Below are 112,616 nucleotides of genomic sequence, written 5' to 3'. Positions count from 1 at the left end.
CTCGTCGTGATCATCGCGATCCCGATCGGCATCGCCGCCCTCCGGGTGCGTGGCGCGTCGTTCGTGATCGTCTCCATCGCCTTCGTGCTGATCATGCTGCTGGTGTTCCAGAGCTGGCGTGACGTGACCGGCGGATCCGAGGGACTGAACGTGCCACGTCCGTTCGACGTGCTGCGGCCGGAGCACCACCGCATCTTCTACTATCTGTTCGCCGGGCTGCTGGCCGCAGCTCTCGTGGTGTGGTGGATCATCGACCGGTCCAAGTTCGGAACGGCGCTCAAGTCGATCCGCGAGGACGAGGACAAGGCCCAGGCGCTCGGGGTGCCGACCACGCGGTACAAGCTCATCGCCTACGTGCTCTCGGCGCTGTTCGTCGCGCTCGGCGGCGGACTCTACGCGCTGTGGTTCGGCGATCTCGACCCGATCTTCCAGTTCTCGATCCTGATCGGCTCGTACATGGTGCTGATGGCGTTGCTCGGCGGGGTGCGGAATCTCTTCGGCCCGCTGCTCGGGGCCGTCGTCGTCGGCATCGCGCTCGAGTACTTCAAGCTCGAGTTCGGCGACACCCAGTTCCACCTCATCGCCACCGGCATCCTGCTCGGCATCGTCGTGCTCTTCATGCCCGACGGCATCATCCCGGCCGTGAAGGGGCTCTTCACCCGGAAGTCCCACGCGGCGTCGATCCGTGAGGTGACGGCCGGCGAACTGCTCGAACAGAACAAGACCCGAACAGCGGATGTCCCGACGAAGGAGACCTCGTCATGAACGCCCCCACCGCACAGTCCACGACGCTCGAGAGCCTGAACACCGTCTCGATGACCAAGTCCTTCGGCGGCGTCACAGCGGTCGACGGTGCCACGGTCACGTTCCAGGAGGGCAAGGTCAACGGCCTGATCGGGCCGAACGGCTCGGGCAAGACCACCTTCTTCAACTGCGTGACCGGCATGATCAAGCCGGACTCGGGAGAGGTGCGCTTCCGGGGGCAGGCGATCACCCGCAAGTCGCCTGACCGCATCGCCCGCGCCGGGATCGGACGCAGCTTCCAGCTGTGCCGGGTGTTCCCGCGCATGACGGTGATGGAGAACCTGCTCGTCGCGGTACGCAGTCCGAGCGTCTGGCATCAGCTCCGATCGGCAGCCGACCCGGACGAGTTGGAACGGGCGCGGGGATGGCTGCGACGCGTCGGCATCGACCACCTCGAGCACGCCGAGGCGCGCAACCTCAGCTACGGCCAGCAGAAGCTGCTGGAGCTCGCGGGGGTGCTCATGGCCGAACCCGACACGATCATGCTCGACGAGCCGGCGGGAGGCGTGAACCCCGCGCTCATCGGACGCATCGCCACCCTGGTGCGCGAGCTCAACGACGAGGGCAAGACGTTCATCATCGTCGAGCACAACATGGAGATGGTCATGAGCCTGTGCGACCACGTCGTGGTGTTCGACCGCGGGCGTCAGATCGCCGAGGGAACCCCGGCGATCATCCAGCAAGACCCCCGAGTCCTGGAGGCCTACCTTGGAGTCTGAAGCGAAGAATCTGCTCGAGCTGCGCGACATCGAGGCGGGCTACGGCCGTGCGGCGCTCGTGCTGCGCGGTCTCACCGTCGAAGTGCCGCCCGGGTCGGTGGTCTGCCTCGTGGGCCCCAACGGGGCCGGCAAGTCGACCGTGCTCAAGGTGGCCAGCGGCATGCTCAAGCCCCGGTCGGGGACGATCGAGGTCGACGGCCGAGACATCACGGGGGAGGGGCCGCAGTCGATGCTGCGTCACGGGCTCGCGCACGTGCTGCAGGGACACAGCGTGTTCCGCGAGATGACGGTCGGTGAGAACGTGATGCTCGGCGCCTTCACGCTCAAGGATCAGAAGGTCATCCAGGAGCGCGTCGAGTTCGTGCAGAGCCTCTTCCCCATCGTGGGGGAGCGGTGGAAGCAGCTCGCCGGCCTGCTCTCGGGCGGCCAGCAGAAGCAGGTCGAGTTCGCACGGTCGCTCATGGTCAGCCCCAAGGTCGTGCTCCTCGACGAGCCGTCGATGGGTCTCGACCCCAAGACCACCGAGAAGGTGTTCGAGCAGATCGTGCGCATGCGCGATGCGGGCACCGCCGTGCTGCTCGTCGAGCAGAACGCCCGGCGCGCGCTGGAGACCGCCGACATCGGGTGCGTCCTCGACCTCGGCCGCGTGCACATCTCAGGTCCGGCATCCGAGCTCCTGGCCGATCCGACCCTCGCCGCGCTGTATCTCGGCGGCAAGCCCGCCGTCCCCGACGCGGGATGAAACCCGGGCGGGAGGAGGCAGCGACGGCCTCCTTCCGCCTTTCCCGTCCATCCGGCGAAAGCGCTTCCGAAGGCGCTTATGCCCCGAACTGCAGTACCGCTCGAGCCTTCTCCGCTGTAGTGCCGGCCCGGAGAGGGGCACGACCATCGGCACGACACCACACGACGACGACGTTGAGAGGTTTCTGATGCACGAACGAATCATGCGAACCGCGAGCTCGAGTTCCCGATCGGTCGCACCTCCTCCTCGATCCTTCGGCATACGACGAACGGGTGCGGTCGTCGCCGCGGCCGCCGTGGTCGGAGCGCTGCTGACCACGAGCCCTGCTGTCGCGGCGGAGCCGTTCACCGAACTCGTCGACTTCGAGGCCTACGAGCGCGTCGCACTGAACGGGCAGGACGGATGGACGTCGTCCGCGGCTCCCCGTGTGATCGCCGATCCGCTCAACGGTAACAACCAGGTCGTCGAGTCCGTCGGCGGCGGTCAGCAGTCGTATCGCGCGATCCCGGCCATCGCCGAGGGCACCACCGGCACGCTGTTCTTCCGCTTCCTGCGCACCGGCAGCGTCGACACCTCCTTCGGGGTGACCGATGTGGATGCGCCGAACGACTACGCGCACAGCCGCGCCTACGTGAACAACCAGAACGACGACGTGCTGCGCGTGCGCGACGGCGGGTCGTTCGCGCCGGCGGGCGTGTGGTCGAAGGACGCCTGGCAGTGCGTGTGGATCGTCGCCGACAACGCGGCCGACAAGGTCACCGTGTACAGCCAGGGCGGCGCATACGAGCAGCAGACCCGCCTCCCCGAGGGCGCCGAGCAGCAGTTCGGTTTCCGCCAGGCGGTGAACGGCGCGCTCGACCGATTCTTCTGGAAGAACGGCGCCACGAGCATGGGTCGCCTCCTGCTCGACGACGTGGCCGTCGACAACACGGGCGAGAACCTCGCGATCGCGACGGGCAACCCGGGCGACTGCGCACCGGGCGGCACGGCGAATGAGCCGCTGCTGAACCCGCTGCCCGACCCGGGAATGGCCGACCTCGGCATCGAGGTGACCGAGCTCGCGCAGCTGCCCGCGTCGCAGACGACGCCGGCCACGCAGGACCCGCGCCTCGTGCGCCACAACCGCATCACGCACCTCGACGAGGTGCCGGACGACTCCGGCCGGCTGATGGTGCCCGACAACAACGACATCCTCTACCTGGTCGACAAGGAATCGGGCGAATACGTCCCATACCTCAACGTCCGGAACGAGTTCATCGACAACTTCCACAACAGTGCAGGGCTCGGGACGGGCCTCGGCTCCGCGGAGTTCCACCCCGACTTCGCCGAGAACGGGCTGTTCTACACCGTCCACACCGAGGGCGGCACGGCGCTGACCGAAGACACCCCGGACTTCCCGGCCTTCGGCACCACCGCGTTCCACAGCGTGATCACCGAGTGGAAGGCCGACGACCCGTCGGCGGAGACCTTCGCCGGAACGCACCGCGAAGTCATGCGCATCCCGTTCGCGGGTCGTGTGCACACCGTGCAGCAGATCGCGTTCAACCCGACGGTGTCGGAGGGCGATGCCGATTACGGCAACCTCTACATCCTGGTCGGAGACGGCGGCAACGGTGTCGGCAACGGCAACCCGCAGGATCTGGCCACACCACAGGGCAAGATCCTGCGCGTGAGCCCGACGGGCGACGACAGCGAGAACGGCGAGTACGGCGTCCCGTCCGATAACCCGTTCGTGGACGAGGCGGATGCCCTGCCGGAGATCTACGCGGTGGGCATGCGCGACCCGCACCGCATCAGCTGGGACACCGAGGGCGACCACACCATGTATCTCGCGCACATCGGCGAGTGGCAGGTCGAGTCGATCTACGCCGTCGAACCAGGAGACAACTTCGGCTGGTCGGTGCGGGAGGGTTCCTTTCTCGCCGAGAACCGGCAGATCTTCCCGCTGCCGAAGGACGATGCCGAGAACGGCTTCACCTACCCGGTGGCCGCCTACGATCACAATCGCGACCCCGGCCAGACCGGTGATGCGGGAGTGGCCGTGAACGGCGGATTCGTCTATCGCGGTGAGATCCCCGAACTCCAGGGGCGCTACCTCTTCACCGATCTGGTGCGCGGTTGGGTGCTGTCCACGGATGCCGAGGAGATGGTGCGCAACGACGGCGACATCGACGACCTCGCCACGATCGAGGAACTGCGGGTCTTCGCCGACGGTGAGGAGACGACGTTCCAGAAGCTGGTCGGCGACACACGCGTCGACCTGCGGTTCGGCTCCGACGCCGACGGCGAGCTCTACCTCGTCTCCAAGGCGAACGGCAAGATCTGGAAGGTCACAGGGGCGCGGACGGTCGATGAGCCGACCACCCCGTTCGTCCTTCCGGCGCTCGCCCCGAACGTGGTCACGCACCATGATTTCGACCACCCGGACGCGGCGACGCCGACGATCGAGGTCGATCAGGGGCGCTCCGGCACCGATATCTCGCTGATCAACGGCGGGGTCGAGATGCGGGTCGCGGACCGCGCCTATCCCGGTGCGGGAGAGGCCCTGCAGACACAGCAGATGAGTCCGCGGACCGCGTCGAACGACGACTGGAAGGCGGGCATCTACGACGCGGACGGCGTCGATTCGCTCGGCGCGTTCGCCGACACCGACAAGGCCGCCGTCATGGGGTGGTTCAAGCCGACCGGCGATCACCCGGCCCCGAACTCGGGCACGGCGAACCCCGACGACGTGTACAACGCGATCGGTCTCGCGGGCGTGCTCACCGGTACCTCCGACGGTCACGCGGTGCGGGCGCTGCTCGAGGTCATCACGGTCGACGGCGAGCTCAAGCTCGTGGCGCTCGGGCGTCGAGTCGACGGCGCAGGTTCGTGGACGTTCGCGGCCGACCTGCCGTGGAACGAGATCCTCAAGAAGGGGCAGTGGGTTCACCTCGCGGCGACCTTCGACTTCGCGGCGGGCGAGATGAAGCTGTTCATGAACGGCGAGGAGCTCGCGGGGAAGTACACCGCGGCGAACCCGTGGGGTGGAGGAGCCACGTCCGACACCGCACCGGCCGGCATCAAGATCGGCGGCAGCTTCCCGCAGAACACGAAGGAGGCCAATCCGTTCAACGGGCGGATGGACGACATCATGCTGCTCGACACGGTGCCGACGGCCGAGCAGGTCGCGGCGCAGTATGCGCTGTACGCCGTGCCGCCGGTCGAACCGCCGACGCCGCCGACCTGCACACCGGACGGCGAGGTCATCACCGACGTGATGGAGGAGGGCGACTGGGCGCCGCGGACACCGGCCAAGTGGGACTTCCCCGGTGACCAGATCGTGCTCACCGAGGCGGGGACCAACCCGAACGACGGGATCCGCCGGCCGTTCGAGTACGCCGTGCTCACCGAGGGGCCGGAGCTCGGCTCGTTCGATCTCACCGGCGAGGTGCGCCTCGACGAGAAGGCCTCCGTGAACAACCGCGACGTGATCATCGTGTTCGGCTGGAAGTCGGACACGGAGTACTACTACGCACACCTCTCGCAGGACAACTCGATCTACCCGCACAACGGCATCTTCAAGGTGAACAAGGCGGATCGGGAGCGGATCGACGATCAGTGGGACGGCGCGATCGGTGCTCCACCGGCGGTCACGGACGAGGAGTGGCACGACGTGCGTGTGGTCCGCTGCGTCGACAGCGGCGAAATCGCCGTCTACGTGGACGGCCTCGACACCCCGCTGATGACCGCGAACGACACGACGTTCCCCGAGGGCCGGGTGGGCTTCGGCTCCTTCGACAACTTCGGGCGCCTGCGCGACCTCTCGATCACCGCGGCGGCCGTGGACACCACGGCGCCCGCGGTGACGGTCAAGAGCGGTGCGGAGTTCACGGTCGGACGGGACGGCGCCTACAGCAGGGCATCGTTCCAGCTCCAGGATGTCGGGATGATCGATCGGCTGACGCTGAACGGGGTGCCGAAGGACCTCACGGACGCGGTCTGGTCGGACCTCAACGGTGTCGTCCCCGGCGCGTTCGGGGCGGTCGAGGGGGAGAACACCCTGGTCGTGTACGACGTGGCCGGCAACGCCACCACCGTGCGATTCACCCTCGACGTCACCGGTCCCGCCGTCACCGTCAAAGACGGTGGAGCGTTCACCGTCGGTGCGGGCGGCTCGTACGGCCTGGTGTCGTACAAGCTCAACGACGCGGGCAGGGTGGATCGGCTGGTCCTGAACGGGGTGGGGAAAGACCTGACGGACAACGTCTGGTCAGACCTCAACTTCGTGAAGCCGGGAGCGTTCGGAGCCGTCGCCGGGGCGAACACTCTGATCGTGTACGACGTGGCGGGCAATGCCACGACCGTCCCGTTCACCCTGACGGGTGGTTCGCCGTGACGAGCGCCGCACGATAGTCCACGTCGTGCGAAGGAGCGGGCCCCGGGAAGCAGATCCTCCCGGGGCCCGCTCCGTCGATGACCGCGTCCGAGAGTCGACCGACCGGAGATCGCGCCCGAGGAGGATGGAGGGGGTGACCGGGACACTGGGGAGAGCGCGGGTCACCCACCTCCGCTGGCCGGGGAGCCAGCAGTGGGAGGAGCGGAAGAGGCCGCTCCCGAGATGAAGACGGTCCCCACCGCCTGCATCACCGGTCCCATCACATCAGCCGGAGAGTCGTTCGATCGCAGTTCAGCTTCGACTCCGTATCGATGTCCCCCGACTGAGGTGCCGTTCGTAAGGCGTGAAGTGGTCGCCGCCGTCGACGTAGGTATCGGCGGGAGGACGCGGGGCGCGTCACGATTCCCCGGCGGCACTTCCTCTGATGCCGGCGTGCGCGGCCACTGAGGCGACTCGTGGCCATCACTGCAATCGCTCGGAAGTGCCACGTCAAGGGGATCCCATCCTCTGGAGAGCTCCCCGCGGTGCGGTGGGGTGGGTTGTGCACGGTCCGCGGATCTGGGGGACAGCACAACACGAACCGTGCCCATCGACAGCAGCATCCGATCCTCCATTCGGGTGCCGAGGTAAGGAACAGCATGAGAAACACCAAGTCCGGCCGTTTCGCGCTCAGCGCGGGCGCGGTCGCCATCCTCGCCGGGGGGCTCTTCGCCGCCCCGCTTGCCGCGAGCGCTGCGGAGACGGATGCTCTCGACGTCGCCGTCAACCCCACCTCCGAGTGGGCCAACGGTGACGAGCAGATCGTCAGCATCGCTGCCTCGAACAACACCGACGAATCCGGCGTCGTCGACCTCACCTTCGGCGTCTCCGGCACGAACGGTCAGGAATGGCGACAGGACATCCTGGGCCACACGTCTGCACCGACCGTGACGATCGACGGCTCCCAAGTTCCGCTCACCTGGTCCGGAACGCAGGAGAAGCACCTGAGCTTCGAGGTCCCCGCAGGAAAGACTGCTCTCGTCTCTGCTCCGTTCACCATGAGAGCGTGGACCACGGATACCCACTCCGAGTACGCCACCGTCTCGGCGAGCACACTCACCACGAGCACCGACACGGTGCCGGGAAACTGCCAGACCGGCACCGAAACGGACTGTCGCGCGACATGGGATGTCCCGCAGTGGTATTCCGAGGAACTCACACTCGCCAGCACTCCCGCAACCGGGGGCACGGTGCAGGCGGGGGATACGATCACCTACTCGCTCACGGCGCTCACTCATCTGTGGAACGCGAACGAGAACGTCGTCGCCGCAGCCGATCTGACGGACCTTCTCACGCACGCCACCCTCGTCGACGGCTCGCTGCAGACCACGAGCGGCTCCGTCGACATCGATGCAGACAACCGCCTCCACTGGAGCACCGCCGAGCTCGACCCCGCCGGTGTCGGCGACAACGGCTCGGGAGACCCTGAGACCGCCACGTTCCAGGTCACGGTTGACGATGACACGGCAGAGGGTTCCGCCCTGCAGGTCATCGCCGGCGGATACGGCTTCCACCCTCTGTTCGGTTCCGAAGGCCGCATGCTCGAAGCAGCAATGGACCCGACGACGGGCGCGATCACTCCCACGGCCGCGGCCACGAGCACCCTCACCGTCGCTGCCTCCGACGACATCCCCGTACCGGCCATCACCGTGACCGGAGTCGACGACCAGGTCAACACCGTCGGCGACGATGTGGCGGTTCAGGTCGAGGCGTCGTCGAGCGACTCATCCGCGCTGAGCTACTCGGCTGACAACCTGCCGGACGGAGTGACCATCGATTCCGCGACCGGTGTGATCTCGGGCGTTCCTACTGCGGCCGGTGAGTACACCGTCACCGTGTCGGCATCCTCCGACTCGGCGGCAACGGTCGACACCACGTTCCTCTGGACCGTGAGCGCAGCATCCGCACCGATCCCGGATGACAGCACCGGGGCCGACACCTCCGACGGTGGCACGGCGACTGCGGGTGGACCCTCCGTGCACACCGGAGGAGCGCTCGCCGCCGATGCGGACTCGACGGCTCCCTGGGTGGTCGGCGGATCCGCGCTGCTCGCACTGCTGGCGGCGGCGGCCGGTGTGATCGGTTTCCGCAAGGTCCGGGCGCAGCGTAGCTGAGTCCTCCGTCCCGAGGTCGGCCCCGTCGTCTCGATGACGACGTGGGCCGGCTTCTCGGTGCGTCTCGTCCTTCGCGGGCTCGTCCTTTCTCCCGCTCCCTCCTGACAGATTCGATGACATGAACATTCCGACCGTCTCCCCGACTCCCGGCGATGCCGACACCGCGTCCGTCCGGCGCGAGCGCAGGCTCCCCTTCGTGTGGATCGCCGGCGCAGCGGTTCTGATCGTCGTCGCGGCAGCACTTCCCTTTCTCTTCGGCGCGGGCGAGGAGCCCTCCGCGCCTGCGGAATCGACACGAGACATGGCCGGCAACGCGGTGGTGCTCGAAGACCCGATCCAGACCCCTCAGTCCCTCGCCCTCATGAACGTCGTCGAGGACCTCGGTGAGCGCTTCGCCGTACCGTCGGTGGGCTTGGACGTGCCGCTCGGCGGGCTCGACATGGTCGATGGTGAGATCACCCCACCGGGGTTCACATCGGCGTACACCGTGCGGAACCTGGGCGTTCCCGATGATCCGTCTGCGGGCACGACCTACGTCGTCATGCACTCGATCCCCGCTCCTGGCGTCGCGCCGGGCAACTACCTGATCGATGTCGCCGACGGACGTGCCGCCGTGCCCGCGGGTGCGCAGGTGCTGGTGGGAGAGCAGGTCTACGCGGTGGACTCGTCGTACTCGGTGGACAAAGGGGAGCTCTCCGCGCAGTCCGCGCTGTGGGCCGACCGTCCGGGACGGCTCGTGATCATCACCTGTCAGCAGCTTCCCTCCGGCGCGCGCTCGGTCCAGAACACGGTGATCGAAGCCCACCTCGTTGCCTCTTGAGACCCGATCGGGGTCTCGATTCCTCCGATCCCTCGCTTCTTCTGTCCTTCCAGGCCAAACTGAACGCATGTTCGGCAATCAGGTTGCCCTCACCGATGCGGTCGCCTACGTCCGATCCGGTGTCGACGTCGCGGTTTATGGTCGGCCGGGTAACGGACGCACCACCTTCCTGCGCCGCCTTCAGGAGGTGCTGCGGGCGAGCGGCTTCTCCGTCCTGCTGATTGCCGGCGCGCCCGGACTGAAGCGCGTTCCGCTGGGAGCACTCGCGGCGTTCTTCGGTGACCCCGCGCAGGTGTCGCGGTTGCCGGACGTCAGTGGCTACTCCCAACGCCTCAGAGAGGCGGCGCAGGCGGACTTCGTCGTGCTCGTCGATGATGCCGACCACCTCGACGACGCGTCGTGGGGGGTCATCCGGGCGGTTCAGCACCAGATGATGTTCCCCGTCGTGACGACGCACCGCCGCGTCAAGGAAGTGCTTCAGGGAGCGCGCAACCCTCACCTCGGACGCGCCTACCAACTCCGCTTGCAGCCGTTGCGGCTGGATGAACTCGAGGCTCTGCTGGAACAGCGCGCCGACGCGGCGATCGACCCCGCGACGTTGAGCCGCATCTTCGGCAAGTCCGGAGGCCTCGCGGGCCTCGCCATCGGCATCTGGGAGGTCGGTATCCAGGAGGGGCAACTGGCTCTGGTCGACGGCGTATGGGTGGCGCAGAGTGAGCTGTGGAGCCCGACGCTCGGTCGTCTCGTGGAACGCCACATCGGACCGCTGGGGCGACGGGAGAGAGGTGCGCTCGAACGCCTGAGTCTCGGTGGCCCGCTCGATCTCGACAGCACCGTGGCTCTCCTCGGTGGGGCTCTCGTCGAGAAGCTCGAGGAAAAGGCCCTTCTCACATTCGAGCCGGTCAACGGTCAACTGCTGTCGGCCGTCGCTCCGCCTCTGATCGCCGAGTACTTCCGACACCTCGCGCTTCCTGCGCGTGCCGCCCGGTTGGCGCGCGGGGACGCGGGATACATCGCGGATGAATCAATCCTTCGCGGGGTCACCGACGTCAGCGACCTCCACGCCGCGCAGCCGGACGCGATGTTCGTTCGCTCGGTGCAGGACGCGGCCCGCGCGCGACTCCTTCTCGCTCGAGCCGGATGGGAGCAGGACCCGAGCGCGAGGAACGCCTTCGCGTATCTGCTCGCGCTGGGCGCCGGTGACCTCGGACAGCGGGAGGTTCGTTCGATCCTCGACCGCACGGTCCATGATGACGACCTCATGGCGAGTGTGCGATTGCGGGGCTGGCACTCGGCCTGGCTCGCCGGACGGGGAAGCGTCGCACAGGCGAAGCAGTTGCTGCGCGACGGTGAGTCGTCTGCAGGGAAGTTCCGTCCAGCGCTGCAGGCGGCGCGGATGCGTCTGGAGCTGCTCTATGAGGGATACGACGGAGACATCCGCGATGAAGTCGCGCCACCAGAGGGGCTCCCCGATGACGTTCGCGGATTCGTCCGCGTCATCCGGGCCGCCGGACTCCTCATCGCCGGACGGATCATGGCCGCGGAGGAGGAGCTGGCTGAAGTGGATCCTCACAGTCTGGGCGCGGACTGGGCAGATCACGAGACCGTTCGCGGCCTGGTGCGCCTCGCGAAAGGCGAACATGCCCAAGCCACTCTTCTCGCCTACAGTGCGCTCGATCACGCGCGCGCCTCCGCGGATGCCACCGCCGTGCGCACGACCGCCTACTTCGCTGCGCTGTGCCAGCTGGTCCGCGGAGACTATCGGGAGGCCACGACGTTGGTGGAGACGGCGCTCGCGGTCGGGACTCCGAGCTCGAACGCGCCGACCTCGCTTCTGGGAGCGCTGTGTATCGGGAGCATCGTGGCGGGACGCACCGGGAGCGCAGGCCTCGCCCAGACGAGATTGGACCAGGCGGAGCGCCTCGCGATCTCGGATGGACCGTTTCCCGCCATGTCGACGAGCTGGCCGCGCAGCCAGATTCAGCTCGCCGCCGGGCGCGCCGATACCGCACGTCAGGAGCTTCTCCAGGGTGCTGAGCGCCTCTGGCGACGCGGGGCACGGTGGAGCGCGGTGCTGGTGCATCTGATCGAGTTGGAATTGTGGCCTGATCCCGAGCGATTCGAGGAGCTCCGTCCGCGTCTCGATGCCGTCGAGGGGGAGTTCGTCGGCGCCCTTCGCACATATGTCGAGGCACTCGTCACGAAGAATCCGACGCAACTGGAGGAGTCCGCACCGCGGCTCCTGCGCACCGGACGCGCCGGCTTCGCCGTCAACGCCTACGACCGCGCGGCACAGCTCTTCGAAGACGCGGGTCATGCGGAGGATGCGGAACGCGTACGCCGTGCCGGGGAGGAACTCATCGCCGGTCTCGAACCGGGGACGTTCGACGCGGCACGCTTCCGCAGCGCGGATATCCTGCTGACGAAGCGCGAGATCCAACTCGCGCGCTTGGCAGCCATGGGCTGGTCGAACCAGCAGATCGCCACGGAGCTGGTGCTGAGCGTGCGCACGGTGGAGAGCCATCTGCACCGCATCATGAAGAAGACCGCGACGACCAGCCGCCGAGACCTCGCCGAGTACCTTCCCGAGAGGTCTTTGTGACGGTCGAACCGTCGAAAGTCCCGGGTGGCGGCGGAGTCTCCCGCGCTACCCGGAGTACGGGCGCACGCAGGTGTCCTGCGCCGCACTCTGCCCGTCGACGTTCGCCGGCAGGCTCTCGGGCTGCGTCTCGGTGCCGGGCTGCGTCTCGGTGCCGGGCTGCGCCTCGGTTCCGGGCGTCGTCGTCGGTCCTTCGGACGGCGAGGCGACCGGCGGGGTGGCCAGCTCGCTGCCGCGGCCGGTGTGGTCGGCGCTGATGTTCACCGTCTCGCCCGAGGTCACCCCTTCCATCAGCGCGGCCGCGGCCTGCTCATCGGGGACGACACGATCGCCCGCCGGAAGGTGCGGATAGGAGACGAACGCGATGTTCTCGAGGGGGAGGTCGCTGAAGACCTTCGCCATCGACGCGAGGGTGCCGAGGTCGGCGAGCGGCGTGGACAGCGTCATGTTCCTGGTCGCCGCATCGGCGATCCCGTAGAGCTTCACCGGATCCGTCAAGGTGGACCGATCGCGGAGCGTGCGCACCAGAGAGGAGAGGAACACCTGCTGCGTCGAGATGCGGGCGAGGTCGCTCCCGTCGCCGATGCCGTAGCGGGAGCGCAGGAGCGCCAGAGCCTGTTCTCCGCTGAGGTCGTAGGTCCCGGCTTCGGGGATCTCCAAGCCGGAGTGCCGATCGTGTACCGGGCCGGCGAAGCAGATGGGCACGCCGCCGACCGCGTCGGAAGCGTCGATCACCCCGGTGAAGCTGATCTCCGCCGCGTAGGCGAGATCGATCCCGGTGAGTGCCGTGACCGTGGAGGCGACGCACCCCAGTCCGCCGCGGGCGAGGGACTCGTTGAACTGCACCCGGTGACCGGCATCCCAGGTCTTCCCGGAGTCGGGGTCGGTGCATGCGGGCATGTCGACGAGCAGATCGCGCGGGAAGGAGATCACGGTGGCCGCGTCGTGCGACTCGTTCACGTGCAGCAGCAGCGTCACGTCGTTCCTGCTGCCTTCGACGTCGCCGCCCTCACCGTACTGTGCCCCCTGCCCTGCGCGACCGTCGGAACCGACGAGCAGCACGTCGAACTCGCCGTCGAAATCCGCGACGACGGGTGGCTCGTCCGTGCGTGCGGGGTGCAGGTCGACCGTGGTGACGTTCTGCGACAACCGGATCGCCGCGACCGCGACCGTTCCTCCGCCGATGACCAGGACGGCGATTGCGGTCAGGGTGAGGAAGCGCCGCAGGCGTCTCCGGCGCTGTCCGCTCGGAGACGCCTGTCTGCGCGGAGAAGGGGACGGGGGAAGACTCATGGGCACGACCTCTCGACATCGGCGAACGGCCAGTGTCGAGGAGGAATGTCACACGAGTGTCACACGCGGGGCATGGTCACACGGAACGTCGCCCCGGGAGACCGGACCAGGAGTGTGAGGTCTCCGCCGAGGAGCCGTGCGTTGTCGCGGGCGATCGCGAGACCGAGCCCCGTTCCCACCCCGTCGGAGCGCGAACGGTCGGTGGTGACGAAGCGGTCGAACACCCGCTCCGCGTCGGCCTCGGCGATGCCGGGGCCCTGGTCGCCGACGTCGATGTGCACCGCGTCCCAGTCTTCGTGCACCCGGACGGTGAGGGGTGGTCGCCCGTGCCTGGAGGCGTTCGTGAGCAGGTTCGCCACCACGGTGTGCAGCCGGGCGGGGTCGGTGTGGACGCGGAGATCGGGGGAGATCGACACCTCGACGTGATCGACCCCTGTCGCGTCGATCACGTCGTGCAGCAGATCGGGGAGAGAGACGGTCGTGCGGTGCACGCGCGCGACCCCGGCGTCGAGGCGGGAGAGTTCGAGCAGGTGCTCGATCAGCGAGTGCAGGCGGCGGGTTCCGGTGCGTACGACCGCGGCGGCGACCGCCCGCTCCTCCGCCGTCGTCTGCTCGTCGTCGTCGAGGAGTTCGTCGACCGCCATCATCGACGTGAGGGGCGTGCGCAGCTCATGGGCGACGTCGCTGACGAGCCGTCGGGACTCCGCTTCCCGGCGCTGCAGCTGCGCGATGGTGGACCCCAACTGTTCGGAGGAGAGGCGAAGAGCATCGGCCACCCGGTCGACGTCGTCGAACGACGGTTTCCACGCCGGTGGCCCCTCGCCGGACCCGACCGCCTGCGCGGTGTCGACCAGACGGCGGAGCGGGCGTGTCAACGCTCCGCCGAGAAGGCGTTCGAGCAGCACGACGAGCACCACCACGCCGCCGCTCAGGAGCGCCCCGGAGATGACGAGCTCCCGCACCTGCTCCCGCTGCGGCTCCATCGAGTACGCCGTGACCACGGCGAGTCGGGCGCTCGGGTCCTGGGGGAGATCGTCCCGCACCACGGAGACGAAGAAGACGTCGCGCCCTTCGAGCGTGGTCATCAGCGACGTCAGGTCTCCGGAGCGACGGGTGTCGTCGATGGCGAGCGCATCCGGCACCTGGTCCGGCCGGAGCTCGCCCGCGCTCCGGCCGCTGTCGAGGTCGATGATGACCGTCTCGCCGGGAAGGATCTCGGCGTAGTACTTCCAGGTGTCCTCGGGGGACCCGGTGGAGATGGAGGTGAACAGGGCGTCCGCGGTGGTCGAGAACTCGTCGAGCAGCCCCTGTTGCCGGGATTCGTAGACGATCCGTCCCGCGGTGAGCACCACCACCCCGGTGACGAGGACCGACACCGCGATCGTGCTGCCCACGAGGGCGAGCGCGATCGCCGCACGGAGGGTGGGGCGACGCCGACGTGCGGTCATCGCAGCCGGTACCCGATCCCGCGGATGGTCTCCAGCTGCGGCGTCGAGACGTTCGCTGCGGTCAGTTTGGCACGCAGCCGCTGGATGGCGGTGTCCACGACCCGCGGGGTGTCGGGCGGCGACTGCGCCCAGACCGCGTCGATCAGTCGGGAGCGGCTCAGAGCGTGTCCGTCATTCAGGGCCAGCTCATGGAGGAGCCGGAACTCGGTGGCGCTCAGCGGGAGGGGCTCGCCGTCGGCCAGCGCCTCGGCGGAGTCCTCGTGCAGTTCGAGCGACCCGACACGCAGGGGCTCCACGGTGAGGCGGGAGCTGCGACGCAGAACCGTCCGCAGGCGTGCTTCGAGCACGGCCACGCTGACGGGCTTGGCGATGTAGTCGTCGGCTCCGGCGTCGAGGCCGACGACGACGTCTGCATCCTCGTCTCGCGCGGTGAGCATCACGGTCGGGAAGCCCCATCGGGTGCGGATCTCTCGGCACAGCGAGAACCCGTCGCCGTCCGGGAGCATGACGTCGATGATCGCGACATCCGGGACGATGAGTGCGGCGAGCCGGCGGGCCGAGGCGACATCCTCGGCTGTATCGACGGTGTGACCCCGGCGTCGCAGAGCGGTCGTGAAACCGAGGCGGATCTCCGCATCGTCGTCCACGAGCATGACCTTCATCAGGCGCCCACCTCCTCGGCCATCGTGCGCTTGCGATGATAGACGGGCGCGCCCGTGCGCATGCTCCACGCCCGTGGTCGCACGGGCCGCAGGAGATCGCACGCGGCGCAGGAGGCCGTCAGGCGGACCGGCTACCCTCGTGCCATGCGCCGAATCGTGGTCCTCCCCGTCGTCCTCGCTGCCGGACTCGCCGCCGGGCTCCTCGCCGGGTGCTCGCAGGTGACGCAGATGGCCGGCGACGCCGTGGGCATCGACGTGCAGGCGACCTGCACGACGATCGACGACGCCTACGGGCAGTACCAGTCGCTGCTCGACCAGGGTGAGGTCTCGGCGGAGCAGGCCGATGCCGCCCGCGATGAGCTCGTCGCATCGCTCGAGGGGCTCGCGGCGAACGTCGACGGCCAGCTGGGAGACCTCATCCGCTCGGGTGCCACGCAGATCGGCGGCATGACAGACCTGCAGGCTCCAGAGACGGTCGAGGCGATCGAGCAGCTCAAGGACTCGGCCTCGGCGTTCTGCGGCTGATCCTCCGGCCTGTGAGACGATGCCGGAGATGAGCACTGCTGCTGAAGACGAGCTCCGCGTCCTGCGGGCCCGCGCCTATGGTCCGACGGCGGACATCGAGAACGACCCGGCCGCACTCCGGCGCCTCCAGCAGCTGGAAGCGATGCGGCAGCCGAAGCCCGCGGTGGCCGATGCCATCGTGCCCGTTCCCGACGTCGAGCAGCTCGGGCGGGCTGCCCGAAACCGATCGGCCGACTCCGCTCGGCACGAGACATGGCCGGGAGAAGGCGCGCCGGAGCCGGAGGGGGACGCGCTCGACGTGTTCGCCGACGCCCCCGCCGATGTTCCCGCCGATCCGTCGGGTCCGGTCGCACCGAAGGAGGAACCGGCGGAGCGCATGGCGGCCTGGTTCTCGGAGCGCACGACCACGGTCCTCTGGTGGGTCGCGATCGTGGCTGCTGCCGCGATCTCGGCGGCCGTCACCTTCGCTCTCGTGAAGATCGCTCCCGTCGCCGTCTCCTCCGGAGCGCCGCAGATCGCCACCCTCGAACCCACGTCGGCCCTGCAGATCCCGGCAGGGTGGATGGGAGCCGGCCCGAGTTCCGCCGTGTTCGACTTCTACGGCCTGGCTCTGATGGAGACCACGGGAGGGTATGGCGGCGGGGGCATCGGGAGCGAGTGCTTCACCGTCGCCCGGGCCGACCAGGTTCCGAAAGTGGAGGAGTTCGACGCCTCCTCGAGCTGGAGCTACGACGGACCCATCTACACCGGCTGCGCCGTCGGCACGTTCCCCGCGACCGTCGAGGTGCCGTTCGACAGCAGCGCGCCGAAGGAACTCAGCGAACGGTTCCCCTCGGGAACGGCGCTGCAGTTCGTGTACGACGGCGAGCGCGTCGGGGTCTTCCTCGACAGCGACGGAGCAGACCGCTAGGCGACGACCGGATCCCGGTCGTCGGACGTGCCGGCTGTCACCGAGGCGCGCTGCCGTTCGGCGTACTGCGTGCCCCACCGTGTCAGTTCGACGAGCAGCGGCGTCGCGGTCGTGCCGAGTTCGCTGAGGCGATACTCGACCTTCGGCGGCACCTGCCGGTACACCGTGCGGGTGATGAGTCCGTCCTCCTCCAGCTCGCGCAGCTGGCGGGTGAGCACGCGCGCGGTGGGGTTCTCCAAGAGGCGCCCGAGTTCTCCGAACCGCAGCACCTCGTGCTCGCCGAGAAGCGTGAGGATGCTCGGCTTCCAGGCCCCGCCGAGGACCGCTATCGACACCTCGGCGTCGCATGACTCCGACCAGTCGCGCACGATCCGCTCGGTCTTCTCCCTCATCGCACCCTCCTCGTGCCGGTCGCCCATAGTATCCACTGTGTCAGTACGTGACAGGAATGACCGTACTTGCAGCTTCTGTCTGTACTTTACAGACTGAACACGTGACTTCCGCCCCCACCGTGACCGCTGCGCGTTCGACCCTTCGTCTCTGGTTCGCGATGGTGCCTCTGCTGCTCGGGATCCTGATCGGCGCGCTCGCCATCAGCAGCGTCTCCACGGCGCTTCCGGCCATCCGCGGCGAGCTCGCCCTCAGCGACACCGAGGGTCTCTGGCTCGCCGACGTCTACGCACTCTCGCTCGCAGCGACGCTCATCCTCGCGGCGCGGATCGGCGACGCCTTCGGGCGGAAGCGGATCGTGCTGATCGGCCTCGCCGGATTCGCGGTGCTTAACGGGGTCGGCGGATTCGCGCAGAGCGGACTGCTGCTCATCGCGGTCCGGGCGCTCCTCGGCGTCGCCGAGGCGTTCGTCGTCGCCGGCGTGGTCGCCACGATCGGTGCGAAGTACCACGCCAGGGAACGAGTGCTGGCGTACGGGCTGTGGACGGCGACGTTCGGAGTGGGCAGTGCGCTGGGACCGGTTCTGGGTGGGCTCCTCGCGGAGGGGCCGGGATGGCGCTGGCTGCTGCTGGGGAGCGTGCCCCTGGCAGTGCTCGCCGGCGTGCTCGCCCTCTGGCTGGTGCCCGATTCCCGCAGCTCCCGGGCGCCGTCATGGGATCTTCCGAGCATCGCCACGTCGATCGTGGCTCTCGGCGCGCTCGCCTTCGCCCTGCACGAGGCGCTCGTCGCCCCCGTGCCGGCGGGGATCGCCGCAGTGGTCGCCGTCGGCAGTCTCGTGTTCTTCGTCCTTCGCCAGCGGAGGCTGTCCGAACCGCTCATCGACATGCGCCTGTTCGGGATCCCGGGATTCAGTCCCGCCATCACCCGCATCCTCGTCGCGAGCGGCGTCTCCTCGGCATCCGTGCTCCTGGTGAGCCTGCACCTGCAGGACACGAGAGGATGGAGCGCCGCCGAGGCCGGTCTCGCGATCCTCCCGCAGGCGGCAGCCATCGCGATCGGCGGAGTGATCGCCCCGATCGCGCTCCGCTGGGTGCGGGCCGAAGCGCTCACCGTCGGTGCGCTGCTGCTGCAGGCGGGCGGAATGGCGTGGCTCTTCACCGATCCCGAGGTCGTCGCCGCGCCGCTGGCTCTGGTCGGCTTCGGCTTCGGCATCGGGGCGACGCTCGCGGCCACCGCGCTCTTCGATGTCACCACCGAAGACGACGCCGGTCAGGTCGGCGCGATCCAGGAGGTCGGCTTCGCGCTGGGCGGCGGTCTCGGGATCGCGGTTCTGGGAACGATCGCCGCGGTGGTCGTCGGCGGCTTCACCACGGCGGTGCTCGTCGCCGCGATCGTCGTGGTCGCCGCTGCCGTGATGCCGCTCGTCCGTCGCCGGACCGTGGCTCCGCAGCAGTCGATCGGCTGACGGGGTCGGTCAGCGCCGGTCCTGCTCCAGAGCGGTGCGCGCCAGCTCTCGCGCCACCTGGAACGGCTCGGCGAAGGTCTCCATTCCGACCGTGACGATCGCACCTTCGTAGAGCAGCATCATGGCCTTCGACATCAGGGCGGGTTTCGAGAGGCGCGCTTCGCGGCACAGCTCGAAGAACAGCTCCAGCAGCCAGGCCTTCTGCCGCGACACCTCGGGAAAGACCGGGTGGCCGTCGTGGCCGTCGCCGATCTCCGCTCGGGCGTTGATGGCACTGCACCCTTTCGGGCTGTATTCGTCGGACCAGGTGATCGCCGCGTCGAACACGGCGAGGACCCGATCGATGCCGGGCTCGGGAGTGCGGTCGAGGTGCCGGGCGACGTGCGCGCGCCAGAGTGCGTCGCGGTGCTGGAGGTAGGAGACGACCAGGGCTTCCTTCGAGCCGAACCGATCGTAGAGCGTCTTCTTCGTGACCCCGGCCGCGTCGGCGATGGTGTCGACGCCGACCGCATGGATGCCGCGTTCATAGAAGAGTCGTGACGCCGCGTCGAGCACACGGGTGGCGCCGGGGGTGAGCGGGGCGAGTTCGGGAACCGGGACGGCCATGTCTTCACTATACCGCTCTGACTACACCGACCGGTATAGTCATGGAGATGAGTAAACAGATCGGTGTACTTCGTCTCGTGGTGACGGTGCTGGCCTCCGCGGCGTTCGTCGTGACGTGGAGCTCCGGCTTCCTCGTGCCCGCGATCGCCGTCGAGGCCGTGGCGCCCCTGACCCTGCTCGTGTGGCGGTTCGTGCCGCTCGCGGTGATCCTGGTCGTCATCGTGGTGCTCACCGGGGCCTCCGAGGGCATCACTCGCGTCGATGTCGGGCGGCAGGCGCTCATCGGCTTCTTCGCGCAGTTCGGCTACTGTGCATCGGTCTATGCGGCGATCGCGGCGGGCGTCGCGACAGGGACGACCGCGCTGATCGACGCAGTGCAGCCGCTCATCGTCGCGGTCCTGGTCGGTCCGCTGCTGGGCCTGCGCGTCCGCGGAGTGCAGTGGGCCGGACTCCTCGTCGGGGCGGCGGGTGTGCTCCTGGTCGTGCGGTCGCAGCTCGACGATTCGGAGGCGCACCGGTCCAGCTATGTGTGGCCGGCGCTGGCGATGGTCTGCCTGATCGTCGGCACGTTCCTCCAGCGCCGCTCGGCGCCGCGGACCGGCACCCTCGTCACGCTGGCCATCCACGTGACCGTGACGGCCGTGGCACTCGTGCCCATCGCCGCGGTCTTCGGAGCGCTCGCGCCCCCGGCATCCGTCTCGTTCTGGCTCGCCGCAGGATTCGCCGCCGCCTTCCCGACTCTCGCCGCCTACGGGCTGTACTGGTGGCTGCTGCGCCGGGTGGGCATCACAGCATTGAACGCGCTGCTCTTCCTGGTCGCTCCGACGACCGCAGCCGCGGGAGCGCTGCTGCTCGGGGAGCCGCTCACCGTCATCACGCTCCTCGGATTCGTCCTGTGCGCCGCCGGCGTCGCGGCCGTGCTCGTGAGCGAAGCACGCGCCGGGGGAGAGGGTGAGCGCGATGTTACGATGGCGACGGCAGCTGCGAGGGAGTGACGACCCTCGGCCTTCGGGCAGGCGGCTCCCGCGCGTCCGGCGTATCGACGAGAGGCCGATGAGCGATCGGCGAAGGTGTGGTGGCACCGCGATCTAGCCCCCGCCCGCACCTCCAGGGCTTTCGCCACCTGGAGGAATCATGTCGTCATCCGACCCCGCTCGCACTCTCGCCGCCCGGCTTCCGTTCACGCCCCCTGGCGCGCGCATCACCCTCATGGGACACGTGCATCGGCGCAGGGAACTCGCCACCGTGTCGTTCCTTATCCTGCGCGACCGCACCGGACTCGCGCAGATCGTGTTCCGGCCCGAACAGCTGCCGGAGGGCGGCCTGCCGGGTGAGGAGACGGTCGTGCGCATCGAAGGCACGGCCACGGCGAACGCGCATGCCCCCGGCGGCATCGAGGTGACCGCTCCCGACATCACCCTGCTCTCGGAGCCCGCGCGCACCCCGGTCGTCGAGCTGTGGCGTCCCACACTCGACGCCGCGCTTCCGACCGTGCTCGACCATGCGGCCGTGACCTGGCGGCATCCTGCCCAGCGTGCCAAGTGGGAGCTGGCGGCGGCGAGCATGCGCGCATTCCGTCACGCGCTCGACGCCGAGGGATTCACCGAGATCCAGACGCCCAAGCTCGTCGACTCCGTCACGGAGTCGGGGGCCAACGTGTTCCCCGTCGACTACTTCGGCACCACCGCCTACCTCGCGCAGAGTCCGCAGTTCTTCAAGCAGCAGCTGGTCGGCGTCTTCGAGCGCGTCTACGAGACGGGGCCTGTGTTCCGAGCCGAGCCGCACGACACGGTGAGGCACCTCGCCGAATACGTGTCGCTCGACGCCGAGCTGGGCTTCATCCGCGACCATCGCGATGTGCTCGCGCTGCTGCATCGGGTCCTGCTCGGCATGATCGACGGCATCCGCACCGAGAGCGCGGAGGCCGTCGAGCGCCTCGGTCTCGCTCTTCCGACGATCCCCGCCGAGATCCCGGTGATCCACTTCCAGGACGCGCTGCGACGGGTCGGCGCCCCGGACGACGAGCCCGACCTGGCTCCGGCGCACGAGCGCGCTCTCGGCGAATGGGCGAAGGAGCGGTACGGCAGCGACGTGCTCGCCGTGGAGGGGTATCCGATGCGCAAGCGGCCCTTCTACACGCACCCCCAGCCGGACGACCCGCGGTGGAGCAACAGCTTCGACCTGATCTTCCGCGGCCTCGAGCTCGTGACCGGCGGGCAACGCCTGCACCGTCACTCCGAGTACGTCGCGGCCATCGAGGCGCGGGGCGAATCGCCCGACGCCTACTCTGCGTACCTCTCGGCCTTCGCCCACGGGATGCCGCCGCATGGCGGTTTCGCGATCGGCCTGGAGCGCTGGGTGTCGCGGCTCATCGAGGCGTCGAACATCCGGGAGGTGACGCTCTTCCCACGCGACCTGCACCGGCTCACCCCGTGAGCGGTCGGCGTCGGCATCCGTCGTGACTCCGCGGGTCGCGGTGCGCGATAGCATCTGTTCCATGAACTTCAACCTCTCCGCATGGTGGTGGCTGCGATAGCAGCCGGTTGAAGCATGATCACGGGCTGCGCGGCAGTTCGTGACAGCACCCGAGAACTCCGTGCGGCTCCCGACGCAGGGAGAGACAGATGGATTCGTTCACCGCGACCGCGCAGCGATCGACGGAGGTCGCCGACGCCGTGGCCGGGCACCCGGAGAGGTTCCGCGTGCTCACGGGGGAGCGCCCGACCGGGGCGCTCCACCTCGGACATTTCTTCGGCACCATCCGGGAGCGCGTGCGGCTGCAGGATGCCGGGGTCGAGACGTTCCTCGTGCTCGCCGACTACCAGGTCATCACCGATCGCGACACGACGGCGCACGTGCGCGACAACGTGTACGGCGCCGTCCTCGACTACCTCGCCGCGGGGATCGACCCGCAGCGGACGACGATCTTCACCCACTCGTCGGTTCCGGCGCTGAACCAGTTGCTGCTGCCGTTCCTCAGCCTCGTCACCGAGGCGGAGCTGCACCGGAACCCGACGGTCAAGTCGGAGCTCGAGGCGTCGGGGCGGGCGCTCAGCGGGCTGCTGCTGACCTACCCGGTGCATCAGGCCGCCGACATCCTCTTCTGCAAGGGCAACCTCGTGCCGGTGGGGAAGGACAACCTGCCGCATGTGGAGATGACGCGGGTGATCGCTCGGCGGTTCAACGACCGGTACGGCGCGATCTTCCCGGTTCCGGAGGCGCTGATCACCGCGACCCCGGAGGTGCCGGGGCTCGACGGCCGGAAGATGTCGAAGAGCTACGGCAACGCGATCGCGCTGTCGATGACACCGGACGAGACCGTCGCGGCGATCCGTCGCACACGGACCGATCAGGATCGGCGGATCACCTTCGACCCGCAGCATCGCCCCGGCATCTCGGCGCTTCTGACGACGGCCGCTCTGTGCCTGGACGTCTTTCCCGAGGAGCTGGCGGATCGCATCGGCGACGGCGGCAGCAGCGCGTTGAAGTCGCTCGCCGCCACCGCTGTGAACGAGTTCCTCGCTCCCCTGCGGGAGCGCCGCCGAGCTTTCGCCGCTGATCCCGACCTCGTACGCTCCGTGCTCCGCCGGGGGAACGAGCGTGCCCGTGGCATCGCCGACGCGACCCTCGACGAGGTGCGGGAGGCGATGGGGACCGTGTACTGAGTGCGCATGCCTGCCGCGGCGGTGGCGCTCGCTAGGGGCGGCGCGCTTCGATGAGGTGACGGGTCGAGTGCGCGATGAACGGACCGTCCTGCTGGATCAGGTCGTGGAGGTCGCGCAGTCGGTCGCGGCTGTTCTCCACGGTGAATCCCGGCACCCACCAGATCACCTTGCGCAGGAGATAGACAGCGGCGGCGACGTCGTGGATCTCGATGCGCAGGCGCGCGGTGCGCAGGTCCACGATCTCGAGCCCGGCAGCCTCCGCGGCGGCGACCTCATCATCCTGGTGGCGTCCGCGGCGTGCCTCGGGCTGCGGGCCCAGGAAGAACTCGATCAGCTCGAACGCGCTCGCCGGCCCCACGTGCTGCGCGAAATAGGTGCCGTCGTGCGTCAGCACCCGTGCGATCTCCGACCACCAGATCGTCGCGGGGTGTCTGCTGGTGACCAGGTCGAAGGCCTCGTCGGCGAAGGGCAGTGGAGGCTCGTCGGGGTCGGCGACGACCACCACTCCGCGAGGGTGCAGCAGCTGCGTCGCGCGACGCACGTTCGGGGGCCACGACTCGGTCGCCACGGCCGCTAGCGGGAAAGACGCCGCTTCGGCGAGCACCTCGCCGCCCCCGGTCTGGATGTCGAGCGACGCCGAAGCGGTGCCGAGACGGTCGGACAGCAGGCGGGCGTAGCCCCACGGCGGCCTCTCCTCGGTCGCTCGGCCATCCAGCCAGGCGAAGTCCCACCCGGTGACGTCAGCGGTGTCGCCGGCCTCGATCAGCGCCTCGAAGGAATCCGTCATGGGTCGATTCTCCCAGCCCGGTCTACTACGGGTGAGATGCCCCGGCCCGCCTTCCGTTCCTCGCGCTCCTGCGGTCTACTGGACGCGAATCGACCGATGGGCGGGAAGGAAGATCGACATGTATCGGAGCAACGGAAACTACGAGGCCTTCGCGCGGCCCCGCAAACCCGAAGGGGCGGACGACAAGACCGTGTGGCTGGTCGGGGGCGGCCTCGCCGCGATGGCGGCGGCGATCTTCATGATCCGCGATGGCCAGATCGCCGGCGAGCGGATCACGATCCTCGAGGAGCTGGGTCTTCCCGGTGGAGCGCTCGACGGCATCAAGTATCCGGAGAAGGGATTCGTGATCCGCGGCGGGCGCGAGCTCGAGGACCACATGGAGTGTCTGTGGGATCTGTTCCGCTCGGTGCCATCGCTCGAGATCGACGGCGCCAGCGTGCTCGACGAGTTCTACTGGCTGAACAAGGACGACCCGAACTCGTCCCTGTGCCGGGTGACGGAGAAGCAGGGGCAGGACGCCCACACCAACAAGCTGTTCACGCTCTCCGACAAGGCGCAGAAGGACATCATCGATGTGATCCTCGCCACGCGGGAGCAGATGGAGGGCAAGCGCATCGATGAGGTATTCGGCGAGGAGTTCCTCGCGAGCAACTTCTGGCTCTATTGGCGCACGATGTTCGCCTTCGAGGAGTGGCACTCCGCCCTGGAGATGAAGCTGTACCTCCACCGTTTCATGCACCACATCGGCGGTCTCCCCGACTTGTCGGCGCTCAAGTTCACGAAGTACAACCAGTACGAATCGCTCGTGCTGCCGATGCGGAAGTACCTCGACGACCACGGGGTGCGGTTCCGCTTCCATCACACCGTCACCGACGTGCACTTCGACCTCACGGGCGGGCGCAAGCAGGCGACGCGCATCGACTGGATCGTGGATGGCGAGCCTGGTGGCGTGGACCTCGGACCGGACGATCTGTGCCTCATGACGATCGGGTCGCTGACGGAGAACTCCGACAACGGCGATCAGAACACGGCGCCCCGGCTCCTCGACGGTCCCGCCCCTGCGTGGGACTTCTGGAAGAAGGTCGCCGCGAAGTCGCCCGACTTCGGGCGCCCCGAGGTGTTCTGCAACGACATCGACAAGACGAAGTGGGAGTCGGCGACGGTCACCACGATCGACGAGCGCATCCCCGCGTACATCGAGAAGATCGCGCAGCGCGACCCCTTCTCGGGGAAGGTCGTCACCGGTGGCATCGTCACGGCGAAGGACTCGTCGTGGCTGATGAGCTGGACCGTGAACCGGCAACCGCATTTCAAGGCGCAGAAGCCCAACGAGATCGTGGTGTGGGTGTACGGGCTGTTCGTCGAGACGCCGGGCGACTTCATCAAGAAGCCGATGCAGGACTGCACGGGCGAGGAGATCGCGCAGGAGTGGCTGTATCACCTCGGCGTTCCCGTCGCGGACATTCCCGAGCTCGCCGCATCCGCCGCGAAGACGGTGCCGGTGATGATGCCGTACGTCACGTCGTTCTTCCTGCCGCGCAAGGCCGGCGACCGCCCGCAGGTGGTGCCGGACGGCAGCGTGAACTTCGCCTTCCTCGGTCAGTTCGCCGAGACCACCCGCGACACCATCTTCACGACCGAGTATTCGGTGCGCACCGCGATGGAGGCGACCTATCAGCTGCTCGACATCGAGCGCGGTGTGCCGGAGGTGTTCAACTCCACCTACGACATCCGCTACCTGCTGAAGGCGACCGCGCGGTTGCGCGACGGCGAGGCCGTGCACATCCCCGGGCCGAACTTCGTGAAGGGCAAGCTTCTCGACAAGCTCGACAACACCCAGATGGGCGAGCTCCTCACCGACTTCGGTCTGATCCCGGCGCACGGAAGCACGACCAGGCGCGAGCGAGCGGACGACGCCATCGAGTGACCGGCTGCGGGGGAGTGGGACGCGGCCTCGCTCCCCCGCAGTGGAGTCGCCTTTGCGCGGCGCAATTTCGAGTGAAGGCGGGGCGCACGCGTGAGACGCTCGGCGACGCGCACAATGGGGGGACGATGACGACCGCCTTCTCTCGTTCCGTGTCCGTGGTGATCCCGGTGCGGAACGATGCCCGCCTGCTGGAGGTGTGTCTGCGGGCGCTCGAGCATCAGACCCGGATCGCCGATGAGATCGTCATCGTCGACAACGGCAGCAGCGACGACACGGCCGCCGTCGCCGAGGGCTTCGGGGCACGGGTCGTCACCGAGCCGGTCCCGGGCATCCCGCGCGCATCGGCGGCCGGCTACGACGCGGCGACGAGCGACATCATCGCCCGGCTCGACGCCGATTCCCGCCCGGGGCCGGATTGGGTGGAGCGGATCGAGCGCACCTTCCGCGACCGCCCCGACGTCGACTTCGTCACCGGCGAACCGCGCTTCTACGGTTCGACGCCTCTGGTGCATTGGATGGGGACGCACCTGTACATCGGCGGCATGTACGCCTCGATGGCTCCGGTCCTCGGGCACGCACCCCTCTATGGATCGAACATGGCGATGCGTGCCTCCGTCTGGCGGGTGCTGAGCGGAGAGGTGCATCGGGAGGCGACGAACATCCACGACGACTTCGACCTGTCGTTCCATGTGCGTCCGGAGATGACGGTGCTGCGCGATCGGGGCCTCGTGGTCGAGGTGTCGGCGCGACCGTTCCAGGACTGGGCGTCTCTGCGACGGCGGTTGAGCTACGTGCTGCCCACGGTGCGGTTGCATCTGTCGCCGGAGCCTCTGCATCAGCGGCGCCGGGCTCGGCGCGAGGCCGATAGGTCCGCAGCCGGTCGGTGACGCCGGAGGCGGGTCAGTCGCGAGCCCGCGTGTAGAGATCGAGCAGGTCGGCGGTCAGCTGGTGCGGTGTGGTCTCGCTCGGGCTGTGTCCCGTCGGGTACGCCCGGAACTCCGCGCCGATCTCGCGTGCATACCGTTCGTGGGCGGCGAGCGGCCACAGGTCGTGCGATCCCGCGACGACGAGCTTGGGCATCGGCAATCCCCGCACGCGGCTGCGCAGATCGGGAGCGGCCATCATCAGGCCGACGATCTCATCGACGCTGCGTCTGCTCGTGAGCGCGAACCGCGAGCGGACGAACTCGAGGCGCCGTGGGGGCACCCGGTTCTTGTTCGTCACGATCCCCCAGATCATGAGGCCGGCGCCGCGACGAGGACTCGCGATCGGGGCGAGGGGTCCCAGCCACTTCATGCTCGCGAACACGTTGCCGGAACCGGGAGGAGTGGTCAGGAGCGTGAGGGAGAGCACGAGGTCGGGGCGACGGACGGCGACCAGCTGTGCGACGGTGCCGGCGAACGAGTACCCGAGCAGATGCGCCGGCGCGCCCGCGTCGAGGAATGCGACCAGGTCGGCGATGAACAGCTCGTACGTGTAGGCGGAGTCCGCGCCGGCCGCGTGCGACTCGTACTGCCCGGCGAGGTCGAACGACTGCACGAAGTACCCCGCCTCGGCCAGCAGCGGCAGCATCAGGGCGAAGTCCTCCTTGGAGCCGGTGGCCCCTGGCACCAGGACCACGCGCGGACGCTCGGGTGCGCCCAGCGAGATCACGGACAACTCGCCGCTGGGGGCACGGAACCACGATCTCGTCGATCCGGCGGGAGGCACGGTCCAGTCGACGTCCCCGATGGCCGCGTCGAGAGAGGCCGGGGCGCCGGGCGCCCGTCCGCTCCTGGAATCAGTCGACACGCTGACACGGTACCGCTCGGTTCCGCCGAGCAGAAGCACGACGCGAGCACATACGCCTTTAGTTGCGCTTTGGCAACTAAAGGCGTATGGTTGACCTCGATCAACTTTCTACGCAGGAGCGTTACCCCGTGACACACACCCCATCCGCACCCCCCGAGACGACCCGGTCGGCTCGCGAGGTCTTCACCGCGATCTCCGGACTCGTCGTCGGCATGTTCGTCGCCGTGCTCTCGGGCACCGTGGTGTCGACCTCGATGCCGGTCATCATCGCCGACCTCGGCGGCACGCAGTCCCAGTACACCTGGGTCATCACCGCGAGCCTTCTGGCCACCGCCGTCTCGACCCCGATCTGGGGCAAGCTCGCCGACCTCGTCGACCGCAAGGTGCTCGTCCAGATCTCCCTCATCCTCTTCACGGTCGGCACCGTGATCGCCGGCTTCTCGACCGACACGAACATGCTCATCGCGGTCCGCGTCATCCAGGGCATCGGCGTCGGCGGCCTGATGTCGCTCGTCATGATCGCCGTGGCCCTCATCATCTCCCCGCGTGAGCGCGGCAAGTACATGGGCGTCGTCGGCGGCATCATGGCCCTCGGCACCATCGGCGGCCCGCTGCTCGGCGGACTCCTCACCGACGTGTGGGGCTGGCGCTCCAACTTCTTCGTCGGCGTGCCGTTCGCGATCCTCGCCCTGGTGCTCCTGCAGTTCACCCTGCACCTGCCGAAGCCCCAGCGCGACACCAAGGTCTCGATCGACTACTTCGGCATCGTGCTCCTCGCGGTCGGCGTCTCGACCCTCCTGATCTGGGTCTCGATGGGCGGCAACCAGTTCGACTGGGACTCCTCGACGAGCATCATGCTGATCGTCACCGCCGCGGTCGCGATCGCCGCGTTCATCACGGTCGAGTTCTTCGTCAAGGAACCGATCGTCCCGATGTCGCTGTTCCGCAACCGCACCTTCACCCTGTCGGTCATCGCCTCGATCGCGATCGGCGTCTCGATGTTCGCGACGTCGGTGTTCCTCGCGCAGTACTTCCAGCTCGCCCGTGGCGCCACGCCCACCGAGTCCGGCCTCATGACCATCCCGATGATCATCGGCCAGATGGGGGCGTCGATCATCATCGGCCAGCTCGTGAGCCGCTTCGGCAAGTGGAAGGGCTGGATGCTGACCGGGTCGGTCCTCGCGACCGCCGGCGTCAGCCTGATGGCCACGCTCCGCTACGACACCCCGTTCCCGCTCGTCGCCGTCTACATGTTCGTGCTCGGCGCCGGCCTCGGCATGGTCATGCAGAACCTCACGCTGATCGTGCAGAACGACACTGCTCCGCAGCAGCTGGGCGCCGCCTCGTCGAACGTGAACTTCTTCCGCACGATCGCCGGCACCATCGGCGTCACCGTGATGGGTTCGCTGCTGTCCACCAGCGTCGCGAACTACATCACCGATGCGCTCGACGGCTTCGTCCCGTCGACACCCGCCGAGATCGACGCGCTCAAGCACCTCGCCTCGGGTGACGTCCCCAAGGTCGGTCAGCTGCCCGACACGATCCGCACGATCGTCGAAGGAGCATACGGCCACGGCATCGCCGATTCCTTCATCATCGCGATCCCGCTCGCGGTGATCGCGATCATCGCGATCGCGTTCATCAAGAACAAGCCGCTGTCGACCAAGAACGCCGCCGAGCAGATGCTCGAGCAGGCTGAGGAATCGGTGATCGAGGTCTCCGAGGCCGAGGTCGGAGCCTCGCTCTCCACCGGAACCATCCGGATCGAGGGTGCCGGCAGCGCCCCCGCGACCGGTGCGGTCCGCGTTCTCGAGCGCGACGATCGTGCCCGTGATGACGTTGCCCGCGAAGACCGGGACGGGGAGCGCTGAGGTCATGGCCTCGGCAGGGGTCGCGGCGTCGGATGTCGACAGTGCGCTCGGTGACCTCCAGGCGCATCTGAACCTCATCTTCGCGAGGACCCGGTCGCTGTGGAAGGAATCCGCAGCCCGGGTCCACCCGGAGCTGCAGGTGGCCGGCTACAAACTGCTGACCTTCATCGACAGGGCGGGAACGGCCAACGCGCACGAGATCGCCGAGCGGTTCGAGATGGACAAGTCGGTCATCAGCCGTCAGGTGCGGATGCTGGAAGAGCTCGGTCTCCTCGAGTCCCGCCCCGACGAGCGCGACGGTCGGCTGCGGGTGCTGAGCGTGACCGCCACGGCCTGTGATGCGCTCGCCGCGGTCCGCCGCGACTACGGCACCCGTCTCCAGGCCGTGATCGATGAGCTGACTCCCGAAGAGATCCGGGCGGCGTCAAAGGCCTTCCGGCTGCTGGCCGAGGTCTGACCCGAAGCCCCGCCGTCACGATCGACGGCGGGGCTTCGCCGTACACTGGCGAGCATGAGCGCCTCCTCCGACGCCCCTGCCGATGATGCCGCCGATGATGCCGCCGATGATGCCGCCGATGATGCCGCGGGGGCCCCTGGCGAGACCCGTGCATCCGCTGCCGCGACCGACCTGCTGGGCGACGCCGACCTCGACCAGGCCGTCACCAGGGTCGAGCAGGAACTGGGTCGACTCTTCGCGCGGATCCGCATCGGCTGGCGTGAGGCCGCAGCGACCGTGCATCCCGATCTGCAGCCCCTCGGCTATCAGGTGCTGACCTCCATCGCGACGGGAAAGGCGACTTCGGCCGGAGCGATCATCGAACGGCTGCAGACCGACAAGTCGGCGGTGAGCCGCCAGGTGCGACAGCTCGAACAGCTCGGACTCGTGGAGAGCGTGCCGGACCCGGACGACCGCAGGGCCCGTGTGCTCGTGGCGACCGACCTGGCGCAGGAGCGGGTGGCGCTCGCCCGTTCGCGCTATGAGGGGCGCATCGGCGAGCGGCTGCGCAACTGGACCGCGGCCGATCTCGACCACTTCGCCGATCTGCTCGCCGGCCTCGGCGGCTGAGGGAGACGACCGGCCTCGTCCGGCGGAGCGAAACGCCGACCGGGAATACGCTGATCCCCTCGCGCCTTACCTCCCACCGTGAATCTCTACGAGCCCGCCGTCTTCGGCGCCCTGCAGCTGTCCAACCGCGTCGTCATGGCGCCTCTCACCCGCACCCGTGCGGATGACGACGGTGTCCCGACCGCGACGATGGAGGAGTACTACCGGCAGCGTGCGGGGCAGGGGCTCATCATCTCCGAGGGCACGTGGCCGGTCGCCGAAGGCAAGTCGTACCCCGGGCAGCCGGGCATCGTGACGCCCGGGCAGATCGAGGGGTGGAAGCCGATCACCGCAGCCGTCCATGACGCGGGGGGAACGATCGTCATGCAGCTCATGCACGGCGGCCGTGTGGGGCACCCCGCCATCTCAGGCGAGGCGCGGGTCGTCGGTCCGAGTGCGCTCGCCGCACCCGGACAGACGCGCACGCCCGAGGGCAAGGCCGATCTGCCGGTGGCTCATGCGATCACACTCGACGAGATCCCCGAGGTCGTCGAGCAGTTCGCGCAGGCCGCCCGCAACGCGATCGCCGCCGGCTTCGACGGTGTCGAGGTGCACGGCGCGAACGGGTACCTCGTGCACGAGTTCCTCTCGCCGGTGTCGAACATCCGCGAGGACTCGTACGGCGGATCGCCCGAGAACCGCGCGCGCTTCGCGATCGAGGTCACCGCGGCCGTCGCCGCCGCGGTCGGAGCCGACCGCACCGGCATCCGCCTGTCGCCGCAGCACAACATCCAGGGTGTGCTGGAGGAGGACGATGCGGATGTCCGCGCGACGTACACGGCCCTCGCCGAGGGTCTCGCGCCGCTCGGCCTCGCGTTCATCGACGTGCTCAACGCCGACCCCGCCGGAGAGCTCGTGCAGCACATCCGTCGCACGGCGGGTGCGCCCCTGATCGTCAACACCGGCTTCGCGGCGGAGACGACCAAGGATGAGGCCGAGTCGCTCGTCGCCGACGGGCGGGCGGACGCCGTCGCCGCCGGCCGTCCCGTGATCGCGAATCCCGACCTGGTCGAGCGCTGGATCCAGGGAGCCGAGCTCAACGACCCGCGTCCCGAACTGTTCTACGGTCGGACCGCCGAGGGATACAGCGACTACCCGTCGCTGGAGTCGGTGCGCGCCGGGGCCTGAGGCGGCGTCGACAAGCGCGTGACGGCGAGGTCGACGAGGGCGAGAGCGTCCCGCGGGATCACCGCGGTGCACACGACGTGCTCGTCGACCCGGAAGCCGATGCTGTAGACGAACGGGTCGGTGTCGACGCACAGCGCGGGACGCTCCTCGCCGTCGACCTCGACCGAGGCGTCCGATGCCGAGGCGGCGGGGGGCTTCCCGGTCCCGTCGGCGTCGGCACGGGGGTCGGTCGAGAGGCCGAGCTCGCCGCGGAAGCGGTTGCGCAGGATGTGGTCGGTGTGCGCGGCGAGCTGCTCGGCGAGAGAGGCCCCCTCCCGGCCGGGCGATGCATGCCAGGTCGTCCGCACCGCCTCCCACAGCATCGGGTACCGGAAGGCCTGCACCTGCGCGATCAGCCAGGCCGGACGACCCCAGGGCGGCTCTTCCGTGAGGGAGCGCCGTGTGGGTTCGTCCAGCTCGATCTCGTTGCGGGGATCGGCATGGTCGTCGGGGTGCCGCCACAGCGTGTAGCTGAACGATGCCGAAACCTCGTCGCGGCCCGCTGCGCCGGAGATCTCCATGAAGCCGGCCACGGGGAGTCGCGTGAGAGCGCGCTGCGGCTTCAGCTCGAATACCGGGAAGGGGAGGCTCTGCAATCGGGCATCGGACTCGATGCTCGGGTCGGGGGCATCGGTCGGGACCACTCCGCTGTACTCCATCGGTCCAGTGTGGCGCGATCGCTCCCGGATCACAGCACGATGTCGCCCGCGGTGTCGAGCGTCCGCCATCCGGACTCCCGCGCTCCCTGTCGCGGGAGCGTGTCCGCCTCGACCAGTGCTCCGAGGTCGATGCCGGTGAGTGCGACGATGTCGGCGATCGGCACCTGGAACGTGCGGAAGGCGCCGAGCGGGGGGACGGCGAGCGTCTCATCCCGCATGTCGACGAGGTCGGACTGATCGAGCACGAAGCCCGCGGCGGCGAGGCCATCCGGTCCCTGCCACGCGGCGACCTTCCAGAAGCGGAGGGGCACGCGGATGCCTCGGTAGGGAGGATCGCTCTCGGCCAGTACCGGGGCGGTGAACACCGACAGGCGCTGATCGGTGCTCTCGGCATAAGCGAGCACGTGGTCTTCGAGGCCGAGCCACAGCTCCTTCGACTGGTTGAATCCCGCAGCCTGCGGCGCAGCGTTGGGATAGAAGAAGGTCGCCTCGCTGGCGGCGCGCGCGGTCTGCGTCGGTCCCCATCCCGGGTCTCGTCGCCGCACGAGGTGCCCGCGGTCGAGGTCGTTCCGCGTGTACACCTCGGGTCCCGTCTGCTCGTCGGCCGGGAGGCGGTCGTCGAGTCGCCAGTCGCCGGTGCGCGGCAGGTCCTGCAGCGTGGCGCCGTCGATGTTCACCGCCGTGACCGCCGCGAAACGCCGCTCGGGGTCGAGCAGCACCGTGAATCGCGGATACGGGAGCGAACGCATCTCGCGTTCGGGACAGGGGAGGGGGAGCCGTTTCCCGAGGAAGTCCGATTCGTAGCCGTCGGTCATGCCCCCATCGTGCCCGGTGCCTCCGACGTGCGCACCCCGAAGTCGAAGCAGACCGTGCGGATCTTTTGACATAGGTCAAAAGATCGCCTACGGTCGAACCATGGCCCAGGCACCCGATCGCGAAGACGTCGAAGATGGCATCGTCGGGTCGACCGCGGCGGAGATCTCCGAGAGCGTGCGCGACCTCGTCGAGCGGGGTGCATACGCTCCGGGAGACCAGCTGCCGTCGGTCAGATCACTCGCCGCTCGCCTCGGCGTGAACAGGAACACGGTGCTGGCGGCCTATCGTTCGCTGGTCACCGCGCGCATCGCCGCCACGGGTGGCCGCACCGGAACCACGGTGCTCGGGCCGGCGCAGAACCCCGACGAGGGATTCACCCCCGGCTCGGTGCTGCGTGATCTCGGCAGCGGCAATCCCGATCCCGCCCACCTTCCCGACCTCGCAGCCGCCTTCGCCGCTGTCACGCCCGGCCACGTGCTCTACGGTGAGTCCGTCATCGACGCCGACCTCGCCGAATGGGCGACCGAGTGGATCGCGGCCGACCATCCGCGTCCGTTCCGCCTGTCGATCACCGCCGGGGCGGTCGATGCCGTCGAGCGCCTCTTGGCCCAGACCCTGGTGCAGGGCGACCGCGTCGGGCTCGAAGACCCGTGCTTCCTCTCCAGCATCCACACCGCGCGTCTCGCCGGATACGTGCCGGTCGCCATCCCCGTCGATCGCGAAGGGATGACCGTCGCCGGCCTGCGTGCGGCCCTCGAGAGCGGCGCGCGCGCGATCGTCTGCACGCCGCGTGCCCACAACCCGACCGGTGTCGGCACCAGTCCTGCACGCGCACGAGAGCTCCGCGAGGTCCTCGCCGATCATCCTCACGTGCTCGTCATCGAAGACGACCATTTCTCGATGCTCGCACCCACGCCCTACGAGAGCATCATCGCCCCCACGCAGCAGCGGTGGGCGCTGGTCCGCTCGGTGTCGAAGTTCCTCGGGCCCGACATGCGCCTCGCGGTGACGGCATCCGATCGGGTGACCGCTCAGCGTCTGGCGCTGCGCCTGAGCCCCGGAACCATGTGGGTGAGCCATGTGATGCAGCGGCTCGCCGCCACGATGCTGCGCGATGACGAGACCCGGGAGCTCATCATCGAGGCGGGCGCGCACTATGCGGGGCGCAACCGCCTCTTCGTGTCGATGCTCGTCGAACAGGGGATGCACGCGCAGGCGGACAGCGGGCTCAACGTGTGGGTCGACGTCCGCGACGATGCGACGGAGATCAGCCGTCGCCTCGCTTCGCGCGGGTGGCTCGTGCGCCCCGGCTCCGAGTTCGCGCTCGATCCCGGCAGCTCGCAGGGCTCCACCCAGCTTCGCCTGACCGTGCACACGCTCGACGACGCGGAGATGCAGCGCCTCGTCGACGACCTCGTCGGGGTCGCCGGGGGCTCGAGCGCGGCGGGGGTGGAGGCATGACCCCGTCCCGGCCGGAGAGGGCCGATCATCGGATCGGACGCTCCTCGCGGTTGGAAGGCGTCCTGTACGACCTGCGCGGACCGGTTGCCGAGCGCGCGGCCGAATTGGAGAAGCGCGGAGAGTCCATCCTCCGTCTCAACATCGGCAACCCCGCCCCGTTCGGCTTCGACGCCCCGCGGGCCATCGTCGAGGCTCTCCGCTCGGCGTTGCCTCAGGCGCACGGCTACTCCGAGTCGGCCGGTCTTCCCGAGACCCGCGAAGCGATCGGAGCGCATTACGCGCTGCGCCCCGGATTTCCCGCACTGGGGATCGACGACATCACCGTGGGGAACGGCGTCTCGGAGCTCGTGGGGCTGACGCTGCAGGCGCTGCTCGAGCCGGGCGACGAAGTGCTCATCCCGAGCCCTGACTACCCCTTATGGACGGCGTCGACCGTGCTGGCCGGAGGGCGAGCGGTGCACTATCCGTGCCTCGAGGCCGAAGGATGGACGCCCGACCTCGCCGCGATGGAGGCGGCGATCGGTCCGCGAACCGCGGCCATCGTGGTGATCAACCCGAACAATCCGACCGGTGCGGTCTACACGCGTACGGTCCTCGAGCGGATCGCCGAGCTCGCGCGGCGCCACGGCCTCCTGCTGCTCTCGGACGAGATCTACGACCGGGTCGTCTTTCCGGGATACGCGCATGTGTCCATGGCGCAGGTCGCCCCCGACGTTCCGTGCGTCACGTTCGCCGGGCTGTCCAAGACCCACCGTGTCGCGGGCTACCGTGCGGCATGGATGACGACGACGGGGTTCCACCGCGACGATCCCTTCCTCTCCGGGGTGCGTCTGCTCGCCTCGATGCGCATGTGCGCGTCGGTGCCGGCCCAGCACGCGATCACCGCGGCCCTGACCCACGACGACTCGCTCGACGCTCTGGTGGCGCCCGGCGGCCGGCTGACGCGGCAACGGGATGCGGCCCTCGAAGCGCTCGAGGCGATTCCCGGGGTCGATACGCAGCCGGCGGGTGGGGGGCTCTACCTCTTCCCGCGACTGGATCCCGAGGTGCACGGCATCGAAGACGACGAGCAGCTGGTGCTCGACTTCCTCGACGCCGAGCGGATCCTCCTCGTACACGGCAGGGCCTTCAACCTGCAGACGCCCGACCACCTCCGGATCGCTTTCCTTCCGGAGGCCGAAGTGCTCACCGACGCGCTCCGTCGGCTCGGAACGTTCCTGAACGGGTACTCGCCGCCGGGACGCTGAGCACATCCGACCCGGTGGAGTGACCGAGTGGCCAGGTCGCGGTCCGCAAGACCGTGCACGCAGGTTCGATTCCTGCCTCCACCTCAACCGGGCTCATGCGAGCCGCCGCCGACGAAGGGCTTCCACGATGGACAGCGCATTCATTCCCGCCGCCAAGCCGATCATCGGCGATGACGAGGTCGCCGCCGTCGAACGCGTGCTCCGCAGCGGCATGCTCGCCCAGGGGGCGGAAGTCGCAGCCTTCGAAGCCGAGTTCTCCGCGCAGTTCCTCGACGGACGGACGGCGGTCGCCGTCAACTCCGGCACGAGCGGTCAGCTGCTCGGGCTCATCGCCGCAGGCGTGGGTCCGGGGGATGAGGTGATCGTCCCCTCCTTCACCTTCGCGGCCGTCGCCAACTCCGTCGTCCTCGCTGGGGCGACTCCGGTCTTCGCCGACATCGAGCCGGCGCACTTCACCCTCGACCCCGAACGGGTGCGGGCGGCGATCACCCCGAGGACGAAGGGGATCATGCCCGTGCACCTGTACGGGCACCCCTTCCTCGTCGATGGCATCGAAGCGCTGGCGGCAGAGCACGGACTCGCCATCTACGAGGATGCCGCGCAGGCGCACGGAGCCGCCTGGCGCGGACGTCCGGCGGGAACCATCGGTGCGTTCGGGATGTTCAGCCTGTACCCCACCAAGAACATGACCGCCATCGAGGGCGGCATCGTCTCGTGTGCTCGGGACGATCTCGCCAGGACCGTCCGCCTGCTGCGCAATCAGGGGATGGAGACGCAGTACGCGAACGAGATCGTCGGGTACAACAACCGCATGAGCGAGGTACATGCGGCGGTGGGGCGTGTGCAGTTGCGCAAGGTGGGAGAGTGGACGCGGCAGCGACAGCGGAACGCCGCCCTGCTGGATGCCGAGCTCGCCGGCCTCCCCGGTCTCACCGTGCCTCCGGTCGCTCCCGAAGCCGAGCACGTCTACCACCAGTACACCGTCCGCATCGCCGACGGCGAGCGGGATCGTGTGCGTGATGCCCTGCGGGACGAGCATGGGGTCGGCGCAGGCGTCTACTACCCGATCCCGAACCATCGGCTGCCGTCCCTGCAGAGGTTCGCCCCGGAAGCGGAGTTGCCGGAGACCGAGCGGGCAGCGCAGGAAGTGCTCTCCATCCCGGTTCATCCCTCACTCTCGTCCGCCGATCTCGAACGGGTGATCGATGGGCTCCGAGCGGTGCTCGCGGCCGGTCGCTGATCGGTTCCGTCACACGGACCTGTCACGGTCGATCATCACGCGGCGAGCGTCAGCCACGCTCGAGGCGAGTGCCCGATGCGCTGAGCGAACACCCGCGAGAACGCCGATGAGCTGGCGTAGCCCAGTTCCGCCGCCACGGTGCTCACGGACACGCCCGCGCGCAGTTGCTCCTGGGCGATCGTGAGCCGCCACTCCGTGAGATAGTCGCCGGGGGAGCGCCCGAGCACCTCTTTGAAGCGGGCGGCGAATGCGCTTCGCGACATCGTGGCGGTGCGGGCGAGGGCCTCCAGGCTCCAGGACTCTCCTGGGGCCTCGTGCATCGCGACCAGTGCGGGGGCGAGCCGCTCGTCGGCGAGGCCGGGTATCAAGCCTGGCGGGAGGTCGAGTCGTTCGGCGTGATCGAGCATCCACCGCAACAACTGGATGAGCACGACCTCGAACATGCGATCCGCCACCAGGGGGCGACCGCACCGCACGTTGTCGACCTCGGAGAACATCAGGTCGAGTGCGGGGCTGAGCGTCTCGACCTCGTCGAGCGGCAGGACGATCGACGACGGCAGAGTGCGCACCAGCGGGTGCGTGGCGCCGCCGTCGAAGTCGAGCGTCGCGCAGGCGAAGTCGGATTCATCGGTCGGTGCGTTGAGGAAGGAGTGGTCGATCGGGCGGGGGAAGAACAGCAGGCTCGGTCGGGTGATGACCTCGCGCTCTGAGCTGCCGTCCGCACGGCGGTGCGTCACCTCCATCTCGCCGCGGCGCAGGACGTGCAGGAAGCCGTGGCCGCCGCTCGCCGGAAAGACCGTCGTTCCGCAGAGGGGGCCGTTGTGGAACAGTCGGGTCCGCACGCGGAAGCGTTCGAGCAGGGGAGAGAGGCGGTCGACGGCGGGCATACCTTCAGTATCGTGGACGATATGTCATGAAAGCAAGACTTTTTGGTGCGTATCGTCCGATATGTTTCGAAAGACTGAAGTGAGCCCGGATCCGGGCCCATCCCGTCATCGAAGGAGCATCCCGTGCCCAACGTCCCTCTCATCGACCGCGACAACGCCACCGGAAACGTCAAGGAGCAGCTCGACCAGATCGCCGGCGCTTTCGGAGCCGTGCCGGCCATGTTCCGCGCCGTCGCCAATTCTCCTGCTGCTCTCACGAGCATGTGGAGCGCATTCGGTGCCTTCGGCGGAGGATCACTCGGCGCGGCGCTCGGCGAGCAGATCGCCGTCGCCGTCGCCGACCGGAACTCGTGCCAGTACTGCCTCGCAGCGCACACCGCCCTCGGCAAGAAGGCCGGTCTCAGCCGCGAGACGCTCACCGCCGCGCAGAGCGGCGAGTCCGACGACCCGCGCACGGCGGCACTGCTCGCCTTCGCGCTGAAGCTCGTCGAGGAACGCGGCCAGGTGTCCTCGGCGGACGTCGACGCCGTGCGCGCGCAGGGCTGGACCGACGAGCAGATCGTCGAGACGATCGCACAGGTCGCGCTGAATCTGTTCACGAACTACGTGAACATCGCTCTGGATGTCCCGATCGACTTCCCGAGCGTGGCGCTGCGTCGCGCGAGCTGAACGCCGCCACGCAGAAGGGGCCGGGTCCGTGTGGACCCGGCCCCTTCTGCGTGCACGGTCGGCTTCTGCGTGTGCTGCGCGCCTCGTAGGCGGCGGCGTCAGGCGGGGGAAGTCGGCTTCTCGACCGCATCCAACCAGGCGGCGATGGTGGAACGAGCCGCCTTTTCGAGCTTCGGTCCGTAGGCTCTGGCATCCTCGCGGATGATGCGCGGATCGATGCCGTTGTGGTGCAGCTCGTGCGCGTGGCCGATCAGCCAGCGTCCGATCGTGCGGTGGTCGGCCTCGAGGTGGAACTGCAGGGCGAGCACGGCGTCCGTGCTGAAAGCCTGGTTCGGGAACTCGGGCGTAGATGCGAGATGGCGGGCGTTCGGGGGAATCGTGAAGGCGTCGCCGTGCCAGTGCAGCACCGGCATGCCGTCGAGCGGACGCAACGGCGAATCGAGGCCCTCCGTGGTGAGGTCGAGCGGTGCATAGCCGATCTCGACCGCACCTGTCGGGCGCACCTCGGCACCCAGCGCCTCGGCGATCAGCTGCGCGCCGAGACAGATCCCCAGCAGAGGCCGCCCGGAGCGGAGTCGATGGGAGACGGCCTCCTTCGACGCATGCAGCATCGGATAGCCGTCGGCGTCGTGCACGCCGATCGGACCCCCCAAGACGACCAGGAGATCGGCGTCATCCACCCGCTCGATGTCGATGGCCTCGATCCCGAGGTCGACGTACTGCACGCGATACCCGCGTTCGCGCAGGAGCGGTTCGATGTTTCCCAGGTCTTCGAAGTGCACGTGCCGGAAGGCGAGCGCGGTGCGCTCCCACGGGGTGGCGTTCGTCATGCGGGCAGCCTTTCTGCGACGTATTCGGCGAGCTCGGTGAGACGGTGCGAGTACCCCCACTCGTCGTCGTACCAGGCGGAGATCTTCACCTGCGACCCGATCACCCGGATCAGCCCGGCATCGAGGATCGACGAATGCGGATCGATGACGGTGTCGGCGATGGCGATCTCGTCGTCGGCGCAGCGCAGGATGCCCTTCAGCGGGCCGTCGGCGGCGGTCTCATAAGCGGCTCTGACCTCGTCGACCGTGACCGGACGGGAAGCGGTGACCGTGAGATGCGTGATGGAACCGCTGATCGCCGGGACGCGCAGGGCGAAGCCGTCGAGACGGCCCTCGAGTTCGGGGATCACGCGTCCGATGGCCAGCGCCGCCCCGGTGTCGCCGGCGGAGATCTTCGTGCCCTTCCCTCCGGCGGATCGTGGATCGGAGTGCGGGATGTCCTGCAGGAGAAGGTCTGTCGAGTCGGCGTGGATCGTCGTCATGAGGCCGGCGTCGATGCCGAAAGCCTCATGGAAGACCTTCGCCACGGGGGCGAGGCAGTTCGTCGTGCAGGAGGCGCTGGAGATGACGTGGTGCCGGGTCGGGTCGTAGGTGTGCTCGTTGACCCCGCGCATGAACGTGCCGTCGTCGCCCGCGGTGGGAACGGTCATGATCACCTTCCTGGCCCCTGCGGTCAGATGCTTCCTCGCGTCGTCGGACCGGGTCTCGGCCCCCGTGGACTCGATCACGATGTCGATCCCCAGTGCCGCCCACGGAAGCCGCAGCGGATCGCGTTCCGTGAACATGCGGATCGCGTGGCCGTTGAGGAAGAGGTGCTTGTCGTCGAACCGCACGCCGCGGGTCGACGGACCGCTGTGACCGTCTCGCTGCAGCAGCTCGGCGAGAGCACGGGGCCCGCGCGGATCGTTCACCGCGACGAGCTCGAGCTCCGAGCGGCGGGCGAGCAGCAGGCGGAGCTGGTTGCGGCCGATCCGGCCGAGCCCGTTGACGGCGATCCTCGTTGGCATGGTGGTCCCCTCCGTGGCGCGGTCCCCCCGTGCCGGTGATAGTTTTGGCCTATGCCAAAATTATCACATGTGCGAAGCGGAGATTCCTGGGAGTTCGAACGCGCCGGCGTGCTGTTCGACTGCGATGGCGTCCTGGTGGACTCGGTCGCGTCGGCGGCTCCCGCCTGGGAGGCCTGGGCGCGTCGGCACGCCCCGTCGTTCGACTTCCTCCGGGATGCGCCGCATGGCATGAGGCCGAGTGAAGTCGTCGCGGGTCTGGTGGGCCCGGATGCCGCGGCCGCCGCGACTGCAGAACTGGTCGCCCTCGAGATCGAGGCGGCCGTGCATACGAGAGCGATCCCCGGTGCCGCACGCCTCGTGGGGTCGTTGCCGCGTGATGTCTGGGCGGTCGTGACGAGCAGCAATCGCGCCGTGGCGCTGGCCCGGTTGCAGAGCTCCCACGTGCCACGGCCTCCGACCCTGGTTGCGGCGGAGGACGTGCCTCGCGGCAAGCCGGAACCCGACCCGTACCTCCTCGGCGCCTACCGGCTGGCGCGTGCTGCCGAGGACTGCATCGTGTTCGAGGACTCGGTCCCGGGGATCCGCTCGGCTCGCGCGGCGGGTGCCGGATTCGTCGTCGGCGTCGGAGCAGGATCGGCCGACGGCGATCCCGACGTGGTGGTCGCAGACCTCCGCGCGGTTCGGTGGCGGGACGGCGTCCTCGTGGTCGACACCGCCGGCGGGGTCGACTGACGTGCCGGTAGAGCGTCAGCCGAGCGTCGTCAGGGCGCGGTCGATCACGTCCATAGCGATGTCGATCTGATCGTCGGTGGTCGTGAGCGTCGGCAGGAATCGGATGACGTTCGAGTCGCTGCCCGCGGTCAGCAGCAGGATGCCGTGCTGGGCCGCGTAGGCCGCGATCGCCGACGCGGCCCCGGCTGCCGGCAGCGACGTGTCGGGGTCGCTCAGCTCGAACGCGTACATCGCGCCGATCCCGCGGACGTCTCCGATCAACGGGTGGCGGGAGGCCAGGGCGGCGAGATGGTCCTGGAGGCGTGCGCCGATGCGCAGAGCCTCCGCGAAGAAGTCGCCGCGGTCGAGCTCGTCGAAGACCGAGAGGGCGGCGGCGATGGAGACCGGGTTGCCGCCGAAGGTGCCCCCGAGCCCACCCGGGTCGGGCGCATCCATGATCTCGGCGCGACCGGTGACGCCGGCGAGCGGGAGTCCGGCCGCGATGCCCTTCGCTGTGAGCACGAGATCGGGGATCACGCCGAAGTGCTCGCTCGCGAACCAGGTGCCCGTGCGGCCGAGCCCCGTCTGGATCTCATCGGCGATGAACACCACGCCGTTGCGCGTGCACCATTCCTGCAAGGCGGGGAGATATCCGTCTGCAGGAACCACGAATCCGCCCTCGCCCTGGATGGGTTCGGCGATCAGAGCGGCGAGGTCGGCGGTGCCGATGCGCTGTTCGAGGTGGGCGATCGTCCGCTGCGCCGCCTGCGCGCCGGTGAGTCCATCGCGGTAGGGGTACGAGTTGGGCACGCGGTGGATGTCGGGGGCGAAGGGCCCGAACCCGGTGCCGTACGCGGCCTTGTGGTTCATCGCGAGTGTGAGGTTGGTGCGCCCGTGGAAGGCGTGGTCGAGGGCGGCGACCGCGCGGCGACCGGTGTATCGACGAGCGATCTTGACCGCGTTCTCGACGGCCTCCGCGCCGGAGTTCACGAACACCGAGCGCTTCTCATGGTCGCCCGGCGTCTTCTCGGCGAGGCGCTCCGCCAGTCGCACGTAGCCCTCATAGGGGGTCACCGTGAAGAGGGTGTGCGTCACCTGCTCGAGCTGTGCGGCGGCGGCGGCGATCGCGGCCGGATTGCCGTGCCCGATGGTGGTGACGCCGATGCCACTGCCCAGGTCGAGGAAGCGGTTGCCGTCGACATCGGTCACCCAGGGACCCTCGGCGTGCGCGATGTACACCGGCAGAATGCTCCCGACACCGCGCGCGACCGTTCTCGTGCGACGTTCGTGGATCGACCGGCTGCGCGGGCCGGGCACCTCGGTCAGGAGGGAAGGCGCGGCGGACGCGTCGGGGAGGACGAGAGACGAGGGCATGGCGGCTCCTTGGGTGAGCGGTGCCGAGCGAAGGGCCTCGCCCGGTCGAATCGGCCTAAGACTATGTTACAGTTTGACCTATGTCAAAAATGGAAGCACCGGTCGGCGCCGACGACCGCTATCCCACGGCGTTCACCGTCGAGGACTTCCGGCGCAACCTCGCGGGCGTGGAAGCACGCATCGCCGCGGCGGCGCACCGAGCGGGCCGTGACCCGGACGAGGTGACGCTGCTGCCGGTGAGCAAGACCGTTCCGACCGATCGCGTCCGGGTCGCGATCCAGTCGGGTATGCGCCTGCTGGGCGAGAACAAGGTGCAGGAGGCGGTGCGCAAGAACGGCGAGACCGCCGACCTCGATGTGTCGTGGTCGATCATCGGACACCTGCAGACCAACAAGGCGAGAGACGTCGCCGCATTCGCTGCGGAGTTCCAGGCTCTCGACCGGCTGCGCGTCGCCGAGGCGCTCGATCGGCGTCTCCAGGCCGCGGGTCGCAGCCTCGACGTCTTCGTGCAGGTGAACACCTCGGCCGAGGACTCGAAGTTCGGGATGCCCCCCGAAGAGCTCCCGGCATTCCTGGAGGCGCTTCCCTCCTACGGGACGCTGCGGGTGCGGGGCCTGATGACGCTCGCCATCCTCACCCCCGACGACACCCGCGTACGTGAGTGCTTCTCCCTGCTGCGCACGCTGCGAGATCAGGCCAGAGAAGACGCCCCCGACCTGATCGGTGCGGGCGAGCTGTCGATGGGCATGTCGGGCGACTACGAGATCGCCGTCGAAGAGGGGGCGACCTGCGTGCGCGTGGGGCAGGCGATCTTCGGAGCCCGCGCGCTCCCGGACAGCTACTACTGGCCCGAGGGCTGAACGCGCGTGCTGCAGACCCTGCGCGCGTACGTCGAACTCACCAAGCCCCGCATCCTCGAGCTCCTCCTCGTCACCACGATCCCGGTCATGGTGTTCGCTGCCGATGGCCTGCCCGATCTGGGTCTGATGGCGGCGGTGCTCATCGGCGGGGCGCTGAGTGCCGGGTCCGCCGGCGCGTTCAACATGTACATCGAGCGGGAGAGCGACGCGCTGATGGAACGGACGGCTCAGCGCCCGCTGGTCACCGGCATCGTCTCACCGCGGGCTGGGCTGACCTTCGCGTGGGTGCTCGCCGCAGGCTCCGTCGTGTGGATGCTGACCCTGGTCGGTCCGTTGCCCGCTGCGCTCTCGACAGCGGGACTCGTGCTCTACGTGGCGTTCTACACGGTACTGCTGAAGCGTCGCACCGAGCAGAACGTGGTCTGGGGCGGTGTCGCGGGGTGCGTTCCCGTGCTCGTCGGCTGGAGCGCGGTGCGAGGCGGCATCGAATGGCCGGCCGTCGTGCTGTTCCTCGTGGTCTTCTTCTGGACTCCGGCGCACTACTGGCCGCTCTCGATCCGGTACCGGGACGACTACCGGCGTGCGGGCGTGCCGATGCTCGGTGCGACGCGCGCCCCGGCCTATGTCGCCGTCAGGGTGATCGGGTTCGCCGTGGCGACGGTCGTGTGCTCGCTGGCCCTCCCGCTCGTCGCCGAAGTCAGCGGACTGTACGTGGTGACGGCACTCGCCGCAGGCGCGGGTTTCCTCTTCTCTGCGTACCGCATGCGCGTGCGCGACCGGCGCGGTGCGGACCTGCGCCCCATGCTCGTCTTCCGCGCGTCGATCGTCTATCTCGCGGTGCTGTTCCTGGCGGTGGGCATCGATCCGCTCTTGACGCGATGACGCGCTGGCGCCGAGCCGCGGAGGCAGCCTCAGTCGTCGGTGCGGAAGCCCGCCGCCTTGTGGGTGCCGTCGCAGAAGGGCTTGAGCGCCGAGAGGCCGCAGCGGCACAGTGCGACCGTGCGGCGGTGCGGTGCGATCCGCTCGCCGTCGGCCGTGCGCAGATCGATCCCACCCCGCACGAGCAGCGGGCCGTCGGGGTACGGCGTGATCGTCGCGCGCTCCTCGCCGCTCACGACGGTGTCCGTTCGCGGAGGGATGAGGCACCCGCGGACCAGGACTCCAGGATGTGCGCCCCGCCCCACCCGTCCATCGTGAGGCCGGCGGCGGCACCGAACATGATGTCGGGCAGGAGCTCCGGGCGGTCCTCGGCGAGGCTGCCGGCGAGGTCTCGGGCGGCGATCTGCTCGTGCACCGCGTCGGCCTCGACGTGCTCGTCGAAGTACTCGGTGACATCGGGGGCGAACCCCAGCCGGCGCAGACCGTCGGCGTACAGGCGGCAGGGAATCGACGAGGTCATCTCGTAGGCGGCCAGGTGTCCGACGATCGAACCGACCAGGCGGCGATTGAGTCCGAACATCGACATCATGTTGAGTGACGCGAGCGTGACGGCGGGCAGATCGTCGATGTATGCGCCGTAGGTGTCATCGAGACCGGCCGCACGCATCGCTCGCGCGAAGAGGGTGGCATGCACGCGATGCGGGCGTCCGCCGCCGTATTCGTCGGACTGGATCTCGACGAGCGCCGCCTTGGCGCGTCCGTCCAATCGAGGAATCGCCCAGGAGTGCGGGTCCGCCTCGCGCAGTGTGTAGGCCGAACGCTGGATGAGCATCTCCTGCGCCTGCGCCTCGGTGGCCTTCTTCGCGAAGTACCGCGAGACACTCGGTCCGGAATCGGCGCCCGCGAGCGCGAAGAGCGCTCGACCGACGGCATCGACCGTCGGCTCCGGGAGGTCAGGCATCGGCACCTTCCCGCGCAGCTCGCCCTCGAAGGCCGCTTCGAGCAGGCGCCGGGTCGCGAGGAGCGCGGGATCCCACTCCCGATCGGGATCGAGCTGCGGGAGCGATCCGTAGGCGGAGGCGTAGAGCACGAACAGGGCGAGCTGGACGTCGTCGTCACGGACGACGTCGGCGCTCGCCGCGACGACCTCCTCGGCGAGGGTGGTGTGGTCGCCTGCGTCTTCCGCGCCGGTGAGATGCGCGATCACGGCGCGGCTCACCGGCCCTCTGTCGGAGAATGCCAGGGCTGGTGCGGATGCCGGGGCGGTTGCCGGGGCGGATGAGGTCATGTGTCGAGCTCCCAATCGATGCGGACACTCCGTATCCTGCGCGGAACGGTGGGATCCGGCCAGGGACTTGACGTGGGCTCTTCCGTGAGCCACGCGCGGGAGCTGCCGGAGCGGTGCGCGGTGTGGGCTGCGGGCGCGGCAGTAGGCTGACGTCGATGACGCCGACGGCCTCCTGGTCCCACTACGCCTCACCGCGCCATGCGATGCGACGATTCCTGATCTCGTGCCATGGAGCCGGGGAACAGGCGGGCCTGCAGCCGCCTTTCCGTCAGCGGGCACTCCCGACCCGCGGCCTCGTCTACATCTCCGAGGGGCGCGGCACCTACGAGGAGTACGAGCCGCGCGGCCTGCAGGTGCCGGTGGAGGGCCCGGCGGTGATCTGGCTCACGCCCGGAGTGCGCCACGGATACGGCTCCGACGCCCGGGGGTGGTCGGAGCACTGGGTGCTGTTCGAGGGCGAGCCCTTCGCGGCATTCGAGACGACCGGACTGGGAGGGCGCCACCGGCCGGTGCAGAAACTCCTCCGGCCGGTCGAAGACGCGGATGCGATCTTCCGTGAGCTCTGCGTGGCTGTCGCCGCGGTGGGGGCGCGGGCGGAGATCGCCGCATCGGTCGCGACGCAACGGCTCCTGCTCGCCATCCTCGATGCCGCGGATCCGGCGGAAGGGGCGGCGGCCGGTGCCACCATCGTCGACCTCGTCACTCGTGGTGCGACCCGGACCCTCTCGGTCGCCGAGCGGGCAGCCGCCGTCGGGCTCACCGCGCGCGAGCTGGGGGATGCCGTGCGTTCCGCGACCGGGTTCACAGTGAACGATCTGGTCATCGAGGTGCGCATCGCGCAGGCCCAGTCGCTCCTGGCGGAGACCAGGCTCGATGTGGGCCAGATCGCCGCGCAGGTCGGCTACGACGACGCGGCCTATTTCTCCCGACTCTTCCGGCGGCGCACGGGGGCCGCGCCATCGGCGTTCCGCCGGCAGCAGGCCCGATCGCGCTTCGACTGAATACTCCAAGTCGCGGTCGGTTCATCGCGGATAGTCCAATGATCCGGCGGAAAAGTCCATGGACGGAAGTCCAAGTGTCGCCGACGCTGGACTCATGCTCACCTCCAACGGATACACCCTCGACGATTCTCCGTCCCGCCTGGGCAGGATGGAGCCCGTGCCGGACGCCATTCGCAGCGACAAGGATGCGCTGTGGGATCGGTTGCGTCGCGACGGCTATCTCTATCTGCCGCAGCAGCTCGATCCGCAGCTGGTCGCCTCGTTCCGCGAGTACTACTTCACGGCGATGGCGGACACCGGGATCACGGAGCACGGTTCCGATCCCGCCGTCGGCATCGGCGCGCAGGGAGAGATCGACAGGGCGAAGATCCGCGCCGCCCTGTTCGAGGAGATCGTTCCGGGGGAGCGATACGCGGCGCTGACCGGACACCCCGACATCCGCGGGTGGTTCGAATGGTTCCTCGGCGATGACGTGCACCTGCACCGGCGCAAGATCATCCGCCACATCCGTCCGGGCGAATCGGGCATCGGCACCGCCACACAGGCACACTACGACCTCGTCTATCTGCGCGAGGGAAGCGAGCGCGTGCTCTCGATGTGGATCCCCCTGGGAGACTGTCCCGTCGAGCAGGGCGGTCTCACCTATCTCGAAGGCAGCCACCACTGGGCCCTCGCCGCCGAGCGGGAGCGCGGTGACAGGCCCCCGGCTGCGTCGATCACGGCCGACCTCCCCGCTCTCGCCGAGGCGCACGATGCGCGGTGGCTGCTCGCCGACTACCGGGCCGGCGACGTGATGGTCCATTCGTCGTACGTGGTGCACGCCAGCACCGACAACGTCGACCCGCAGGGGCGTATCCGTCTCTCCACCGACATCCGCTATCAGCGGGCATCCGAGCCGATCGACTGGCGCTGGCAGGAGCACTGGCACGAGGACGACGGTCTTTGAGCAGCCGGATCGCTCAGCCGCAGGTCTCGAACACGTAGGCGCCGTCGTCCGGTGTGACGAGATCGCGGTCGCGGAGCACCATCGCGGCGGGAGAGGCGTCGTCGGCGCACATCTCGGCGAAGGACCGCGGGAGCTCGTCGGCGTACTCGATGTCGATGACGTGGTCGCCGTAGACCGACGTGTAGGCCTCGCACTCCTCGTACGCGGCGCATTCCTCGGTGACGGCGAAGTCGAAATCGGCCCGCGCGCGGAGCGGAGCCGCGTTCTCGGCGGCGTTCTTCTGCCCGGCGGCGAGCCCCGCGGTGTGGGCGGCATCGACGAGGAGCGAGGCCAGTGCCAGGTTGTCGTCGAACGAGAGGGAACCATCGGACCGTGAGTACGAGTCGAGGTTGTCGAATTCCACCGCGTCGAAGCCGGCATCCGCGCATTCGTCGATCCAGGGCTTCACCGTCTCGGAGATCCTGTCTCGATGCTCCGCGGTCGAGGTGTCGAGCAGCGCCTCGTCCGGCCAGTCCGGATCGAACACGACCTCGCCCCCGCGCTGGAGCAGCAGATCGCGCGGCCAGTCTGCGAGTTCGCCCGGCTGCGTCTGGAAGCCGTTCACGTAGCAGATCGAGTACACGCCGGGTACGGGCTCGGCGCTCCGGTCCCGCCCGACGATGCCGACCTCGGGGCCCGGTGCGTAAGCTCCGCCCAGCTGGTAGTCGGGCACCGCGCCGGAGGGCGGAAGGGTGACGCCCGACGAAGGCGAATGCGCGGGCGCGGGGGAGCAGGCCGTCAGCGCGAGCGCTCCGACGACGATCAGACCGGCCCATCGGCCTCGCGCGAGTGCGGCCACGGTCATCGCGGCACGGGGCCGGTCGCGGCGGCGTCGGCCGGTGTCGGTTCGGCCGGATTGCGGCGGATGCCGATCCACGACACCACGCCGCCGATCACGAGCAGCGTCGCCGTGACCCATGCCGCGCTGTGGAACCCGTCGAGGTCGAGCGCACCGCCGACGATCGTCGACAGCATCGCCACCACGAGCAGCCCGGCGACACGCGAGACGGCGTTGTTGACGGCGGAGGCGATACCCGAGTGGTTCTCGTCGATCGCTCCGAGGATCGCGGCCGTGAGCGGAGCGACCGTGAGCGAGAGCCCGAGGCCCATCACGATCATCGCCGGCAGCACCTGCCACCAGTAGTCGAAGTCGGCCGAGACGAGGAGCAGCATGAGGGCGCCGACGGCCATGAGCAGCGGTCCGAGCGTCATGAAGATGCGCGGTCCCCACCGGCCGGCCCACTGGCCCGCGCGCGAGCTGACGAGGATCATCAGGATGGTCATGGGCAGGCTGGCCAATCCCGCGGCGGTCGCGCTGAGGCCCGCCCCCTGCTGCAGGTAGACGCCGACGACGAAGCCGTTGAGCGACAGGGCCGCATACACGAAGAAGGTGGCGAGGTTGCCCCAGCCGAAGTCGCGCACCCGGAACAGCCACAGGGGCATGAGGGGCGACGCCGAATGCTGCTGACGCCACAGGAACAGGGCGAACAGGGCGGCGCCGGCCACGGCCGGAATCCAGATCGCGGGCGACTGCCACCCCAGATTCGGCTGTTCGATGAGTGCGAAGACCACGGCGCCGAGTCCGACCGCGCACAGCGCCCCGCTCCACCAGTCGACCCTGATGCCACGGGGATGCTCGGGCAGACGAAGACGGGAGAGCAGGAGGAGAGTGATGCCGATCGGGATCACGTTGATGAGGAAGACGAAGCGCCAGGACAGGTAGTCGACGAACAATCCGCCCAGCAGTGGACCGACCAGCTGTGCTCCCGTGGTGAACGCCGTCCAGACGCCGATCGCCCTCGACTGCACGTCGGAGCGCATGGTCGCGGTGATCAGTGCGAGCGAGCTCGGCACCAGCAGCGCACCGGCGGCCCCCTGCGCGGCCCTGGCGATGATCAGGACGAGTGGATCGAATGCCGCGGCCACGGCGATGGATGCCACGCCGAAGGCGATCAGCCCGATACGCATCACCAGCACCCGGCCGTAGGCGTCCGACACCGATCCGGCCAGCAGGATCAGGGCACTCAGAGTGATCAGATAGGCGTCGACGACCCACTGCTGGGTGGTGATGCCGCCTCCGAGTTCGCGACTGATCGCGGGCAGCGCCACGTTGACGACCGTGCCGTCGAGGAACGTCACGAAAGACGCGAGCACCGCGATCGAGATCACGAGGCGCTGGAGCGGGGCGAAGGAGGCCACAGGCCGACCATACCGCCGTCATCGGACGCCGGGGCCGGTGAAGATCGGGGCCGGCGAAGATCAGGCAGGCTGCTCTGCGGGGGTGGGAAGCGGTGCGGCTGTCCCTGCGCGGAGAAGATCGCCGAGGGCACGCGTCCCGCCCTCGGCGACGGCGCGTCGCTGGCGCTGCGCACCGGACCCGTCGGTGCGCAGCCGATCCATGCCGTCGCGGACCCGATCCTCGTCGCCGAGTTCGCGGAGCGTGGGAGCGATCGCGGACAGCATGCGGTCGGCGAGCTTCCAGGCGTCTTCGGCCTCGCCGGTCGTCGGATCGAGCAGGCGTGCGTCCATCCCTCGACGGGCCGCCGTCCACAGAGAGGCGTCGATGCCGTCGACGCCGATGTCGGCGAGCGGCAGATCGGTGGTGAGCACGAGTGCGCGGGAGAGGAGCGCGGCGGACACCGAGTCCTCGGCCGTCAGTTGGGCGTCGAAGACCCGGACCTCGACGGTCGGGTACCGCTCCGATATCCGGGCCGACCATGAAAGCGACGCCGCATCGGTGAGCGCGCCGACGTCGATGAGACGCTGCACACCTGAGCGATAGTCGTCGTAGTCGCGGAAGCATGGCGGGGCCCATGACGACGGCAGCCGACGGATCAGGATGCTGCGCCAACTGGCGAAGTCGGAATCCCGTCCGTTTACGAACGGGCTGTTCCCGGTGAGCGCCAGCAGCACGGGGAGCCAGCCGCGCACCCGGTTCAGGGCGCGGACCCGCTCCTCGTCGTCGGTGACCTCGACGTGCACGTGCAGCCCGTTGACCTCGTGGTCGCGCGTGAGATGTCCGAGCTGCGATGCGACGTCGTCGTAGTGCGGCGAGGGCGATACGGCGGAGGACCGGGTGGAGGCGAACGGGGTGCCGGTGCCGGCGGCGATGGCATGCTGATCCTGGGCGTGCCATCCGATGAGGCCGCGCAGATGGGCCAGCTGCGCTTCAGCGTCCGTCGCGGTCGTGACCGGCTCGGTGAGGCACTCGATCTGCGAGGTCAGGTACTCTCTCGTCACCTCTCCGCCCGTCCGGAGGCGCGTGATGCGCTCGCGAGTGCCGGCGGTGAGCGTCACGGGCACCAGCGAGTGCGCATCGAGGAAGAGGAACTCCTCCTCGATGCCGAAGCGCGCCATCCCCGGCCTCAGTGATTCCTGAGCGCGGAGATCAACTCGGATTTCCGCTTGCCGCTGTAGCCGGTCAGACCGAGTTCCTTCGCACGCGCGCGCAGCTCCGGCACGGTCCAATCCTCGTAGTCTCCGTGTTCGCCGCCGCGGCGCCCCACGGCACTGCGCCCCTCTTTCGCCGCGGCGTTCGAGATGCGCGCGGCCTTCTCCTTCGAGGCGCCGTCTTTCCTCAGCTCTTCGTACAGCTCGGGATCCTTCAGCGAGTTGTCGCGTCTTCCTGGCATGTGCTCGTCTCCTTCGCGCACTCGGAGGGGGTAAGTCAACCCCCTCGGGCATAACGCTTCCCACGGCTAGCGTGGAGGCACCACAGTCGGGCGTTCGCGCCTGCCGAAAGAAGGGAAAGACCGATGAACATCCTCCTGATCATCGTCATCGTCGTCGCAGTGATCCTTGCGATCACCGGAGGACTGGTGCAGTCGCTCCAGTTCCTCCTGTGGGTCGGGCTCGTCCTCCTCGCGATCGCTGTGATCGCCTGGTTGATCCGAGCGATCAGCGGCAGCCGCAAGGTCTGACGACTCCACACGTCTGACCCATCGAGGTGAGGCCCGCCGTTCGGCGGGCCTCACCTCTTCGGTGTGTGGGGCGTCTTACTTCTCGAACGCGTCCCGGACGCTGTCGCCGGCCTTGCCCGCGGCGTCCTTCACGTTCTCGCCGGCCTGCTTGGCGGAGGCCTTGACCTGATCCGCCTTGCCCTCGGCTTCGAGCTTCTCGTTGTCGGTGAGCTTTCCGACGCCTTCCTTGACCTTTCCGGCGGCCTTCTCGGCGGCGTTCTTGATGTCGTCTGCGGCACTCATGTGCGGCTCCTCTCGTAGGCGGATCGATTGCTTCCGACACTCTCACTCCTGCGGAGAAGCGGCCACGGGATTGACAATCGGCTCGCACCATGACAACGTTCGGCGCCCATCGACTCATGCACCGGGAAGGACTAGCCTGGCGCCAGGCGGGTGGTCCTGCCCGCGGACCTCGACCAAGGAAGCGGTGTGCGATGGACTCGATGATGATGGGCGCCATGTCGAAGAACATGGAGTCGATGCCCGACATGCAGATGATGGACATGGCCGTCATGCAGGCGTGCATGGATGCGTGCGCTGCCTGCGAGCAGGCCTGCACGGTGTGCTCGACGCAGATGATGGACTGCTCACCGGCGTGCATGAACGGCGCCGACATGTGCAACACCATGATGCGGTCGATGATGCGGATGCAGGGCATGACCCCGGCGTCGATGATGGCGATGCTGAACGCCTGCATCGCGATGTGCAGGACGTGCATGGACGCGTGCGCGCGGCATGCCGACGAGAGCGACGTCTGCCGGATGTGCGCTCAGGCGTGCCAGGCCTGCATGGACGCCTGCTCGGCCATGAAGGACATGCTGATGGCGAGCGCCTGAACCGGAGGCGGGCTCAGGCGGCATCGACCCGGATCGTCATCGACGAGGCTGGCATGCTCGACCAAGACCTCGCCCACGCGCTCATCACCATCGCTGACAAAACCGGGGCTGGTGTCGCACTCATCGGCGACCGTGCGCAGCTGCCCGCCGTCGGACGCGGCGGTGTCCTTGACCTGGCCGTCGCGGCATCCCGGCGCCCCATCGACCTCACCGAAGTGCACCGGTTAAGGACAAGGAGTACGCGAAGCTCACGATCGCGATGCGCGACCGTCACGAACCCGGAAGGCTCGAACGCGGCAACATCACCATCCACGCCACCGACGCGGAAGCCTGGACAGCGATCAGCACGGACGTCGTCCGCAAGGCCGAAGCCGGCGCAACCGTCGTCGTCACCTCCAACGACGCCGCGACACAGCTGAACTCCCTCGCCCAAGACGCCCGCGCCCGCGCCGGCCACACCCGCACACCAGCAGTTGAGGTCGCCGGCAGCGACGGCCTGAACATCCGTGTCGGCGACCGCATCATGACCCGCAGCAACGACAAAGACCTGCGTGTCGTGAACCGCGACACCTGGACCGTCGCCCGCGTCCACCGCGACGGATCTGTGACCGTGAAGGAGCACGGGCGGAAGGCACGCTTACCCGCCGAGTACGTCGAGGCACACACGCACCTCGCCTACGCCTCGACTGAGTACGGCGTCCAGGGCGCCACCGTCGACTTCGCGCACGACATCGTCACCGACTCGTCCAGCGCGCAAGCCGTCTACGTTTCCGCGACCCGCGGCCGGGAGCACAACACCCTGCACCTGGTCGCCGGCGACGTCGACGTCGCCGAAGCACGCTCCATCTTCACCGGAGCGCTGCGCCGCGAATCCGGAGACCGCGGTGTCGAAGCCGCCTGCGAGAACATCAGCCGCGACCTCCACGGCATCGTCCTCCCCGCCCCCGGCGTCGACCTGAAGCTGCGCGACGAGCTCGCAACCGCGAGCTGGGAGAAACGGCCCCCGGGGATCTCTGACACCGACCCCGCTGCCGGGATCGCCGCGCTCGAGCAGGAGTACCGGAGCGCACTCGAGGGGGTATCCAGCGCCGAACACGAACGCGTTGGAGCACACGAACGCGCAAGCATCGCAACCTGGGAACGTGACTACGCGATGGTGGAACAGGTGCGCGTCAACGCGACTGAAGCCACATTCTTCCGCCGTTGCACTGCCGAGGAGGCCTACGAGAGAGCGCGGCGACAGTTCATCAGCAAGCACGGCAATGAACCAGCTCCCCAGCCTTCCGAGCAGCTGCGCGAGACATGGCGCCGTGAAGCGATCGCGCCCGGCTGTGACGAACGCCTGGGCGCTGCTCGTCGGAGCGTCCAGGACACGATATGACTGGATATCCGGCTTATCGCTGCGAGGACTATTCGCCCTCAATCGCCCGCCGTGGGGAGCCTTGAAGGCTGAGGTCCTTCAGGATCGACGTCACCAGACCTTCGGTCGAAACGTCGTCCCGCGTACGCGCGTTTCGTCGTGCCAGGGGAGCGGTTGCCACCCGTCGTACCGGTCGCGGATCGTGTCCTCGCCGAACTTCTTCAACAGTGGCCGTCCTGCGTGGCGACGGATCGTCTCGTCGAGACCGATGTCGAACTGGTAGATCCGGGTCTGCCCGCGGTGGCCGTCGTGCGGGCACTTGAACAGCGCTGAGTAGTCGCGCAGATTGACGATTCCGTGCCGTCGTGGGCCTCGTCGCCGTTTAGCACTACTTCGATTCCCTTTCTGTCCACCAAAGAGGGGACAGACAGCCGGTGGCGAGTGATGATTGCCTGGAGGTAGAAACCGGCCTGGCAGTGAACAGACCGGAGAAAGAGAGGCGGTGCGCATGGCTCCCTACGACATCGTGTGGTCCATTGGGTTGGTGCCGGTGCTCGTTCTCACGGGGGCGGCGCTGGTGAGCTTGTTTCGACGGGCACCTCGGATGACTCTCATTGTGTCGCTCGTGTGGTTCTTCGTGATCGTTTTCCTGCCCATCGTCGGGCCGCTTCTCTGGTTCCTGTTCCGCGCCGTCCACCGAAATAGGCCAGAGATGGAGAACTCATGAAAGTATTCAGCACGACCCTTGCAACGGCGGTAGCTCTGAGCGCCGTCCTCTTTGTTGGGGCCCCGGCACACGCTGCCGGATCAGATCTGTCCAGTACGAACGAACAAGCGATACGGGAAGCGTTGAGCACCGTAGCAGTCGATCCGGACACGCAGGACGCCCTTGTGCAGAAGCTCGAGGACGGGGTGCTGTGGGACTCGATGACGGGGGAAGCGCCGGTCGACGTCGAGACTGAGGTGCGCGATGGATACACCGTCACCACCGAGCACTTCGCAGACGGATCCGTCACGGAGACCGGCCAGGAAATCGGTCAGGAAGCTACCCAGGCCGAACTCGCGGCGATGGTCGCAGCCGCCGCGCCTTTCCTCGATGATGGATACACCGGCGACTACACGGTGACTCCGCTCACAAGCCGTGCGAGTGGCATCACCAGCTGTAAGTTCGGATACAGCGCGGGCGTGCGATACGCCAGCAACTGCCACATCTACTACCACGGCGTAACGGCGAGCAACAGCTTCAAGGCGAACTACCAGCAGTGGAGCGGTGGTTCGAAGGCTCAGTACATCAACGGAACAGCGCAGTTCGTGTCTGTGACCATGACCGTCTCGAACGAGGCGGTCAACACCTACGACAACGGAACTCGTATCCGGTACTCGTTCACCACCGGCCTCGCGGGTTGGGGGAGCATCCCCGGATACCTGCAACTAAAGGTCACGCCCACCGGTACCGCCGTCACCTACGGCTAAGCCTCGGCCGATGGAGGGCCCTCCCAGCAAATGACGGAAGGACCCTCAATTGCGCAACCAGCGGTGCGCCCGCGGTAGAACGCAGCTTGGAACAGCTTCGAGTCCATCTGACCGAAAAAGCGGGCTCCCGGCCACTCAACTCTGAGTGGCCGGGAGCAGCTGCTTTGGAAGCGCGAATCGAGGGCAAGGGAGAGTCTGGTGATCGGGGATCATTGCGGCGATCTTCTCGATCACTCCGGAGGAGCATTCGTCAACCGAACTGAAATAAGATCCATTATCGGTTATTCCTCATTAACCAAATGACTGCTCTGGTGACCGAATACTGAGGATTCGATCGGAGAAGGCGGCATCGACGAGGCTGGGCATCTCGTCTGGGTCAACAGCGGAGAGGTCCACGTTAGGGTCCGCGTACGCGTCCACCCCTAGACGTCCGGAGCCGTTGCCCCATAGAAATAGCCGGATTCCGTGAACTGTGAGCGCGGTCTTGATCACAAACGCGCTGAGGAACGCGACGTTGTTGTGCTGTAGTTCTTGTTCAAAGACCTTCTCCCGCGGCCCGTAGCTGTAGTGCCCATCGATCAGATTCTCGCGCACTAAGCCATCCACTGCGTCGGCGAAACGTTCGTAGTCGTCTTCGGTGGACAGCTGTCGAAGCTCGCGGAGGTCAAGAACAACATCCCTCGAATGAAGCGATGACACTCGCTCGGGAGGGTCTGCCAGCACCAGTGGCCGGAGGCTGGCATATATCGCGTAGTGCAGTCGTAGTTGGTCGCTCGACAACCGGGAAACGACCGACGTCCAGGCGACCCCGGCGTCGTCATGGCCGGACGGGCTGCGGGAAGACGAGAGAACTCCGCTCAGATACTCGGAGACGACGGCGGCGTCCGTGAACTGTGCGCTTTCAAAGACTTGTGATGCTACCCGTGTACTTGCGAACCCAGGATCTTCGCCTCGTGCGCTTGCTGCAGCTTCGCGCGCTTCAGTCTTGGCGAGAAGGCGTCGAAGGTTGCCTTCTCGAAGGCGATCTGCCCAATTCTCCCCGATTACATCAGCGCTCGGGCCGAATAGGCGGGTAATGAGGTTGGCAGCGACCTTCGTGCCCTCGGCCGAGCTGTCACTGAGTGCTTTTGAAGCGGCGCCGAGAGCTGCAGTTGACACGGGATCCATGGCGGAACACTACCGTGCGGATCCGGCCTCAATCGCGCCCGCCCAGAACTACTGAGAATCGGGACGCGGAGCATCGTTCGACTACTTCCGATCCGATCGCATCAGTGTTGCCAGGACCGCGTCTGCACCGTGCAGCTGCGGTTTGCGGTAGGCGTGTTGGATCCAGCTCACGACGCCCGTGGTTGCGGCTGCTGCTGCGCCTACGGCTGCGCCTAACGCCAGGTTGTCAGAAGTGGCTGTGGTGGCAAGCGTCGAGATGGTGCCGTACAGGAGAAGTTCTGTCACCGCGGCCTTGGTGGCGCGTTGCTTCTGGCCGGAGAGTTCTCGCTCTACGCGTCGAACCTGAGGCTCGAATACGTCTTTGGCGCGCTCCTCTAGTTCTTGAGGTGTCGCGGCTCCTGCGTCGCGGGCAAACGTGCGTAACTGCGCACGCCAGTCAGCGAAATCGGCAGAGGACGCTCGTATCGCCGCCGCCTCGCGAATGGATACGTCTGTCGTGGGCAGCACGATCGAGGACACCTGAGCAAGTATCTGTGGTGGGTAGCCAGCCGTGGGCGTTGCGTTGACCTTTGCTTTCAGCAGCGCGAGATCTCCAGGCCGACTGGGCGCATACGTGGCCTGCGCGGAGTCCGCGACGGCCAGTGTCTTTGCCAGGTAGAAGAAGAAGTGTTGATATTCCCACGCTGCGTCGGCAGGCTTCAGCCGTCCGCTGCCAGTGATGTGGAAGCCTCGCAGGTTGTCCCAGAGTGGCAGCCTTGCGTCCTCATCCTGGAGGGAGCGCATCACGGTCTGCATTCGTTCAGAGCGGGCATCGAACCGAACTGATGCTTCTAGAGCGGATCGGCGTCTCCTCAAGACAGCCCATTGGTTGCGCAGGATGATCACGCCGGATCGGATCGGTATCTCGAGTTCATACAAGTTTCGAGAGATCTCCGACAGGCGAGCGGCGACACCGGCCCAATCGTCGCCAAAGCTCGCGGCGGAGTCGGCATGAGCCCAGATAGCGCCACCGGTGCTGATCCGCATTGTTTCACGCCCGTTTCGCATGTACCGAAGATCGCGCAGGGTCGGCAGGGCCGAGGTGTCAGCGAAGAAGTCGGCGAACGGGTCCAGTGCGAGGAGTTGTGGATAGTAGAGAAGAGCGTCACTCAGTTCCGCTCGAGCTACGGGATCCTCCCAGTACCGAGCGAACATTCCCCCCATCACGTGAGTCCCCTCAGGCGCGGCGCGTTCTGCGTCTGCCTGACTAAACTCCAGCAGCCGGTCGCGAAGATCCTCAAGCTGGGCTCGGGATAACTTGCCCCAGGCCAGTCGGTCGCCGCGTTCGCCCAATGCGTTCTCTATTACATCTAGAACAGTTGCCTGTACGTGCTCCATGCTCTTCTAGCCCCCACCGATCGTCGAAGTTCCATCAGTTCTGCCTCCACTATGGCCCGAGCGGGTCAGAACCTGAGTGCTCCTCTCTTTGGACGGTGCTGGGGTTTCGAATGGGTAGGCGCTCTCTTCAGCGCAAGTGGGGGCGGTACCGTAGAACCGTGTTCTATGCCTATGTTGACGAGTCGTACACGACAGATCGCTACTACGTCGCTGCGGCCGTCGCCGACGAAGCTGCTTGGGCGTGCGTTGACGCCAAGCTCACAGAGATCAGGGTAAGAACCCACAACGCGCACGGAACCCCGCTTGATATTGAGTTCCACGCCGACGAGCTCATGAACGGGCGCAAGGATTGGGCTCCGCTGAAGGGGAAGCACCGTGAGGCCGCCGGCATCTATGCGGCCGTCCTCCAGGCTGCATCTGACTGCAGCGTGCGGTTCGTGCTCCGAGGGCTCGATCTCCAGAGGCTGCATGCCCGCTACAAGTACCCGGACCATCCACATGCGATCGTTCTGGGGCACACGCTCGAGCGGTTGCACGAGCGCTCAAGGGACCATCACATGAGTGCAAAGGTCACTGTCGTCGCCGATGAGATCGCTACTCAGGCGCAGCATCTCGACCAGTTCGAGGGATATCAGAAGTGGGGCACGCCCGGCTACCGAAGCTCGACGCTCTCGACGATCGTGGCGCCTATCTCTTTCGCTCCGTCGCACTCCGTGAATGGGCTCCAGATCGCGGACTTCGGCGCCTACCTGCACCGGCGCCGATCGACGCAGACGGAGCGCCACCCACAGGCGGTGCGCGTCATGTCCAGGCTCAGCGGGATCCTCGACGAGATGACGGCGCACAACCACACCTGGGAGCCGTAAAAGAACTAGGACCCCGCAATGCGAGGTCCTAGGCGTGCAACGTTCCGGTAACCGGCCCGTCGCTGTTTTTGATTCTACTACATCGGCTGCCTGAGGTGGCGGGCTAGTCGGTGTCCATGCGTTCGTGGGGTTCGTGGCCGGCGCCGTCGCATCGTTGGAAGACGCCGTACTCGCGGCTGGTGAATTGTGGGATGTGGTAGTCGAGGATCTCGCGGTAGAAGGTGTGTAGTGAGGGGGGGCGCCCTTGATGCGGAGGCGCATGAGGGTCCATTCGTCGTAGATGCCGGCGAGCCGGTGCACGGCGTCGGGGTGCTCGGTCCAGCGGATGCACCATCGCCCGGATTTCACGAGCCCGATCGTGCCGGTGAGGTAGTCCTGGAATGTGCCTTCCACCCACTCGACGAGCTCAGGCGGCGCGGTGGTGAGAGGGACACTCCATGCGAGCAACGAGACCGATGATTCGTCTTCGTCGTCCTCGGTAACCGGTGTGCTCTTCGCCGCGTCCAGCGTCTCGAGGGCGACGTCGAGCTTTCGTTGTGCGGGGGTGAGCTCGTGGTGGGCTTCTTCGTGGCGCCGTGCTGCGCGTGCGTGTGCGCGGGTCTTCTTGGCGAGTTCGCGTTGCGCGGCCGCAACCTGCCAGGGCAGTTTCGCGTCGTCGCTCGTGTAGTCATCGACCTTCGCTTCCGCGACAGTGACATCGTCGTTCGCGTCGGCCAGCGCATCGTCGGCGGCGTCCGCTTTCTCCTCGGCGCTGTGCAGAGCCTTCTCGGCAGCGGCGACGTCCATCGCAGCGGCGGCGATCGCGAGCTCGTCGACGACGAAGCCGTCTTCGGCGGTCTCAGACATAAGCGTCCTCCTCCACCTGGTGGTGCACACGTTCGGGGCGCATCGCGACCAGCTGCCGGAGGCGCTTGTCTGTGAACCACGGCCGCGCCCGTACGAGCGCGGCCCGGCATCCGGAGGCGAAGACGATCATGCGGCCGACGGAGAGGGCGTCGAGATCTGCGACGTCCATGATCCGTTCCGTGCGGCGGGAGACCTGTGTGGAGCCACTGCCACGGCCGGCGCTGGTGGAGCGTTCGGTGTATTCGTAGTCGCCGATCAGGTCGGACACGTTGCGGTAGAACGACGCGGAGGCGTTACCGCCGGCGTAGATCCACCACATGGACGCAGCGAGCAGCTTCTCGAATCCACCGTTCGGCCATACCTGCTTACCCTGGTCCTCGCGCTGCAGAATTGTCACGACGACGTTGCCGCGGGCGCGGTAGTGGCTTTACCTGTCGGGAAGGGTCGGGGCTCAGGGCCCGATCAGACGGCTGCGACGTTGAACGGCGTGCCGCCGACGGCCAGCACGCCGTAGCGCGCGTGGAGTGCGACGGGGGTGCCCGGAGCGGCTTCGAGCGCAGCGCCGGAGCCGTTCCACAGATCGTGCGCTTCGCCGTCGAGCGTGCGCACCACGAGGTCTCCCGATACCGCGTCGGCAGACTCGACCAGGGCGTCGACCCACTCCGTGGGCGTCGCCGAGGCGATGCGTGCCTGGATGAGGTGCAGAGCATGGCCGGGGGCGAAGGAGGAGCACCGGCCGCCGTGGCTGCACATGCACGCCGCACGCTCACGCACCGGGAGGGGCGAAAGGCGGTTCAGCGGCGTGGACACGGTGGTCTCCTTCTGGTCGGACGTTCCGGAAAGACTAAGACGCCCGTCGCGCTGTGCCCAGGCGGGCCGACACGGAGTGAAACAAACGGGTGTAAGCTCGCCGGGTGCTGTCGTCGATGAGCGCCCACGGGGCGCAGAACGGAGCTGCAGGCGCCTTCCGCGCCGCAGACAGAGGCTGAGGACCCACCGGAGGCGGAACCCCCGTCCCCGGTGTCGTGACGTACCCGGCATCCGCGTCCGGGACCTTCCTCCCATCGACTCGCCCTCGCGGCGACCACCCCGAAAGCACTCATTCTCATGCGTCCCATCGACGAGCGCGCCATCCGCGCCTCCTTCCTCAACGCCTCCCGCAAGGAGGTCTCCGACCTGACCCTGCCGCACGGCTTCGCCGAGATCGACTTCGATCGCCTCGACTTCCTCGGCTGGGCTGACCCGAAGATGCCCCGCCGGGCCTACGTCGTCAGCTGGATCGACGACGCCCCGGTCGGCGTCTTCCTGCAGCGCGCCGAACAGCGCGTGATCGCGCGGGCGCAATGCTCATGGTGCGAAGACGTCACGCTCCGCAACGACGTGCAGCTGTACGTGGCGCGCAAGGCCGGGCCGGCCGGACGCAAGGGCGACAGCGTGGGCGTGCTCACCTGCGCCGAGTTCGGCTGCAACCACAATGTCCGCATCCTGCCGCCCCTGGCCTACCAGGGGTTCGACCGCGAGTTCGCGCGCGACCTGCGCATCCTGCGACTGCAGGAGCACGTGGCCGGCTTCCTCGCCGAGGTCGCGGGGCAGGCGGGCTAGGCGATCCCGGCTTCGGATTGCTCCGGTCGCACTTCCTGTCGCCCGCGAGGCGCGCAGGCGACAGAAAGTGCGACCGGAACGGCGGGGTGGATGACGGAACTAGGCGATCCGGGCGCGCACATGCGCCCAGGCGGGTGCGGCCAGTTCCGCCGACCGACGGGCGAACTCGTCGAAGCTGCGACGACCGGGCCAATCGGTCGGCAGCATCGAGGGGGGAAGCCCCGGGTCGGTGTACGGCAGCACCCGCCAACGGTCGATCAGCTGCACGTACGCGGCGAACGGCTCGGCGGGCAGCGTCGCGAGCCCGCCCTGGAAAGAGAGGTGCTCGCCGCGCAGCGCCTCCAGGTCCCACCACTGCGCCGCGGCCTCGATCAGCGTGCCGGCGGGCACGGGCACGGATGTCGGGAACAGCGTCGCCCAGCCGCGCACGTCGAGTTCCTGGAGGATCTGCTCCACCTCCGCCTGAAGGTGGCCGGGACAGATCCACAGCGCCGGCGATACGACACCCGCGCCGATCCACTGCAGCCGTCGACGCAACTGGTGGCGTACGCTCCGTGCGCTCTCGGGGATCGAGAACGACACCAGGCACCAGGTGTCGGCATCCGTCATCTCCCGCATCTCGAAGATGCGTCGATCCCCACGTTCCAGCATCCCGGTGGCTGCGGGATTGAGGCGATAGCCGATCTGCTCTTCGCGCGAGGCGAGCAGCAGGCCCTTCTGCTTGAGGCGGGCGACACCCGTGCGTGCCTGTGCCGCTTCGATGCCCAGGTCGCCGGCGAAAGCGACCAGGTCGGCCGTCGAGATCCATCCGCCGAGCGGGCGCAGGAAGACGCCGATGAACGTCCGCAGCAGCGAGGCGGTGCTGCCGGGGCGCGCATCGATGTCGTCGAGCACGGGGGCGACGGCGGGGTCAGAGGTCACCGGACTCCAACGCGTCACGCACCGCGAGAACGCCGGTGACCGTCTCGACGTGCGAAGTGCTGAGCGGGGAGAGGCCGAGGCGGATGCCATCCGGGAACCGGAAGTCGGGGATGATGCCGTCCGCCCACAGGCGCCGCGTGACCTCACGGAAGTCGGGGTGGCCGATCGTCACATGACCGCCGCGCACCTCGGCGTCGCGGGGGCTGAGCAGTCGCACGCCGAGAGGGGCGAGCAGCTCGTCGTAGGCCTGCACCGCAAGATCGGTCAGCGACTGCGACTTCACCCGCACGCCCTCGATCGTCGAGTGCTCGATGAGGTCGAGCATCCCCTGCATCGCGAGCATCGACGTCACCGGGGGCGTGCCGCTGAGCAGCTGGCGGATGTCGCCGGACGGTACGTACTCCGGCCCCATCGCGAAGATGTCGGCCGCGCTCCACCAGCCCTGGATCGGCTGGCGCAGCACGCCCTGCAGTCCGTGTCGGAGGTAGGCGAAGGCGGGGGAGCCCGGCCCGCCGTTCAGATACTTGTAGGTGCAGCCGACAGCCATGTCGACACCCCACTCGTCGAGCTGCATCGGCACGACGCCGGCCGAGTGGCACAGGTCCCATATCATCAGTGCTCCGGCCTCATGCGCGGCAGCCGTGATGCCCGGCATGTCGGCCAGGGCGCCCGAGCGGTAGTCGACATGGCTCAGCGACACCAGCGCGGTGCGTGCGGAGACGACGGCCTCGACGTCGGCGACGGTCACCCCGTGCACCGGGTCGGGTTCGAGCCAGCGCAGAGTCATCCCGGTCTCGACGGCCACCCCCTCGGCGAGGAACCGGTCGGTGGGGAAGTTGCCGGCCTCGATCACGAGTTCGGTGCGGGTGGGATCGGCGCTCGCGGCGGCGCGCATGAGCTTGTAGATGAGCACGCTGGTCGAATCGGCGACGACCGTCTGCCCGGCAGCGGCACCGAGCGCCACCCGCCCGATGCGGTCACCGAGCTCCATCGGCAGCGCCATCCACTGCTCGTCCCAGGAGCGGATCAGCCGTGTTCCCCAGTCGTCGCGCACGAACGCGGCGAGCTTGTCGGGCATGTCGCGCAGCGGTCGGCCGAGGGAGTTGCCGTCGAGGTAGGCCGTGACGCCCGGGGCTTCGGCGAACGCGTCGAGGTGGGCGCGCAGCGGATCGGCGGCGTCGAGAGCGCGGGCATGCGCGAGGAGCGAGGGGTCGGATGTCGTGGTCATGTCACACCTTCAGATCTGCGGGGGTGAGGGGGCGGGCGTCGAGCGGATCGGCGGTCGAGGCTGGTCCTCCCGAGAGGAGGAGCACGGAGGTCGGGTCGAACGGATCCCCGGGTGCGAGTGCGCGCAGGAGGGCGGCGTCGTCGAGCCCGGCTTCGCGGAGGGCGGCGATCTCGCGCGGGTTCAGGTCGACCGGCATCGGCCCGTTGCCCAGATCGGTGCCGTAGAGCACGGTCCCGCCTGCGGCGTGGAAGCGGCGCACGTTGTCGATCGCGATCGCGCGCTCGGGGTCTTCGTGGATCGCGAGCGTCGAGATCCACGAGGCCGAGGCCGCCTGGCGCACGATCTCCGCGTCGTCGAGGCGCTCCGTGAACGGGGCATGGGCCAGGTGGGAGGCTCCGAGACGCACGACGCGCTGCGCTTCGCCCGCCCCTTCGGCATGCGCGACGACCGCGAGGCTGTGCTCGTCGGCCGCCCGCACGATCGCGCGGAAGAGGTCGTCGGAGAGCACCGGTCCTGCGGCGCTGTTGCTGGTGACCTTGAGGCGGGTGGCTCCGGCCGCCGCCATCCCGGCGACCGCGGCGGCGGCGGAATCCGCGTCGGTGATCTCGCGGACGGAGCCCTCCGGTGCCCAGTCGCGGTCGGAGGGGTAACCGCCCGGAGCGGTCAGGAAAGCGCCGGCATAGTCGATCGCGACCGCCTGCACGGCGAGCCGGCTCAGCACCTGGGGGTTGCCGCCGAGGTCGATCACGCGGCCGAGGCGCGACCCTGCCAGCAGGCCGTGCTCGACGAGCTGCAGGTGCACGTGGTGGTCGGTGAATCCGCCGGTGATGGCGCCGCGGATGCGGGGGAGGTCGGGGGTGGGGCGCTCATCGCGCAGCCGCACGCGCCCGTCGGCGAGCTCGACGACGCCCTCGCGCCATGCGGTCCCGTCGAAGAACGTCGCGGCCTTCATCAGCTGCCGATCTCGGTGCGCACGGTGTAGAGCTCGGGGAAGAACGTCAGGTCCAGCGCGCGCTGGAGGAATCCGACCCCGCTGGAGCCACCGGTGCCGACCTTCATTCCGATGGTCCGGGCGACGGTCTTGAGGTGCCGGAAGCGCCAGAACTGGAAGTTGTCCTCGAGGTCGACCAGGTCTTCGCACGCCTCGTACAGGTCCCAGTACCGGCTCGGGTCCTGGTAGATCTCGCGGATCGCCGGCACCAGCTCCGGGGTCTCCCGGTACGGCTCGCGCACGTCGCGCTGGAGGATCGAGCTCGGGATCGGCAGCCCACGGCGGGCGGCGAAACGCAGGAATTCGTCGTACAGGGTCGGCTTCTCCCACTCGGCGGTGAGCAGAGCGAGATTGGCGGGGTGGTCGGCGAAGACGCTCAGCATCTTCGCATTCTTGTTGCCGAGGGCGAACTCCACCGCCCGGTACTGCACGGACTGGAAGCCCGACGAGTTGCCCAGTGCCCCGCGGAACTGTGCGTACTCGGTGGGGGTGAGCGTGGCGAGCACCGACCACTGCTGTGTCATCACGTCTTGGATGCGCTTGACCCTGGCGATGCGCTTCAGGGCCTCGCGCAGGTCGTCGCGGGCGAGCAGCTCGCGAGCGGAGGACAGCTCATGCAGCAGCTGCTTGAGCCACAGCTCGGTGGTCTGGTGCTGGATGATGAACAGCATCTCGTCGTGGTGCTGCGGTGCGCTCACCGGGTGCTGCGCGGTGAGCAGCTGGTCGAGCGCCAGGTACGAGCCGTAGGTCATCCGCCCCGAGAGGTCGGTGACGATACCGGATTCGAGGGCGCGTTCGTTCTCGGTGTGCATGCGCCGAACATATCACTATCGTGGCGAGCGTCACAGGAGTGTTATGTCACGCTGGCGGCTCTTTCAGAGCGCGGGGGTGCGCGTCGGCGGCGTGCGACGCGTGCCGGGGCCGCCTGCCGCTTCGAATGCCGAGGCGAAACGCAGCAGTCGCGTGTCGTCGTACGCCCGTCCCGCGAATGTCAGCCCGATCGGCATGTCGATGTCGCTCATCAGTCCCATCGGCACGGTGACGGTCGGGATGCCGAGGTGACGTATCGCGAGGTTGCCGTTCGCGATCCACACGCCGTTGCGCCAGCCGAGGTCGGCGGATTCCGGGTTCACGTCCATGTCGGCCGGCCCCACATCGGCCACCGCGGGGAAGACCACGGCGTCGAGCCGGAGCACGTCCATCCACACCTCGAGGTCACGGCGGCGCGTCTCCTCCAGGCCGCGCAGCCCGTCTTCGAGCTCGGGCATGTCCCTGAACGAGACGTCGGGATGGCGGCGCACCCAGTCCGGATACTCGGCGATATCGTCGTCGAACCCCGTGTAACGGTCGGGAAGCGCGCCCACCGGATGCGGGAAGATCCTGGCGCCGTCGACGTCGGCGAGCGAGCGCAGGCCCGGGTCGCCGTTCGCCTGCAGGAAGTCCTCCCACGCCCACGCCGAGAGGTCGACGATCTCGCGGTGCAGGTACTCGGGTGGCACCAGGCCGCGAGTCGCGATGGTGTGCGCCCCCGGACGGTCGCCCTCGTAGTTCGACACCACGGGGAAGTCGACCTCGATCACGGTCGCTCCGGCAGCGGTGAGGACGCGGCGGGCGGCCTCCCAGCGCGCGATGATGCTCGCCCGTGTGTCGATGCGCTGACCGGTGGGGCCGCCGATGCCCGGGCTGTCGGTGCTGCCGGCATCCGGGTCCGCATTGATGTACATGCGGGGGATACCGATGCGTGCACCGACGAGCGTGCGCGCCGTGTCCGCGGCGAGGGCGCGATACGACTCCGGGCGGACGGCGGATGCGGCGGGCAGCTCGACCCACGGCTGCGCCCGCCAGAAGTCGCCGCGGGTCTCGGCGTCGTCGGCGACGATCACGTCGAGCACCTCGAGCAGATCGGCCATCGAGCGGGTGTGCGGCACAACGACGTCCATGGTCGGCACGAGAGGCCAGTTCCCGCGGGTCGAGATCACGCCGCGTGAGGGGGTGTAGGCGCACAGCGCGTTGTTGGTCGCGGGGCCCCGGCCGCTCGACCAGGTCTCCTCGCCGAGGCCGAAAGCGGCGAAACTCGCCGCCGTCGCCGTGCCGGAGCCGTTCGACGAGCCGGAGGCGAAGGGCGCTGTGAGGAAGGCCGCGTTGTACGGACTCTCCGCGCGACCGTAGGCGCCACGCTGCATGCCGCCGTTCGCCATCGGAGGCATGTTCGTGAGCCCGAGGCAGATGGCTCCGCCCGCACGCAGCCGCTCGATCGTGAAGGCATCGCGCTGGGCCACGAGCTCCGCGAAAGCGGGACTTCCCGCGGCGGCGGTGAGGCCGCGCACGAGGTAGCTGTCCTTCGCTGTGTAGGGGATGCCGTCGAGGGGCCCGAGGGCCTCGCCGCGGGCGCGACGAGCATCCGATGCCGCCGCCTCGGCACGGGCCTCCGGGTTGGCGACGACGACGGCGTTCAGCGCCGTAGCCGTGCCGGGGGCGTCGAAGGCGGCGATGCGCGCGAGGTAGGCGTCGATGAGTTCGACCGCGGTCGTCTCGCCGGTCTCGAGGGCGCGCCGCAGCTCGGCGATGGATGCCTCCACCACGTCGAACATCAGTGGCTTCCGTCGAGGGCGGGCTGCTGCTGAGTGATGCAGTGGATCCCTCCGCCGCGGTCGAACAGCGGGCGCGCATCCACCGTGACGACCCGGCGTCCGGGGTAGGCGTCGGCGAGGATCGCGCGCGCCGCGGCATCCGCCTTCTCGTCGCCGAAGCCGCACGCCACCACGCCGTCGTTCGTGACCAGGTGGTTGACGTAGCTCCAGTCGACGGGCCCCTCCTGGTCCGTCAGCGTGGAGGGTGCGGGCAGGTCGATCACCTCGAAGCGGCGTCCGGCGGCATCGGTCTGCTCCGAGAGCAGGGCGCGCAGCTCACGGGTGACGGCGTGGTCGGGGTGCTCGGGGTTCTGCTGATCGTGCAGCAGCAGCCGCCCGGGCGAGACGATGGTGGCGACGATGTCGACGTGGCCGTTCGTGCCGAAGTCGTCATAGTCGCGAGTGAGCCCACGGGGCAGCCACACGGCCTTGGTCGCGCCGATAGTGCGGGCCATCTCGGCCTCGATCCGCTGCTTGTCGGCGAAGGGGTTGCGCCGAGGGTCGAGCTGCACGGTCTCGGTGAGCAGCACGGTACCCTCGCCGTCGACGTGGATGCCGCCGCCCTCGTTCACGAGTGTGGAGCTCACGAGCTCCGCCCCGACGGCGCCGGCGACGATGCGCGCGTGCTGCGCGGCCTTGCGCCACTCGGCCCATTCCGGCGCACCCCAGCCGTTGAAGATCCAGTCGACCGCACCGAGCACTCCCGGCCGGTCGTCGTCGACCACGAACGTCGGCCCGGAATCGCGCATCCAGAACTCGTCGACCGGCGCTTCGACGATCTCGATGCTGCTGCTGAGCATGCGCCGGGCCCTGTCGACCTCGCTCGGGTCGACCAGCATCGACACGGGCTCGAATTCTGCGACCGCATGGGCGACGGCGGTCCAGGTGGCGTAGCCCTCTTCGCGCGCCGTGTCGGTGTCGCCGAGGGTCTCGCCCTCTGCAGGGAACGCCATCCAGGTGCGCTCGTGACGTGCGGTCTCGGTGGGCATGCGCCAGCTCATCGTGATCTCCTCGCTGCTGCCGGTTCTTCTATTGAACATGCGATCAACAGGTGTTACGGTAACCCCTGATGAAGACCACGTCAACAGGTGCGGGCGCTCGCCGGATGTCGCCGGAGGAGCGCGATCACTCGATCCTCGACGGCGCGATCGGCCTTGCGCGCGAGAGTGGTCTCGAGAGCCTCACCGTGCGGGCGGTCGCCGCTCGCGTCGGGGTGACTCCGGCGCTCGTGGCGCACTACCGGCCGGGGATGGACGCGTTCGTCGCCGATGTGTTCGGGCTGATCGTGGCGGCGGAGCGCGACGAGGTGATCGCCGCGTTCGATGGCGCCGACGGCCCCGCCGCGCTGCGGGCCGGTCTGCTGCGCCTGATCGAGACACTCCTCGACGCCGACCGCGACGACGTCACCCTGATCTGGGTGCAGGCGTGGGCGCTCGGTGCTCGCAACGAGGCGCTCGCCGCCCGCGTGCGGCAGGAGATGGACGCGTGGCAGAGCGCGCTGGAGCAGATCTTCGCCCGGGCCGCGGCGACCGGTGCGATCGCGGCCGGCCGCGCCGACATGGCCGCGTGGCTGCTGCTCGCGATGGTCGACGGAATGAACGCGCACTCCCTCGTGAAGTGGGCGCCCCGCGACCGCGCCGACCTGGCCAGGCGTGCACTGTCGGCCGTGCTCGACACCGCACCGCTCGACACCGCACCGCCCGACACCCGATCTGCCGACACCCGATCTGCCGACTCCCGATCTGATGACAAGTAAAGGAACGCCCATGGATGCTGTGCGCATGCACGCGGCCTCGCCCGAATCGACGGCGATCGTCGACGCCGTGCTCGACTACTCGCGTCGTCGCATGCTCGCCGCCGACGTGCCGCTCGACAAGCCCCAGTCCGAGGCCGAGCTGAACCGCCTCGTCGGGCCCACGATCACCGATGCGGGACTCGGGGCCGCGCGTGCCCTCAGCGTGTTCGAGCACGTCCTCGCCCCGGCGTGCCTGACCACGAGTCACCCGTTGTATCTGTCGTTCATCCCGACAGCGCCGACCATGGCGGCGATCGCGTTCGACCTCGTCGTGTCGGCATCCGGGCTCTACGGCGGCAGCTGGCTCGAGGGCGCGGGGGCCGTGCACGCCGAGAACGAGGTGCTGTCGTGGCTCGCGAGCGAGTTCGGGCTGCCCGAGACCGCGGGCGGAGTGTTCGTGCAGGGCGGCACGATCGGCAACCTCTCGGCACTGGTCGCCGCGCGCGAGGCGGCGAAGGCGCGGCTGATCGCGGCCGGCAAGGAGCTGCCGAGCCGATGGAAGATCCTGTGCAGCGTCGAGGCGCACTCCTCGAACAAGTCGGCCGCGAAGGTGATGGATGCCGACGTGCTGCTGGTTCCTGCGGGCGACGACGGCGTGCTGCGCGCGGAGGGCGTGCGCGAAGCCCTCCTCGCGCACGGTGACGAGATCTGTGCGGTCGTCGCGACCGGCGGCTCGACCAACTTCGGCATCGTCGACGACATCGAGGGGATCGCGGCGCTCAAGGACGAGTTCGATTTCTGGCTGCATATCGACGGTGCCTACGGTCTCACCGCGATGCTGGCGCCGGAAGCGCGGCACATCTTCGCCGGCGTCGAGCGCGCCGACTCGGTCATCGTCGATCCGCACAAATGGCTGTTCGCACCGTTCGACTGCTGCGCGCTGATCTACCGCGACCCCGACAGCGGGCGCCGGGCGCACACGCAGCATGCCGAATACCTCGACATCCTCACCGACGTCGACGAGTTCAGCCCCTCGGACTACTCCATCCAGTTGACGCGTCGCCCGCGCGGCCTGCCCATGTGGTTCTCGGTCGCGACCTATGGGGTCACGGCCTACCGTGAGGCGGTGAGTGCCGGACTCGCGCTGACGCGACGGATCGCCGCGGAGATCGCCCGACGTCCGGAGCTGCGTCTGGTGCGAGACCCGCAGCTGTCGATCGTGGTGTTCGAGCGCGACGGTTGGGAGCGTGCCGACTACGACCGATGGTCGGCGGCCCTGCTCGACTCGCAGCGGGCGTTCGTGGTCCCCAGCTCCCATGCCGGGCGTCCGAACACACGCTTCGCCATCCTGAATCCCCTCACCACGTTCGAAGACCTCGTCGGCATCCTCGACACGATGAAGTAGCCCGGCGGCCCCGGTGCGCGAGTCCGGCTGCGGATGCCGGTGCGCGACAGTGATCGAACCCGTGGCGGTTCAGCCGGCCATCCCGGCGATGAGTCGACGCAGGCCGTACTCGAAAGCGCGGTCGACGTCGCCGCCGAGTCGGAACGCTCCGGACAGCTCCATCTGCAGGAAGCCGGTCGCCCAGGCGGTGAACAGACGGGCGGCGTCGAGCGCGTCGTCGTCACCGACCAGGGAGGCGGCGGCGCGCATGAGGGGTGCCGCCGAACGTTCCAGCGCGTCATGCGGAGCCGCGATCGTGAACATGATCCGGAAGCCCTCCGGATGCGCGTGCGCGAAGTCGCGGTAGGCATGAGCGAGCGCACCGATGTCGTCGCCCGCGGCTTCGAGCCGCGCCGTGAGCGCATCGATCGACGCGGTGGCGACGGCGGCGTGCAGAGCATGCCGGTCCCGCACCCGCTTGTAGAGCGAGGGGGCGCGGACGCCCACCCTGTTCGCGACCGCCTGCATCGTGAGGCCCGAAGGTCCCGCGACCTCGAGGATCTCCCGGCCGGCCGCGACGATCTCGTCGGTGGACGTGCGTTCCGGTGTCGGCATCGGATCCTCCCTGGATGGCTATTGACAATAGCCATGATAGCTACGTAACGTAGCCATCGCAATCATCCCGAGAGGATCCGCCATGAAGCTCGCACCGCACCTGCACCGCCTCGGCAACGACATCGTCGCCTCGTACCTGATCGACCTGCCCGAGGGCATCACCCTGATCGACGCGGGGCTGCCAGGGCACTGGCACGATCTGCAGCGCGAACTCGCCGCGCTCGGTCGCCCGCTGTCCGACATCCGCGGACTCGTCCTCACCCACGGCGACGGCGATCACATCGGCTTCGCCGAGCGGCTGCGCACAGAGGCGGGAGTGCCGGTGTTCATCCATGCGGCCGACGGCCATCGTGTGCGCACCGGGGAGAAGCCGAAGACCGCGATGGGACCGGCGAAGATCGGGCCCACGCTCGGCTTCTTCGCCTACGGCCTGCGCAAGAACGCCCTGCGCACACATCACGTGTCGGTCGTCACGGAAGTCGGCGACGGCGACGTGCTGGATCTGCCCGGTGCTCCGGTCGTCATCGGGATGCCCGGCCACTCGCCGGGGAGCATCGCGGTGCACGTGCCGGCCGTCGACGCGGTGTTCGTCGGCGACGCGCTGACCACTCGGCACGTGCTCACGGGACGGACCGGGGCGCAGCGCGCGCCCTTCACGGACGAGCCCGACGAGGCGCTCGCCTCGCTCGACCGCCTGGCCGCGGTCTCGGCCTCCTGGGTGCTGCCGGGTCACGGCGCGCCCTGGCACGGCTCCCCGACCGACATCGCCGCCGCCGTGCGAGCCTCGGACTGAGGCCCACGCCCGCCGTCAGCGGTTGCCGAGCACGGTGGCGGTGTCGCTCACGGTGATCTGCGGGGGATACAGTCCCATGACGTGCAGCGCAGTCGCGTGGTTCTCCGCAGTCGAGCCGGCGCAGGCATCGGCGGCGATCGTGACGTGCGCACCCGCGTCGGCCGCGGCCAGAGCCGTCGAGATCACGCAGCAGTCCGTCGAGACCCCGGCGAGCACCAGGCGCCCTCCGCGACCGACCACCGCTTCGAGCTCGGGGCCCCACTTGCCGAACGTCGGCAGGTCGAGGCTCGGATGCGGGGAGAGGTCGATCGCTTCGGGCACCAGGGCGAACAGCGGGTCGCCCGGCGGCTGGTCGGCGAACGGCCAGGCTGCGAAGTAGTCGCCCCAGGAGGTGGACCGATCGGCGGTCGGCACCCAGCGCGTCACGAGCACGCGGTCGCCGAACGCCTCCGCCAGGGCGCGGATGCTCGGCATCGCCTCGGCGAAGAAAGGTGAACCCCACGCAGACTCCGGCGAGGCGAAGATCGCCTGCGGATCGATCACCACGAGCCAGGTGTCCCCGGCCGCCGGAATGCTCACACGGCCTCCTGGCGTCGGATCTTCGCGGCCCTGGCGACGTAGGTCACGAGGAACGACAGCACCAGCGCGAAGAACACCCCGAGGTTCGCGTATGCCCACTCGCCGTCCCTGCCGCCGATGAGGAACAGCAGGTAGCCCTGCCAGTTGTTCCACGCGGCATCCTCGGCGAAGTTGTTCACGACCAGGCCCCAACCGATCACGCTCGTGACGACCAGGGTAGCGATCGATGTCCAGTCCCACGCGCCGTAACGACCGTTCTGATCGAACAGGGCCTCCTCGTCGTAGTCCTTCTTCCGACGCAGGATGTCGGCGATCAGGATGCCGGCCCACGAGGCGAGCGGCACACCGAGCGTGATCAGGAAGCTCTGGAACGGCCCCAGGAAGTCGGTCGCGAAGAACACCACGAAGATCGTGCCGAGCGTCAGGATCACGCCGTCGATCGCGGCCGCCGACGGGCGCGGGATGCGGATGCCGAGGCTGAGCAGGGTGAGCCCGGAGGAGTAGATGCCCAGCACCGCGCCCGAGACGAGCGCGAGCACGGCCGTCAGCAGGAACGGCACGAGTACCCAGGGAGGAAGGATCGAGGCGAGCGCGCCGATCGGGTCGGCGGCGATCGCGTTCATGAGGTCTTCGTCGGAGCCGCCGAGCAGCAGGCCGAACACCACGAGGATCACGGGTGCCACGGAGCCGCCGATCGTGTTCCAGGCGACGATCGCCCCGTCGGACGCCGTGCGCTTCTGGTACCTCGACCAGTCGGCGGCGATGTTGATCCAGCCGAGCCCGAATCCGGTCATCACCATCACGAGCGCGCCGATCACCTGACCGATACCGCCGTCGGGGCGGGCCAGCACGGCGGAGAAGTCGATCGCCGGCGCCGCGAGGACGATGTAGACCACGGTGACCACGCCGGTGATCCACGTGAGCACCGACTGCAGCTTCATGATCGTGTGATAGCCGAGCACGGAGGCGGTCACGATCAGCGCTGCGACGATGACGGTCGCGACGATGCGCAGCCAGATGCTGTCGCCGTCACCGCCGAGTTGCGTGATGACGGTCGCGGTGGCGAGTACCGCCATGATCGCGAGGAACGTCTCCCAGCCGATCGAGGTCAGCCACGAGACGATACCCGGAACCTTCTGGCCCTGCACGCCGAACGCCGCGCGGGAGAGCACCATGGTGGGCGCCGAGCCGCGCTTGCCGGCGATCGCGATGAGCCCGCACAGCAGGAACGACACCACGATGCCGATGATCGAGACGAGCGTCGCCTGCCAGAACGAGATGCCGAAGCCCAACACGAACGAGCCGTACGACATGCCGAACACCGAGACGTTCGCCGCGAACCACGGCCAGAACAGGTCACGAGGCTTCGCGGTGCGCTCGGATTCGGGGATGATCTCGATGCCCGCACGCTCGATGAGGGCCGGCTTGATGTCCGTCATGCTCACATCCTGGCACTGCGGGGGCGCGGCCGGGCGGACTTCGCGTGGGCCGGAACCGCCCGCGTGCTCAGCCGGCGAAGAACGACTGCGCGGTGCGGGCCAGATCGTGCAGGTCGGAGACCCCGGCGAGCTCTCGTGCGGAGTGCATCGAGAGGATGGGGATGCCCACGTCGACCGTGCGGATGCCGAGGCGGGTCGCCGTGATCGGGCCGATCGTCGAGCCGCACGGCACGCTGTTGTTCGACACGAACTCCTGCGTCGCGACGCCTGCGCGCTCGCACCAGCTCCGCCATGACGCCGTGCCGATCGCATCCGTCGCATAGCGCTGGTTGGCGTTGATCTTCAGGATCGGTCCCGAGCCGAGCACCGGCTGCACCACGGGGTCGTGCTTGGCGGCGTAGTTCGGGTGCACCGAGTGTCCGACGTCGCTCGACAGGCACCACGACGAGGCATACGCCTGACGGCGCGCGGATCCATCGGCGCCCAGCCTCGAGTACACGCGCTCGAGCACGTCTTCGAGGAAGGGGCCGGCGGCCCCGGAACGGGACTCCGAGCCGAGCTCCTCGTGGTCGAACGCGGCGAGCACCGCGATCGGTGCGCCCGCGGACGGTTCGTGCGTCGCGAGTGCGACCACGCCGGCGTGCACCGAGGCGAGGTCGTCGAGACGGCCGGAGGCGAAGAACGCGTCGTCCTTGCCGAACACCGCGCCGCGTGCGGAGTCGGCGATGACCACGTCGTATCCGCGGATCTCGGACGCTGCCACGTCGGCCGCTGCGGCGAGTTCGGCGAGGATGTCGGCCTCGGTCGGGTCGCCCAGCCCCCACACGGGCTGCGTCTCGGTCTGCTTGTCGAGGGCCAACCCGTTGTTGACGCCGCGATCGAGGTGGATCGCGAGCTGCGGCAGGCGCAGCAGGGCGCCGGTGTCCGCCAGCACGACACGGCCGTCGGCCAGCGCCAGTCGCCCGGCGAGGCGCAGCTCGCGGTCGAGCCAGGAGTTCAACAGCGGTCCGCCGTACACCTCGACTGCAGCCTGCAGCCAGCCCCGCGAACCGGTGGTCGGCTGCGGCTTGAGCTTGAACCCGGGGGAGTCGGTGTGCGCGCCGAAGATCTGCACCGGCGTGGTGGTCGCGGCGTCCGACGGCACGACCCAGGCGATCGCCGCGCCGTCGCGCACGACCACGAAGCGCCCACCGGGCTGAAGAGGCCATTCATCTTCCTCCTGCAGCCGCGTGAACCCCGATTCCTCCAGTCGTCGAGCGACCTCGGCCGCCGCGTGGTAGCTCGAGGGCGAGGCGGCGACGAAGTCGGCGAGGTCCTCGGCGTGGGCGAGGGCTGCGGGGGTGACGGGCATGTCGTGACCTTCCTGGAGAACGCGGTGCTTCGAGCGTAGTCGGGGACTTCGTCCGAAGGCGGGTCTACCACTTTCGGCTACACCCGGGTTAGCCTTCCAGCGGGGGAGATGCCGGTTCGGGCTCTTCCGTGAACCGGGGAGAACTTCACATGCGTGCACACCCACGTCTGTCCATTCGTCGCGCCATCGCGGGGGCGACTTCGGTACTGCTGCTGGCTGCTGGCCTCACCGTCGTCACCGAAGCGGTCGCTCCGACATCGGCATCGGCGGCGCAGACCCCGACCAGCTGTCAGGGAACGGTCGCCCTCGTCAACGGCGGGTTCGAGGCGCCGGTGATCCCGAACGCCTCGGTGTCGCTCCCCGACGAGAATCAGGTCCCCGGGTGGTTCACGAACGACAGCCTGAACCAGATCGAGCTGTGGAGCAGCGGATTCAACGGCGTCACCGCCGCCGCGGGGCGGCAGTTCGCCGAGCTCAACGCGAACAGCCCCAGCCGGCTCTATCAGGACGTGGCGACGACTCCGGGCCAGACGCTGTCGTGGTCGCTCAAGCACCGCGGGCGCACCGGGACCGACGTCATGCGCGTCGTGATCGGCACCCCGACCGGAGCCCTCGTGCAGAGCGGCCCCAACCTCTCCGACGGGAACACGGCCTGGGGCGCGCACACCGGCACGTACACCGTTCCCGCGGGTCAGACGGTGACGCGCTTCGGCTTCGAGGCGGTCAGCTCGGCTGGTGGCAGCGCTTCCGTCGGCAACTTCCTCGACGACATCACCTTCGGAACCGGCCCCTGTCTCATCACGAACAAGTCGGTGACCAATCTGACGCGCGGAGGCACGACCGCTGAGGTGGGCGACACGCTGCGCTACACGGTCACCACGAACAACGGCGGCGGGAACCCGGCGCTGCAGTCGGTGTCGTCCGACGTGCTCGCCGCAGGGATCGACTTCGTCCCGGGCTCGCTCAAGATCATCAGCGGAGCGGGCACGGGTGCCCTCACCGACGCCGCCGGCGATGACCGCGGCTCGTACACCTCGGGGAGCCGCACGGTGCAGGTGCGCCTCGGTGACGGGGGTACGGCCACTGCAGGAGGGTCCATCGGTGTGGGAGCGAGCACGAGCTACACCTTCGACGCCAAGGTCAATGTCTCGGCCGCGGCGACCACGATCGTCAATGAGGCACGGGTCGCCTTCCGCGACAACGTCGTCGGCCAGGACCGCACCTCGGTCAGCCAGGAGACCCAGACCCCTGTGAACGCCGCCGCCGACCTGGCGATCACCAAGAGCATCGACACGGATCCGCTGGTCGCCGGCCAGCCGGTGACGTTCACGATCGGTGTGACGAACAACGGCCCGCAGACTGCGACAGGGGTGACGGTCACCGACCCCATCCCTGCAGGCATCACGAACGTCACGGTCGACTCGGGTGACGTGACGTGCACCGTCACCGCGACGGTGAGCTGCGCGGTACCGGACATGGCGGTCGGGCAGAGCACCGAGATCAAGATCACCGGAACGCTCTCCCCGTCGGGCGACCCCGGGGCCTCGTTGTCGAACACCGCCACGGTCTCGGGCACCCGCACCGATCCGAATCTCGCGAACAACACCGCGAGCGTCGTCAGCACGATGTCCGCCCAGACCGACGTGTCGATCGTCAAGACGTTCTCCCCGTCCACGCCGGTCGCCGGCGAGCAGGTGACCTACACCCTCTCGGTCTTCAACGCCGGGCCGTCCGAGGCGCGCAACGTCGTGGTCACCGACCCGCTGGACCCGGACACGACCTTCATCAGCGCCGATCCCGGCCAGGGCACGTGCACGGCTCAGGGGTCGATGCTCACCTGCCAGGTGGGTACGCTCGCCCCCGGCGCGAGCTCCGTCGAAACCTTCGTCGTGGTGGAGATCAACCCCGGCGCCACCGCTGTGCTGCAGAACACCGCGACGGTGACGACCAGCACGACCGACACGAACCCGGCGAACAACGTCTCGTCGACCAGCTTCCAGCCCGATGTGATCGCCGACATGGCCGTCGTGAAGACGGCCTCCGCCGCGCAGGTCTCGGCCGGCGACACGATCGACTTCACTCTCGCTGTACGCAACCTCGGTGCGTCGGATGCCGTGAACGTGGCGCTCGTCGACACCGTGCCCGAAGGGTTCTCGGTGACGGGTGTCGACGCCCCGCCCGGCGCGACGTGCACATCCACCGCGAGTTCGATCATGTGCACCTGGGCGTCGTTCCTCGTCGGGGGACCGTCGAACGTGGTCGTGCACGCTCTGGTCGACGCCGATGCACCCGTCGGCACCGTGACGAACACCGCGTCCGTCGCGGCCCCCGCGGCCGACCGGGACACCACGAACAACTCCAGCTCCGTCGACGTCGAGGTCGTCCAGAGCGCTGACCTGAGCATCGTCAAGACGGCGCCGACGACGGGCGAGCCGGGGAGCTCTTTCACGTACACGCTCCGGGTTGCGAACGCGGGGCCCTCCGTCGCCCGCGGCGCCTCGGTCTCGGACACGCTCCCGGCGGGATTCCTCGACGTCGTCGTCAACGGACCGGGCTGCTCGATCGTCGGAGGGACGGTCGGGTGCGAGCTCGGCGACATCGCTCCCGGTGGATCGGTGGCGATCGAGGTCACGGGCACGTGGAGCACGACCGCGACGGGCGTGGTGTCGAACACCGCGACGACCACCTCCGGGACTCCGGATCCGAACACCGACAACAACACCTCGACGGTCGACGTCACGCTCGCGCCGAACGCCGACGTGAGCGTCGTCAAGACGACCTCGACCCCGACGGTTCCGCTCGGCGGGACCGCGACGTTCGAGGTCACGGTCACCAACGAAGGTCCGTCGGCGGCCGCCGGCGTGGTGCTCGACGAGCTGCTCCCCGTCGGGTTCATGCTCACCGGAGCCACGCCGTCGACAGGCACGTGGTCCATGGAGGACGCGCGCTGGACGGTGGGCACCCTGCTGCCGGGCGACTCCGAGACGATCACCGTCACCGCGACCGTCAACACGGAAGGACAGCTGACCAACACCGCGACGGCGAGTTCGCGTACGCCGGATCCTGACACGTCGAACAACACCGGCACCGCGTCGGTGACCGTCACGCCCTCCGCCGACCTCGCGATCGTCAAGACGATCTCGGCGAACCCGGCTCCTCTCAACGGCGCCGTGACCTACACGCTCGTCGTGACCAACAACGGGCCGAGCATCGCCTCCGCCGTCGCGGTCTCCGATGCCCTTCCCGCCGGCCTGCTGAATCCATCGACCGCCACCCCCGGGTGCACGATCACCGGATCGCAGCTCGCGTGCACGCAGCCGACCCTCGCGGTCGGCGCCACCTTCACCGCGACGGTGAGCGGCACGGTCGACCCGTCGATCGCGGGTGCGACGCTGTCGAACACGGCGACGGTGACATCGAGCACTCCTGACCCCGACCCGAGCGACAACACGTCGACGGTGACCGTTCCGGTCTCGGGAACGCCGCAGGTCGAACTCGTCAAGAGCGTCAGCGCTCCGACCGACACCGACGGTGACGGACGCATCGGTGCGGGTGACACGGTCGCCTACACCTTCACGGTCCGCAACACCGGCGACGTCACGCTCACCAGCGCCGCGATCACCGACCCGCTGCTCGGCGGTGCGGTGGCGTGCGCGGCCTTCGCCGCACCTTTGGCGCCGGGCGGAGCGGTGACCTGCGCGCCGGTCTCGTACACGCTCACGCAGGCGGATGTGGATGCCGGAACGGTGCGCAACACCGCCGCGGTAACGGCCGAGTCGGCCCAGGGCCCCGCGACCGACGATGCCGAGGCGAACGTCACGATCGCGGCGACCAACGGCATCAGTCTCGCCAAGAACCCGTCGACCGTGGTCGACGTGGACGGCGACTCCGCCGTCGGAGCCGGTGACACGATCGAGTACACGTTCACCGTCACGAACAACGGCACGACGACGCTGCGCGACGCGGTGATCACCGACCCGATGCTCGGCGGAACCGTGACGTGCCCCGAGCTCGATGGAACCGCGCTCGCACCGGGGCAGTCGGTCTCCTGCACACCGATCACCTACACGCTCACCCAGGCCGACATCGACGGCGGGCTCGTGCACAACGAGGCCGCGGTCACGGCGAACGCACCGATCGGCACGGTGACCGACACCGCGCAGGCGGACGTGGACATCACCGGTACCGCGGCGATCGAACTGCTCAAGAACGTCGGGCGCGTGCTCGACGCCGACGGCGACGGCTTCATCGGTGCCGGTGACACGGTCGACTACACCTTCTCGGTGCGCAACCTCGGCACCACCACCCTCACAGGTGTGGTGATCACCGACCCGATGCTCGGTGCGGGAACCCTCTGCGCAGTCGGTGCTCTCGCGCCGGGCGGCACCTCGGACTGCGGCTCGTTCACGTACACGCTGACCCAGGCCGACATCGAGGCCGAGATCGTCCGCAACACCGCCACGACGACCGGCACCAGCCCGCTCGGTCCGGTCAGCGACGACGCATCGGCCGACGTCGTGATCACGGGCACGAGCGCGATCGAGCTGACCAAGACCCCGGGAGCGATCGCGCTCGGGGAAGACGGTCGGGCAGGAGCCGGTGACACGGTCGGCTACACGTTCACGATCCGCAACAGCGGCACGACGGTGCTGCGCGACATCCTCCTCGACGACCCGCTGCTGGGTGGCAGGGTCGACTGCGCCGCTCTTGACGGTCTCGAGCTGAGTCCGGGTGACGAGGTCACCTGCGGGCCGGTCGACTATGTGCTCACGCAGCAGAACGTCGACGACGGGACCGTGCACAACGTGGCCACCGTCGAGGGGCAGTCGCGCAACGGCAGCGCCGACGCCCAGGACGAGGCCGACGTGCGCGTCGCGGGCACCGACGACATCACGCTGCTGAAGTCCGCGGCAGCCGTGGTCGATGCCAACGGCAACGGACGCACGGATGCCGGTGACACCATCGCGTACACGTTCACCGTGACGAACGCGGGCACGACGACCCTCACAGGCGTCACGGTCAGCGACCCGCGCCTCGGGGCGGCGGTCACGTGCGATGCGACCGAGCTCGCCCCGGGTGAGTCGACCGTCTGCGCGGCCGGCGCCCCTGCCGTGCTCACGCAGGCCGAGATCGATGCGGGCGAGATCGAGAACACGGCCACCGCCACGGGAACCGGCACCTCGGAGATCCCGCCGGTCGCGACCGACACCGTGGTGACCCCGCTCGTGGCACAGCCGGCCATCGCGCTGACGAAGACCGGCGGCGACTACGTCGATGCCGACCGCAACGGGAAGATGAACGCGGGCGACACCATCGCCTTCCGGTTCACCGTCACCAACACGGGAGCGGTGACGCTGACGAACGTGAAGATCGACGACCCGAAGCTGGGTGGCGTCGTCGACTGCGCGATCCCCGCCCTCGCTCCCGGCGCCACGGCGAGCTGCGGTCCGGTGACCTACGCCCTCACCACGGCGGACATCGCGGCGAGCACGGTCGTCAACGTGGCCACGGCGAGTGGCGTCGGCGGGGCCGTGACGGTCACGGCTGCCGCCACCGCGACGGTCGACCTGAACGGGCTCGCCGCCACGGGTGGCGTGATCACCGGAATCGGCTGGGCGCTCGCGTTGCTCGCGGTCGGTGCCCTGGTGCTGCTGATCGCCCGCGTGCGTCGCCGCGACATCGAGGTCTGACGCCGCTCCATCCGCACGACGCGCCCCGCCCGATGATCGAGCGGGGCGCGTCGTCGTTTCCCCGCCGTTCATCCGATCGCGTTAGGCTCGTCCCGATAGCGCCTAGGGTTCCGGGGTTCGCGCCCGTCTGGTCCGAGCGGCGCCACGGCCCTCCTCCACAGGAGAGCCGTCATCTGACAGGACAAAAGCCCGGAGGACCCTGTTCGTCGCGCCGCGCGTCGGACGGAGGGGTCTCGTCGTGTCTCCACTCGCCTTCGTCCTGGTCTTCGGCGCCGCCATAGCCCACGCGGCGTGGAACATCATCGCGCACGGCATCAGCCGGGCCGGAGCGCCGTTCCTGTGGTGGGGATCGGTCGGCAGCACGGTCGTGTGGATCGGCGCGGTGCCGTTCACCGGCGGTCTCGGGGCCGACGACCTGGGGTCGTTCGCCCTCGGCGTCGCCGTCTCGTCGGTGCTGCACGTCGGTTACATGGCGGTGCTCCAGCGCGGGTACCGGGAGGGCAACCTCTCCACCGTCTACGCGACGGCGCGGGGCACGGGCCCCTTCCTCTCGGTGATCGTGGCCGTGCTGCTGCTCGGCGAGCGTCCTTCGGCGGTCGCGCTCGTGGGCGTCGCCGCCGTGATCGTCGGCGTCGTCGCCATCGGACTCGTCGACCGGGGGAGAGGGGCGGGTTCTCGGCGGCTCGATCCCGGCATCGTCTTCGGGCTCCTCACCGGTGTCGCGATAGCCGTCTACACGATCTGGGACGCGCACGCGGTACGCACCTGGGGCCTCTCGCCGGTCGCGTTCATGGTCGGAACCACGCTGCTGCAGGTGCCGTTCTACTCGATCGCGGTGCGTCGGCGCTGGGGTGCGGTGTGGGCGCTCGGGCGCACGCAATGGCGCCGCATCCTGGCCTTCGGCATCCTGTCGCCGCTGTCGTACATCCTGGTGCTGACCGCGATCCAGATCGCACCGGTCGCGCTGGTGGCCCCCCTGCGCGAGGTCAGCGTGGTGCTGGTGAGCCTGTTCGGGGTGTTCGTGCTGCGGGAGTCGCGTCCCGCCTGGCGGATCGCGGCGTCGCTCGTCGTCGTCGCGGGGATTATCCTGCTCGCGTGGTGATCAGCGGAAGCTGACGAGACCAGCGTGCGCGGCCGTCACGAGGATCTGCACGCGGTCGCGCAGGTGCCACTTGGACATCATGCGGCCGAGATGCGCCTTCACCGTACCCTCGGAGACGATCAGCGCCTTGGCGATCTCGGCGTTCGACATGCCCTGGGCGAGGCAGTGGAGCACCTCGACCTCGCGCTCGGTGAGCGGCTCGAGGGCGTCGGCGTCGGCCGCCACGGGCGTAGATTCGCGGACGTGCTTGATCAGCATCGAGGCGATCCGGGGAGAGAGGGAGCTGGCGCCGCTGTGCACTTCGCGGACGCCCGTGACGATGTCGTCGGCGCTGGAGTCCTTGAGCAGGTAGCCGGAGGCGCCGGCGCTGAGCATCGGAAGCACCGTGTCGCTGCCGTCGAGCGTCGTCACCGCGAGGACGCGGACGTGCGGCCAGCGCTCGGCGATCACGCCGGTGGCCTCGATGCCGTCCATCTCGGGCATCTGCACGTCCATCATCACCACATCGGGCTGCTCGCGTTCCACCGTGGCGATCGCCTCGAGGCCGTCCTCGGCCTGCGCGATCACGGTGATCTCCGGGTCACGCGACACGAAGTGCGACAGCGCCGAACGGACCAGTGGATCATCGTCGACGATCACGACACGGATTTCCTGCATAGGGGGAAGCCTAACGGCGGGAGCGCTTCGATGACGTCATGTAGACCTTTGGCCAAAAACCTCTAGACGTGAGACAGATGTGCGCCGCGTTGTTCGCCGAGAAGATGAATACAGACATCGACGAACGACTACATAATGGAGGTGAACGTAATGACTTTCTGGCAGCAGGTTGGCAAGTTTTTTGGTCTCGTCCGCTAGCGTACCTGGCGAATAGGAGATAGTGAACCATGGCCTTCGACCAGTCCACCCGACGATCTGCGGATTCGTTCCGGTTGGGTCGGGGCGAGAAGCTCAGCGCGATCGAGCGGATCGTCGTCCTGGTCATCGTCTCCATCACCATCGCCACGGACGTCATAGGTTTTTTCACCACGCCGGGTGTGAACCCGGTCGCACTTTTGGTGAGCGTCGCATGTACCGCAGCGTTCGCCCTCTATCTCTGGAATCCACTCATCGCGACATGCGCCCTCGGCGTCGTGTTCGCGACATCATTCCTCGTGGGAACCGAGTCCCAGGTTCTGACCGCAGCCGCTGTCGCGGCCGGGCTGGTCATGAGGCTGGGATGGACCTCCCTGATCCTGTCGTACACCGGTGCGTTCCTCATCGCCGCAGCACTCGTCGCCAACGGCGATGCCGACACCGATGTGAACGTCGGTCTGTTCCTCATCTTCGCCACGGTGGCCGGAGCTGTCGGGTTCGCCCTGCGGCTCGCCTTCGCTCGGGGCAGTCGCCTCGAGCGCGAACTCGAGGAGCGCGCGGAACAAGAACGTCAAGCAGTGCTCGCCGAGCGACGATGGATCGCCGGTGAGCTGCACGACAGCATCGCGCACCACCTCACGGTGGTGGCGCTGCACGTGCAGATGCTCGAAGACCCCGAGACCAGCACCGATTCGCAGGAAGCGATCCGTGTCGCCGCGCGCAAGGCGATGACCGATCTTCGCTTCGTGATCGAATTGGCGGACGACGGTCCGCAGTCGTCCAGTGTGCAGACGGGCGACCTCGCAGCGGCGATCGACGAGGCGCAGAGCGAGTTCGAATCCGCGGGTCACTCCGTGGCCCGCGACGGAGACCCCCGCGACGAGCGCATCCCGCGTGCCGTCGAGATCGTCCTCGCGCGCATCGTGCGCGAGTCCGCCACGAACATCCTCAAATACGCAGGACCCGGTGAGGTGCAGATCGACCTCGCCGTGGACGACGACGTCGCCCACCTCACGCTGCGCAGCCCGCTCCCGACGACGCCGCGCCGCGAGCTCTCCTCCAGTCGCACCGGCCTGGGAAGGATGGCGGAGCGCGTCATGGGCGCGAGCGGCGAGTTCAGCGCCGGCGAAGTCGAGGGATTCTGGGTCGTGTCGGCCCGACTTCCGGTCGTCTGATGCTCTAGAGTGTGTGAGCACCCCTTCCACGATCCGCGAGAACCTAGACGAAAGTCTAAGGAAGTCTCGACGTTCGACCCTGTGGAACGCGTTGCAGCCTCCAGTAATCTGAAGGCTCCCCAGATAAAGCGTCCCCAGCGCTGCGATCGCGGGCGCGGTCTTTCTGGCTTCTGAAACACCTTGCGCGCTCGCGATCGCCTTCTGCGTTAACGGCCGATTCTCCGGCCTCCCGACCGGTGCTCATGCACGTCCTGCTAGGCGCCGACGGCACGCATGAAATGGCCGTCGGTGGAGATCCCCGACGCGGCGACCGTGAAGCGCACGACCTCGCTCAGGTAGCGGTCCTCCGAGGCCTCGAAGATCCGCCCCTCCGCATCGCGCGACGTGCGTGTGAGGCGCAGGATGGGCGTGCCACGGGGCACGCGCAGCAGCGCGGCATCCTGGTCGTCGGCGGCCACCGCATCGATGACGTGCTGCAGCGTGACGATCGGGTGTCCGACGGAGCCCAGGTACTCCGTGATCGAGACTTCGTCGAGGTTCACCTCGAACAGTCGTCGTCCCGCGACCTCCGTGTAGTGGAGGCGCTCCAGCATGGTCGGGCGGCCGTCGAGCAGGCGCAGCCTGACCACGCTCACGATGGTGTCGCTCGCGTCGACGCCGAGTGCTGCTCCCAGATCGCCGGCGCGCCGCAGGCTCAGCTCCTGCGTCTGCGCCCCCGGGGTGACGCCCAGCTCCCGAGCCCAGCGCGTGAACGGCACCGACACGTCGACGGCCTGATTGGCCTTGCGGGCGACCACGCGCGCCGGCCGCCCGCGGCTCGTCTCGATCAGACCTTCGCCGCGCAGGGCGGCCAGGGCATTGCGGATCGGACCGCGAGATGTGCGCCACTTCTCGGCGAGGTCCGCCTCGGTCGGGACGTCGTCGCCCGGGCGCAGGGTGCCCGCCGCGATCTGCGCGCGAAGGTCGTCGGCGATCTGGGTGTACACAGCTTCGGCCACATAGGTACATTACTTCGCCATCTCGGTGGGCGCGATCACGTTCGAGGAGTGTTCATCCAGGCGAATGCTCGGTAAACGAGCCCTGAACTCTTCCGAGTTAGGTACATATCTCGGCGTGGCACCTGAGAGAGTCTTCCGTGGATCACCCCTCACACCCTGAAAGGTCCTCATGAAGCTCCGCGCTCTTCCCGCCCTCGCCGGCGTCGCGCTCCTCGCCCTCGGCCTCGCCGCCTGTTCCGGCTCGGCCGACGCAGCCGGCACATCCGGTGCCGACGAGTCGTCCTCCGCCAGCGGATTCGCGGTCGACGAGAACACGCTCGTCTTCGGCGTCGTGCCCGACTCGGTCGACACCGAGACGAATTACCAGCCGCTCATGGACTACATCGCCGAGATCACCGGCAAGACGGTCGAGTACCACGAGTCGACCGACTACGCCGCACTCATCGAGGCCGCGGTCGCCGGCAAGGTCGACGTCGCGTCCTTCTCCGGATTCACCTACGTCACCGCCACCAACAACGGTGCCAAGCTCACCCCGATCTCCTCGATCGTGACCGAGGAGGGCCAGGAGCCGGGCTACTTCTCGCAGGCGATCGTCCCGGTCGGCAGCGACATCACGAGCATCGACGACTTCAAGGGCAAGAAGGTCTGCTTCGTGGACCCGTCGTCGACCTCGGGCTACCTGTTCCCGTCGTACAACCTGCTCAAGGCCGGCATCGATCCCAAGACCGACATCACCCCGGTGTTCGCAGGCAAGCACGATGTCAGCGTCACGAAGGTCGGCGAGGGTGTGGAGTGCGAGGCGGGCTTCGCCGAGGACTCCGAGGTCGAGAAGTCGGACAAGGTGAAGGTCGTCGACGAGACGATGGTGCCCGGTGCGCCGCTGGTCTACTCCTCCACGCTCCCGGACGACGTCTCGAAGAAGCTCATCGACGGCCTCGCCGAGATCACGATCGACGACATCATCGCCGCGGGCATCGACGGTGCCGACACCGACGCCTTCCGCAGCGTGTTCTACGCCACGAAGCCGGTCGACGACGCGTACTACGACCTGATCCGCGACATCTGCAAGGAGACCGAAGCAGAGCAGTGCAAGGCCTGAGCCCGGCCTGACCGCTTCCCCTCACCCGGCGCCCTCCGTCCCTTCCGTCGCGCACGGACAGGACGGAGGGCACCACCGCACGACTCACGACACCACAGGAGCTACGACATGACCGCCTCGGCATCCGACGCCCTCATCCGCCTCGACGGCGTGACGAAGACCTTCGGGACGACCACTGCACTGAAGGATGCCTCGCTCGAGGTGTCCCGCGGCGAGATCGTCGTGCTCCTCGGCCTCTCCGGCTCGGGGAAGTCGACCCTGCTGCGCCACCTCGACGGTCTCGAGACCCCCACCGCGGGCTCGGTCGAGGTGCTGGGCTCCCAGGTCCCGGCGCTGAAGGGCAGGGCGCTGCGCGACCTCCGCAGCCGCGTGGGCTTCATCTTCCAGCAGTTCGAGCTGGTGCCCTCGCTCACCGTGCTCGAGAACGTGCTCACCGGCTCGCTGTCCGGCGTGCGCGGACCGCGCCTCGGCCTCTGGGGATACTCGCGTGCCGCCAAGCTCACCGCACTCGAGCACCTCGATCGCGTCGGTCTGCTCGACCGCGCCTACCAGCGCAGCGACACCCTCTCGGGTGGGCAGCAGCAGCGCGTGGCCATCGCCAGGGCCCTGATGCAGAAGCCCGACATCCTGCTCGCCGACGAGCCGGTCGCCTCGCTCGACCCGGAGTCGAGCGAGCAGGTCATGGCGCTGATCCGGGAGATCGCCGCCGACGAGGGACTCACCGTCGTCTGCAGCCTGCACCAGGTCGACCTCGCGATCTCGTGGGCCGACCGCATCGTCGGTCTGCGTCACGGCGAAGTGGTGCTCGACACTCCGACCGGTGACCTCACCAAGGCCGAGGTCATGGAGATCTACGGGCGCGTCGCCACCACGACCGCCGAGATCCGTGCCGTGGCCGAGGAGCTCGTGGAGGCGGCTGCGCAGGTGGCCGCATCATGACGGCCCTCGACTCCGCGACGGATGCAGCCACCCGCGGCGGTGGGCCGGTGCCTCGGGGCGGCGGGCAGACGGTCGCCAAGCGCGCCCCGAAGCGTCCGATCTCGCCGGAGCGGATCGCGGCATCCCTCACCCTGGTCGCCCTCGTGGTGCTCGGCATCCTCGCCGTCCGCGATGTCGACATCTCCCTCCCGGCGATGGTGCAGAGCTGGGGCAACGCCGAGAACTTCATGGCACGCGTCGGCGGTCTCACCTTCCCCGCCCCTGGCGACCTCGCCTGGCTGATCGCCCTCACCGTGGGACTCGTGCTCGTGGGCACGCTGCTCGCCGCCGTGCTGTCGGTGCCGATCGCCTACCTCGCCGCCGCCAACACCACGCCGGGCAACGGATGGCGCGCAGCCGCGCGGTTCATCGGCGTGCTCACCCGTGCGCTTCCCGACGTGGTGCTCGCGATGGCGTTCGTGCTGATGTTCTCGCTCGGCACCCTTCCCGGGATCCTCGCCATCGGCATCCACTCGATCGGCATGATCTCGAAGATGTTCGCCGATGCGATCGAGCAGATCGATGAAGGCCCCCGCCTCGCCATCCGTGCGGCGGGCGGCTCGAAGATGCAGGAGTTCACGTCGGGCATCCTGCCGCAGGTGCTGCCCAGCTGGGTGGCCACCGTGCTGCACCGCAACGACATCAACCTGCGCGGCAGCGTGGTTCTCGGCTACGTCGGCGTCGCCGGTCTGGGCCTGGAGATGTCGTATGCGTTCAAGTCGCTCAACTACGGCAAGGGCCTCGGCATCGCCCTCGTGATCTTCATCCTGTGCGTCGCGATGGAGATCGTCTCGAGCATGGTCCGCGGCGCGATGCTCGGCGAGCAGAAGCACACCCGATCGTGGATCGACAGGATCCTGCATCCGCGTCTCGGCGCGAACGCCGCATCGGCACCCGACGCCCGCCCCGCCTGGGCGGCCAGCCCGGAGACCGCGGTGCGGCGGCCCTGGACCGCGCAGCGCGTGCGCCACACGATCGCCGGCGTCGTCGCGGTGCTCGTGGTGATCGGCAGCGTCGTGGTCAGCCAGATCAACTGGATGGACCTCATCACGTTCTGGGCAAAGCTGCCAGAGGTGGCGGCGAAGTTCTGGCCGCCGTCGTTCGGCAACTACGACGCGAGCGCGATGTTCCAGGCGATGCGCGAGACCGTCGCGATCGCCCTCGCGGCCACCGTGCTCACCCTGCTCCCGTCGTTGCTGCTGGGTTCGCTCGCGGCACGCAACGTCGCCCCGAGCTCCGGTGCCCGTGGCACGGCACGTCTGCTGCTCGTCGGCATCCGGGGCATCCCGGAGCTGATCCTCGCGATCGTGCTCGTGGTCATCACCGGACTCGGCGCGCAGGCCGGCGTCATCGCTCTCGCCATCGGCGGCATCGGACTGCTCGGCAAGCTCATCGCCGACTCCTTCGAAGAAGTGGACCGCGGACCGGAACGCGCACTTCGCGCGGTGGGCGCGACGCGTCTGCAGACCTATACCTCGGCGACAGTGCCGCAGGGCATGCAGGCGCTCATCGGCCACAGCTTCTACATGCTCGACACGAACATCCGCGCGGCGACGATCCTCGGCATCGTCGGCGGCGGCGGCGTCGGCTATTACCTGCTCAACGCCAGCCAGGGCTCTCGCTACGAGACCGTGACGGCGATCGTGCTGATGATCCTCGCCACCGTGCTGGTGGTCGAAGGGCTCGCGATGTGGATGCGGAAGGTGTTCCGATGAATCGTCCTCTCGACACGGCGGACGTGGTCGTCGTCGGCTCCGGGATCGTCGGTCTGGGTGCGGCGTACGCGGCGGTCCGGCGCGGTCTGCGCGTGATCGTGGTCGACCGCACCGAGGCACCGGTCGGCGCCACGATCCGCAACTTCGGGCACCTCTGCATCGGGGCTCAGGGCGGGGAGGCCCGGCGGTACGCCGACATCTCGCACGACCTGTGGCTGCGCCTCTCCCAGGATGCGGGCTTCTGGCTGCGCGAGTCGGGCACGCTGGTCGCCGCCCGGCACGACGATGAGCTCGCCGTGCTGGAGGCCGCGTCCCGCGAGGGCGGGATCCGGATGCTGGATTCCGCGGAGCTCCTGCGTCTCGCCCCGCTCCGTGCCGAGGGACTCATCGGCGGCGCGCACATCGAGACCGACCTGCAGACGGATCCGCGCACCGCGGCGGATGCCATCGTGCGTCACCTGGCTCGTCAGGGCGTCGAGTTCCGCTTCCGTACCGCCGTCACCGCGGTCGGAGACGGACGTGTCGAGACCACCCGCGGTCCGATCGCCTGCGGGAGCGTCGTCGTCGCCGTGAACCACGACATCGATCAGCTGCTCCCCGAGGTCGCCGAACGGCACGGGGTGGTCCGCTGCGCCCTGGACATGATGCGGGCGGCCGTGTCGTTCCGGCATCCGCTCGCCGCGCCGCTGCTCACCGGCTGGTCGCTCGTCCGCTACGGTCGGTTCTCCGACGGACCCGAGGCCGCCGTGCTGCGCGAGCGCCTGCACACCGAGCGGCCCGACCTCGCCGCGATCGACCTCAACCAGATGTACACGCAGCTCCCCGACGGCACGCTCATCATCGGCGACTCGCACGCGACGGCCGTGGCCCCGGCGCCGTTCCAGCCCGAGGCCGCCTTCACCGCCTTCCTCAGCGAGGCGGAAACGCTGTTCGATGCGCCGGCGCCCCGCGTGATCGAGCGGTGGCAGGGCGTATACGCGAAGGGGCGGCAGGAGTTCCTGATCGACCGGACCGACGACGGTGTGCTGGTGCTCGCCGCCACGACCGGCATCGGGATGACCACAGGGCTGGGGCTCGCCGAAGAGAATCTCACCGCCGCCTTCGGGTGGGCGGCAGCAATGGAAGGAACATCATGACCACTCCTCTCGAACTCGTCGTCCTCGACATGGCGGGAACCACGGTGCTCGACGACGGCGTCGTGGAACAGGCGTTCCAGCGCGCCGCCGAGCGCACGGGCGTCGCGGACCGGATGCCGTGGGACGAGGCGCTCGACTACGTGCGTGTGACGATGGGGCAGTCGAAGATCGATGTCTTCACGCACCTCTCCGGTGGCGACGCCGAGTCGGCGGCACGGGCGACCGCCGCGTTCGAGGGCGCGTACGCCGAGATCGTCTCCGAGCAGGGAATCTCCGAGGTCCCTGGCGCCGCCGACGCGATCCAGGGGCTGAAGGATGCCGGGTTGACGGTCGTGCTCACCACCGGCTTCGCCCCGGTGACCCGCGACGCCCTGATCGACGGTCTGGGCTGGGGCGATCTCGTCGACCTCGTCCTGTCGCCGATCGATGCCGGACGCGGGCGTCCCGCCCCGGACCTGGTGCTCACCGCGCTGCTGCGCACGCAGACCGCCTCTGTCCAGGCCGTCGCTGTCGCCGGCGACACCGTCAGCGACGTCGAGTCGGGCCGCCGAGCCGGTGCCGGATTCGTCGCGGGCGTGCTGACCGGTGCACACGATCGTCCGGCGCTGAGCGCCGCAGGGGCGGATGCCGTGCTGAGCGATGTGACCGCCTTGCGCGGCGTGCTCGTCCAGCGCGAACTGCTCCCGCTCGTCGCCACCTCCTGAGAGGCCCGACATGGGAACGCTGCTGATCCGTCCTCCCGGACACCGGAGAGACGTCGCTCTGCGCCCGGCGGCGACCGCGATGGTCTGGATCGGCGAGGGCCATCCGCATGAGACGATCGCCGTGCCCGGGGTCGCGCTCGCCGACGGCGATGTGCTCGTGGCGGTCGAGATGTCGACGATCTGCGGTTCCGATGTGCACACCGTGCAGGGCCGTCGATCCGCGCCGACGCCCCTCGTGCTCGGACACGAGAGCGTCGGGCGGGTGATCGCGACCGGCGACGCCGGAGCGCTCACGGTCGACGGCACTCCGCTGCGGATCGGCGACCGGGTGGTCTGGTCGGTCACGGTGTCGTGTGCGCGCTGCGACCGCTGCCTGCAGGGCATGCCGCAGAAATGCCGCGACCTGGGGAAGTACGGACACGACCGCGTCGGCGCGCACGGCGATCTCACCGGAGCCTTCGCGAGTCATGTGCAGCTGCGGGAGGGGACGGCCATAGTGCGGGTGCCGGAGGCGCTCCCCGCCTCGGTGCTCGCCCCCGCGTCGTGCGCCACGGCGACCGCCTGGGCGGCGGTGGCGAGGGCCGCCAAGGACCGCGACCTGGACGGGGCCGCCGTGCGGATTCACGGGGCCGGACTTGTCGGGCTGTCGGCTGCGGCCATCGCAGCCGAGCAGGGCGCGACCGTCGAGGTGCTCGACCCCAATCCGGATCGACGTGCGCTCGCCGCACGCTTCGGCGCGACGGGTCTCGCCCGTGAACCCGACGTGGTGATCGAGGCCTCGGGGCATGCCGTGGCCGAGGCACTCGCGGGTGTCGCGGTCGGGGGAACGGTCGTGCTCGTCGGGAGCGTGTTCCCCGCCGACCCGGTGCCGTTCGATGCCGAGAGCATCGTGCGACGGCTGGTCACGGTCGCCGGTGTCCACAACTACACCGGTGCCGAACTGGCCGATGCCGTGGCCTTCCTCGCCGGACGGGGGCGGGCCTACCCGTTCGCGGATGCGGTCGGAGCGGTGCGCGGGCTGTTCGAGATCGACGCGGCTCTGGCGGCAGCCGCCGGCCCGGGCGCGCCCCTGCGGATCGGGCTCATCCCGGGGCAGTGACGCCCGTATCGCCGACGCTACTCGTCGGCGTCCTGACCGCGCAGGGGCCCGAGCGGGCGGAGCCCCTCGGAATGGAAGGCGAGCAGGCGAACGGCGGCGGCGACGGTCGCGGCCAGGACCTCTTCCGGGTCGCCGACCAGAGCGAGCCTCCGATGACCCGTATCGTCAGCGGTGGCCCAGCCCAGGTAGACCGTCCCCGCGGGGTGACCCCCCTGCGGCTCGGGGCCTCCGACTCCCGTGGTCGACACGGCGATGTCGGCGTCGAAGAGGCGCCGTGCCCCCGCGGCGAGCTGTTCTGCGCACGAGGCGGAGCAGGGATCGGTCCCCGGTGTCAGCCCGAGCACCCGCTCCTTGACGTCGGTCCGGTAGGCGACGACGCCGCCGGCGAACCAGTCCGAGGCCGCGTCGCCGGAGCCGATGGTGTGCGCGAGCAGGCCGGCGGTGAGCGACTCCGCCACCCCGACCCGCAGCGGTCGCTCGGCGGCCAGCTCACTCAGTCGCGCGATGTGGCTGCGCATGCCGGGGCCGCCGCTCGCGCCGTCTGTCTCGGTGTCGTCCGCGTCGTCCGTCTCGGTGTCCGGATCGGCTGTGGGGCCGTCGTGCAGGGTCACCGTGAGATACTCTCCACCGTCTTGCCGGTCGTCGCCGCGGAGAGCGAACGGGCGATGTCCGCCTGACTGACGATCCCGACCAGCCGCCGATCGGCGATCACCGGCAGGCGTCGCACCTGGTTCTCCTGCATCCGATCGAGGGCCACACGGATGTCGTCGTCGGCGTCGACAGTGACGGGCCTGCCCTTCGCGAGAGCGGACGCCGGCGTCGTCTCCGGGTCCATCCCGAGGGCGATCGCTCCGACGACGATGTCGCGGTCGGTGAGCATGCCCTTCAGCTTGCTGTCCTCGCCGCAGATCGGCAGGGCGCCGACATCCAGATCCGCCATCACGGACGCGGCGATGCGCAGCGAATCGTTCACCCCGATGCACCGCGGACTCGGCGTCATCAGATCGCGGGTGGTGGTCATCGCTCTTCGCTCTCGTCATAGTCGGGGCGAGGAGGCTGGAGCGGCTGGTCGGAGTACTCGCCGCCCGCGCGGCCTCCGTACGGGCGACCGTGATCGGCGAACTCATCCCGCGCGAACACGAGAGTCCACGGACCGGCCGTGAAGTGCGCTCCCGTGCGCAGCGTCTCGGAGTCCTCATCGACATGGGTCGCGTCCACACCCAGGCTCGCGTTCGTCTCGCCCTCGCCGTGCATCGTCAACACATACTCGTCGCGGTCGTCGTGCGTGATCGTGGCATGCACGGGGTCGGTGTCGGCGAGGCGCAGCTCGTTGCCGTCGGCCGAGCCGATGCGCACCACGTCGTCTTCCAGGGCGAATTCGGTGCGTTCGTCGTCCCGCGTGATGCGCAGCCGCGGGTTTCCCGCGCCCCACTGGGCGTGGGTGGTCGTCGGCGTGTAGCCCTCGTCGGGACGGTCGTCGATGTGTCGGTCGTTCATGGCATTGCCCTTCTCGAGTTCGAGTGACCCCGAGGCTAGGCTCCGGTCGATGTCTCGCCGAGGGGGTTGACTTCGGTGTATCGAGTCGGCATCGGGCACACCCGCTCGTGAGGGCGGCATCCGGCGGAGGAGTGCGCGACAATGGATCGAAGCCGTCGTCTCGGCCAGGCAGCGACCAAGGAGCACCACCAATGGGAAAGTTCGTCTACGAAGGCGGCGTGAAGACCGAGATCGAGGACCGCGCCCTCACCCACCTGCAACTCGTCATCACCGCGAAGCTGCGGCGCGGCGAGCCGTTCCCGTTCAGCTGGCGCGAAGATGCGAGCGTGGGCGGCGGGCGCACGACCGTCTGGATCCAGCCCGGGAGCTCGCTGGTCTTCAAGTACTTCGGCAGCCGTCAGCCTTCGATCAACCGCGCGTGGATCGAGGCGCTGGCGTTCACGGCGAACGCTCCGAGCGGTCTGTACCTGGTTCCCGAACCGGCCGAGGCCGGCGACGAGCCCGGTGCCGGAGAGGTTCCGGTCACGCCCCCGCTCTGACCTCCGGGGCTCTCCTCGAGCCCACGCACCTCATCGACACCCACCGGCGCGGAGCATCCGTCGGTGGGTCTCGGCGTTGCGCCCCGGACATCGACGGCACCCTGGCGAACGGCGAGATCTGTCAACCCCCTGACGAAGGACGGGACGATCGGGGAGGGTTGCTCCGACGACGACACGTCCGACGAGACGAGGAGGATCGGCCATGACCGACGACACCACCGACCCACGGCACGCGCACCGCGAGGAGGGTTTCCCCGCACAGCACCAGGACCAGCCGGGACTGACCGAGGAGACCAGGCCCGAACCGGACCACGGCGAGCGGACCTACGTCGGCCACGGCCGCCTGGACGGACGCCGCGCCCTCATCACCGGCGGAGACTCGGGCATCGGGCGGGCCGTGGCGATCGCCTTCGCACGCGAGGGCGCGGACATCGCGATCGCGCACATGCCCGAGGAGCAGGACGACGCGGAGGACACCCTCGCCCTGGTCCGCGAGGCGGGACGCACCGGAGTGGGTTTCGCCGGTGACCTGCGGGACGAGGCGTTCGCGACCGAGATCGTGGCGGGGACGCGGAGTGCGCTCGGCGGACTCGACGTGCTCGTGCTCAACGCCGGCTACCAGCACGACATCGACGGCTTCGAGAACCTGGAGACGGAGCGGATGCGCCGGGTGTTCGACACCAACCTCGCGGGAATGCTGTTCTCGGCACGGGCGGCCTACCCCCGGCTCGAGCCTGGAGCGAGCATCATCGTGACCGCGTCCGTGCAGGCGTACAACCCTTCGCCGGGACTGATCGACTACGCCATGACGAAGGCGGCGCAGGTGGCGTTCGTGAAGGCGCTCGCGGAGGAGGCAGGGCCCAGGGGCATCCGGGTCAACGCCGTCGCGCCCGGGCCGATCTGGACGCCGCTGATCCCGGCGACCGGGTGGGACGCCGAGCGGCTGGCGACCTTCGGAGACGACACCCCGTTGGGCCGGGCGGGACAGCCGGCAGAACTGGCCGGGGCGTACGTGTACCTGGCATCGTCCGAGTCGTCGTACACCTCCGGATCGGTCATCGCGGTCACGGGCGGCAAGGCTCTCTGATCTGCGTCGAGGCGGCGGTCCGGCCGGGGGCCGCCGCCTAAGCTTGTCTGGTGCAGAAGCCCGCCGCGTCCAGTCCCCTCGTGGGGGTCGCGCTCGTCATCGGCTCCTGCCTCTCGCTCCCTTTCGGGGCCGCGGTCGCGGCCCAGCTCTTCCCCGTGCTCGGGCCGTGGGGCGTGACCTCGCTGCGCGTCGCGATCGCCGCGATCCTGCTCGCCGTCATCGTGCGCCCGCGACCGCGGAAGTGGACCCGCCCGCAGTGGCTCGCCGCGGTGCTCTTCGGTGTCTCGCTCGCCGCGATGAACGGCTTCTTCTACGCCGCGATCGATCGCATCCCGCTGGGCCCCGCCGTCGCGATCGAGTTCCTCGGTCCGCTCGTGCTCGCCGCCGTGCTCACCCGCAAGCTCGCGGACTTCGCCTGGGTCGGGGTCGCCCTGCTCGGCATGGTCGTCCTGGGCATCGACGGCATGATCGGCGCCGAGCCGCTCGATCCGCTCGGGGTCGTGTTCATCCTCATCGCCGCCGGCTTCTGGGTGATGTACATCCGGATGAGCGCCCGTGTCGGCGCGCTGATCCCCGGGAGCAGCGGACTGGCGATGGGCCTCGTGGTCGCGGCCGTGCTCCTCATCCCGGTCGGTATCCCCGCCGCATCGACGGTCGCGATGGACCCGCAGCTCCTGCTGCTCGCGGCGATCACCGCGGTGCTGTCGTCGGTGATCCCCTACAGCTTCGAACTCGCGGCGTTGCGCCGTCTGCCGCAGCGGGTGTTCGGGGTGCTGCTGAGCCTCGAACCCGCGTTCGCGACCCTCGCCGGGTGGCTCATCCTCGGGCAGGACGCGACACCGCTGCGGATGCTCGCCGTCGGGCTCGTGATCGCCGCGAGCGTCGGCACCACGCTCGGCGTACGGAGGGACCGTCGCGACGGCGGCCCCTCCGGCCCCTTCACCGCGCCGATACCGCTGCCCGACTGACCGCGGGCGTCGGCAGCGGGAACCGCCGCCGCAGGATGACACGCTGCACGAGCGTCCACACCACGGTGACCGTGAGATACAGCGCGGCAGCGAGCGGGACGAACGCGGCGAAGACGGCGGTGAGGTAGTGCATCGCCGAGACGACGCGCAGCATGGCGGGGGAGTTCAGCGGAGAGCCGTCGCCCGCCACCGGTGCCGGACGGAAGACGCGACGGGTGATCTCGGCGACGACGATCATCACCGCCAGCAGCGCGCCGAAGACGAGGAACGTGGCAGTGGTCGCCGTGCCGCCGAAGAGCGCCGACACCAGGCTCGTCCCGAGCGGCGCACCGAACAGGTCGTGTGCGAGCAGTTCGTTCGGGTGCCCCGCGATCTCCGGTCGGAGGAACAGCGTGTAGAGGATGCCGACGACCGGAGCCTGTGCCAGCACGGGAAGCATCCCGGCGAACGGCGACGTGTTCTCGGCCTTGTACAGCGCCAGCGTCTCCCTCTGCAGGCGCTCGGGGTTCTTCTTATGGCGGCGCTGCAGCTCACGCAGCTTCGGGGCGAGGCGCGCCCTGGTCTGCTCGGCCTTGGCCTGGGAGATGCCGACGGGAATGAGCAGCGCCCGCACCAGCAGGGTGACGAGGACCACCGCGAGGGCGGCCGCCGAGGCACCGGCGAGGGGGGTGAGGAGGTCGGAGAGCCCGGTCAGGGCACCGTAGGCGGCGTCGAGGAGGGCGGCGAGAGGGGGGAAGGCGAAGATGTCCATGCGGGTGTCCGTTCGTGGCGTCGGGAAGGGTCGGCGAAAGCCGCGTGATCCCGTCGTGTGAACGGACTACGCGGCGGTCGCGATTCCCGGCGCCCGAGGGCGCGGATGCCCGGCGGCATCAGGATCGCTCTGCGTGAGGAGGGTGCCGATGTCGATCGCGCGCAGCGGATGCGGGGCGTCGGCTGTGGCTCCGGGGCGCACGCTCAGCACGATGGCGAGCGTGAGGGCGGTCACGGCCAGCAGCGCGATCGCGAGGCCGAGGGCCGCCGCATCCGGCATCGAGACGAGACCGAGCGCGGTCGCGACGAAGCTCAGCATCTGCCCGAACCACTCGCTCATGTGCGCGCTCCTCCCTGCGACGAGGGTATCACCGGGGTCTGCGCTTCGCCCCGGCTTCGAATCGCGCGAAGCGTCGCATCGGCGGCTCGAATGCAACCGTTCGCGCGATCCGAACGGGGACGATACCTGCGCCGCGGGCGTAACGTCGAAGCATGAGTGACCTGCGCGCCCTGCTCGGCATCGAGCATCCGATCATCCTCGGCCCCTTCGGCGGGCTCTCCTCGACGGCGCTCACCGCGGCCGTGAGCGATGCGGGCGGACTGGGATCGTTCGGCTTGTACGGCTACGACGGCGATCGCATCCGCGCGACCGGGGCCGAGCTGCGTTCCCTGACCGATCGACCGTTCGCGGTGAACATCTGGCTGCCCAGAGGCGATGAGGTCGAACCGAACCCGCAGCACACGGTGTTCGCGCAGGCACTTGAGCCCTTCTACGAAGCCGTGGGGGTCGAGGTTCCCGGAAGACCCGAGCGCTATACGCCCTCCCTCGATGAGCAGCTCGACGCCATCTGGGAGATCGACCCCGCGGTGCTGAGCGTGGTGTTCGGGGTGCCCTCCGACGCGCTGGTGGAGGAGGCCCGACGTCGCGGCGTCCGGATCGTCGGCACGGCGACAACGGTGGCGGAGGCGGTCGCGCTCGCCGCAGCAGGAGTGGATGCCGTGGTCGCCACCGGCGCGGAGGCCGCCGGTCATCGGGTGTCGTTCCTGCGCCCTGCCGAGGAGTCGCTCGTCGGGACGTTCGCCCTGATCCCGCAGGTCGTCGATGCGGTCGACGTGCCCGTGATCGCCGCGGGAGGCATCACCGACCGGCGCGGCGCGGCCGCGGCGTTCGCTCTGGGCGCCACCGGTGTGCAGGTCGGTACGGCCTTCCTCGCGACGGCGGAGTCGGCGGCGAACCAGGCGCACCGTGACGCGATCCGCTCGACCGCCGCCGACGAGACCGTGCTCACGCGCGCGATGAGCGGACGCCTCGCCCGGGGTGCGCGCAACCGCGTGGTGCGGGCGATCGAGGCGAGCGGCACGATCGCGCCGTTCCCGATGCAGAACTGGCTCACCGGACGTTTTCGCACAGCGGCCGGCGAGCAGAACCTGGGCGCGTTGCAGTCGCTGTGGATGGGGCAGGCCGCGCCGCTGGTGCGCCATGAAACCGCCGCGGACGTGTTCGCCGAACTGCTCGCGGGGGTTCCGGGGGCTCCTTGATGCTCGCTGACGCTCGCTCTGCGGCGTTCCGGTCGCAGTTCCTGCCGCGCTGACGGCCTCGGAGCGACAGGGAGTGCGACCGGAACCCTCGCGAGCCAGACGCTGCTCCACGAGCCAGACGCTGCTCTAGAGGATGACGGTGGACTTTCCGTGCACGATCACGCGGTCCTCGGCGTGCCACTGCACGGCGCGGGCGAGCACCAGGCGCTCGACGTCGGCACCGCGGCTCTGCAGCTCGGCCGCCGACTCGGAGTGGGTCACGCGCGTGACATCCTGCTCGATGATCGGTCCCTCGTCGAGGTCGGCGGTCGCGTAGTGCGCGGTCGCGCCGATGAGCTTGACGCCGCGATCCTTGGCGCGCGCATACGGGTTCGCCCCGATGAACGCGGGCAGGAACGAGTGATGGATGTTGATCACCGGGGCTTCGAGACGGGTGATGAAGTCGTCGGTGAGGATCTGCATGTAGCGGGCGAGCACGACCAGGTCGACGTTGCCACGCAGCAGTTCGAGCTGTCGCTCCTCCATCGCGGACTTGTCGCCGGAGGGGATGTGCACGAACGGCACCCCGAACGAGCGGACGGCCTCCGCCAGGTCGGGGTGGTTGGAGACGACCATCGTGATGTCGATGTCGAGCTGTCCCCGCTGGGTGCGCCAGAGCAGCTCCATCAGGCAGTGATCGTACTTCGAGACGAAGATCGCGACGCGCTTGCGACGGGCCACGTCATGCAGCGACCACTCCATGCGGAAGCGCTCGGCGACGACCGCGATGTCGGCCTCCAGTGCGGGACGCGCGGCCGCCAGCCCGTCGAGGTGGATGACCGTGCGCTGGAAGAAGCGGCCCCCCTCGGAGTCGGTCGAGTGCTGATCGAGCGAGATGATGTTCGCCCCGTGCTGCGCGAGCACGCCGGCCACGGCGGCGACGATGCCGGGCTGGTCGTCGCAGGCGATGAGCAGGCGGGCGGTATCGGGCTGAGACATGGGGGCTCCTCGAGGGTGTGCATCGATTCTGCCGTGGATGCGCCGAGCGGGCGAATCGCGAAAGATCACCCGCAGCGCGTCACCCGCGAGGCGGCGGGCTCACCTACCCTGAGAGCATGGAAGCGAGCGACCTCGGTCTGGTGCTGATCCCCCTGCTGGCGGTCGCCGCGCCGTTGCTCGCGCGTGGTGTGCGACCCGTGGTGCGGGTGCCCATCGTCGTGTTCGAGCTCGTGCTCGGCATCCTCGTCGGCCCGGCCGTGCTCGGCTGGGTCGAGCCGGGACCGCTGCTCGAGAAGCTCAGCGACTTCGGCCTGGCGCTGCTGTTCTTCGTCGCCGGAACCGAGATCGACTTCAAGATGGTCGCGGGCAAGCCGCTGGCGCGCGCATCGCTCGGGTGGCTGCTCAGCGTCCTGCTGGGCATCGGGCTGGGGTTCTTCTTCGCGCCGGGGGAGGGCATGGTGGTGATCGGCATCGCGCTGAGCTCGACCGCGTTGGGCACGCTGATGCCCATCCTGCGCGATGCCCGCGAGCTCGACACCCCCTTCGGCCGTGCGATCAGCGCGATCGGCGCGGTCGGCGAGTTCCTGCCGCTCATCGCGATCTCGATCTTCCTGAGCACGCGGACGACGCCGATCGCCACCGTGATCCTCTTGACCTTCGTCGTGCTCGCCGGTCTCGCCGTGCTTCTCGCCAATCGTGTGCCGCATGGACGGCTGCACCGTATCGTGCGCGCCACGCTGCACACCTCCGACCAGTTCGGCGTACGCTTCGTGATCCTCCTCATCGCCGCGCTCGTCGGCCTCAGCGTCATGCTCGACCTCGACATGCTGCTCGGCGCCTTCGTGGCAGGTGCGATCTGGCGCATCATCATGGCGCGCGCCCCGAAGAAGGACGCGGAAGAGGTCGAGAGCAAGATCGAGGCGATCGCCTTCGGTTTCCTCGTGCCGATCTTCTTCCTCTACACCGGCGTCACCTTCGACCTGCAGGCGCTGCTCACCTCGTCGTCCGCGCTCGCACTGGTGCCGATCTTCCTGGTCGCCCTGCTGGTGATCCGTGGATCGGCGGCGCAGCTCTCTGTTCCGCACGGTGCGAGCGTGCGCGATCGGGCGGCCCTCGGGCTCCTCGCCGCGACCGGCCTGCCGATCATCGTCGCGGTGACGGCCATCGGCGTCGACCAGAAGATGCTCGACACCGGCACGGCCGCGGCGCTGGTCGGGGCCGGCATGCTGTCGGTGCTGCTGTATCCGCTCATCGGCATGACACTCCGCGGCGATCGCGCCGAGGTCGTCGGGCCGACGCACGCCGCCGAATCCACGCAGGGAGAACTGTGACCACCGCATCCGCCCTCCTGACCCAGGCCGCGAAGGACCTGAAGGACGCTCCGAAGGAGGGCCTCGGCGAGCAGCGCGACTCCCGGTGGCGCGGGCGTCGCATCGTGCGGGTCGGCGCGGCCTGGCACCTGGGCGTGCTGCTGCTGACCGATACGCATGCGCTGGCCACGAATGAAGTGTTGCGCGCCGCCGACCCCGGTCGCCGCGGCTACACGGCCGAGTCGGCGAGGGAGCGCGCCGAGCGCCGTGCCGAGGCCCTGCGCGGCGGCTTCGACGAGGGCGACGTGGTGCACGTGGGGTGGAGCGTGATCGACGTCGATGCGGTGGATGCCGGCGGTTCCTCGGGTCCGCTCGCCCTCATCGATGCGGTCCCCTCCGTGCGGTGGAGCACCGCCGGTGGATTCATGCCGCTGGAGGCATACCTGCGCGAGCGCGTGGCGCTGCTGCGCGACTCCGCGTCGAGCTGACGCCGGCGAAGCGACTCCGGCGGACCGACTCAGGCGAAGGTCTCGGCGAATCGGCGCAGGAGTGCTGCGCCCTCGGTGACGGATGCGGCGAGCACCTGCTGCTGAACCGCGTCGAACTCGTCGGGGTCGAAGTAGCCGGTGGTGCGGTAGAAGGTCATCCGGTCGGCGAAGTCGCGAGGGGTGGGCTCGGGGTGGAACTGCGCCGCATACAGGTGCGTGCCCACGCGGTAGGCCTGCACAGGGCAGACCTCGTTCGTCGCCAGCAGCACCGCACCGGGAGGCACGTTCGCTGCGCTCTCCTTATGCGCGGTGAACACGGTGAGGGCGGAGCCGCTGGGACCGAAAACCGGGTCGAGCGCGCCCTCGGGGGTCGTCTCGATCACGGTGGCGCTCGCGGGCTCGGGGGTGTCGGTCACGACGTCGCCACCGAGCATGCGGGTGACGACTCCGATGCTGAAACAGGTGAAGAACACCGCGATCTCCGTCGCCATCGCCGCATCGGCGAGAGTCCGCAGATCGGCTTCGACGCGCATCTGCTCCGCAGTCTTCACGGCGTCGGAGACGTTGAAGGGCGAGCCGCCGACCACGACGCCGCGGTAGCCGCGCAGGCGCTCGATGTGCAACGGCGTCTGCAGCAGGTCGAGCCGGTCGACCACGTCCACGCCCAGCGCCCGCCGGAACGAAGCGTGCTCGGCATCCGCCGCCCCGATCTCGGGACGCACGCAGATGTAGAGAAGCGAGGCCATCAGGAGATTCTAACGAGCGTGCGGCGGTCGGCCGTCGCGGTCGTCAGCGCGAGGAGTTCGCCGTGCGGCCGCGGACGATGCCCACGAACGTCTCGACATCGGGTGTGGTGCGCTCGCGGGGCCAGGCCAGGGCCACGGTCGAGGTCGGTCCGTCCGTGAGGATGCGGTGGTCGGCGTCCTTGCGGTGGTGCTTGCGGGCGAGCGACATCGGGACGATCACGATGCCGACTCCGGATGCCGCGGTCGCGATCGCGTCATCGGTGGGCAGCGCCGCGAACGTCGCCGGGAGTGCGCCCGGGAGATCGAGGGGACCGAGCACATCGTCGGTCAGCGCGATCACGATCTCGCCCTCCAGGTCTGCCGCCGTGAGGTCATCGGCCGCCATCAGATGCGAGTCCGCCGCGGCGACCACGACGGGGAGCTCGTCGTAGAGCGGGATGATGTGCAACGACTCGTCCAGGAGGGGCAGACGCACCAGGGCGGCATCGAGATCGTCCAGCGCTGCCCGCGAGGACGCCGCCTCGATCTCCACGAGTTCGAGCGGAACGTGCGGCATCCGCTGCTTCCACGCATCGACCCACCTGCCCGGCGTCGCGCCGGGCACCGCGCCCAGACGGAAGGTGCGGGGTGCCTCGGGTTCGGGCTGCGGAGAGTCGAAGACCACCTTGGTGGTCTTCTTCTTCGGCTTCTGCGGGGGGAAGCGCTCGGCAGGAGCGGCCTTGTTCCGGCGAACCGGTGTGCCGCGGCTTGCGCCCTTCGCGGGCCGTCTTCCCTGATTCGCCATGGGGACCAGGCTACTCGGCGAGCGGCCCCGGCACCTCCGGCGACGCAGCGGGGGTCGCGGCCGCGAGCTTGCGCTGCGCCCGGCGGATGAGTCCCGTGGCGCCGCCGACGAGCAGCAGCACCCCCGCGGTCAGCAGCAGGATCGTGATGATCGTGGGCGGGGTCAGAGTCAGGAGCGCCTCCGCGACCGCTTCTCGTCGGGCTTCGTCGGCGAGCGCCCAGAGGGCACCTCCCGCGACGGCGGCGAACAGGAGCCCCCAGATGATGGCGGCCCAACGGGTGCGGGGCGGGGTGGTCGTCTCGGTGATCGTCGGCGTGCTCATCACTGGTCTTCCTTCGCGGGCTCGATGACGATGACGGCGATCTCGCCGCTGGTCTGATGGATGGTGACCGGCTGGACCGTGGTCGTCGAGGCGTTCTCCGCGGCGATCTTCACCGACACGGATGAGCGTCCGTCGCGTTCCTCGACGGGCCAGACGCCGCTGTCGACGATCCCGCCTCTTTCCTCGTCCTGCCGCGTCCAGGAGACGGTGGCCGTATCGACGGTGGCGCGCAGATCGAGCTCCACTCCCGGCTGCACATAGATGAAGGTGTTCCCGGAACCCTTGTCCACGACGATCGACCGGGGGCTGTCGTCGTGCGGGTTCAGCGTGACGTACACATCTCCGAAGGGCTGGCGCACATGAGCGGGCGCGTTGTTGCCGATCGAGGCATAGCCGAGTGTGACGCCCGGGAAGGCCGAGAATGCACCGGCCACCAGTCCGCCCACCAGCGTGAGCACTGTCGCGAAGGCCAGGAAGCCGCTCCGCCGACGGAACGCCCCGGCGACGATCATCCCGAGGGCGAGGATGAGGGCGGTGGCGAGCAGGCCCAGTGCCCCGCCGAGGGCTTCCCCACCGGCGACGAGACCGACGGCGGCACCCGTGATGATGGCGAGGCCGATCATGGTCGCGGCGAAGGCGAAGCCCGCTCGCGGGTTCGATGCGCGGCGGATGCGGCGGCGCTCGGCCGCCTCCGCGGCGAACACGGCGGCCTCAGCCTGGCGCTCCCGGCGCAGCTGGTCGCGGGCGGCCCGTTCGACATCCTGCTGCTGGCGCCGCCACGCTTGATCCTGTTCCTTCCAGGCGGCATGCTGGGCGCGCCACGCCTCGAGGGCGAGAGGGTCCTGGGATCCGGGCGGCAGCGGGGCCGGCGGCGCCGGCGGGGTCAGCCCGAGCCCGGCATCCGGCGCGGCGGGCTCCGTCACGGTGTCGGCAGCGGGGAGCGCCTGCGTGGAGAGAGTGGCGTCCGCCCCCTCGGCGGTACCCGAACCGTCGAGGGGAGCGGACGCGGCCGGGGCCGTCTGATCTGCGGAAGCCATCGGCAGATCGGACGCGGAAGCTCCCGGCGTGCGGCTGGCCGCGCGCAAGATCAGGAAGAGCAGGCCGGCGACGAGCACCAGCCCGAGGATCCAGCTGATGAGGGACAGAGCGGACCAGCCGTCGTATCCGAGCCCGAACAGGCGGCCGGCGAGGGGCGCGGTCGGGAACAGGCCGATGACGCCCATCGCCAGGATGCCCCACTGCACGGGCTGGTAATCGCGGCGCAGGAGGTCGCGCACGTGCACACGTCCGTCGATGTCGGGCAGCAGTGCCCAGGCGGCGGCGTAGAGGAAGATCACCGGCAGTCCGAACAGGGCCGCGACCACGAGCACACCCCGCACGATCAGCGGGTCGATGCGGAGGCGGGCGGCGATGCCGGCGGCGACACCGCCGAGCCAGCCCTCGGAACGGGCGACGCCGAGACCGGCGACCCAGAGCAGGAAGCGATCGGCACCGCGCGGGATGTCGGTGCCCGGAGCGCCGACGGCCGGAGCGGCGGGGTCGGCGGGGGGTGGGGGCGCAGTCGGAATCGTCATGCTTCGATCCTGGCGGCGACAGCGGGATTGCTGCCATGGGGGGAACCCCTGAACGGACCCTGATTCCGGGCAGGGGAGCCCCCGGAGCACACGTGCGGGTGATTGGATTGCCACATGTCCTCTTCGGCGCACGTTCCCGCGCGACCCCCGCGTGCCGCGGCACCGCCGCGCCCGCCGTTGAGCCGCGATCGCGACTGCCTGGTCGCCGGCGTCAGCACCGGGCTCGCGCGTCATCTCGGCGTGCGGGTGTGGACCGTGCGGACACTGTTCATCGCCCTCACCCTGTGCGGCGGCGCAGGAGTGCTCCTCTACGCCTGGTGCTGGATGTTCACGCCGTGGGAGCAGGGGGAGGGTGCGCCGACGAGGCGGATGCCGGTGGCCTGGCTGCTGCTCGCTCCCGCGGCCGTGGGAATGCTCGTCGTGCTGGTCTGGCGCGGGGGCAGCGACTGGTTGAGCGGATCGATCCCGCCGGACCTCGCCGCGTTGGTCGTGGGCGGTACGGCGGCGTTCGCGACGGGTGCCGGGCTCTGGGCCACGCTGATCGACCGCACGGACACGGCTCGAGGACCCCGGCACACCCTGAGCATCCGGATCCTCTCGATCCTGCTGCTGGCTCTGCTGTTCATGATCCTGCTGTCCTGGCCCGTCGCCAGATCCGGCGTGGCACTCGTGCTCCTTCCTCTGGGCGGACTCGCGGCCGTGGTGTCGTCGACGTTGATCCCCCGATGGCGCGAGCTCTCGGGTGAACGCGTGCGCCGCATCCGCGAGGAGCAGCGCAGCCAGATGGCCGCGCACCTGCACGACTCGGTGCTGCAGACGCTGGCGCTGATCCAGAACAGGGCGGGGGCCTCCAGCGAGGCCGCGCGCCTCGCCAGGGCGCAGGAGCGCGAGCTGCGTGCGTGGCTGTACGACGGGGACGCCCCGGCCGACAGCGACCTTCCGACAGACCTGCGCGACTATGCGGGAGCGCTCGAGCTCGACTATCCGGTGCGCATCGACGTGGTCTCGGCCGGACTGTCGACCGAACGTGCGAGCGGGGAGCTCGCGGCGGCCGCCAGGGAGGCGATCCTGAACGCAGCCCGTCATGCGGGTGGCGAGATCTCGGTGTACATCGAGGGGAGCGCTTCGGGCGTCGACGTGTTCATCCGTGACCGAGGTGCAGGGTTCCGCCTCGACGACGTGCCCAGCGATCGGCTGGGCGTGCGGGAGTCGATCATCGGGCGCATGCGGCGTGCGGGTGGCAGCGGAGCGGTCCGCAGCGACGAGAACGGCACCGAGGTGCACCTGCGGATCATGACGGGCCCGCTCCAGGATCGCCCGGCCGCGCGGCCGGCACCCGCTCGGGAGGAACAACGTGGCTGACAGCATCCGGGTCGTGATCGTCGACGACCACTCGATCTTCCGCTCCGGCCTGCGTGCCGATCTCGACGCGGGCGTCGACGTGGTCGGCGAAGCGGCCGACGTGCCCTCCGCCATCACCGTGATCGGCGCGACACGGCCGGATGTCGTTCTTCTCGACGTGCATCTGCCCGGCGGAAGCGGCGACGATGCGGCCGGCGGCGAAGCCGTGATCCGCGGTTCGGCACCCACCGGCGCACGGTTCCTCGCGCTGAGCGTCTCGGATGCGGCGGCCGACGTGGTGCGGGTGATCCGTGCGGGGGCCAGGGGCTACATCACCAAGGGCTCGTCCGGCATCGAGGTCAGCAGCGCGGTGCGGGCGGTGGCCGAGGGAGACGCCGTGTTCTCGCCGCGACTCGCCGGCTTCGTGCTGGACGCGTTCGGGGCGGTCTCCGGAGAGACCGCCACCGCGACCGACGAGCTCGACCGGCTCTCGGCGCGCGAGCAGGAGGTCATGCGCCTCATCGCCCGCGGGTACGCCTACAAGGAGGTGGCGTCGGAGCTGTTCATCTCGATCAAGACGGTCGAGACGCACGTGTCATCGGTGCTGCGGAAGCTGCAGCTGTCGTCGCGGCACGAACTCACCGCATGGGCGTCGGAGCGGCGCCTGCTGTAGTCGTGGCGCAGAACCGGCTTGTGCGTCGCTCCGATTCGCGAGACTCTGGCCTTGAACGAACCGGGCGCCGAGCCATCGGCAGCACAGCGGGACGGAGCGAAAATGAGTGCAGGAAGAGCATTCGGAGCGATCGGGGCCGTCTCGTTGCTGGCTTTCGCCTTCGCATTCGCCTCGCCGCCACGGCAGGCTTCGGCCGCCGAGATCGGGGACGTGTTCACTTCGATCACGATCTCGCCGGTGCTGGGAACGCCGTGGCAGCAGACGAGTGATCCCACGTCGATTCCCGATGGATCGCTCGTCGATGTGTCGTTCGCCTTCACCCTCCCCGACGAGGCCACAGCCGGCGACACCGCCACCATGACGTTCCGGAGCTCTGGAGGCGTCACGACGTCGGTCGCCGACCTGGCGCCCTTCCCCATCCTTTCCGCGGACGGTGAGACGATCGCCATCGGCACCGGGGCAGGCGACACCGTGACGGTGACGTTCGCCGCGTACGTGGACACGCATACCGCCGTCAGCGGTTCCGGGACGTTTCAAGCCAGGGTGAGCGCCTCGGCCGCCGCAGCGACGCCGTCGGCCTTCGGCATCCCCATCGCGGTGTCCAGTGGCGAGTTTCCTGCAACGGTGAGGATCTATCGCATCACCGACGTCAGTACCGAGGCCGTAGGCGTACATGGAACGGTGCTCGACGACACATCCCTCGAGTGGAGGTACTTCAGCGCTATTCCGCTGTACAACCTCGATCTCGCCCTGATGGATGGTGCCAGCGTCGTGGATTGCGCGGCGCTGCATCTCGAATACCGCGACGCCGCGTGGACGCCGGGAGATCCGTATCCGAGCGACGCGCAGTTCGGTGCGCCGGTCGGTATCCCGACCGCGAGTTGCACGCCCGTGTCGGGGGGACTCGATTCGGCCACGCAGGTCGTCAGCGTCGTGCCGGAAGCACAGGTGCCGGCCGGAACGCTCCGCGAGTTCCGGCTCATCGCCGGCATCACTTCGGATGAACAGCCCGAGTTCCAGGCGGTGCTAGCGACGAGCGATGCGGGGTCCACGCAGACCGTCTCGTTCGTCGGGTTCGCGGAACGTCAGACCGCACGCGGCGTCGGGCAGGGAACACTCATCCCGCTCCCGCCGGAGCCTGACCCGGACACGTCGGATGGCGGTACATCGCAAGCCGACACGCTGGCGGACAGTGGACTGTCGCCGAGCGCGCTACCGGGACTCGGCGTGGTACTGGTCACGCTCGGTGTTCTGGCGATCACCGGCTCACGCCGGTTCCGGCATCTGGAAAGGCAGCAGTAATGCTGCCGAGGGCTCGGGCGGTCAGGCCGCGAGCCACAGGCCCTTCTGGTCCGTCGCGATGGTGAGTCCCGCGGCGACCGTCTCGTCGTCGCCGATCCTGGCGCCGCGGACGATGCGCGCTCCGGCGCCGATGTCGGTGCGGACACCCACGTAGGCGTGATCGCCGATCGCCGCACCGTGGCCGACGTGCGCGTGCGCGTCGACGAACGCGCCTTCGCCGATCACGGCATCCTCGTCGATCCAGGCGCCGCGGGCGATCGTGGCCCCGGCGCCGACGCGCGCCCCCGGTTCGATATACGCACCGGCCTCGATGTGCGCTTTCGGGTGCACCTTCGCGCCGTGCGCGACGAGACCCCGGCCGTTCGCGTGCTTGCGATACCGCAGCGTCGCGCCCTGGTCGTTCTCGATGTCGACGTAGTTCTTGCCCACGATTCCTCCCGTGCTCCGGAGTTCTCCGGATATATCAACAACCACGGCAGAGGCGGATTCATTCCCGCGGATGGATGTGGTCAGCGCTGGCAGGAGGGGCACCAGAAGGTGACGCGCTCGCGGGTCGGATCGGCGCCCTGCTCGCCGCGTCGGATGAGGGTTCCGCAGCGTCGGCACGGGCGCCCGGCGCGACCGTACACCCAGGTGCCCTGACCCGGGCGATCGATGCCGGTGAAGGTGCGGTGGCGGCGGTCGCGATTGGCGCGGATGGTGCGGACGCCGAGATCGATGAGGGCGGACACATCGACGTCCGGCGTCGGCGTGGTCGGCAGGATTCCGCGCAGGAACAGGAGTTCCGCAGCGTACTCATTGCCGAACCCCGCGACGTTGCGCTGATCGAGGAGCGCGACATGGATGCTGCGCGTATCGGCCCCGAGACGCCTGACCGCTTCGGCCGCGTCCCAGCTGTCGGCGAGGGGATCCGGCCCCAGGTACCCCACGAGCTGGTCCTCGTCGCGCGTGGCGACGACCTCGATCTCGGCGATGTCGACGCCCACGGCTTCACTCCGCGGTGTGCCGACGACGGCGCGCACCTTGAACGCCGGGTGCCGCCACTTCTCTCCCGGGCGGTACGCGAACCAGGCGCCGTCCATGCGCAGATGCGAATGCAGCGTGCTGTCGCCGATGCGCATGAGCAGATGCTTGCCGCGGGGAACCACGCCGTGCACGGGCTGCCCGGTCAGATCGAGCGTGGCGAACCGGGGGACGCGGAGGTCGAAGCGGGTGACCTCCGCACCGGCCAGCGCTTCGTCGAGGCGTCGGGCCGTGCGGAAGACCGTGTCGCCCTCGGGCATCAGGAAGCCCCGAGGGGCGGGGGCGGCGTCGGGGTCGTCGTCGTGGGCAGCGCAGCGGTTCCGGCGCGGGTGAGCATGTCCCGCGCGAGCATGGTGCTCCCGGCGACGGCGGCGGGCATGATCGCGACGGCGCCGCCGGGGATGAGGAAGCAGAGCTGGGTCGCGACACCGAAGCCGAGCACCCGTGCGCGGCTGCCGGAGAACAGCACGGCTCGGTCGGTGGGGCTGAGGTCGCGGGCGTCGAAGGCGCGGCCCGTCAGTTCGCGTGCGAGCAGTCGACCGGTGAGCACGACACCGGCGATGGGGCCGAGGAATCCACCGACGGCCGGGATGAGGCCGATCAGCAGTACGAGGATCGCGATCAGGATGCCGAGCAGCACCAGTCGGAGCCCTTCGCCGAGGGCGCTCCAGAAGCCGCCGCCGTCGGCAAGGGGAGCGTCACCGAGATCGACCTCGACCGCGTGCCAGATGCGCTGATAGAACGGGTCGCCGATCGTCAGGGTCAGAGCGCTGAACACGACGCTGGCCAGGGCGAGCGCCGCCGCGACGATCACGAAGCTCACTGCGGACCGCAGCAGTCCGCGCCACGGTTCGAGCCACCCCTCGGCGAACGGCGTCAGCCAGGTGGAGACCGACGGCAGCGAGATGATCAGCGGCACGAGTGCGGCGGCGAGCAGGATCAGCGCGATGATCGCGGGGATCAGTCCGAGCACCATGAGACCGGGCCGCGTGCGCCACAGGCCGAATCCCCGCAGCAGCGTACGGATGCCGGCGGCGAACTCTCGGATCATGGCTTCCAGCGTAGAGGCATCGCTCAGACGACCTTGCGGAGGGTGTATCCGCGCGGCGTCGCCACGAAGCCGGCCTCCTGCAGGGCGAGCGCGAGTGCGGTGCCGTAGACCCCCTCGCCGTTGATCTTCTCGACGGTGAGGGTATCGAGGCGTCGGCTGCGCGCGGTGGCAGCGAGGTCGGCGGTGGCGGCACGCAGCACGTCGACGTCATCGCTGAACGACAGCACCGTGCGGCCACCGCGTTCCAGGGAGAGCACCAGGGTGCCGTCGACCAGGACGACCAGACCTCCCGCCTTGCGCCCGGGGCGGTGCGACACCCCGTCGAGCTTGGGCCAGCCGAGCGCCGCACCGTAGGGGTTCGCGGGGTCGGTCGCGGCGAGGGTGACGGCCGCGCGGGGTGGTGGATCGGCGAGGCCCGCGTAGGTGCGCAGTCGGTCGACGGTGCCTGAGGCGGCGAATTGCGCGGCGCCGAGCTTCTCGATCACGTAGCCGCGGCGACAGTGCCCCGCCTCTTCGAAACCGGCGAGCACTCGATAGGCCTGCGCGAAGCCGCCGGGCACGCCTTCGGCCTGCACGGCGCCGCGGGTCACGACGCCGTAGCGGTCGAGCAGGAGGCCGGCGGTGACGGTCGCCCGACGGGAGGGATCGGTCTCGAGTGCGGGCAGCAGCGACCAGCGTCCGCCGATCGACGCGGGCCGCGGTGCGGCGGATCCGGTGAAGGACACGCCGCGGTAGGTGCGGGCGCGGGGGGCGCGGCGCTTCACCTTGTGTGCCTGCGAGCCGCCGGCGAGAAGAGAGCGGATCGGGGCGAAGGTGTCGTTGGTGACGTAGCCCGACCACGTCAGCGACCACAGCGCCTCGAGCACGGACTGCTCGTTCTCGGCCGCGGCCATCTCTTTCAGCTGGCCGGCGAAGTAGGCGCCGCCGACGTCGAGGGCGATGAGGATACGTGATTCCAGGGAGTCGGAGGCGATCTCGGCGTCGCGTTCCGGGAGGGTGAAGGGCGCGATGTCGGCGGGATGCAGCGACACCCAGCCGTCGCGCCCCGGAAGCGTGCCGTGCCCCGACCAGATGACCTCGCCGGCGGCCGTCAGCTCATCCAGCATCCCGGGGGAGTAGTCGCGCACGCGGGAGGGGAGGACCAACGATTCCCAGGCGCTCGCGGGAATCGGAACACCGGCGAACTGCTCGATCACGCTGAGCACGCCGTCGACGCCGTCGAGGGGGCGACCGATGTGCTGCCAGTCGGGCAGGAATCGGGCGTACGCCTCGGGGGAGACCGGTTCGACCGATCCACGGATCGCGGCGAGCGAGCGCATCCGCAGGCGGCGCAGCACCTCGGTGTCGCACCATTCGATCGCATCGCCGCTGCCCGCCGCCTCCGGCAGGAAGTAGCCGCTCGTGATCCGCCCCGCGGTCTCGAGGCGCTGCAGGGTGTGCCGGGCCACCGCGGCGCCGAGTCCGAACCGGGCGGCGATGGCATCCGTCGTGAACGGGCCGTGCGTGCGGGCATGGCGGGCGACGAGGTCGCCGAGCGGGTCGGCGACGGGTTCGAGGAAGGCGACAGGGACACCGGTCGGGAGCGCAACGCCCAGGGCATCGCGCAGGCGTCCTGCATCTTCGATCGCCGCGACCCGGCTCGTGCCGGCGATGGTCACGGGGATCGCCCGGCGCGCGGTGATCAGCTCGTCGAGCAGGGCGGCTGCCGAGGTGTCGACGATCGAGTCGGGGTCGAGGCGGGCCGTCGCCTCGTCGGCGTCGAGGGGGCCGAGCATCCGCAGCAGGTCGGCGACGCCCTCGAGTCCGCGCGCTCGGCGATCGGGGTCGAGACGCTGCGCCTCGCGCTCGAACTGGGCGATCACGTCGGGGTCGAGCAGTTCGCGCAGCTCGACCGTGCCCAGCAGCTCGCCGAGCAGTGCGGGGTCGACCGACAGAGCGGCCGCTCTGCGCTCGGCGAGAGGGGAGTCGCCCTCGTACATGAAGGCGCCCACGTAGCCGAACAGCAGGTCACGGGCATACGGCGAGGGCTGGCCGGGCTCGGTCTCGACGAGGCGGATGCGGCGGTCGGCGATCGACGTCGCGAGGGTGCGCAACGAGGGGAGGTCGTAGACGTCCTGCAGCACTTCGCGCAGGGTCTCGAGGATCACCGGGAAGGTCGGATGGCGCCTGGCCACCTCGAGCAGCTGAGCCGACCGCTGTCGCTGCTGCCACAGCGGGGTGCGCTTGTTGGGATTCATGCGGGGCATGAGCAGTGCCCGCGCCGCGCACTCGCGGAAGCGGGACGCGAACAGGGCGGAGCCGCCCACCTCTTCGGTGACCAGGTGTTCCAGCTCGTCGGGCTCGAACACGAACAGCTCTGCGCCGGGCGGCTCGGCCTCGGCATCGGGGATGCGCACGATGATGCCGTCGTCGCTCGCGACCGCCGACCCCTCGACGCCGAGGCGCTCACGCACCCGGGCGTTGATCGCCAGCGCCCAGGGTGCGTGCACCTTCATGCCGTAGGGGGAATGCAGGATGACACGCCAGTCGCCGACCTCGTCGCGACCACGTTCGACGGTGAGCGTGCGGTCGGTCGGGAGCGTGCCCGTCGCTTCGCGCTGCTCGGTCAGGTGCGCCATCAGGTTCGCTCGCGCCTGCTCGTCGAGTCCGGCGTCGATCAGTCTCTGCGCCGCCTTCTCGGGCGTGGCCGCCGACACCTCGCGGGAGAACGCGCCCAGAGCCTCGCCGAGCTCGAACGGCCGGCCGATCCCGTCGCCGTGCCAGAACGGCACCTTGCCCGGCTGCCCGTAGGCAGGGATCACGTTGACGCGGTCGTGGGTGATCTCCGCGATCCGCCAGCTCGTCGTACCGAGCGTGAACACGTCTCCCACCCGCGACTCGTAGACCATCTCCTCGTCGAGCTCGCCGACCCGCGCGCCCGTCGATTCGCCGGCGACGAAGACGCCGAACAGGCCGCGGTCCGGGATCGTGCCGCCACTGGTCACCGCGATGCGCTGCGCTCCCGGTCGCCCGGTCAGCGTGCCGGCATCGCGATCCCACACCAGTCGGGGGCGCAGCTCGGCGAACTCGTCGGACGGGAATCGGCCGGCCAGCAGATCGAGCGTCGCCTCGTAGGCCGAACGCGGAAGAGCCTGGAAGGGCGCCGACCGGCGAACCGTCTCGAACCACTCCTCGACGCCGATGGCTCCGAGGGCGCTCGCGGC

The 112,616-nt window shown here is 69.0% G+C and carries 105 protein-coding genes, 1 tRNA gene and 3 pseudogenes (2 of these 109 only partly in view); 58 read left to right on the top strand and 51 right to left on the bottom strand.

What is annotated here, in order from left to right:
* From DW307_RS08345 to DW307_RS08315, 7 genes are all read left to right on the top strand, one after another.
* Window positions 1-765, top strand: the 3' portion of a protein-coding gene (locus tag DW307_RS08345) for a branched-chain amino acid ABC transporter permease (protein WP_231494477.1). The gene continues 351 nt to the left of window position 1, outside the view; the window shows 765 of its 1,116 coding nt (coding positions 352-1,116); the start codon falls outside the window, past its left edge; it ends in the stop codon at window positions 763-765.
* The gene (locus tag DW307_RS08340) at window positions 762-1,523 is read left to right on the top strand and encodes an ABC transporter ATP-binding protein (RefSeq protein WP_136024499.1); all 762 of its coding nucleotides are present in this window, start codon (window positions 762-764) and stop codon (window positions 1,521-1,523) included. The genes DW307_RS08345 and DW307_RS08340 overlap by 4 nt, the downstream gene beginning before the upstream one ends.
* The gene (locus tag DW307_RS08335) at window positions 1,513-2,265 is read left to right on the top strand and encodes an ABC transporter ATP-binding protein (RefSeq protein WP_029267595.1); all 753 of its coding nucleotides are present in this window, start codon (window positions 1,513-1,515) and stop codon (window positions 2,263-2,265) included. Before DW307_RS08340 ends, DW307_RS08335 begins: the two co-directional genes overlap by 11 nt.
* Before the next feature lie 202 nt (window positions 2,266-2,467).
* A complete protein-coding gene (locus tag DW307_RS08330; RefSeq protein WP_029267593.1) occupies window positions 2,468-6,643 on the top strand; it encodes a PQQ-dependent sugar dehydrogenase in 4,176 nt (1,391 codons plus the stop codon).
* 638 nt (window positions 6,644-7,281) lie between these two features.
* Complete coding sequence (locus DW307_RS08325; protein WP_136024498.1) at window positions 7,282-8,796, top strand: Ig domain-containing protein; 1,515 nt, start codon at window positions 7,282-7,284, stop codon at window positions 8,794-8,796.
* 118 nt (window positions 8,797-8,914) lie between these two features.
* Window positions 8,915-9,616: a class F sortase gene (locus tag DW307_RS08320; RefSeq protein WP_136024497.1), complete on the top strand. Its 702-nt coding sequence runs from the start codon at window positions 8,915-8,917 to the stop codon at window positions 9,614-9,616.
* Between the two features lie 67 nt (window positions 9,617-9,683).
* Window positions 9,684-12,218 (top strand): helix-turn-helix transcriptional regulator, encoded by a 2,535-nt coding sequence (locus DW307_RS08315; protein ID WP_136024496.1) that lies wholly within the window; start codon window positions 9,684-9,686, stop codon window positions 12,216-12,218.
* A 45-nt stretch (window positions 12,219-12,263) separates the two neighbouring features.
* On the opposite strand, the gene DW307_RS08310 is transcribed toward DW307_RS08315, so the two are convergent.
* From DW307_RS08310 to DW307_RS08300, 3 genes are read right to left on the bottom strand one after another with little or no spacing between them, the layout of a single operon-like run.
* Window positions 12,264-13,508 (bottom strand): LCP family protein, encoded by a 1,245-nt coding sequence (locus DW307_RS08310; protein ID WP_029267589.1) that lies wholly within the window; start codon window positions 13,506-13,508, stop codon window positions 12,264-12,266.
* A gap of 59 nt (window positions 13,509-13,567) precedes the next feature.
* Entirely contained in the window at window positions 13,568-14,956 is a 1,389-nt protein-coding gene (locus DW307_RS08305; RefSeq protein ID WP_136024495.1) for a sensor histidine kinase, read from the bottom strand.
* Window positions 14,953-15,618, bottom strand: coding sequence for a response regulator transcription factor (locus DW307_RS08300; protein WP_051668107.1), 666 nt, complete (start codon window positions 15,616-15,618; stop codon window positions 14,953-14,955). Before DW307_RS08300 ends, DW307_RS08305 begins: the two co-directional genes overlap by 4 nt.
* Before the next feature lie 144 nt (window positions 15,619-15,762).
* Between DW307_RS08300 and DW307_RS08295 the strand changes: the two genes are divergently transcribed.
* On the top strand, window positions 15,763-16,143 hold the full coding sequence (locus DW307_RS08295) for a hypothetical protein (RefSeq protein ID WP_029267584.1): 381 nt from the start codon (window positions 15,763-15,765) through the stop codon (window positions 16,141-16,143).
* 28 nt (window positions 16,144-16,171) lie between these two features.
* The gene (locus DW307_RS08290) at window positions 16,172-17,053 is read left to right on the top strand and encodes a hypothetical protein (protein WP_029267582.1); all 882 of its coding nucleotides are present in this window, start codon (window positions 16,172-16,174) and stop codon (window positions 17,051-17,053) included.
* On the opposite strand, the gene DW307_RS08285 is transcribed toward DW307_RS08290, so the two are convergent.
* The gene (locus DW307_RS08285) at window positions 17,050-17,445 is read right to left on the bottom strand and encodes a winged helix-turn-helix transcriptional regulator (protein WP_029267580.1); all 396 of its coding nucleotides are present in this window, start codon (window positions 17,443-17,445) and stop codon (window positions 17,050-17,052) included. The genes DW307_RS08290 and DW307_RS08285 overlap by 4 nt on opposite strands.
* A gap of 101 nt (window positions 17,446-17,546) precedes the next feature.
* Between DW307_RS08285 and DW307_RS08280 the strand changes: the two genes are divergently transcribed.
* The gene (locus tag DW307_RS08280; RefSeq protein WP_168441007.1) at window positions 17,547-18,908 is read left to right on the top strand and encodes an MFS transporter; all 1,362 of its coding nucleotides are present in this window, start codon (window positions 17,547-17,549) and stop codon (window positions 18,906-18,908) included.
* Between the two features lie 9 nt (window positions 18,909-18,917).
* Here the strand turns inward: DW307_RS08280 and DW307_RS08275 are convergent, their stop codons facing one another.
* Window positions 18,918-19,514: a TetR/AcrR family transcriptional regulator gene (locus DW307_RS08275; RefSeq protein ID WP_029267575.1), complete on the bottom strand. Its 597-nt coding sequence runs from the start codon at window positions 19,512-19,514 to the stop codon at window positions 18,918-18,920.
* Between the two features lie 47 nt (window positions 19,515-19,561).
* Between DW307_RS08275 and DW307_RS08270 the strand changes: the two genes are divergently transcribed.
* The 3 genes from DW307_RS08270 (at window position 19,562) to trpS (ending at window position 23,179) form a co-directional block, all read left to right on the top strand.
* Window positions 19,562-20,509: a DMT family transporter gene (locus DW307_RS08270; RefSeq protein ID WP_240750568.1), complete on the top strand. Its 948-nt coding sequence runs from the start codon at window positions 19,562-19,564 to the stop codon at window positions 20,507-20,509.
* 139 nt (window positions 20,510-20,648) lie between these two features.
* Window positions 20,649-21,950 carry an aspartate--tRNA(Asn) ligase gene (aspS, locus tag DW307_RS08265; protein WP_136024493.1) on the top strand — a complete coding sequence of 434 codons (1,302 nt, stop codon included), beginning with the start codon at window positions 20,649-20,651 and terminating at the stop codon, window positions 21,948-21,950.
* A gap of 188 nt (window positions 21,951-22,138) precedes the next feature.
* Window positions 22,139-23,179: a tryptophan--tRNA ligase gene (gene trpS / locus DW307_RS08260; RefSeq protein ID WP_136024492.1), complete on the top strand. Its 1,041-nt coding sequence runs from the start codon at window positions 22,139-22,141 to the stop codon at window positions 23,177-23,179.
* A gap of 31 nt (window positions 23,180-23,210) precedes the next feature.
* Here the strand turns inward: trpS and DW307_RS08255 are convergent, their stop codons facing one another.
* Window positions 23,211-23,966, bottom strand: a complete 756-nt coding sequence (locus tag DW307_RS08255) for a class I SAM-dependent methyltransferase (protein WP_136024491.1) — start codon at window positions 23,964-23,966, stop codon at window positions 23,211-23,213.
* Window positions 23,967-24,084: 118 nt separating this feature from the next.
* On the opposite strand from DW307_RS08255, the gene DW307_RS08250 reads away from it, so the two are divergent.
* The gene (locus tag DW307_RS08250) at window positions 24,085-25,893 is read left to right on the top strand and encodes an oleate hydratase (protein WP_136024490.1); all 1,809 of its coding nucleotides are present in this window, start codon (window positions 24,085-24,087) and stop codon (window positions 25,891-25,893) included.
* Between the two features lie 125 nt (window positions 25,894-26,018).
* A complete protein-coding gene (locus tag DW307_RS08245; RefSeq protein ID WP_136024489.1) occupies window positions 26,019-26,780 on the top strand; it encodes a glycosyltransferase family 2 protein in 762 nt (253 codons plus the stop codon).
* A gap of 13 nt (window positions 26,781-26,793) precedes the next feature.
* On the opposite strand, the gene DW307_RS08240 is transcribed toward DW307_RS08245, so the two are convergent.
* Window positions 26,794-27,684, bottom strand: a complete 891-nt coding sequence (locus DW307_RS08240) for an alpha/beta fold hydrolase (protein ID WP_029259931.1) — start codon at window positions 27,682-27,684, stop codon at window positions 26,794-26,796.
* A gap of 128 nt (window positions 27,685-27,812) precedes the next feature.
* Between DW307_RS08240 and DW307_RS08235 the strand changes: the two genes are divergently transcribed.
* The 4 genes from DW307_RS08235 to DW307_RS08220 all read left to right on the top strand — a co-directional run bounded on the left by DW307_RS08235 (window position 27,813) and on the right by DW307_RS08220 (window position 31,788).
* Window positions 27,813-29,555, top strand: a complete 1,743-nt coding sequence (locus tag DW307_RS08235; protein WP_029267562.1) for an MDR family MFS transporter — start codon at window positions 27,813-27,815, stop codon at window positions 29,553-29,555.
* A complete protein-coding gene (locus DW307_RS08230; RefSeq protein ID WP_021201257.1) occupies window positions 29,518-30,012 on the top strand; it encodes a MarR family winged helix-turn-helix transcriptional regulator in 495 nt (164 codons plus the stop codon). Before DW307_RS08235 ends, DW307_RS08230 begins: the two co-directional genes overlap by 38 nt.
* Window positions 30,013-30,066: 54 nt before the next feature.
* On the top strand, window positions 30,067-30,621 hold the full coding sequence (locus tag DW307_RS08225; RefSeq protein ID WP_240750566.1) for a MarR family winged helix-turn-helix transcriptional regulator: 555 nt from the start codon (window positions 30,067-30,069) through the stop codon (window positions 30,619-30,621).
* Window positions 30,622-30,699: 78 nt separating this feature from the next.
* Entirely contained in the window at window positions 30,700-31,788 is a 1,089-nt protein-coding gene (locus DW307_RS08220) for an alkene reductase (protein ID WP_136024488.1), read from the top strand.
* Here the strand turns inward: DW307_RS08220 and DW307_RS08215 are convergent.
* Complete coding sequence (locus tag DW307_RS08215; protein WP_136024487.1) at window positions 31,752-32,486, bottom strand: hypothetical protein; 735 nt, start codon at window positions 32,484-32,486, stop codon at window positions 31,752-31,754. The two genes, DW307_RS08220 and DW307_RS08215, sit on opposite strands and share 37 nt — an antisense overlap.
* 29 nt (window positions 32,487-32,515) lie before the next feature.
* Window positions 32,516-33,301 carry a DNA/RNA non-specific endonuclease gene (locus tag DW307_RS08210; protein WP_136024486.1) on the bottom strand — a complete coding sequence of 262 codons (786 nt, stop codon included), beginning with the start codon at window positions 33,299-33,301 and terminating at the stop codon, window positions 32,516-32,518.
* 100 nt (window positions 33,302-33,401) lie between these two features.
* Between DW307_RS08210 and DW307_RS08205 the strand changes: the two genes are divergently transcribed.
* From DW307_RS08205 to DW307_RS08190, 4 genes are all read left to right on the top strand, one after another.
* Window positions 33,402-34,763 carry an aminotransferase class I/II-fold pyridoxal phosphate-dependent enzyme gene (locus DW307_RS08205; RefSeq protein ID WP_136024485.1) on the top strand — a complete coding sequence of 454 codons (1,362 nt, stop codon included), beginning with the start codon at window positions 33,402-33,404 and terminating at the stop codon, window positions 34,761-34,763.
* Window positions 34,760-36,010, top strand: a complete 1,251-nt coding sequence (locus DW307_RS08200; protein WP_136024484.1) for a pyridoxal phosphate-dependent aminotransferase — start codon at window positions 34,760-34,762, stop codon at window positions 36,008-36,010. Before DW307_RS08205 ends, DW307_RS08200 begins: the two co-directional genes overlap by 4 nt.
* A gap of 13 nt (window positions 36,011-36,023) precedes the next feature.
* Window positions 36,024-36,094 (top strand) — tRNA-Cys (locus tag DW307_RS08195).
* 43 nt (window positions 36,095-36,137) lie between these two features.
* The gene (locus DW307_RS08190; RefSeq protein WP_029259940.1) at window positions 36,138-37,250 is read left to right on the top strand and encodes a DegT/DnrJ/EryC1/StrS family aminotransferase; all 1,113 of its coding nucleotides are present in this window, start codon (window positions 36,138-36,140) and stop codon (window positions 37,248-37,250) included.
* Between the two features lie 35 nt (window positions 37,251-37,285).
* On the opposite strand, the gene DW307_RS08185 is transcribed toward DW307_RS08190, so the two are convergent.
* Window positions 37,286-38,137 carry an AraC family transcriptional regulator gene (locus tag DW307_RS08185; RefSeq protein WP_021201249.1) on the bottom strand — a complete coding sequence of 284 codons (852 nt, stop codon included), beginning with the start codon at window positions 38,135-38,137 and terminating at the stop codon, window positions 37,286-37,288.
* 123 nt (window positions 38,138-38,260) lie between these two features.
* Between DW307_RS08185 and DW307_RS08180 the strand changes: the two genes are divergently transcribed.
* A complete protein-coding gene (locus DW307_RS08180) occupies window positions 38,261-38,806 on the top strand; it encodes a carboxymuconolactone decarboxylase family protein (RefSeq protein WP_021201248.1) in 546 nt (181 codons plus the stop codon).
* A gap of 98 nt (window positions 38,807-38,904) precedes the next feature.
* On the opposite strand, the gene DW307_RS08175 is transcribed toward DW307_RS08180, so the two are convergent.
* Together DW307_RS08175 and DW307_RS08170 are read right to left on the bottom strand one after the other, a co-directional pair.
* Entirely contained in the window at window positions 38,905-39,636 is a 732-nt protein-coding gene (locus DW307_RS08175; protein WP_021201247.1) for a glutamine amidotransferase, read from the bottom strand.
* Window positions 39,633-40,643, bottom strand: coding sequence for a type I glyceraldehyde-3-phosphate dehydrogenase (locus tag DW307_RS08170; protein ID WP_029267551.1), 1,011 nt, complete (start codon window positions 40,641-40,643; stop codon window positions 39,633-39,635). Before DW307_RS08170 ends, DW307_RS08175 begins: the two co-directional genes overlap by 4 nt.
* A gap of 51 nt (window positions 40,644-40,694) precedes the next feature.
* Here DW307_RS08170 and DW307_RS08165 point away from each other — a divergent pair, with 51 nt between their 5' ends.
* Window positions 40,695-41,375, top strand: a complete 681-nt coding sequence (locus DW307_RS08165) for an HAD-IA family hydrolase (protein WP_136024483.1) — start codon at window positions 40,695-40,697, stop codon at window positions 41,373-41,375.
* A 15-nt stretch (window positions 41,376-41,390) separates the two neighbouring features.
* Here DW307_RS08165 and gabT read toward each other — a convergent pair whose 3' ends face one another.
* A complete protein-coding gene (gabT, locus tag DW307_RS08160; RefSeq protein ID WP_021201244.1) occupies window positions 41,391-42,728 on the bottom strand; it encodes a 4-aminobutyrate--2-oxoglutarate transaminase in 1,338 nt (445 codons plus the stop codon).
* Between the two features lie 80 nt (window positions 42,729-42,808).
* On the opposite strand from gabT, the gene DW307_RS08155 reads away from it, so the two are divergent.
* Together DW307_RS08155 and DW307_RS08150 are read left to right on the top strand one after the other, a co-directional pair.
* Window positions 42,809-43,588, top strand: a complete 780-nt coding sequence (locus DW307_RS08155) for a YggS family pyridoxal phosphate-dependent enzyme (RefSeq protein ID WP_342588933.1) — start codon at window positions 42,809-42,811, stop codon at window positions 43,586-43,588.
* Between the two features lie 6 nt (window positions 43,589-43,594).
* Window positions 43,595-44,470, top strand: coding sequence for a heme o synthase (locus DW307_RS08150; protein WP_021201242.1), 876 nt, complete (start codon window positions 43,595-43,597; stop codon window positions 44,468-44,470).
* Between the two features lie 29 nt (window positions 44,471-44,499).
* Here DW307_RS08150 and DW307_RS08145 read toward each other — a convergent pair whose 3' ends face one another.
* Window positions 44,500-44,703 carry a CDGSH iron-sulfur domain-containing protein gene (locus tag DW307_RS08145; protein ID WP_136024482.1) on the bottom strand — a complete coding sequence of 68 codons (204 nt, stop codon included), beginning with the start codon at window positions 44,701-44,703 and terminating at the stop codon, window positions 44,500-44,502.
* A complete protein-coding gene (locus tag DW307_RS08140) occupies window positions 44,700-45,755 on the bottom strand; it encodes an iron-containing redox enzyme family protein (protein WP_136024481.1) in 1,056 nt (351 codons plus the stop codon). Before DW307_RS08140 ends, DW307_RS08145 begins: the two co-directional genes overlap by 4 nt.
* Before the next feature lie 155 nt (window positions 45,756-45,910).
* On the opposite strand from DW307_RS08140, the gene DW307_RS08135 reads away from it, so the two are divergent.
* Window positions 45,911-46,756, top strand: coding sequence for a helix-turn-helix domain-containing protein (locus tag DW307_RS08135; protein WP_136024480.1), 846 nt, complete (start codon window positions 45,911-45,913; stop codon window positions 46,754-46,756).
* 94 nt (window positions 46,757-46,850) lie between these two features.
* Window positions 46,851-47,702 (top strand): phytanoyl-CoA dioxygenase family protein, encoded by an 852-nt coding sequence (locus tag DW307_RS08130; RefSeq protein ID WP_029259949.1) that lies wholly within the window; start codon window positions 46,851-46,853, stop codon window positions 47,700-47,702.
* A 13-nt stretch (window positions 47,703-47,715) separates the two neighbouring features.
* Here the strand turns inward: DW307_RS08130 and DW307_RS08125 are convergent, their stop codons facing one another.
* Genes DW307_RS08125 through DW307_RS08110 form a run of 4 tightly spaced genes read right to left on the bottom strand, consistent with a single transcriptional unit; the run spans window position 47,716 to window position 51,373 of the window.
* Entirely contained in the window at window positions 47,716-48,546 is an 831-nt protein-coding gene (locus tag DW307_RS08125; protein WP_136024479.1) for an endo alpha-1,4 polygalactosaminidase, read from the bottom strand.
* A complete protein-coding gene (locus DW307_RS08120; RefSeq protein ID WP_136024478.1) occupies window positions 48,543-49,940 on the bottom strand; it encodes an MFS transporter in 1,398 nt (465 codons plus the stop codon). The genes DW307_RS08125 and DW307_RS08120 overlap by 4 nt, the downstream gene beginning before the upstream one ends.
* Before the next feature lie 60 nt (window positions 49,941-50,000).
* On the bottom strand, window positions 50,001-51,098 hold the full coding sequence (locus tag DW307_RS08115) for a carboxylate-amine ligase (RefSeq protein ID WP_136024477.1): 1,098 nt from the start codon (window positions 51,096-51,098) through the stop codon (window positions 50,001-50,003).
* A gap of 8 nt (window positions 51,099-51,106) precedes the next feature.
* Entirely contained in the window at window positions 51,107-51,373 is a 267-nt protein-coding gene (locus DW307_RS08110; RefSeq protein WP_021201234.1) for a DUF7218 family protein, read from the bottom strand.
* Window positions 51,374-51,496: 123 nt separating this feature from the next.
* Here DW307_RS08110 and DW307_RS18090 point away from each other — a divergent pair, with 123 nt between their 5' ends.
* Complete coding sequence (locus tag DW307_RS18090) at window positions 51,497-51,661, top strand: hypothetical protein (protein WP_017201713.1); 165 nt, start codon at window positions 51,497-51,499, stop codon at window positions 51,659-51,661.
* Between the two features lie 75 nt (window positions 51,662-51,736).
* Here DW307_RS18090 and DW307_RS08105 read toward each other — a convergent pair whose 3' ends face one another.
* Window positions 51,737-51,943, bottom strand: coding sequence for a CsbD family protein (locus tag DW307_RS08105; protein WP_017829324.1), 207 nt, complete (start codon window positions 51,941-51,943; stop codon window positions 51,737-51,739).
* 215 nt (window positions 51,944-52,158) lie between these two features.
* Between DW307_RS08105 and DW307_RS18085 the strand changes: the two genes are divergently transcribed.
* From DW307_RS18085 to DW307_RS08085, 5 genes and pseudogenes are all read left to right on the top strand, one after another.
* A complete protein-coding gene (locus DW307_RS18085) occupies window positions 52,159-52,536 on the top strand; it encodes a hypothetical protein (RefSeq protein WP_168441006.1) in 378 nt (125 codons plus the stop codon).
* Window positions 52,425-52,724: pseudogene (locus DW307_RS18405) on the top strand (AAA family ATPase); the annotation flags it as partial. The gene DW307_RS18085 and the pseudogene DW307_RS18405, both read left to right, overlap by 112 nt.
* A 71-nt stretch (window positions 52,725-52,795) precedes the next feature.
* Complete coding sequence (locus tag DW307_RS18270; RefSeq protein ID WP_240750556.1) at window positions 52,796-53,917, top strand: hypothetical protein; 1,122 nt, start codon at window positions 52,796-52,798, stop codon at window positions 53,915-53,917.
* A gap of 487 nt (window positions 53,918-54,404) precedes the next feature.
* Window positions 54,405-54,623 carry a PLDc N-terminal domain-containing protein gene (locus DW307_RS08090; RefSeq protein ID WP_029259955.1) on the top strand — a complete coding sequence of 73 codons (219 nt, stop codon included), beginning with the start codon at window positions 54,405-54,407 and terminating at the stop codon, window positions 54,621-54,623.
* Between the two features lie 122 nt (window positions 54,624-54,745).
* Window positions 54,746-55,369, top strand: coding sequence for a hypothetical protein (locus tag DW307_RS08085; RefSeq protein WP_136024474.1), 624 nt, complete (start codon window positions 54,746-54,748; stop codon window positions 55,367-55,369).
* A 291-nt stretch (window positions 55,370-55,660) separates the two neighbouring features.
* Here DW307_RS08085 and DW307_RS08080 read toward each other — a convergent pair whose 3' ends face one another.
* Window positions 55,661-56,536, bottom strand: a complete 876-nt coding sequence (locus DW307_RS08080; RefSeq protein WP_136024473.1) for a hypothetical protein — start codon at window positions 56,534-56,536, stop codon at window positions 55,661-55,663.
* An 81-nt stretch (window positions 56,537-56,617) separates the two neighbouring features.
* Entirely contained in the window at window positions 56,618-57,913 is a 1,296-nt protein-coding gene (locus DW307_RS08075; RefSeq protein ID WP_029259958.1) for a hypothetical protein, read from the bottom strand.
* Between DW307_RS08075 and DW307_RS18400 the strand changes: the two genes are divergently transcribed.
* Window positions 57,868-58,779, top strand: coding sequence for a DUF3800 domain-containing protein (locus tag DW307_RS18400; RefSeq protein WP_442922811.1), 912 nt, complete (start codon window positions 57,868-57,870; stop codon window positions 58,777-58,779). The genes DW307_RS08075 and DW307_RS18400 overlap by 46 nt on opposite strands.
* A gap of 261 nt (window positions 58,780-59,040) precedes the next feature.
* Here DW307_RS18400 and DW307_RS18395 read toward each other — a convergent pair.
* The 3 genes and pseudogenes from DW307_RS18395 to DW307_RS08055 all read right to left on the bottom strand — a co-directional run.
* Window positions 59,041-59,565, bottom strand: a pseudogene (locus DW307_RS18395) (DUF4913 domain-containing protein); the annotation flags it as partial.
* Window positions 59,566-59,617: 52 nt separating this feature from the next.
* A pseudogene (locus DW307_RS08060) lies at window positions 59,618-60,040 on the bottom strand (TraM recognition domain-containing protein); the annotation flags it as partial.
* Window positions 60,041-60,087: 47 nt separating this feature from the next.
* On the bottom strand, window positions 60,088-60,435 hold the full coding sequence (locus tag DW307_RS08055) for a hypothetical protein (protein ID WP_136024471.1): 348 nt from the start codon (window positions 60,433-60,435) through the stop codon (window positions 60,088-60,090).
* Between the two features lie 297 nt (window positions 60,436-60,732).
* Here DW307_RS08055 and DW307_RS08050 point away from each other — a divergent pair, with 297 nt between their 5' ends.
* Window positions 60,733-61,227, top strand: coding sequence for an FBP domain-containing protein (locus DW307_RS08050; protein WP_136024470.1), 495 nt, complete (start codon window positions 60,733-60,735; stop codon window positions 61,225-61,227).
* A 99-nt stretch (window positions 61,228-61,326) separates the two neighbouring features.
* Here DW307_RS08050 and DW307_RS08045 read toward each other — a convergent pair whose 3' ends face one another.
* The 6 genes from DW307_RS08045 to DW307_RS08020 all read right to left on the bottom strand — a co-directional run bounded on the left by DW307_RS08045 (window position 61,327) and on the right by DW307_RS08020 (window position 67,998).
* On the bottom strand, window positions 61,327-62,148 hold the full coding sequence (locus DW307_RS08045; protein ID WP_136024469.1) for a PaaX family transcriptional regulator: 822 nt from the start codon (window positions 62,146-62,148) through the stop codon (window positions 61,327-61,329).
* Complete coding sequence (locus tag DW307_RS08040; protein ID WP_136024468.1) at window positions 62,138-63,376, bottom strand: kynureninase; 1,239 nt, start codon at window positions 63,374-63,376, stop codon at window positions 62,138-62,140. Before DW307_RS08040 ends, DW307_RS08045 begins: the two co-directional genes overlap by 11 nt.
* 1 nt (window position 63,377) lies before the next feature.
* Window positions 63,378-64,328 (bottom strand): hydrolase, encoded by a 951-nt coding sequence (locus tag DW307_RS08035; protein WP_136024467.1) that lies wholly within the window; start codon window positions 64,326-64,328, stop codon window positions 63,378-63,380.
* Window positions 64,328-65,179, bottom strand: coding sequence for a tryptophan 2,3-dioxygenase (locus DW307_RS08030; RefSeq protein ID WP_029259964.1), 852 nt, complete (start codon window positions 65,177-65,179; stop codon window positions 64,328-64,330). The genes DW307_RS08035 and DW307_RS08030 overlap by 1 nt, the downstream gene beginning before the upstream one ends.
* 63 nt (window positions 65,180-65,242) lie before the next feature.
* Window positions 65,243-66,958, bottom strand: a complete 1,716-nt coding sequence (locus DW307_RS08025; protein ID WP_029267519.1) for an amidase — start codon at window positions 66,956-66,958, stop codon at window positions 65,243-65,245.
* A complete protein-coding gene (locus DW307_RS08020; RefSeq protein ID WP_029267518.1) occupies window positions 66,958-67,998 on the bottom strand; it encodes an agmatine deiminase family protein in 1,041 nt (346 codons plus the stop codon). The genes DW307_RS08025 and DW307_RS08020 overlap by 1 nt, the downstream gene beginning before the upstream one ends.
* 68 nt (window positions 67,999-68,066) lie before the next feature.
* Here DW307_RS08020 and DW307_RS08015 point away from each other — a divergent pair, with 68 nt between their 5' ends.
* Both DW307_RS08015 and DW307_RS08010 read left to right on the top strand, forming a co-directional pair.
* The gene (locus DW307_RS08015; RefSeq protein WP_081859774.1) at window positions 68,067-68,753 is read left to right on the top strand and encodes a TetR/AcrR family transcriptional regulator; all 687 of its coding nucleotides are present in this window, start codon (window positions 68,067-68,069) and stop codon (window positions 68,751-68,753) included.
* A 10-nt stretch (window positions 68,754-68,763) separates the two neighbouring features.
* Window positions 68,764-70,137: a pyridoxal phosphate-dependent decarboxylase family protein gene (locus tag DW307_RS08010; protein WP_021201223.1), complete on the top strand. Its 1,374-nt coding sequence runs from the start codon at window positions 68,764-68,766 to the stop codon at window positions 70,135-70,137.
* Window positions 70,138-70,206: 69 nt separating this feature from the next.
* Here DW307_RS08010 and DW307_RS08005 read toward each other — a convergent pair whose 3' ends face one another.
* Window positions 70,207-70,731 carry a TetR/AcrR family transcriptional regulator gene (locus tag DW307_RS08005; RefSeq protein WP_021201222.1) on the bottom strand — a complete coding sequence of 175 codons (525 nt, stop codon included), beginning with the start codon at window positions 70,729-70,731 and terminating at the stop codon, window positions 70,207-70,209.
* An 82-nt stretch (window positions 70,732-70,813) separates the two neighbouring features.
* Here DW307_RS08005 and DW307_RS08000 point away from each other — a divergent pair, with 82 nt between their 5' ends.
* On the top strand, window positions 70,814-71,524 hold the full coding sequence (locus DW307_RS08000; protein WP_029267514.1) for an MBL fold metallo-hydrolase: 711 nt from the start codon (window positions 70,814-70,816) through the stop codon (window positions 71,522-71,524).
* Between the two features lie 15 nt (window positions 71,525-71,539).
* Here the strand turns inward: DW307_RS08000 and DW307_RS07995 are convergent, their stop codons facing one another.
* From DW307_RS07995 to DW307_RS07985, 3 genes are all read right to left on the bottom strand, one after another.
* The gene (locus tag DW307_RS07995; RefSeq protein WP_136024466.1) at window positions 71,540-72,103 is read right to left on the bottom strand and encodes a cysteine hydrolase family protein; all 564 of its coding nucleotides are present in this window, start codon (window positions 72,101-72,103) and stop codon (window positions 71,540-71,542) included.
* Window positions 72,100-73,542, bottom strand: coding sequence for a purine-cytosine permease family protein (locus tag DW307_RS07990; RefSeq protein ID WP_136024465.1), 1,443 nt, complete (start codon window positions 73,540-73,542; stop codon window positions 72,100-72,102). Before DW307_RS07990 ends, DW307_RS07995 begins: the two co-directional genes overlap by 4 nt.
* Before the next feature lie 67 nt (window positions 73,543-73,609).
* Window positions 73,610-74,893, bottom strand: a complete 1,284-nt coding sequence (locus DW307_RS07985) for a M18 family aminopeptidase (protein WP_136024464.1) — start codon at window positions 74,891-74,893, stop codon at window positions 73,610-73,612.
* Window positions 74,894-75,042: 149 nt separating this feature from the next.
* On the opposite strand from DW307_RS07985, the gene DW307_RS07980 reads away from it, so the two are divergent.
* Together DW307_RS07980 and DW307_RS07975 are read left to right on the top strand one after the other, a co-directional pair.
* Complete coding sequence (locus DW307_RS07980) at window positions 75,043-80,583, top strand: DUF11 domain-containing protein (RefSeq protein ID WP_136024463.1); 5,541 nt, start codon at window positions 75,043-75,045, stop codon at window positions 80,581-80,583.
* A 238-nt stretch (window positions 80,584-80,821) separates the two neighbouring features.
* Window positions 80,822-81,685: an EamA family transporter gene (locus tag DW307_RS07975; protein ID WP_136024462.1), complete on the top strand. Its 864-nt coding sequence runs from the start codon at window positions 80,822-80,824 to the stop codon at window positions 81,683-81,685.
* Here the strand turns inward: DW307_RS07975 and DW307_RS07970 are convergent, their stop codons facing one another.
* Window positions 81,686-82,342 carry a response regulator gene (locus tag DW307_RS07970; protein WP_021201215.1) on the bottom strand — a complete coding sequence of 219 codons (657 nt, stop codon included), beginning with the start codon at window positions 82,340-82,342 and terminating at the stop codon, window positions 81,686-81,688.
* Window positions 82,343-82,569: 227 nt separating this feature from the next.
* Between DW307_RS07970 and DW307_RS07965 the strand changes: the two genes are divergently transcribed.
* Window positions 82,570-83,712, top strand: a complete 1,143-nt coding sequence (locus DW307_RS07965; protein WP_021201214.1) for a sensor histidine kinase — start codon at window positions 82,570-82,572, stop codon at window positions 83,710-83,712.
* Between the two features lie 254 nt (window positions 83,713-83,966).
* Here DW307_RS07965 and DW307_RS07960 read toward each other — a convergent pair whose 3' ends face one another.
* Complete coding sequence (locus DW307_RS07960) at window positions 83,967-84,710, bottom strand: GntR family transcriptional regulator (RefSeq protein WP_029259976.1); 744 nt, start codon at window positions 84,708-84,710, stop codon at window positions 83,967-83,969.
* Window positions 84,711-84,879: 169 nt separating this feature from the next.
* Here DW307_RS07960 and DW307_RS07955 point away from each other — a divergent pair, with 169 nt between their 5' ends.
* From DW307_RS07955 to DW307_RS07930, 6 genes are all read left to right on the top strand, one after another.
* Window positions 84,880-85,809: a phosphate/phosphite/phosphonate ABC transporter substrate-binding protein gene (locus DW307_RS07955; RefSeq protein WP_136024461.1), complete on the top strand. Its 930-nt coding sequence runs from the start codon at window positions 84,880-84,882 to the stop codon at window positions 85,807-85,809.
* Between the two features lie 108 nt (window positions 85,810-85,917).
* Complete coding sequence (phnC, locus tag DW307_RS07950) at window positions 85,918-86,748, top strand: phosphonate ABC transporter ATP-binding protein (RefSeq protein ID WP_136024460.1); 831 nt, start codon at window positions 85,918-85,920, stop codon at window positions 86,746-86,748.
* The gene (gene phnE / locus DW307_RS07945; protein ID WP_136024459.1) at window positions 86,745-88,502 is read left to right on the top strand and encodes a phosphonate ABC transporter, permease protein PhnE; all 1,758 of its coding nucleotides are present in this window, start codon (window positions 86,745-86,747) and stop codon (window positions 88,500-88,502) included. Before phnC ends, phnE begins: the two co-directional genes overlap by 4 nt.
* Window positions 88,499-89,638: a TIGR03364 family FAD-dependent oxidoreductase gene (locus DW307_RS07940; protein ID WP_136024458.1), complete on the top strand. Its 1,140-nt coding sequence runs from the start codon at window positions 88,499-88,501 to the stop codon at window positions 89,636-89,638. The genes phnE and DW307_RS07940 overlap by 4 nt, the downstream gene beginning before the upstream one ends.
* Entirely contained in the window at window positions 89,635-90,342 is a 708-nt protein-coding gene (locus DW307_RS07935; protein WP_029267500.1) for a phosphonatase-like hydrolase, read from the top strand. Before DW307_RS07940 ends, DW307_RS07935 begins: the two co-directional genes overlap by 4 nt.
* 10 nt (window positions 90,343-90,352) lie before the next feature.
* Window positions 90,353-91,441: an alcohol dehydrogenase catalytic domain-containing protein gene (locus DW307_RS07930; protein ID WP_136024457.1), complete on the top strand. Its 1,089-nt coding sequence runs from the start codon at window positions 90,353-90,355 to the stop codon at window positions 91,439-91,441.
* A 17-nt stretch (window positions 91,442-91,458) separates the two neighbouring features.
* On the opposite strand, the gene DW307_RS07925 is transcribed toward DW307_RS07930, so the two are convergent.
* From DW307_RS07925 to DW307_RS07915, 3 genes are read right to left on the bottom strand one after another with little or no spacing between them, the layout of a single operon-like run.
* Complete coding sequence (locus DW307_RS07925) at window positions 91,459-92,052, bottom strand: CinA family protein (protein WP_240750554.1); 594 nt, start codon at window positions 92,050-92,052, stop codon at window positions 91,459-91,461.
* Window positions 92,049-92,462 (bottom strand): CBS domain-containing protein, encoded by a 414-nt coding sequence (locus tag DW307_RS07920; RefSeq protein ID WP_021201205.1) that lies wholly within the window; start codon window positions 92,460-92,462, stop codon window positions 92,049-92,051. Before DW307_RS07920 ends, DW307_RS07925 begins: the two co-directional genes overlap by 4 nt.
* Window positions 92,459-92,938, bottom strand: a complete 480-nt coding sequence (locus DW307_RS07915) for a hypothetical protein (RefSeq protein WP_021201204.1) — start codon at window positions 92,936-92,938, stop codon at window positions 92,459-92,461. Before DW307_RS07915 ends, DW307_RS07920 begins: the two co-directional genes overlap by 4 nt.
* Window positions 92,939-93,129: 191 nt before the next feature.
* On the opposite strand from DW307_RS07915, the gene DW307_RS07910 reads away from it, so the two are divergent.
* The 3 genes from DW307_RS07910 (at window position 93,130) to DW307_RS07900 (ending at window position 95,532) form a co-directional block, all read left to right on the top strand.
* The gene (locus DW307_RS07910) at window positions 93,130-93,477 is read left to right on the top strand and encodes a DUF7882 family protein (protein WP_021201203.1); all 348 of its coding nucleotides are present in this window, start codon (window positions 93,130-93,132) and stop codon (window positions 93,475-93,477) included.
* A 202-nt stretch (window positions 93,478-93,679) separates the two neighbouring features.
* Complete coding sequence (locus tag DW307_RS07905; protein ID WP_029267494.1) at window positions 93,680-94,564, top strand: SDR family oxidoreductase; 885 nt, start codon at window positions 93,680-93,682, stop codon at window positions 94,562-94,564.
* Between the two features lie 50 nt (window positions 94,565-94,614).
* A complete protein-coding gene (locus DW307_RS07900; protein ID WP_136024456.1) occupies window positions 94,615-95,532 on the top strand; it encodes an EamA family transporter in 918 nt (305 codons plus the stop codon).
* Here the strand turns inward: DW307_RS07900 and DW307_RS07895 are convergent.
* Window positions 95,504-96,283: a YidC/Oxa1 family membrane protein insertase gene (locus DW307_RS07895; protein ID WP_136024455.1), complete on the bottom strand. Its 780-nt coding sequence runs from the start codon at window positions 96,281-96,283 to the stop codon at window positions 95,504-95,506. The two genes, DW307_RS07900 and DW307_RS07895, sit on opposite strands and share 29 nt — an antisense overlap.
* 66 nt (window positions 96,284-96,349) lie before the next feature.
* Window positions 96,350-96,622 (bottom strand): DUF6412 domain-containing protein, encoded by a 273-nt coding sequence (locus DW307_RS07890; RefSeq protein WP_136024454.1) that lies wholly within the window; start codon window positions 96,620-96,622, stop codon window positions 96,350-96,352.
* 152 nt (window positions 96,623-96,774) lie between these two features.
* On the opposite strand from DW307_RS07890, the gene DW307_RS07885 reads away from it, so the two are divergent.
* Entirely contained in the window at window positions 96,775-97,821 is a 1,047-nt protein-coding gene (locus tag DW307_RS07885; RefSeq protein WP_136024453.1) for an NAD(P)H-dependent flavin oxidoreductase, read from the top strand.
* A gap of 126 nt (window positions 97,822-97,947) precedes the next feature.
* Here DW307_RS07885 and purU read toward each other — a convergent pair whose 3' ends face one another.
* Window positions 97,948-98,799 carry a formyltetrahydrofolate deformylase gene (gene purU / locus DW307_RS07880; RefSeq protein WP_021201197.1) on the bottom strand — a complete coding sequence of 284 codons (852 nt, stop codon included), beginning with the start codon at window positions 98,797-98,799 and terminating at the stop codon, window positions 97,948-97,950.
* A 116-nt stretch (window positions 98,800-98,915) separates the two neighbouring features.
* Here purU and DW307_RS07875 point away from each other — a divergent pair, with 116 nt between their 5' ends.
* Entirely contained in the window at window positions 98,916-100,130 is a 1,215-nt protein-coding gene (locus tag DW307_RS07875; protein WP_021201196.1) for a cation:proton antiporter, read from the top strand.
* Complete coding sequence (locus tag DW307_RS07870; RefSeq protein WP_021201195.1) at window positions 100,127-100,597, top strand: hypothetical protein; 471 nt, start codon at window positions 100,127-100,129, stop codon at window positions 100,595-100,597. Before DW307_RS07875 ends, DW307_RS07870 begins: the two co-directional genes overlap by 4 nt.
* 29 nt (window positions 100,598-100,626) lie before the next feature.
* Here DW307_RS07870 and DW307_RS07865 read toward each other — a convergent pair whose 3' ends face one another.
* From DW307_RS07865 to DW307_RS07850, 4 genes are read right to left on the bottom strand one after another with little or no spacing between them, the layout of a single operon-like run.
* Window positions 100,627-101,343 carry a glutamine amidotransferase-related protein gene (locus DW307_RS07865; protein ID WP_136024452.1) on the bottom strand — a complete coding sequence of 239 codons (717 nt, stop codon included), beginning with the start codon at window positions 101,341-101,343 and terminating at the stop codon, window positions 100,627-100,629.
* A 43-nt stretch (window positions 101,344-101,386) separates the two neighbouring features.
* The gene (locus DW307_RS07860; protein ID WP_136024451.1) at window positions 101,387-102,127 is read right to left on the bottom strand and encodes a LysR family transcriptional regulator substrate-binding protein; all 741 of its coding nucleotides are present in this window, start codon (window positions 102,125-102,127) and stop codon (window positions 101,387-101,389) included.
* Window positions 102,128-102,137: 10 nt separating this feature from the next.
* A complete protein-coding gene (locus DW307_RS07855) occupies window positions 102,138-102,449 on the bottom strand; it encodes a hypothetical protein (RefSeq protein ID WP_136024450.1) in 312 nt (103 codons plus the stop codon).
* Window positions 102,449-104,023 (bottom strand): PspC domain-containing protein, encoded by a 1,575-nt coding sequence (locus DW307_RS07850; RefSeq protein ID WP_168441004.1) that lies wholly within the window; start codon window positions 104,021-104,023, stop codon window positions 102,449-102,451. Before DW307_RS07850 ends, DW307_RS07855 begins: the two co-directional genes overlap by 1 nt.
* Window positions 104,024-104,137: 114 nt before the next feature.
* Here DW307_RS07850 and DW307_RS07845 point away from each other — a divergent pair, with 114 nt between their 5' ends.
* The 3 genes from DW307_RS07845 to DW307_RS07835 all read left to right on the top strand — a co-directional run bounded on the left by DW307_RS07845 (window position 104,138) and on the right by DW307_RS07835 (window position 107,339).
* Window positions 104,138-105,385 (top strand): ATP-binding protein, encoded by a 1,248-nt coding sequence (locus tag DW307_RS07845; RefSeq protein ID WP_240750552.1) that lies wholly within the window; start codon window positions 104,138-104,140, stop codon window positions 105,383-105,385.
* Complete coding sequence (locus tag DW307_RS07840) at window positions 105,378-106,037, top strand: LuxR C-terminal-related transcriptional regulator (RefSeq protein ID WP_029259996.1); 660 nt, start codon at window positions 105,378-105,380, stop codon at window positions 106,035-106,037. Before DW307_RS07845 ends, DW307_RS07840 begins: the two co-directional genes overlap by 8 nt.
* Window positions 106,038-106,139: 102 nt before the next feature.
* Window positions 106,140-107,339: an Ig-like domain-containing protein gene (locus tag DW307_RS07835; protein WP_029259997.1), complete on the top strand. Its 1,200-nt coding sequence runs from the start codon at window positions 106,140-106,142 to the stop codon at window positions 107,337-107,339.
* A 21-nt stretch (window positions 107,340-107,360) separates the two neighbouring features.
* Here the strand turns inward: DW307_RS07835 and DW307_RS07830 are convergent, their stop codons facing one another.
* From DW307_RS07830 to DW307_RS07815, 4 genes are all read right to left on the bottom strand, one after another.
* Window positions 107,361-107,768, bottom strand: coding sequence for a DapH/DapD/GlmU-related protein (locus DW307_RS07830; RefSeq protein WP_017829277.1), 408 nt, complete (start codon window positions 107,766-107,768; stop codon window positions 107,361-107,363).
* 80 nt (window positions 107,769-107,848) lie between these two features.
* Window positions 107,849-108,622, bottom strand: coding sequence for a DNA-formamidopyrimidine glycosylase family protein (locus DW307_RS07825; protein WP_136024447.1), 774 nt, complete (start codon window positions 108,620-108,622; stop codon window positions 107,849-107,851).
* Entirely contained in the window at window positions 108,622-109,413 is a 792-nt protein-coding gene (locus DW307_RS07820) for an EI24 domain-containing protein (RefSeq protein ID WP_136024446.1), read from the bottom strand. The genes DW307_RS07825 and DW307_RS07820 overlap by 1 nt, the downstream gene beginning before the upstream one ends.
* Window positions 109,414-109,436: 23 nt before the next feature.
* A protein-coding gene (locus DW307_RS07815; protein WP_136024445.1) for an ATP-dependent helicase crosses the window boundary here: on the bottom strand, window positions 109,437-112,616 show its 3' portion. 1,401 nt of this gene lie beyond the right edge of the window; the window shows 3,180 of its 4,581 coding nt (coding positions 1,402-4,581); the start codon falls outside the window, past its right edge; it ends in the stop codon at window positions 109,437-109,439.

It is taken from the genome of Microbacterium sp. K27 (genome assembly GCF_004794435.1).
Taxonomy (GTDB): Bacteria; Actinomycetota; Actinomycetes; order Actinomycetales; family Microbacteriaceae; genus Microbacterium; species Microbacterium maritypicum_A.
Note: the sequence above shows the minus strand (reverse complement) of the source record. Positions and strands in the feature narration are given on the sequence as shown.

Bases quoted from the DNA above. Each gene is read 5' to 3' on its own strand.
- DW307_RS08340 (WP_136024499.1), top strand. From the start codon at position 762: ATGAACGCCCCCACCGCACAGTCCACGACGCTCGAGAGCCTGAACACC.
- DW307_RS08330 (WP_029267593.1), top strand. From the start codon at position 2,468: ATGCGAACCGCGAGCTCGAGTTCCCGATCGGTCGCACCTCCTCCTCGA.
- DW307_RS08325 (WP_136024498.1), top strand. From the start codon at position 7,282: ATGAGAAACACCAAGTCCGGCCGTTTCGCGCTCAGCGCGGGCGCGGTC.
- DW307_RS08320 (WP_136024497.1), top strand. From the start codon at position 8,915: ATGAACATTCCGACCGTCTCCCCGACTCCCGGCGATGCCGACACCGCG.
- DW307_RS08315 (WP_136024496.1), top strand. From the start codon at position 9,684: ATGTTCGGCAATCAGGTTGCCCTCACCGATGCGGTCGCCTACGTCCGA.
- DW307_RS08310 (WP_029267589.1), bottom strand. From the start codon at position 13,508: ATGAGTCTTCCCCCGTCCCCTTCTCCGCGCAGACAGGCGTCTCCGAGC.
- DW307_RS08305 (WP_136024495.1), bottom strand. From the start codon at position 14,956: ATGACCGCACGTCGGCGTCGCCCCACCCTCCGTGCGGCGATCGCGCTC.
- DW307_RS08300 (WP_051668107.1), bottom strand. From the start codon at position 15,618: ATGAAGGTCATGCTCGTGGACGACGATGCGGAGATCCGCCTCGGTTTC.
- DW307_RS08295 (WP_029267584.1), top strand. From the start codon at position 15,763: ATGCGCCGAATCGTGGTCCTCCCCGTCGTCCTCGCTGCCGGACTCGCC.
- DW307_RS08290 (WP_029267582.1), top strand. From the start codon at position 16,172: ATGAGCACTGCTGCTGAAGACGAGCTCCGCGTCCTGCGGGCCCGCGCC.
- DW307_RS08285 (WP_029267580.1), bottom strand. From the start codon at position 17,445: ATGAGGGAGAAGACCGAGCGGATCGTGCGCGACTGGTCGGAGTCATGC.
- DW307_RS08275 (WP_029267575.1), bottom strand. From the start codon at position 19,514: ATGGCCGTCCCGGTTCCCGAACTCGCCCCGCTCACCCCCGGCGCCACC.
- DW307_RS08270 (WP_240750568.1), top strand. From the start codon at position 19,562: ATGAGTAAACAGATCGGTGTACTTCGTCTCGTGGTGACGGTGCTGGCC.
- aspS (WP_136024493.1), top strand. From the start codon at position 20,649: ATGTCGTCATCCGACCCCGCTCGCACTCTCGCCGCCCGGCTTCCGTTC.
- trpS (WP_136024492.1), top strand. From the start codon at position 22,139: ATGGATTCGTTCACCGCGACCGCGCAGCGATCGACGGAGGTCGCCGAC.
- DW307_RS08255 (WP_136024491.1), bottom strand. From the start codon at position 23,966: ATGACGGATTCCTTCGAGGCGCTGATCGAGGCCGGCGACACCGCTGAC.
- DW307_RS08250 (WP_136024490.1), top strand. From the start codon at position 24,085: ATGTATCGGAGCAACGGAAACTACGAGGCCTTCGCGCGGCCCCGCAAA.
- DW307_RS08245 (WP_136024489.1), top strand. From the start codon at position 26,019: ATGACGACCGCCTTCTCTCGTTCCGTGTCCGTGGTGATCCCGGTGCGG.
- DW307_RS08230 (WP_021201257.1), top strand. From the start codon at position 29,518: ATGACGTTGCCCGCGAAGACCGGGACGGGGAGCGCTGAGGTCATGGCC.
- DW307_RS08225 (WP_240750566.1), top strand. From the start codon at position 30,067: ATGAGCGCCTCCTCCGACGCCCCTGCCGATGATGCCGCCGATGATGCC.
- DW307_RS08215 (WP_136024487.1), bottom strand. From the start codon at position 32,486: ATGGAGTACAGCGGAGTGGTCCCGACCGATGCCCCCGACCCGAGCATC.
- DW307_RS08210 (WP_136024486.1), bottom strand. From the start codon at position 33,301: ATGACCGACGGCTACGAATCGGACTTCCTCGGGAAACGGCTCCCCCTC.
- DW307_RS08205 (WP_136024485.1), top strand. From the start codon at position 33,402: ATGGCCCAGGCACCCGATCGCGAAGACGTCGAAGATGGCATCGTCGGG.
- DW307_RS08200 (WP_136024484.1), top strand. From the start codon at position 34,760: ATGACCCCGTCCCGGCCGGAGAGGGCCGATCATCGGATCGGACGCTCC.
- DW307_RS08190 (WP_029259940.1), top strand. From the start codon at position 36,138: ATGGACAGCGCATTCATTCCCGCCGCCAAGCCGATCATCGGCGATGAC.
- DW307_RS08185 (WP_021201249.1), bottom strand. From the start codon at position 38,137: ATGCCCGCCGTCGACCGCCTCTCTCCCCTGCTCGAACGCTTCCGCGTG.
- DW307_RS08175 (WP_021201247.1), bottom strand. From the start codon at position 39,636: ATGACGAACGCCACCCCGTGGGAGCGCACCGCGCTCGCCTTCCGGCAC.
- DW307_RS08170 (WP_029267551.1), bottom strand. From the start codon at position 40,643: ATGCCAACGAGGATCGCCGTCAACGGGCTCGGCCGGATCGGCCGCAAC.
- DW307_RS08165 (WP_136024483.1), top strand. From the start codon at position 40,695: ATGCCAAAATTATCACATGTGCGAAGCGGAGATTCCTGGGAGTTCGAA.
- gabT (WP_021201244.1), bottom strand. From the start codon at position 42,728: ATGCCCTCGTCTCTCGTCCTCCCCGACGCGTCCGCCGCGCCTTCCCTC.
- DW307_RS08155 (WP_342588933.1), top strand. From the start codon at position 42,809: ATGTCAAAAATGGAAGCACCGGTCGGCGCCGACGACCGCTATCCCACG.
- DW307_RS08140 (WP_136024481.1), bottom strand. From the start codon at position 45,755: ATGACCTCATCCGCCCCGGCAACCGCCCCGGCATCCGCACCAGCCCTG.
- DW307_RS08135 (WP_136024480.1), top strand. From the start codon at position 45,911: ATGACGCCGACGGCCTCCTGGTCCCACTACGCCTCACCGCGCCATGCG.
- DW307_RS08130 (WP_029259949.1), top strand. From the start codon at position 46,851: ATGCTCACCTCCAACGGATACACCCTCGACGATTCTCCGTCCCGCCTG.
- DW307_RS08125 (WP_136024479.1), bottom strand. From the start codon at position 48,546: ATGACCGTGGCCGCACTCGCGCGAGGCCGATGGGCCGGTCTGATCGTC.
- DW307_RS08115 (WP_136024477.1), bottom strand. From the start codon at position 51,098: ATGGCGCGCTTCGGCATCGAGGAGGAGTTCCTCTTCCTCGATGCGCAC.
- DW307_RS08110 (WP_021201234.1), bottom strand. From the start codon at position 51,373: ATGCCAGGAAGACGCGACAACTCGCTGAAGGATCCCGAGCTGTACGAA.
- DW307_RS18090 (WP_017201713.1), top strand. From the start codon at position 51,497: ATGAACATCCTCCTGATCATCGTCATCGTCGTCGCAGTGATCCTTGCG.
- DW307_RS08105 (WP_017829324.1), bottom strand. From the start codon at position 51,943: ATGAGTGCCGCAGACGACATCAAGAACGCCGCCGAGAAGGCCGCCGGA.
- DW307_RS18085 (WP_168441006.1), top strand. From the start codon at position 52,159: ATGTCGAAGAACATGGAGTCGATGCCCGACATGCAGATGATGGACATG.
- DW307_RS18270 (WP_240750556.1), top strand. From the start codon at position 52,796: ATGCGCGACCGTCACGAACCCGGAAGGCTCGAACGCGGCAACATCACC.
- DW307_RS08090 (WP_029259955.1), top strand. From the start codon at position 54,405: ATGGCTCCCTACGACATCGTGTGGTCCATTGGGTTGGTGCCGGTGCTC.
- DW307_RS08080 (WP_136024473.1), bottom strand. From the start codon at position 56,536: ATGGATCCCGTGTCAACTGCAGCTCTCGGCGCCGCTTCAAAAGCACTC.
- DW307_RS18400 (WP_442922811.1), top strand. From the start codon at position 57,868: ATGCGTTCTCTATTACATCTAGAACAGTTGCCTGTACGTGCTCCATGC.
- DW307_RS08075 (WP_029259958.1), bottom strand. From the start codon at position 57,913: ATGGAGCACGTACAGGCAACTGTTCTAGATGTAATAGAGAACGCATTG.
- DW307_RS08050 (WP_136024470.1), top strand. From the start codon at position 60,733: ATGCGTCCCATCGACGAGCGCGCCATCCGCGCCTCCTTCCTCAACGCC.
- DW307_RS08040 (WP_136024468.1), bottom strand. From the start codon at position 63,376: ATGACCACGACATCCGACCCCTCGCTCCTCGCGCATGCCCGCGCTCTC.
- DW307_RS08035 (WP_136024467.1), bottom strand. From the start codon at position 64,328: ATGAAGGCCGCGACGTTCTTCGACGGGACCGCATGGCGCGAGGGCGTC.
- DW307_RS08030 (WP_029259964.1), bottom strand. From the start codon at position 65,179: ATGCACACCGAGAACGAACGCGCCCTCGAATCCGGTATCGTCACCGAC.
- DW307_RS08025 (WP_029267519.1), bottom strand. From the start codon at position 66,958: ATGTTCGACGTGGTGGAGGCATCCATCGCCGAGCTGCGGCGCGCCCTC.
- DW307_RS08020 (WP_029267518.1), bottom strand. From the start codon at position 67,998: ATGAGCTGGCGCATGCCCACCGAGACCGCACGTCACGAGCGCACCTGG.
- DW307_RS08015 (WP_081859774.1), top strand. From the start codon at position 68,067: ATGAAGACCACGTCAACAGGTGCGGGCGCTCGCCGGATGTCGCCGGAG.
- DW307_RS08010 (WP_021201223.1), top strand. From the start codon at position 68,764: ATGGATGCTGTGCGCATGCACGCGGCCTCGCCCGAATCGACGGCGATC.
- DW307_RS08005 (WP_021201222.1), bottom strand. From the start codon at position 70,731: ATGCCGACACCGGAACGCACGTCCACCGACGAGATCGTCGCGGCCGGC.
- DW307_RS08000 (WP_029267514.1), top strand. From the start codon at position 70,814: ATGAAGCTCGCACCGCACCTGCACCGCCTCGGCAACGACATCGTCGCC.
- DW307_RS07990 (WP_136024465.1), bottom strand. From the start codon at position 73,542: ATGACGGACATCAAGCCGGCCCTCATCGAGCGTGCGGGCATCGAGATC.
- DW307_RS07985 (WP_136024464.1), bottom strand. From the start codon at position 74,893: ATGCCCGTCACCCCCGCAGCCCTCGCCCACGCCGAGGACCTCGCCGAC.
- DW307_RS07980 (WP_136024463.1), top strand. From the start codon at position 75,043: ATGCGTGCACACCCACGTCTGTCCATTCGTCGCGCCATCGCGGGGGCG.
- DW307_RS07970 (WP_021201215.1), bottom strand. From the start codon at position 82,342: ATGCAGGAAATCCGTGTCGTGATCGTCGACGATGATCCACTGGTCCGT.
- DW307_RS07965 (WP_021201214.1), top strand. From the start codon at position 82,570: ATGGCCTTCGACCAGTCCACCCGACGATCTGCGGATTCGTTCCGGTTG.
- DW307_RS07955 (WP_136024461.1), top strand. From the start codon at position 84,880: ATGAAGCTCCGCGCTCTTCCCGCCCTCGCCGGCGTCGCGCTCCTCGCC.
- phnC (WP_136024460.1), top strand. From the start codon at position 85,918: ATGACCGCCTCGGCATCCGACGCCCTCATCCGCCTCGACGGCGTGACG.
- phnE (WP_136024459.1), top strand. From the start codon at position 86,745: ATGACGGCCCTCGACTCCGCGACGGATGCAGCCACCCGCGGCGGTGGG.
- DW307_RS07940 (WP_136024458.1), top strand. From the start codon at position 88,499: ATGAATCGTCCTCTCGACACGGCGGACGTGGTCGTCGTCGGCTCCGGG.
- DW307_RS07935 (WP_029267500.1), top strand. From the start codon at position 89,635: ATGACCACTCCTCTCGAACTCGTCGTCCTCGACATGGCGGGAACCACG.
- DW307_RS07930 (WP_136024457.1), top strand. From the start codon at position 90,353: ATGGGAACGCTGCTGATCCGTCCTCCCGGACACCGGAGAGACGTCGCT.
- DW307_RS07920 (WP_021201205.1), bottom strand. From the start codon at position 92,462: ATGACCACCACCCGCGATCTGATGACGCCGAGTCCGCGGTGCATCGGG.
- DW307_RS07915 (WP_021201204.1), bottom strand. From the start codon at position 92,938: ATGAACGACCGACACATCGACGACCGTCCCGACGAGGGCTACACGCCG.
- DW307_RS07910 (WP_021201203.1), top strand. From the start codon at position 93,130: ATGGGAAAGTTCGTCTACGAAGGCGGCGTGAAGACCGAGATCGAGGAC.
- DW307_RS07905 (WP_029267494.1), top strand. From the start codon at position 93,680: ATGACCGACGACACCACCGACCCACGGCACGCGCACCGCGAGGAGGGT.
- DW307_RS07895 (WP_136024455.1), bottom strand. From the start codon at position 96,283: ATGGACATCTTCGCCTTCCCCCCTCTCGCCGCCCTCCTCGACGCCGCC.
- DW307_RS07890 (WP_136024454.1), bottom strand. From the start codon at position 96,622: ATGAGCGAGTGGTTCGGGCAGATGCTGAGCTTCGTCGCGACCGCGCTC.
- DW307_RS07885 (WP_136024453.1), top strand. From the start codon at position 96,775: ATGAGTGACCTGCGCGCCCTGCTCGGCATCGAGCATCCGATCATCCTC.
- purU (WP_021201197.1), bottom strand. From the start codon at position 98,799: ATGTCTCAGCCCGATACCGCCCGCCTGCTCATCGCCTGCGACGACCAG.
- DW307_RS07875 (WP_021201196.1), top strand. From the start codon at position 98,916: ATGGAAGCGAGCGACCTCGGTCTGGTGCTGATCCCCCTGCTGGCGGTC.
- DW307_RS07865 (WP_136024452.1), bottom strand. From the start codon at position 101,343: ATGGCCTCGCTTCTCTACATCTGCGTGCGTCCCGAGATCGGGGCGGCG.
- DW307_RS07860 (WP_136024451.1), bottom strand. From the start codon at position 102,127: ATGGCGAATCAGGGAAGACGGCCCGCGAAGGGCGCAAGCCGCGGCACA.
- DW307_RS07855 (WP_136024450.1), bottom strand. From the start codon at position 102,449: ATGAGCACGCCGACGATCACCGAGACGACCACCCCGCCCCGCACCCGT.
- DW307_RS07850 (WP_168441004.1), bottom strand. From the start codon at position 104,023: ATGACGATTCCGACTGCGCCCCCACCCCCCGCCGACCCCGCCGCTCCG.
- DW307_RS07845 (WP_240750552.1), top strand. From the start codon at position 104,138: ATGTCCTCTTCGGCGCACGTTCCCGCGCGACCCCCGCGTGCCGCGGCA.
- DW307_RS07835 (WP_029259997.1), top strand. From the start codon at position 106,140: ATGAGTGCAGGAAGAGCATTCGGAGCGATCGGGGCCGTCTCGTTGCTG.
- DW307_RS07825 (WP_136024447.1), bottom strand. From the start codon at position 108,622: ATGCCCGAGGGCGACACGGTCTTCCGCACGGCCCGACGCCTCGACGAA.
- DW307_RS07820 (WP_136024446.1), bottom strand. From the start codon at position 109,413: ATGATCCGAGAGTTCGCCGCCGGCATCCGTACGCTGCTGCGGGGATTC.